Below are 83583 nucleotides of genomic sequence, written 5' to 3' on the forward strand. Positions count from 1 at the left end.
GATCGACGGCGAGGGGGGTGAGGATCGGGAAGACCTTCTCGCCGAACATGATGCTCAAACGGTGCTGGGCCTCGTCGTCGAGTTCGTCCCAGCGCATGAGGTGGATGTGCTCATAGGCCAGAGCGGGGCGGATCTGCTCGGCGAATACGCGCGCGTGGCGTTCCTGCAGCTTCCGGGCGGCATCGCCGATCTGCTCCAGGACTTCGATGGGGCTCAGTCCGGCGGGGGAGGGCACCGCGAGTCCCGTGGCGATGCGGCGCTTCAAGCCGGCAACGCGCACCATGAAGAATTCATCCAGGTTCGAGGCGAAGATGGAAAGGAAATTGACCCGCTCCAGGAGGAAGAGGTCCGGATCCTCCGCGAGCTCAAGAACGCGGGAGTTGAAGGCGAGCCAGCTTAGCTCGCGGTCCAGGAAGCGGTCCGGGCTGATGTCGCCTTCCGGCTCGAGGGAGGGCGCAAATTCAGGAATGTCGATGCGGTCCTGGGTTGCCCGCGCAGCCGGGACTTCGGAAGACCCGAAGCGGGGAGGCAAGGTTGCGCCCTTGACCTCGGTTTTGGTGGTTCCGACCGGGTCCGGGTTCATCGGGCTCTCCTTCGTTCAGCGCGGGGTTTGATTCAACCCTACAAGGATTCCACGTACCGGAATCCTAGATGTCCTAGCCTTTCAGATACGCCTTCGTTCCGGGTTACTTCCCGGTTAACGGCGCATACATGACATCGACGTCCCAACGAACGAAGCCCAGTTTCTGGTAAAGGGCGACGGCCGCCGCATTGTCGGCGTCCACGTACAACATGACCGAGTGCAGTTCGTGGCTCTGGAGATACCTGATGCCAGCGACAGTGAGCGCTTTGCCAAGCCCCAGGCCTTGGGCCGCGGGTGTCACACCCACGACGTAGACCTCCCCGATGGCCGGATGGGGTCCTTGCCGGGGGTGCACCTTCGTCCAATGGAATCCGAGCAGTTCCCCGGCCGGGTTCACGGCGAGCAGGAAACCTGCGGGATCGAACCAATCCTCGGCCATTCGGGCGTCCAGGTCGGCCCTGGTCAGGGAGCCCTGCTCGGGATGGTGGGCAAATGCCGCCCTGTTGGCGGCCAGCCAGGCGGACTCATCCTGACCCGGCACGAAGGCGCGCAGCGAGACTCCCTCAGGCAGGCCGGCGTCGGGCAGTTCCGCGGTTGAGGACATAAGGCGCATCTTCCACAGTTCGCGCGCCGGACCGTAGCCGTAGCGGGCCGCAAGCTCCGCGGCGGCCTCGTGATTCCCGTGGGACCACGCGTTCAGCCCCTCGAGCCCGCGGCTGTCCCGGAGCGAGTCCAGCAACCGGCCCGCGGCACCCTGGTTGCGGTAGCTCGGGTGCACTGCCATTTCCAGGACTCCGGTCCCGTCGTCCGCTTCAACCACGACGGCGATTCCCGCCAGGTCCTGGCCGCTTGCGGGATCGGACTGCTCGTCCGGGGCGTACAGGGCCAGGGCGAGCACAGAGTGGTCGCCGGCATCGGCCCCGCGCAGCATGACCAGGGTCTGTTCTGACAGCGGGGGATTGCCGTCCGACTCCTCGGCGGCTGCGGCGAGCGCCTTGATGTCTTTCAACAACTCGTTGTCCGAGGCGCCTTTGACGACAAGGACGGGCCAGTTCTCCGGGTGCGCAGGGCTCATGCTGCAAGGCTATACGTCTCCGGCCGGTTTGGCGGGATGGATTTTGCAGGCACTGTGTTGGCCGTGTAAGGTCTATATCTCGTCCGGCTTCGCGAAGCAGGATACGAGGGGGATCCACCAGTGGGGTGGCCTCGATACGTTCGACCCGTATGTCCTCCACTCAAGCAAAAGAAGGCCCGGACTCAGTGAGTCCGGGCCTTCTTTGTGTTTCGAAGCTTGGGGTTCGGAAGCCTAGGCCTCCGTGAGCTCATCTTCCGGCAAGCGGACCAACGTCAGCCTGTAGCCAACGTTGCGGACCGTGCTGATGAGGTTCTCGTGGTCCACGCCGAGCTTGGCCCGCAGGCGCCGGACGTGGACGTCCACGGTGCGGGTGCCTCCGTAGTAGTCGTAGCCCCATACTTCGGTGAGAAGCTGCTGACGCGTGAATACCCTGCCCGGGTGCTGGGCGAGATACTTCAGGAGTTCGAACTCCTTGAAGGTCAGGTTGAGCGGCTGCCCGTTCACGCGGGCCGTGTAGCTTGCCTCGTCGATCACGACGCCGGCCGCCCGGATTTCGGTGTTGGTTTCCTCTTCGCCGGGGATTGCGCGGGCCACGGCCAGGCGGATCCGGGCTTCGACTTCGGCCGGGCCGGCCGAGTCGAGGACGATGTCATCAACGGACCATGCGGAAGAGACGGCAGCCATGCCGCCTTCCGTGAGGATCAGGATAAGGGGGGCGCTCAAGCCCGTGGCTTTGAGCAACTGGGTCAGGGAGCGGGCCCCCACGAGGTCCTTGCGGGCATCAAGGAAGACGACGTCGGTGGGGTCGGTTTCGAGCAAGGCCGTTGGCTCTGCCGGAAGGATGTGGACCCGGTGGTTCAAGAGCTCCAAGGCGGGCAGGATGTCTACCGACGACCCGGTGCTGTTCGTCAGGAGCAGGATGTGCGACATAGTTCCTCCAATGGGCGGTCCGCGCATCATCGGGCGTCTGAACCGGGTTTCCACCGGCCGGTAGCTGCTTATGGGGCGTGGTTCCGTTGTAACGGAAGCGTTGCAACAAGAAGCGCTGTTGACAACCGAGTATACCCAAAGGCCCCTGCAACGTCAGGGATTCGTGTCACCTTCAGCCCATGTTTGCGACATATTTGTGCCGTATAAGGCAGGATTGGCAGGAGGTTGCTCGCGGCTTGGAACGAAATGGGCCCATCGAGGATCCCATGAAGGCGCGGCGAGGTGAGGGACACAGTGAGGTCAGGGGCGCAGTGAAGTCTTGGAGCATCGGAGTGGTCGGCCTCGTGGCGCTCGCGGTTTTCGTCGCCAGCTCTTACGGCCCCACGGAAGGGTTGGTCGCCGTCGGAATCCTGGCGTCGGCCGCGGTTGGCATCGGCTGGCCCCACTTTCTAGCCGTCCCGGCGAAGAAAACGCTCGCCACGGTGATCGGCCTGAGCGGCGCGGGTTCAGCCTTGGCTGCCGGCTTCGTGCCAGCCCCCGGATTTCTCGATGCAACTCCGGCCTTCATCGCCGCAGGCGTGATTGCGGTGTTCGTCGTGCAGTTGATCCGCGGAACCGGTCAGGCCCAACGGCTCGAGTCCACTCTGGGCAGCTGCGCCGGTGTGCTGCTGAGCTGCCTTGGCGCTGGCTGGATTGCGGGGGCGAGGTTCAATGGGATCAAGGAAATGGTGTTGGTCGCTGCCCTCAGCGCCGCGGTCGCCCTCCTCGCCGGCTTGTTGCGATGGCCGGACCGGGTCGTGGCGCCCTTGGGCATCGTGGCCGCAGGGTTGGTGGCTCCGCTGGCAGGCCTGGTGTTCTCCAACATCGCGATCGTGGCTGCCATCGTGGTGGGCGTCGTCATCGGCTCAGTCCTGGTCAGTTTCCGTCGGATGGTGACGCTTCGGCTCGGCCGCCTGAACTTCCCGGCTGTCCTTGGAATGGGCGTCGCCCCCGTTTGGGCGGTTGGCGCCTTGTGCTACTTCATCGACAAACTACTCATCTACTAACAGTTAGGATGGCATCATGTCCGTACTTGCATTTGAAATCTTCTTCCTTGTCCTCCTCGGCCTGGCCAGCCTCTCGATGGCGTGGTTCGCTGGTTTTGTCGTTTACCGTCTCTTCAAAGGCCAGAAGTAGAGCTCCCATCGCTTTTGATCAACCCGTACCTTCCGGTCCACTGAGGTAATTGCTGTGCCCATTGAAATTCCTTCCGACCTGACAGCCGAACTGGTACCCCTTTCCTGGCTCATTGGTGAGTGGGAAGGCCGGGGACGGCTTGGAAGCGGTGAAGAAGACTCGGATCACTTCATCCAGCACGTCTCCTTCACGCACCACGGCCTGCCCTACCTGGAGTATCGGGCGGAAAGCTGGCTCAGCGACGAGGACGGCACCAAATTGCGGCCCCTCACCGTGGAGACAGGCTTTTGGGCGCTGGAGCGGAAAATGCTCGACGCCGACGGCGGGCCCGGCTTGATTCCCGCGGAAATCGTCCCGGTATTGAAAACTGCCGATGACGTCGAAGCCCACCGGAACGCCGACGGCGGGTTCGACATCACTGTGACGATTGTCCATCCCGGTGGCATCAGCGAGCTGTACTACGGTCAAATCAAGGGGCCGCAGATCCAGATGAGCACCGATATGGTGATGCGCGGCGGCCACTCCAAGGAATACACTGCGGCCACACGCATCTTCGGCCTCGTGGATGGCAATCTGTTGTGGCGCTGGGATGTGTCCACTCCGGGCAAGTCGCTCGAGGCCCACGCCTCGGCTTTCCTGAACAAGCTCTCCTAGGGTGCTTGTTACATAGCTTCAAGGTCTCACCGAAGAGGTCTCACTGAACGTCCCGTTTCGCAGTTCGAACCAAAGGGGAGCAGCAAGTGAACGAAGCAACTAAACCTGCCAGCTATGACGATCTCAAGGCGGTCTTTTTCAACGGGACGCTCAAGCCATCGCCGCAAGTGAGCAATACCGACGGACTGATTGCCATCAGCCGGCGCATCATGGAAAAGCAGGGCGTCAGTACCCAGGTGATCCGGACCGTGGATCACGACATTGCCGCCGGAGTGTATCCGGACATGCGCGAGCACGGCTGGGCCACGGATGAATGGCCGGAGTTGTATCCGGCGGTGCTGGAGGCCGACATCGTGGTGGTGGCCGGTCCTATCTGGCTTGGCGATAACTCCTCCCAGACCAAGAAGCTCATCGAGCGGCTCTACGCCCATTCGGGCCAACTCAACAGCAAAGGCCAGTGGGCCTACTATCCAAAAGTCGGCGGCTGCCTGATCACCGGCAACGAGGACGGCATCAAGCACTGCGCCATGAACGTCCTGTACAGCCTCCAGCACGTCGGCTTCACCATTCCGCCCCAGGCCGATGCCGGCTGGATCGGCGCCGTCGGCCCCGGGCCCAGCTACCTCGACGAAGGGTCCGGTGGTCCTGAGAGCGACTTCACCAACCGGAACACCACCTTCATGACCTGGAACCTGCTCCACTACGCCCGGATGCTCAAGGACGTAGGCGGCATTCCTGCCTACGGGAACCTCCCGGACGAATGGAAAGCCGGTACGCGCTTCGATTTTGAAAACCCGGAATACCGCTGAGCCCCAAGGACTTCTACTACATATGACTTACACGAGCCCCCTATTGTCGCGCCCCGGAGCTGTAGAAGGCGGCGGCGAGGACTCCGGCGTCGCGGCCCACTACGGCGAGCCCCTGCGGGAGCAGCGCGCACTCGCCGCAGGCACCGCCGTCGTCGATCTTTCCTACCGGGGCGTTGTCACGGTCACCGGACCGGATCGCCTGAGCTGGCTCAACACGCTTTCCTCGCAGCAACTGACCAACCTCCAGCCGCGCGTCTCAAGCGAACTGTTGCTCCTCACCATTCAGGGACGCATTGAGTTCGACGCCCGCGTGGTGGACGACGGCGAGACCACCTGGCTGTTGGTCGAAGCCACCGAGGCTGCCCCGCTGGCCGAGTGGCTCAACAAAATGCGGTTCATGTTGCGCGTCGAGGTGGCTGACGTGTCGGCCGAGTGGGCCGTCGTCGGCGCAACCAAGGCCGTTGACGCGTGGTCGGACAGGCTTGTCTGGGAGGACCCGTGGCCGCACATCGGCGTCGGCGGCTATTCGTACAGCGTGGTGGAGGAAAACTCCCACCCCGGCCTTGAGAGGCCCTGGTTCGAGTACCTCATTCCGGCAGACGAGCTTGAAGCGGCCGTTGAGGGCATGGCCCTCGCTGGCTCGTTGGCCGCGGAAGCCCTCCGCATTGCCGCCTGGCGTCCCCGGCTCGGCGCGGAGACGGATGAGAAGACCATCCCGCACGAGCTCGATCTCCTCCGGACCTCGGTCCACTTGTCCAAGGGCTGCTACAAGGGCCAGGAAACCATTGCCCGTGTCCACAACCTCGGACACCCGCCCCGGCGGCTCGTTTTCCTGCAATTGGACGGCTCGCAGCACACCCTTCCAGCGCCGGGCAGCGTTGTATTTGCCGGAGAGCGCAAGGTGGGTACGCTGACATCTGTGGCCCAGCACTTCGAAATGGGGGCAGTAGGACTGGCCCTGATCAAGCGGTCTGTGGACCCGCACGAGGTGCTGACCGTGCTGGACGGTGAGGAGCCTTATCCGGCCGCCCAGGAAGTAATCGTTGCGCCCGATGCCGGACAGGTGGTGGGGCGTCAGACCGGATTCCTGAAGGGACCCCATCGATGAGCGAAACGACGGGCGCTGAAGCCCAAGCGACGGGTGCCGATGACGAGGCCATTGCTTTGGCGCACACCTTGTTCGATGCCGCCAGGGAAGGCAACTCGGAGCTCCTGCGGAGCTACCTCAACGCCGGTGCTCCGACTGGAATGCGCACTGCCGCAGGCGACTCTCTCCTGATGCTGGCCGCCTACCACGGCCACGCGGAAACCGTTCAGCTTCTGCTGTACCACGGTGCCGATGCGAACGGGGCAAACGACCGTGGCCAGACTCCGCTGGCCGGCGCGGTTTTCAAGGGCTACACGGAGGTGGCCCGGGTTCTGATTGACGCCGGCGCAGATCCCGACGCCGGTGCGCCCACAGCGCGCGAGGCCGCCCGGATGTTTGCCCGCGCGGAGATTCTCGAACTGCTCGGATAGGCCAAGGGGGCCGTCGGGCTGAGCCCGTGCCTGGCGGCGCGGCCGCGGCGGCTGCCTTGCGGCCAAGTATTCCATGTGGAATAGTTGTTGTGGAATAGTTCGTACGGAGGATGGGGAAATGGCACGAGCCGCACTGACTCCACTTGGTGTCGCCGCATTGGCCCTCCTCGTGGAGGCGCCGATGCATCCATACGAGATGTACCAGCTCCTGATGGCCCGTCACGAGGACCGCTTGGTCAAGGTCCGGCCGGGCACGCTCTACCACGCCGTCGGCCGCCTGGAAGAGGCGGGTTTCGTCGAGTCCATGGGCATTGACCGCGCCGGCAACCGGCCCGAACGGACCACCTACCGAATCACGGGAACCGGCAGGGAGGCGCTGACCGGGCGCCTCCAGAACATGCTGGCGGAACCCGTGAACGAATACCCGAGCTTCCCCCACGCGATCGCCGAGGCACACAACCTGCCGTCCGGCGTCGTCCTCGAACTCCTGGACCGCCGCGTGGCGAACCTGGAAGACCAACTCGACTTCCTGGTCCGCGGTGAAGAAGCTGTCGCCGCAAAAGGCGTCGAGACCAAGTTCCGGATCGACGTCAAGTACCAACAAACCATGCTGCGGACGGAAATCGACTGGATACGCAGCTTCCAAAACGATCTCCGCAGCGGGCAGTTGCCGTGGTAACCGCCCAGCCAACGCACCAACGTGCAAGATATTCAGCACAGTCAAAGGAAACCCATGGAAAACGTAGCTAAACCGTGGCCCGCACTGTGGTCCCTCGTGGTCGGGTTCTTCATGATCCTGATCGACACCACCATTGTCTCCGTGGCGAACCCACGGATCATGGAGGGCCTGCATACCGACATTAACGCCGTCATCTGGGTGACGAGCGCCTACCTCCTCGCCTACGCCGTGCCGTTGCTGATCACCGGACGGCTCGGTGACCGCTTCGGGCCCAAGAACCTCTACCTGATCGGCCTCGTGGTCTTCACGCTCGCTTCGCTGTGGTGCGGCCTCTCGGGCGACATCGGCATGCTGATCGCGGCCCGGGTGGTCCAGGGCATCGGCGCAGCCATGATGACGCCCCAGACCATGGCCGTCATCACCAGGATCTTCCCGCCGGACCGCCGCGGCGCGGCCATGGGCCTCTGGGGAGCGACGGCTGGCATGGCCATCCTCGTCGGTCCGATCCTCGGTGGCGTGTTGGTTGACGGCCTCGGCTGGCAGTGGATCTTCTTCGTCAACGTTCCCATCGGCGTCGTTGCCTTCGTCCTCGTGACCCGGCTGGTACCGAAGCTGACCACGCACAGCCACAAGTTCGACGTCGTGGGTGTTTTGCTGTCCGCGGCCGGCATGTTCCTGCTGGTGTTCGGCATCCAGGAAGGCCAAAGCTACAAGTGGGGCACTGTCACCGGGCCCATTACGGTCTGGGGACTGATCATCACGGGGCTCGTTGTCCTTGCCGGGTTCGTCTTCTGGCAGTGGCTGCTGGAGCGCCGCGGCGGCGAGCCCTTGCTGCCGCTGGGCCTGTTCAAGGACCGCAACTTCTCCTTGGGTAACACCACCATCATGGCGGTGGGCTTCACCATCACAGCGTTCCCGCTTCCCACCATTTTCTACTACCAGGTAGTCCGTGGGTTGACCCCCACTCAGTCCGCGTTGCTCATGATCCCCATGGCCGTGATCTCCGGCGCCCTGGCACCTTTCGTCGGCAAGTTGATCGACCGGATCAATCCGCGCTGGTTCGCGGCCTTCGGGCTCCTCTGCCTGTCCGGTGCCCTGTTCTGGACCGGGACGCTGCTGAAGCCGGACACTCCCATCTGGATGTTCCTGCTGCCCAGCGCCCTCCAGGGCGTGGCCAATGGTTTCATTTGGGGCCCGGTCTCCAACGCCACAACCCGCAACCTGCCGCCGCGCTCGGCCGGCGCCGGTTCCGGCGTCTTCAATACGACGCGCCAGATCGGTGCGGTCCTGGGATCGGCCGCGATTGCTGCCCTCATCCAGTCCCGGCTCGCGGCCGAGCTGCCCGCGGCCCCGCCAGGCGCTGCCCCGGCAGGCGAAGGGGGATTCACCGGCAAGTTGCCGGAATTCCTGCATGACGGCTTCTCGACGGCGATGAGCCAGTCGGTCCTGCTGCCGGCCTTCGCGATCCTGCTGGGCGCAGTAGCGGCGTTGTTGTTCGGCAAGCCCAAAGCCGTCCAGGGCTGGGGTTCCCCGGCGGCGGCCCCGTCCGAGGCCAAGCCTCAAACTGTTTCGCAAGACGGCTAGCCCGCGCGAACTGGCTGACGATGCCCTCAAAATGGGGGCATCGTCTGCCAACTCGCGGTTAGCGGAGCAGGACGGAGGTCTGGATGCCCCCGTCGACGAATCCCAGCTTTCGGGCCAAGGCCATGGAGCCCCGGTTGTCCAGCGCTGTTCGCCATTGCAGCGTCAGGCCGGAGGCGAGTGCCTCGTGGGCGGCGATCGAGGCAGCCAGGGTTCCAAGTCCTTGCCGGCGCAAATCCGGCGGCACCAGGACGCCCATGTCCGCGAGGATCCCCTGCCACTCCGCATAGGCGCCGCAGGCCACCGGTTTGCGGTCCGGTTCGTTGCCGTCCATCACGGTGAAATGGTGGTCCATCCTTGAGAGATGGACTTCATTGACGTCGTCCGGAGGGCACCTGCCCTCCAGCTCGATCGCCTCCGGGTGGCCGTGCGAGACGGTGACTTCGCCGCCCGGCTGGAAGAGGGGAAGGTCGTCGGCGAACAGCAGCGCCGACGTCCCGAGCCCGTGGCCGCCGTGTTCGCGGCTGATCCGCAACAGTGCGGAATGCTCGCTCAGTTGATCGTCCGAGAGCTCGACGGCGGCACCCACCGCCCATGCCGGAGCAACCAATGCGGAGCGGCCAAAGAGCCTCACGAAGGTGATGGATTCGGCGTCTTCGTCTTCCCTGACCAGCCGCTCCCCGGTGCGGGCAGCAGGTGAGCCGGAGACGAAACTGAAGGCCTCGTCGTCGAACCCTAAGTGCCGGGCCCAGGCCAGCAGCACAATTTCCGCCGATCCCGCATCAAGTTCCATGACATCGAGTCTATGCAGTCCCGGAAAAGGAAAGGAGCAGGCAGGGCACCCGGTGGTACCTGCCTGCTCCTTGAAGAATCTGCTCTTGTGAAGAACCGGCTCAGCCGAACAGCACCGCAGCTTCGTCATAGCGGTTCTGCGGGACGGTCTTGAGCTTGCCCAAAGCGGCTTCGAAGCCCACGTGCTCGATGTCCGTGCCCTTGAGGGCCACCATGGTTCCCCAGCGGCCTTCCACGACGGAATCGATGGCCGCCATGCCCAGGCGGGTGGCCAGGACGCGGTCAAAAGCCGACGGGACGCCGCCGCGCTGGATGTGGCCGAGGATCGTGGCACGGGTTTCGATGCCGGTGCGGGCTTCGATCTCCGGCGCGAGCTGGTCGGCGATGCCACCCAGGCGGGGCCGGCCGAAGGTATCCAGGCCGCGTTCGGAGTGCGGGGCTTCCATGTGGTCCGGAACAAAACCCTCAGCGACAACAATCAGCGGCGCACGGCCACGGTCGTGGGCCTCCTGGACCCACTCGGTGATCTGCTCGATGCTGACCTTCTGCTCGGGGATCAGGATGGCGTGCGCGCCGGCGGCCATGCCCGCGTGCAGGGCGATCCAGCCCACGTGGCGGCCCATGACCTCGGCGATCATGCAGCGGTGGTGGGATTCTCCCGTGGTGCGCAGCCGGTCGATGGCCTCGGTGGCGATCTGGACGGCGGTGTCGAAGCCGAAGGTGTAGTCGGTGGCGTCGAGGTCGTTGTCCACGGTCTTGGGGACGCCCACGATCCTCAAGCCGGCGTCGGTGAGGCGCTTCGCGGCGGCCAAGGTGCCTTCGCCACCGATGGCGATGATGGCGTCGATGCCGAGGCGGTCCATGTGGGCCTTGATGACATCCGGCCCGCCGCCGTTTTCGAACGGGTTGGTGCGGGAGGTGCCAAGGATGGTTCCACCCTGTTTGGCGATACCGCGGACCATAGTCCGGGGAATGTCGATGACGTCGCCCTCCACGACGCCCCGCCAACCGTCCCGGAAACCGACGAATTCCTGGCCGTGGATGGCGATTCCCTTGAGGACGGCGCCGCGGATGACGGCATTAAGTCCGGGGCAGTCGCCACCGCTGGTAAGGATTCCAATTTTCATGAGGGCTCAAATCCTGGCTAGGAGGTATACGTGCAGAGCGCCACGCTGAGCTCACAATGATTGTAGGGGGCAATGTGGGGTAGGACACAAACCGTGACCGCCGCGGATGAGACTTTTGAAACAACCAGGAAACAGCCCGGGCGAACCCGGGCTGTGCTAGTTCCTGCCTTGCGAGCGCTGGGTGAGGAAGGATTCCAGCGCAATGGTGCCGCTTTGGTTGGGAAGCAGCAACCATGCCACCACGTAGATCACCACGGCGGGCCCGGGTAGCAGGCAGAAGATCAGGTAGCCAATGCGGACGTAGGCTACGTCCACATTCAGCTTGGCGGCGATGCCACCGCAAACCCCTCCGATCAAACGCTGCGGACCGCGCTTCAGGCCGATGCCCCGTACGATGCTGAAGAACTTGTTCATGGCTAGAGCCTTCCCTGTTGTGGCTGCTTTGTCACGTGCTGCTTGCTAGCGGTGCTCGGAATTGACGGCACCGGAGTCCGGGCTGGACCCGCGGTCTTTTCGTGAGCGGGCGGAGACCAGGCCTCCGATCACGAGTGCCGCGCCGGCTCCGATCATGAGCCCGATCAGCACATAGGTGCCGTTGAGGACCACGAGGCCGAGTTTGGAAATGATGATCAAAGCTGCGAGTGCCAGGACAATCAGCCCCCAGACCACGGTGCCTACCCTTGCCCGGGCGGTTTGAACCGGGGTTTCAGGTGCTGTTTCAAATGCCTGCGTGGGTTCGTGCGTGCTCATGTCAGTTTCCTTCCTGGACGGTGACGTTGCTCAAAGTGCCGTTGAGCCTGACGACAAGCTTGGCGCCGGGTTTGTCCGTGTTGAAGCTGTCCCGGGTACCGCCATTGCCTTGGGTGACGGCGCTACCGTCTTGCTTGAGGTTCGCGAAGGTCATGTCCGCCTGGACCTCCACCGGCACGGTCGCCGGGATGACGAGTTTGATATTGCTGGCGGTGACGTCCATCGGAACAACGACGTCGGAGCTCAGCGGCGCGCTCAGGTTCAGCTTGGTCAGGTCGACGGTCCCGTTGGCCCCGGTGATGTCGAAGCCTTTGCGGGCATCGTCGATGCTCACGGGATTCCATTGGGCATTCTGGAGACGGAAGTGGTCCGCGTTGGGCGCGATATTGAAGATGCCGCCGATCACCAGCGTGGCTATGGCCAGGAAGCCGAGTAGTCCCGACGTGCGGCCACGAAGCCCCGCAACAAGGATCCCGAGGCCGAGGACTCCGGCGCCCGTGGCCCAGACCACCGCGTTGGCGGCTTCGCCCAGGTGGATGACGTTGCCGGCGTCGAGCAGCTTGAGTGTTCCGCCGGCCAGCAGGGCAGCCCCCGCTGAGACCGCTACGATGGCCGCGCCCGGCCCCTGCCGCCTTGGACGCTCGGGGCGTTCAGGGCGGTTGGGAACGCCGGCCGGTGGGTAGGGCCCTGCGGGATTGACGGGACCCGAGGGGGTTCCCGGCCCCCCGGTTCCGTAATTACCGGTTCCGCCGGTTCCGTATGTCCCGGCGCTGTAAGTCCCGGCGCTGTAAGGACCCGCGCTGTAAGGGGCGGCCGGGTAGCCTGCCGAGGCGTGTGTGTCCGCGCCGCCAAAGGAACCTGGAGCGGCCGCGTAGTTGTGTGTGCCCATTGTCTGCCTTCCGTTGCGGGCTTTGCTGCGCTGGATCAGGAAATAGACCAGGTAGATGATGCCGCCTACCCAGAACAGCGTCCACAGGAGTCCGGGAACCCCATTCCAGCCCCATCCCCAGAAACCGCGGCCGAGGCTTGGCAATCCGATGATGGTTGTGATGAGGGCTCCGGTCATGCCTGCGGACCAGCGGCCCGCCCCGGCCTCCTGTGCATGGATGCGGCCATCGGGTTCGGGCAGGAGCGCCCAGGCGATGCCATAGAGCAGGATGCCTATGCCGGCGAAGAGGGTGAGGATGATAAAGATGCCGCGGACGATCAAAGGATCGATGCCGAAGCGGTGGGCGATGCCGCTGGCCACGCCGCCCATCCACCGGTCCCGGCCACGGCTGATGCCTTGGCTTCGGATCCAGTTGAAGAAGTTCTGCGGGGGAGCTGGCACGGCGTAATTCGGTGCCGCGCCGCTGGTGTTGCCGGCGTTCGGCTGGGCCGGTTCTTCGGGCACGCCCGTCGCGGCCGGCTGGCTGGATTCTGCAGGTTGTCCGGGCTCCGCAGCTTGTCCGGGGTCCTCTGGATTCATGCTGTTCGCGTTCATACTTCGATCTTGCCGTCCGGCGACGTCTCCCTCTATTGGGGGATACCCTGAACGTTCCCTGAGTGGCCCCCTGAGATGCCCTGCTTCGAGCGCCGAAGACCCTGATACGTGTTTGGATGGATTCATGACAACCGCCACGCAACGCCCGCCGCTGGTCCGGAGCAGCGACCGGATCATTGCCGGCGTGTGCAGCGGCCTGGCGGACCATCTTGGCTGGCCCGTGAAGTACATCCGGCTCGCCATGGTCCTTGCCTCGTTCGCCGGCGGCGCGGGCCTGGCTTTCTACGCCTGGCTCTGGGTCATGGTGCCCACCGCTGACGAAAGCGCCCGCCGAAACAGCCGCCGGCCGGCGTCGCCCATTGCTCCCGCGGTGAGCCTGCCTCCTTCGGTGAGCATTCCTCCCGACGTTGCAGCGCCCGACGGCGCGCAGCCGGTGCCGCTGTCCACCCCGGCTCCCGTCGTCGCCTCCTGGTTCAGGATTCGGCGGATCCAGTATGGGAAAGAGATCCTCCTCGGGGCCGGCCTGCTCCTGGTGGCCGCCATCCTGATCGCCCGGCAGTTCGGCGTCGAGGTCCCCCTCGGCACGCTGATCCCGGCGGCGGCCATACTCGGTGGGGCGGCGATCGCGTGGATGCAGTTGGACGAGACGCGCCGGGCCGGGCTGGTGGACAAGACGAAGGCGGACCAAGCCGGTGGCTGGGTCCGCCTTGCTGCAGGCCTGGCCCTGGTGGTTGCCGGGGTGTTGGTCATGGTGTCCGGTCCGGCTCGTGGGAGCAGACCTGGCTCGCGCTGCTGGCTTCCATCGCGGTGCTGGGCGGCGTGGCCTTGGTGCTGCTGCCGTGGGGCTTGAAGTTCTGGAAGGACCTTGAAACTGAGCGGGCAGCGCGGGTTCGCGAGACCGAGCGGGCCGAGATTGCCGCCCACTTGCACGACTCGGTACTGCAGACGCTCGCCTTGATCCAACGCCGTGCCGGTTCGGAACAGGACGTGGTCCGCCTCGCCCGTGCCCAGGAGCGTGAACTGCGCACCTGGCTGTACCGGGACGCCGCCAAGGATTCGGGGCTCCTCGCGGAGCGGATTGCCGCAGCCGCAGCCGAAGTGGAGGACGCCCACGGACATCCGGTCGACGTCGTCAGCGTCGGAGACACCGCCATGACGGACAGGCACGAAGCCCTCGTCCTGGCGGCCCGGGAGGCCATGCACAATGCTGCCCGGCATGGCGGCGGAGCCGTGTCCGTCTATCTCGAGACTTCCGACACCGGCAGCGAGGTTTTCGTCAGGGACCGCGGACCCGGCTTTGACCCGGATGCCGTCCCGGAAGACCGGCTCGGTGTCAAGGAGTCAATCGTCGGACGGATGAAACGCCACGGCGGCACTGCGGTCATCAGCAGTAGTTCCGAGGGCACCGAAGTACGCCTGAAACTGCCCGTCGAGAACGCCGACAAAGCAGAGAACCGAAACGGAGAAGCCAAAGTATGAACGCCCTATCAGAGCAAGTAACGCGGAAGGTTCGCGTGGTGATCGTGGACGATCACGCCATTTTCCGGTCCGGGCTGAAGGCCGACCTCGATTCGCGGATCGACGTCGTGGGCGAGGCCGGAACAGTGGAACAAGCCATCGCCGTGATTGCCGAGGTTCAGCCGGAGGTGGTGCTTCTTGACGTCCACTTGCCCGGCGGCCTTGGCGGTGGCGGCCGGGAGGTCATCAGTGCATCCTCGGCGTTGCGCGGGAGCACGAGCTTCCTGGCCTTGAGCGTCTCGGATGCCGCCGAGGACGTCGTGGCCGTCATTCGGGCCGGGGCACGCGGCTACGTCACCAAGACCATTTCCGGCCCGGAGATCTCCGACGCCGTGGTCCGCGTGGCCGACGGTGACGCGGTCTTCTCGCCGAGGCTGGCGGGTTTTGTCCTGGACGCGTTTGGAACTTCCCCGGCCGAGATCGCCGACGACGAGCTGGACCGTCTTTCCGCGAGGGAACTGGAAGTCATGCGTCTCATCGCCCGGGGTTACAGCTACAAGGAGGTGGCCAAGGAGCTGTTCATTTCCATCAAGACCGTGGAAACCCATGTCTCTGCGGTACTCCGCAAACTCCAGCTCTCCAGCCGCCACGAACTGACCAAGTGGGCCGCCGAACGCCGCCTCCTCTGACGCCCGCTCACCTATGGGGGCTTAAACCCAAACGCCCGCTCACCTGTGGCGGGTTAAACCCAAACGCCCGCTCACCTCTATCCCAAGGTGAGCGGGCGTTTGCGCGGGCGGAAGGCTACTTGGCCTGGCCGAGGAATTCCTGGAGGCGTCGAACGCCTTCGGCGAGGTCGTCGTCGCCCAACGCGTACGAGAGGCGCACGAAACCGGAGGGGCCGAAAGCCTCGCCCGGAACAATTGCGACCTCAACCTCGTCGAGGATCAGCGAGGCAAGCTCCGCGGACGTTGACGGACGGACGGGACCGTTCGACGTCGGGAATTCCTTGCCCAGCAGCCCGCGGACGTCGGCGTACACGTAGAAGGCGCCGGTCGGCGTCGGGCATTCCACACCGTCGATCGCGTTCAGTCCGGCAACGATCGCCTTGCGGCGGCGGTCGAAGGCGACCTTCATTTCGTCGACGGCGGTCAGCGGACCGGACACCGCAGCGAGGGCTGCGATCTGCATGATGTTGGAAACGTTCGACGTCGCGTGCGACTGGAGGTTGGTGGCGGCCTTGATGACGTCGGCCGGGCCGATCATCCATCCGACGCGCCATCCGGTCATGGCATAGGTCTTGGCGACACCGTTGAGGATGACCACCTTGTCGCCGAGTTCGGGGGCGGCGGTGGCGATCGAGGTGAAGGGGACGCCGTCGTAAGTCAGGTGTTCGTAGATCTCGTCGGTGACAACCCAGAGGCCCTTGGCCGCGGCCCATTTTCCGATTTCGGCCACTTGTTCGGCGCTGTAGACGGCGCCGGTCGGGTTGGACGGGGAAACGAAAAGCAGGATCTTCGTCCTGCCGGTGACCGCGGCTTCGAGTTGCTCCACGGTGACCAGGTAACCCTGCTCGGGTCCGGCGAAGACCTCGACGGGAACGCCTCCGGCCAAGCGGATTGCCTCCGGGTAGGTGGTCCAGAAAGGCGTGGGGATGATGACTTCGTCGCCCGGATCAACCAGGGTGGCGAAGGTGTTGTAGACAGCCTGCTTACCGCCATTGGTAACCATCACCTGGGAAGCATCGACTTTGTAGCCCGAGTCGCGGAAGGTCTTGTCCGCGATGGCCTGCTTCAGCTCCGGCAAGCCGGCAGCGGGGGAGTAGCGGTGGTACTTCGGCTGCGAGGCGGCCTCGACGGCGGCCTTGACGATGTAGTCGGGGGTCGGGAAGTCGGGCTCCCCGGCGCCAAAGCCGATCACGGGGCGACCCGCTGCCTTGAGCGCCTTGGCCTTGGCGTCAACGGCAAGGGTGGCGGACTCGGCGATGGCGGAAATTCGCTGTGAAATGCGGGCGGCAGGTATTCCGGCAGACATTAAAGCACCGTTCTTCGCGGGCAGCTCATGAGCTGGATGGTGGGATTCGACGGAATCTACTTTATGCTGTTCTGCGGAGCTATCGGGCTAACGTCTCGAAAGTGACAGTGCATGCTGATCAAACGAGCGCTGATCACACGAGGCTGATCGCGTCAGCGGGAAGGCCTGAACGCTCCGGAAATGGCCCGGTTCGACTATCGCGACGTTGTTGCGTAGACTGGTTCACCGGTGTTGAAAAACATCACAATGGTTCGCGCCCCAGATTGGCCCGGAATCCCGTGTTCTTGGAGATTCCTTGGCAATGATGGAGTGCGGCCAAATATGGATTCGTTCCATAGGGTAGTGGCGCAATTGGTAGCGCAGCGGTCTCCAAAACCGCAGGTTGCAGGTTCGAGTCCTGTCTGCCCTGCGCAAGCTGTTCCGGGTTTCGCTCGGAACAAGCGCAGCAACCATGACTCTGATCAGAGTCGGGTCAACGACGTTTGCATAGATGAGTGAGGATCAGGTGACCGAAACAGCTGCGAGCAGCTCGAAGGGCCGCCCTGCCAAGAAGTCCGATTCCGGACTCTTCGCTCGAATTGCTCTTTTTGTCCGCCAGGTAATTGGCGAGCTCAAAAAGGTAGTTGCCCCCACCCGCAAGGAACTGGTCAATTACACAGTCGTGGTGCTGGTGTTCGTGGCCATCATGATGTTGGTCGTCACCATCCTGGACCTGGCTTTCGGTACGGGAATCAAATGGGTTTTCGGCGCTACCGGCACCACGAACCACTAAGCGGATCGCTCCGCAAACCGCGTGAAATCCCCGGAAAATCAAGGGATTTCACAGGGTTTGCGGAATTGAGCCATTTAAATAGGCATGTTAGGCAATGAGGAAGCAGGAGACCAAGTGTCTGAGCAGGAGCTCGAGGTAACTGAGACTGAGCTGGATGGGCCCGCTGAAAGCACGGCCCACGCCACGGCTGACGCCGTGGAAGGATCCGAGGTCGATTCTGCTGCGCCCGAAACTGCCGACGTCGACGACGCCGACCAGGATGAGTCCGATGACGCCGAGTCCGATGACGCCGATGCGTCCGACGACGAGTCCGGCGCCGACGCCCTGGCCGCCGCTGCAGCCGTAGCGCCCGCCGACCCCGCCGAGGAGTTCAAGGCCAAGCTTCGCCGCCAGGAGGGTGACTGGTACGTCATCCACTCCTACGCAGGCTACGAAAACCGCGTCAAGGCCAACCTTGAGACCCGCATCCAGACCTTGGACATGGAAGATTACATCTTCGAGATCCAGGTGCCCATGGAGGAAGTCGTTGAGATCAAGAACGCCCAGCGCAAGATCATCAACCGCGTTCGCATTCCGGGCTACGTCCTCGTCCGTATGGACCTGACCGACGCATCCTGGGGCGCCGTCCGCCATACCCCGGGTGTCACGGGCTTCGTGGGCAACGCACACAACCCGGTCCCGCTTCGCCTCGATGAGGTCTTCTCCATGCTGGCCCCGGTCTTCGAAGAGCAGCAGGCCGAAAAGGGCAAGCCGGTCAACAAGCAGCACCAGACGCCCGTCGACATCGACTTCGAGGTCGGAGAGTCCGTCATCGTCAAGGAAGGTCCGTTCGAGACCCTTCCCGCCACGATCTCCGAGATCAAGATGGATTCCCAGACGCTTGTGGTGCTGGTGTCGATCTTCGAGCGCGAAACCCCGGTTACGCTCGCATTCAACCAGGTCACCAAGATCTAGTTGATCCAAGAATTTCGCCCCGCGGTTGCCCGCTTAGCAGCCACGGAGCGGTCGGTCGCCTTGCCATGGCGGCCACAAACCTGAGGCACGCTCCTGTGTCCTAGGAAGTTATTGAGAGAAGGACCTACATTGGCTCCCAAGAAGAAGGTCACCGGCCTCATCAAGCTGCAGATCCAGGCAGGTGCCGCCAACCCGGCCCCGCCGATCGGTCCTGCGCTTGGCCAGCACGGTGTCAACATCATGGAATTCTGCAAGGCGTACAACGCTGCAACAGAAGCCCAGCGCGGAAACGTTATCCCGGTTGAAATCACGGTCTACGAAGACCGCTCGTTCACCTTCATCACCAAGACCCCGCCGGCTGCAGAGCTCATCAAGAAGGCTGCAGGCGTTGCAAAGGGTTCGGCCACGCCGCACACCGTCAAGGTTGCCAAGCTGACCCAGGCACAGGTTAACGAGATCGCCACCACCAAGATGGAAGACCTCAACGCCACCAGCCTTGAGGGCGCTGCCAAGATCATCGCCGGCACCGCACGCTCCATGGGCATCACCGTCGAGGGTTAATTCCCCTCACCGCTTCATGGCGTCTGTTTTGGGAAACTGACGACGCCGGGTAGCACCGCCGGGAAACCGGCACCATTGAAATATTGAGAATGTTGGAGATCCACGCCGGATGTCCAACTGTGGCAGGGCCCAGCGCGGTCCGCAGACCACAACTGCACAAGGAGAATAAGCAGCATGGCAAAGCGCAGCAAAGCATATGAGGCAGCCGCAGCCAAGATCGAGGCAGACAAGTTCTACGCCCCGTTCGAGGCCATCAAGCTCGCCAAGGACACCAACCCGTCCAAGTTCGACGCCACCGTTGAGGTCGCTTTCCGTTTGGGCGTTGACCCGCGTAAGGCCGACCAGATGGTCCGCGGTACCGTCAACCTGCCGCACGGCACGGGTAAGACTGCCCGCGTCTTGGTGTTCGCAACGGGCGACAAGGCTGAAGCAGCAATCGCTGCAGGCGCCGACTTCGTTGGTTCCGATGACCTGATCGAAAAGATCGCAGCCGGCTGGACCGACTTCGACGCCGCAGTGGCAACCCCTGACCTCATGGGCAAGGTTGGCCGTCTCGGTAAGGTCCTCGGCCCGCGTAACCTCATGCCGAACCCGAAGACCGGTACCGTGACCGCTGACGTCACCAAGGCTGTCAACGACATCAAGGGCGGCAAGATCGACTTCCGCGTCGACAAGCACTCGAACCTGCACTTCATCATCGGCAAGGTTTCCTTCGACGAACTGAAGCTGGCCGAGAACTACGCAGCCGCTCTGGAAGAGGTGCTTCGCCTGAAGCCGTCCGCTTCCAAGGGCCGCTACATCCAGAAGGCTACGGTCGCCACCACGTTCGGTCCGGGCATCTCCGTTGACCCGAACGTCACCAAGGTTCTCACCGAGGCGTAAGCCGCCGGGAGCATCGACTCTGAAAGGACCGTCCGGCATTAGCCGGGCGGTCCTTTCGTTGTAGGCGAACCGTCACCTATCGCGGCCGGCGACCGCTGATTAGGCTGAGGGCATGACAGGCCAGGTTCCGGATTTCAGCATCCACGAGCTCCATCTGCCGGAGTCCCTGGATGGTCCGGACGGCAAGGTTTTCCGGGAGCTCTCATCCGTGATGGACGCCATGGTGCTGGAAACCTGGGGAAACCTGGAACGGGCGTCCTCGGCCCAGGCCCGGCTCGCCGGATGGCGCGATACCCCATACGCGGTATCGAGGCACTTCTTCGCCCGGGTGGACGGAAGGATCATTGGCCACGCGTCCTGCGAAGTTCCGCTCAAGGACAACATCCAAACCGCGTGGCTCGAGGTAGATGTGCTGGAGGCGTACCGCCGGTACGGAATCGGAACCGCGTTGCTTCGCACCGTAGAAGGCATCGCGAAGGCCCAGGGGAGGCACGTCCTGCAGGCGCACACCGAACACCCCATCGGCCTCGCAGGAGCAGAGGGAGTACCCGGGGGAGTATCCGACGTTGCTCCGGGAGCAGCCTTCTGCCTCAAGAACGGTTACACCTTGGAACAGGCCAGCAGATTCAGCACGTTGGACATGGACCACAACGCGGAATGGGCAAGGCTGGAGTTTGCGGCGCACTCCAAAGCAGACGCCGATTACGGGGTCCTTGCCTGGACGAACCGTTGCCCCGCCGAATACGTGGACCGCATGGCCGGGCTGATGGGCCGGATGAGCACGGATACTCCGGCGGGAGGCCTTGAGATCGAGGCAGAGGACTGGGACGCTGCCCGCGTCAGGCAACTCGAAGACACCATGCTTGCCGAGGGTCAGACTGCCCTCGTGGCCGCCGCACAAGACCGGAGGATGGGGGAGCTCGTTGCGTACACCGTGATCTACCTTGATCCCGCGAAGCCCGGTGTGGCCGAGCAGGACGATACTTTGGTGGCACCGCCGCATCGGGGCCATGGGCTGGGAATGCTCGTCAAACTGGCCAATCTGCGCAGGCTGCCGACGGAATATCCGTCCGTGGGGCGCGTCATGACTTTTAATGCCGAGGAAAACGAACATATGCTGTCCATCAACGTACAGCTCGGCTTCAAACCGGCCGGATACGACGGCGAATGGCAAAAGAGGATCAAATGACGAGCACGGTGGAGATCGGCCAACTCTGGATCCCGGATTCCCTTGACGCCGATGACGCAAAGGATTTCCTGGCCGCCGTCGAAGTCAGCCGCAGGGTCCGCATGCAGATCTGGGGCACGGACGATCTTGCCTACACGCCGTTGGAAAAACTGCTCGAACTCGGCGACCCTTACGAACGCCAGGTCATTCTCGTGGCCCGCGTCGACGGCCGCATTGTCGGTACGGTAGACATCGCGCTTCCCCTTGCCGACAACATGGACCTGGCCGAGTTCACCCTCGACATCCTTCCTGAATTCCAGCGCAGGGGCGTCGGGCGGCAGCTCCTGGAAGCTGCCGAGCACTTCGCCAGAAGCGAGGGCCGGACCATGATCATGGTGGACACGAACCATCCTGCCGAGTCCCTCCGGGGTGGTGCCGAAGGTCAACTCGTGCCTGGCAGCGGCCTGGGCTTCGTTCCCTTGGCCAGCCGCGAGGTCGATTTTGCCCGGCGTACCGGTTACACCCTGCAGCACATCGAACAGTTCAGTTCCTGCGCGCTCCCGCTGGATTCAAAGCTCGTAGCCGAGCTTGAGGCCGAGGCCGAAGACGCGAACGCCGGCCGTTACCAGGTCCACCACTGGACCGATCGGTGCCCCCAACAGTGGCTCGAAGCTGTGGCCGCCCTGGAGAACGCAGCCGGCGAGGTGGTGTCGGAAGGCAACGAGGCCCCGGAAGCCGAACAGCAGCAATTAGTGTTCGACGCCGGTGTGTTGCGGCAGGCGGAGGACGCCGCCGTCGCGCAGGGACGCCGAACGGTGGTCACCGCCGTCGAACACGTCGCCAGCGGGCGGATCGTCGGACTCACCACGATCGGGGTCCTGGCGCAACGCCAGGATGTCGTCTTCCAAGACGACACGATCGTCCTGCAGGAGCACCGCGGGAACAAGCTCGGGCTCCTCATCAAGGTCGCCAACATGCAGCGCCTGAGCGAACAGTTTCCCGACGCCCGCGTGATCTACACCTGGAATGCGCCGGAAAACCGGTACTTGCTGACGGTGAACAAGCAACTGGGATTCACCACGGCCGGGGTCACGGGGTTGTGGCAGAAGGAACTGCCGAACATGGGGCCGAGGGTCACCTCCTCCGAGTAGGCGGCGCGATTTGGCGATGCACTTGCCCGTCCCGTAAGCTTGAACTACCAAAGACCGTCGGTTGATGGGAATCCACTCCTCCGGGCACAGCTCAACTCTGTAGCTGCGTGCGGAAGAACCAAGTGGTTTCCTAGACGAAGGACCCTGACAAAGGGCGGCCGGCGCAGGTGAACGAAGCAAATCTCCATGATCATTGGATCGTGTTGAGCCAAGCCCCGTGCATCTGCGCGGGGCGTTTTTTAGTTGCAGCTCTTTTGAGCGGGGACCCGGAAAACCGGCTTTATTCCCCGGAAGGAGGGTTATGGCAACGCCTAGCAAGATCTCTGCAGTAGCTGAGATCACCAACGATTTCAAGGAATCGAACGCCGCTGTCCTGACCGAATACCGCGGGCTCTCTGTTGCACAGCTCAAGCAGCTGCGTGTTTCTCTCGGCCTGGACACCAAGTTCTCGGTCGTCAAGAACACCCTGACCGCCATTGCAGCCAAGGAAGCTGGTGTCGAAGCATTCGACGGTCAGCTCGCCGGCCCCACTGCAATCGCATTCATCAAGGGTGACGCGGTTGCTGCCGCCAAGAGCCTGACGGACTTTGCCAAGGCCAACAAGCAGCTTGTCATCAAGACCGGCTACTTCGAAGGCAAGGCACTGAACGCAGCAGAGGTTGCCGCACTGGCAGCCCTCGAGTCCCGTGAGCTGCAGCTCGCCAAGGTTGCAGGCATCCTCAAGGCACCTGCTGCCGCGGCTGCTCGCATCATTGACGCCCTGCGCCTCAAGCTTGAAGAAGAGGGCGGCGCTGTAGCACCGGCCGCTGACGAAGCACCGGCTGCCGACGAGGCTCCCGCCGAGGCTGCTGCAGAAGAGGCTGCCGCTCCGGCTGAAGCCGCTGAAGCAGCAACCGAAGAGAACTAAGTTCTCCCCACTCAAACTGCGGTGCAGTAACGGACAACGTCCGTGGCAGCACCACCTATAGGAAGGACGCCAAACATGGCGAAGCTCAGCAACGAAGAGCTCATTGAAGCTTTCAAGGAACTGACCATCATCGAGCTCTCCGAGTTCGTCAAGCTCTTCGAAGAGACCTTCGAAGTTACCGCTGCTGCTGTTGCAGTCGCCGGCCCTGCCGGTGGCGCTGCTGCTGAAGAGGCCGAAGAGAAGACTGAATTCGATGTCGTCCTCGAAGCTGCCGGTGACAAGAAGATCGCAGTGATCAAGGAAGTTCGCGCCATCACCTCCCTCGGCCTCAAGGAAGCCAAGGACCTGGTTGACGGTGCACCGAAGGCTGTTCTCGAAGGCGCCACCAAGGAAGCCGCTGAGAAGGCCAAGGAGCAGCTCGAAGCTGCCGGCGCCACGGTTACTGTCAAGTAACTCGCGTTCGCGCTTTCAGGAAGCCCCGTCCGGATTCGTCCGGGCGGGGCTTCCTGCATTTAACAGCAACGCGGGGTCACTTACGGCCCATTAGGTGCTGCCGGATGGGCCGTAAGTGACCCCGCGTTGCTCAGATGGGGTCGCTGATGTCGGCTACGATCGCGCCCAAGGCCTCAGTGAGGGAATCCGCTTTCACGAAAGCGCTGAATCCGTGTTCGCCTGCTCCCATGGAGATCCTGCGTCCGGCGATGCTGGCATCCGCATAGACCGGCCAGGGCGTCGAACTTCCCAGCGGCGTGATGGTGCCGCGCTCATAGCCGGTTGCCTCGAAAGCGATGTCGGCCGAGGGCATCGACAGCTTGTTGACGCCCAGGAGGGCGCGCAACTTGGGCCAGGAGATCTGCCGGTCACCCGGAACCAGCGCGAACAGGAACGAGCCGTCCCGGTGTTTGACCACAAGGGACTTCACGATGTCCGCCGGTGTGACCCCCATGATGCGGGCAGCTTCCTCAAGGCTGCTAGCCGCCGCCCGCTCTACGAGCTGGACGTCGAGTCCGCGTGCGGCCGCGTCAGCCAGGAATCGCTCAGTGCCCCGCATACATGCTCCATTTCCGTTCACGGCCACTCCGCCGCCGAACTCGCCGAATATCTAGTCGCGGTAGAGAAGCAGTGCTTCACCTTGGCCGCCGCCACCACAGAGCGCAACCGCCGCCTTACCCTTACCGCGGCGCTTCAGCTCGTGGGCCGCGTGGAGGGCCAGCCGCGCTCCTGAGGCACCGATCGGGTGTCCAATCGCGATTGCTCCGCCGTGCACATTGCACTTCTCCAAGGGATAGTCCAGGTCCTTCAAGGACTGTACCGCCACCGAACCGAAGGCTTCATTGATCTCGATGAAGTCCAGGTCGGCCGTTGTCCACCCAGCACGGTCCAGCGCGTGCCGTATCGCGTTGGAAGGCTGCGAATGCAGGCTGTTGTCGGGTCCCGCCACCTGGCCGGGCTTGCCGACGACGGCAAGGTAGTCAAGGCCGTTCTCCTCGGCGAAGCGGCGGCTCGTGAGCACGAGTGCGGAGGCGCCGTCGGACAGGGGAGAGGAGTTGCCTGCGGTGATGGTTCCGTCGGTGGCAAAGGCGCCCTTCAAGGGGGCCAGGGTCTCGAGCGTGGTCTGCGGGCGGACGCCTTCGTCCCTTGTCAGCACCAAGGGTTCTCCCTTGCGCTGCTTGACGCTGATGGGGGTGATCTCGCCGTCGAACACTCCTTGCTCGGCGGCCGCGGCCGCACGCTGGTGCGAAGCGGCGGCCACTTCATCCTGGGACCGGCGGTCGATGCCCAGCGAGAGGTTCTTGATCTCGGTGGACAGGCCCATTGACTGGCCATCAAAGGCGTCGGTGAGCCCGTCGTGGGCAGCGACGTCGAGGGCCTGGATGGCGCCGTAGCTCCAGCCTTGCCGGGAACCGGGCAGCAAGTGCGGAGCGCGGCTCATCGATTCCTGGCCGCCGGCAACCACGACGGCGGCATCGCCACTGCGGATCATTCGCGCTGCGTCGATCACGGCGGTCAGTCCGGAGAGGCAGACCTTGTTGATGGTGACGGCGGGGATGTTCCAGCCGATGCCGGCGGCGATGGCGCTTTGCCGGGCCGGATTCTGGCCGGCGCCTGCCTGCAGGACCTGCCCCATGATCACTGCGTCCACTTTGTCCGCGGTGAGCCCGCTCGCCGCAATGGCGCCTGAAATGGCGTGAGCGCCGAGCTCGACGGCGGTGAGCCCGGCCAGTTGCCCGTTCAACCGTCCCTGTGGGGTACGGCTGGCGGAAAGGATGACAACGTCGTTGTTGTTGTCCGTTGTGTCTGAGGGGGTGCCCATTTTCTCTCTTCCGATCAAGGGTGGTGAGCCTAGGTTACCGTGGCGTAGATCACCTCTCCATTCAACAATGGAGCCTGGATCAACATTCCGCCCGCGCCAGCAAGAGGCCGTTGCCGCATAGGTGCCTGCGGCAACGGTGCTTGCATTCAGGCGGGATGTGGGGTAGACAGGTGGGTTGATTTGCCGTATTGTGGATATTTGCGTCTTCCCTGTTAACCTTCAGCCTTCATATAGCGGTGGGCTTTACCTCTCAGCTGCGCCATCGACGTGCCGTTAAGAACGAGCATGGTCTTGGTCAGCCGGGGTCCCGGGTCATATAGCGGAACCGGAAAGGTACACTGCGGATTCAATCTGCAGGGTGCAAGCGGGGGAGATCTGAAAACGCCTGAAGGTCTGTGGAAGGATCCCTCTTGGTCGCCTCGAGCACCTCTAATAACGAAACCGCTAATACGGCAAGCACCGATGGTGCAACTCGCCGGCTCTCATTCGCAAAGATTCACGAACCGCTGGACGTTCCGAATCTGCTCGCACTGCAGACAGACAGCTTTGACTGGCTGGTCGGAAACGAACGCTGGCAGTCGCGGGTAGCGAAGGCTGTCGAGGAAGGCGACCTGAGCGTCGCCACCACCTCCGGACTTGCCGACATCTTCGAAGAGATCTCCCCCATCGAGGACTTCCAGGGCACCATGTCCCTGAGCTTCTCCGAGCCGGAGTTCGCTGATCCGAAGTACACCATGGCCGAATGCAAAGACCGTGACGCCACTTACTCGGCACCGCTGTATGTCAAGGCCGAGTTCATGAACAACAACACGGGTGAAATCAAGCAGCAGACCGTGTTCATGGGCGATTTCCCTCTCATGACCGAGAAGGGAACGTTCGTCGTCAACGGCACCGAGCGTGTCGTCGTCTCCCAGCTGGTCCGTTCGCCGGGCGCCTACTTTGAGCGCACCGCCGACAAGACCAGTGACAAGGACATCTTCACTGCAAAGATCATCCCGTCCCGCGGTGCATGGTTCGAACTCGAAATCGACAAGCGCGACCAGGTCGGCGTACGCCTCGACCGCAAGCGCAAGCAGTCGGTCACCGTTCTGCTGAAGGCCCTCGGCTGGACCGAAGGCCAGATCCTCGAAGAGTTCGGCCAGTACGACTCCATGCGCGCAACGCTAGAGAAGGACGCCACCGAAACCCGCGAAGACGCCCTGCTGGACATCTACCGCAAGCTGCGTCCGGGCGAGCCGCCCACCGTCGAGGCTGCCCAGTCCCTGCTGGACAACCTGTACTTCAACGCCAAGCGCTACGATCTGGCCAAGGTTGGCCGTTACAAGATCAACCGCAAGCTCGGCATCGACCGCTCCCTTGGCGACAAGGAAGCTTCGGTCCTGCACGTTGAAGACATCGTGGCCATGATCAAGTTCCTCGTCGCGCTCCACGCCGGCGAGAAGACCCTCATGGGCAAGCGCGATGGCGAAGACCACGAGCTCCGCGTCGAGATCGATGACATCGACCACTTCGGCAACCGTCGCATCCGCGCCGTCGGCGAACTGATCGAAAACCAGGTCCGCACCGGCCTCTCCCGCATGGAACGCGTCGTCCGCGAACGCATGACCACGCAGGACGTCGAAGCGATCACGCCGCAGACCCTGATCAACATCCGCCCCGTTGTGGCAGCCATCAAGGAGTTCTTCGGAACGTCCCAGCTGTCGCAGTTCATGGACCAGAACAACCCGTTGTCGGGTCTGACCCACAAGCGCCGCCTGTCGGCCCTTGGTCCGGGTGGTCTGTCCCGTGACCGCGCAGGCATGGAAGTCCGAGACGTTCACCCGTCCCACTACGGACGTATGTGCCCCATTGAAACTCCTGAAGGCCCGAACATCGGCCTGATCGGTTCGCTGGCTTCCTACGGCCGCATCAACCCGTTCGGTTTCATCGAGACTCCGTACCGCCTGGTGTCCGAGGGCGTCGTTTCCGATGAGGTCCAGTACCTCACCGCCGACGACGAAGCCGAAGTCCTGATTGCACAGGCCAACGCACCGCTGGATGCCGACAAGAAGTTCGCGGAAGAGACCGTGCTTGTCCGTGCCCGTGGTGGTGGAGGCGAGCCCGTTCTGGTTCCGGCCGGCGAAGTTCAGTTCATGGACGTTTCCCCGCGCCAGATGGTGTCCGTAGCTACCGCCCTGATTCCGTTCCTCGAGCATGACGATGCAAACCGCGCACTCATGGGTGCCAACATGCAGCGCCAGGCTGTGCCGCTGGTCCGTTCCGAGGCCCCGTTCGTGGGTACCGGCATGGAGCGCGCTGCCGCCGTCGACGCCGGTGACGTCGTCATCGCGAAGAAGGCCGGTGTCGTCAACGAAGTTTCCGCTGACCTCGTCACCATGCTTAACGACGACGGCACGGAAACCAGCTACCGCATCAACAAGTTCGCCCGTTCCAACCAGGGCAACTGCTACAACCACCGTGTCCTGGTCAACGAAGGCCAGCGCCTCGAAGTCGGCGGCATCATCGCTGACGGCCCGGCAACGGACCAGGGTGAGCTCGCCCTCGGCAAGAACCTTCTCGTGGCATTCATGTCCTGGGAAGGCCACAACTTCGAGGACGCCATCATCCTGTCGCAGCGCATCGTCGCTGAGGACGTCCTTTCCTCCATCCACATCGAGGAGCACGAGATCGATGCCCGCGACACCAAGCTTGGTGCCGAGGAAATCACCCGTGACATCCCCAACGTGTCCGAGGAAGTCCTCGCAGGACTGGACGAGCGCGGCATCATCCACATTGGTGCCGAGGTTGAAGCCGGCGACATCCTGGTCGGAAAGGTCACCCCGAAGGGTGAAACCGAACTGACTCCGGAAGAGCGCCTCCTCCGCGCGATCTTCGGCGAGAAGTCCCGCGAAGTGCGTGACACCTCCCTGAAGGTTCCCCACGGTGAGTCCGGCACGGTTATCGGCGTGCGCGTCTTCGACCGCGACAACGACGACGAGCTGCCCCCGGGCGTCAACCAGCTGGTCCGCGTCTACGTTGCCGCCAAGCGCAAGATCACCGACGGCGACAAGCTCGCCGGCCGCCACGGTAACAAGGGCGTCATCTCCAAGATCCTGCCGATCGAAGACATGCCGTTCCTTGCCGACGGTACCCCTGTGGACATCGTCCTGAACCCCCTGGGTGTTCCGGGTCGTATGAACGTCGGCCAGGTGCTCGAAACGCACCTTGGATGGGTTGCCAAGACCGGTTGGAAGATCGAAGGCGAGCCGGAGTGGGTCAAGAACCTCCCGAACCTGCCTCGTGAAACCGGCCAGACGACCGTTGCCACCCCGGTGTTCGACGGTGCACGCGAAGAGGAAATCACAGGTCTGCTGGATTCCACCAACGTGACCCGCGACGGCGACCGCCTGATCGACTCCTCCGGCAAGACCCGTCTGTTCGACGGCCGCTCCGGCGAGCCGTTCCCGGACCCGATCTCCGTGGGCTACATGTACATCCTGAAGCTCCACCACCTGGTGGACGACAAGATCCACGCACGCTCCACCGGCCCGTACTCCATGATCACGCAGCAGCCGCTGGGTGGTAAGGCTCAGTTCGGTGGCCAGCGCTTCGGTGAAATGGAAGTGTGGGCGCTCGAAGCATACGGCGCTGCCTACACCCTCCAGGAACTGCTGACGATCAAGTCGGACGATATCCACGGCCGCGTGAAGGTCTACGAAGCCATCGTCAAGGGCGAGAACATCCCCGAGCCTGGCGTTCCGGAATCCTTCAAGGTCTTGATCAAGGAAATGCAGTCGCTGTGCCTGAACGTGGAAGTCCTTTCCACGGATGGTACGACGATCGAAATGCGTGACTCTGATGACGCAGTCTTTACGGCTGCGGAAGAACTGGGCATCGATCTGTCTCGCGCAGAGCCCAGCTCCGTAGAAGAGGTCTAAACAGCCGCTCTGGCTGGCGGTGCAGACCGCCAGCCAAGGCTGCTGCCTCTTTCCGTAAACCCAAGACTTCAGAATTTAGAGAACAAGAGAGAACAGGGACCATATGTCCAGCGAATCCTCCTTCGGCCTCATGCAGATCGGCCTCGCCACCGCGGAAGACATCCGCGGCTGGTCTTACGGTGAGGTCAAGAAGCCGGAAACTATCAACTACCGCACGCTCAAGCCCGAGAAGGACGGCCTCTTCTGCGAGAAGATCTTCGGCCCGTCCCGGGACTGGGAATGCTACTGCGGCAAGTACAAGCGCGTGCGCTTCAAGGGCATCATCTGCGAGCGTTGTGGCGTTGAAGTCACCCGCGCCAAGGTGCGCCGCGAGCGCATGGGCCACATCGAGCTGGCCGCTCCCGTCACGCACATCTGGTACTTCAAGGGTGTTCCCTCCCGTTTGGGCTACCTCCTTGACCTGGCACCGAAGGACCTTGAAAAGGTCATCTACTTCGCTGCCTACATGATTACGAGCGTCGACACCGAGAGCCGTCACGCGGAACTGCCGAACCTTCAGGTGGAGCACGACCTCGAGAAGAAGCAGCTCGTCGACAACCGCGACAGTGACATCGCCACGATTGCCCGCGACCTTGAGGACGAGCTTGCCCGCCTCGAAGGTGAAGGCGCCAAGGCTGCGGACAAGAAGAAGGCCCGCGACTCCGCGGACCGCCAGATGGCCAACGTCCGCAAGCGCGCGGATGCTGAGATCGAGCGCCTCGAGCAGGTCTGGGACCGCTTCAAGAACCTGAAGGTCGCCGACCTCGAAGGTGACGAAGGCCTGTACCGCGAACTGCGCGACCGCTACGGCATGTACTTCGAAGGCTCCATGGGTGCCGAAGCCATCAAGAAGCGTCTTGAGAACTTCGACATGCAGGCAGAGTCGGAGTCCCTCCGCGACACCATCCAGAACGGCAAGGGCCAGCGCAAGACGCGTGCCCTCAAGCGCCTGAAGGTTGTCAACGCTTTCCTGACCACCAACAACAGCCCGCTTGGCATGGTGCTGGACGCCGTCCCGGTGATCCCGCCGGAACTGCGCCCGATGGTCCAGCTGGACGGTGGCCGCTTCGCGACCTCCGACCTCAACGACCTGTACCGCCGTGTGATCAACCGCAACAACCGACTCAAGCGACTGCTTGACCTCGGCGCTCCGGAGATCATCGTCAACAACGAGAAGCGCATGCTTCAGGAAGCTGTTGACAGCCTCTTCGACAACGGCCGTCGCGGCCGTCCCGTCACGGGTCCGGGCAACCGTCCGCTGAAGTCCCTGAGCGACATGCTCAAGGGCAAGCAGGGCCGTTTCCGCCAGAACCTCCTCGGCAAGCGCGTCGACTACTCCGGCCGTTCGGTCATCGTCGTCGGTCCGCAGCTGAAGCTGCACCAGTGTGGTCTGCCCAAGCAGATGGCCCTGGAGCTCTTCAAGCCGTTCGTGATGAAGCGCCTGGTTGACCTCAACCACGCGCAGAACATCAAGTCGGCAAAGCGCATGGTCGAGCGTTACCGCCCGCAGGTCTGGGACGTGCTGGAAGAGATCATCACCGAACACCCGGTGCTGCTCAACCGTGCACCTACCCTGCACCGCCTCGGCATCCAGGCATTCGAGCCGCAGCTTGTTGAAGGCAAGGCCATCCAGCTTCACCCGCTGGTGTGTGGCGCCTTCAACGCCGACTTCGACGGTGACCAGATGGCAGTCCACCTGCCGCTGAGCCCCGAAGCGCAGGCTGAAGCCCGGATCCTGATGCTGTCCTCCAACAACATCTTGAAGCCGTCAGATGGCCGTCCGGTGACCCTGCCTTCGCAGGACATGATCATCGGTCTGTACCACCTGACCACCAAGCGCGTTGGTTCCGCAGGCGAAGGCCGTATCTTCTCCTCGGTTTCGGAAGCCATCATGGCCTACGATGCCCGCGAGCTGCACCTGAACTCCCAGGTCAAGATCCGCCTTGAGGGCTTTGTGCCTTACGCCGGCTGGGAAGCTCCGGAAGGTTGGGAGCCGGGTCAGACCGCACTGGTCCAGACCTCCCTCGGCCAGGTTCTCTTCAACGAGACCCTGCCGGAGGACTACCCGTGGGTTGAGGCTGTTGCCGACAAGGGCGAGCTTTCCCGTATCGTCAACGACCTCGCAGAGCGCTACCCGAAGGTTGTCACGGCTGCAACGCTGGACAACCTGAAGGACGCCGGTTTCTACTGGGCAACCCGCTCGGGCGTCACCGTGGCAATCTCCGACATCGAGGTGCCCACCTCCAAGCCGGCCATCCTTGCCGGTTACGAGACCATGGCTGCCAAGATCCAGGGCCAGTACGACAAGGGCCTGATCGACGACGACGAGCGTCGCCAGGAACTGATCGAGATCTGGAACAAGGCCACCAACGAAATCGCCCAGGCGATGCGTGACAGCCTGTCCCCGATGAACACCATCAACCGCATGGTGTCCTCCGGTGCACGTGGTAACTGGATGCAGGTCCGCCAGATCGCGGGTATCCGTGGTCTTGTGGCCAACCCGAAGGGTGAGATCATCCCGCGTCCGATCAAGTCCTCGTACCGCGAGGGCCTGTCGGTGCTGGAATACTTCATCGCCACGCACGGTGCCCGTAAGGGTCTGGCCGACACCGCGCTGCGTACCGCCAACTCGGGTTACCTGACCCGTCGTCTGGTGGACGTTTCGCAGGACGTCATCGTCCGTGAAGAGGACTGTGGCACCGAGCGTGGTCTCATGACCGCAATCGCCGTGCCGGACTCCAACGGTGAGCTGGTCCTTGACGAGAACGTCGAGAACAGCGCCTACGCACGTACCCTCGCCGTCGACGTCGTCGACTCCAAGGGTGCTGTGCTGGCAGCTGCCGGCACCGACTGCGGCGACGTCGTCATTGCCGAGCTGCTCGCAGCCGGCATCACCGAGGTCAAGGTCCGTTCCGTGCTCACGTGTGAGTCCAAGGTCGGTACCTGTGCGCTCTGCTACGGCCGTTCGCTGGCCACTGGCAAGACCGTTGACATCGGAGAGGCCGTCGGCATCATCGCCGCACAGTCCATCGGTGAACCCGGTACCCAGCTGACCATGCGTACGTTCCACACCGGTGGTGCTGTTTCCGCCAGCGGTGGCGACGACATCACCCAGGGTCTGCCCCGTATCCAGGAGCTCTTCGAAGCCCGTACTCCGAAGGGTGTTGCACCGATTGCTGAAGCAGCCGGCCGCATCGCCATCGAGGAGTCCGAGCGCCAGATGCGCCTCATCATCACCCCGGACGATGGTTCCGAGGAGATCGCCTACCCGGTGCTGCGCCGTTCCCGCCTCCTCATCGAGGATGGCGAGCACGTCAGCGTCGGCCAGAAGCTGATCAACGGTCCTGTGGACCCGAAGCAGGTTCTGCGCATCATGGGTCCGCGTGCCGCCCAGAAGTTCCTGGTGGACGAGGTCCAGGGCGTTTACCGCAGCCAGGGCATCGGCATCCACGACAAGCACGTGGAAGTCATCGTCCGTCAGATGCTGCGCCGCGTGACCGTCATCGAATCCGGCGACTCCGATCTGCTTCCGGGCGAGCTCGCTGAGCGCAGCCGCTTCGAAGACGAGAACCGTCGCGTGGTGTCCGAAGGCCGTACCCCGGCTTCCGGCCGTCCGGAACTGATGGGTATCACCAAGGCATCTCTGGCAACTGAGTCCTGGCTGTCGGCCGCTTCCTTCCAGGAGACCACCCGCGTTCTGACGCAGGCGGCCATGGAAGGCAAGAGCGACCCGCTGCTCGGCCTCAAGGAGAACGTCATCATCGGTAAGCTCATCCCGGCCGGTACGGGCTTGCCCCGTTACACCGAGGTCACCGTGGAGCCGACTGAAGAAGCAAAGGCGAGCCTGTTCACGGGCCCCAGCGCCTTCACCGACTTCTCGTATGACGCCCTGGGCGGCGACGGAGCTCCCGAGTTCCACGCCATCCCGCTGGATGACTACGATCTCGGCAACGACTTCCGCTGAGAAGTCTGAAACGCAAGGACCCCGTACTCACTGAGTGCGGGGTCCTTCCCGTTAAGCGCCCGACGACGGCGGCCGGCATCCGCCGTCGTGGTTCACCCCTCTACACCCGATTAAGGCCTCAGATCAAGCCATGCTAGAATTTTGGTAATTGTTCTGTGTGGCAGTGGATGAAGGCCGCCGCAGCATCATTTCGGTTTTGTTCTCATGATGTTGGGTGGAGCCTGTTTCCGGGTTGCGGGCTACGTGCGCAACGAATGCCGCACTTTTGCACGCCCACCGGTCTTCGGGCCAGGGTCGCATGGACAACGCCAAAGCTCTCACGCAAACACAGGCCAACGCCTGGGCGCGGAGCAGAGATCAACCAACGGAGAACACGAAAGTGCCTACGATTAACCAGCTGGTCCGCAAGGGCCGCACGCCGAAGGTCTCCAAGACCAAGGCTCCCGCGCTTAAGGGCAGCCCGATGCGCCGCGGTGTTTGCACCCGCGTTTACACGACCACCCCGAAGAAGCCGAACTCGGCTCTCCGTAAGGTTGCTCGTGTCCGCCTCAACGGTGGCGTTGAAGTTACCGCCTACATCCCCGGTGTTGGCCACAACCTCCAGGAGCACTCCATCGTGCTGGTCCGTGGTGGTCGTGTGAAGGACCTTCCGGGTGTCCGTTACAAGATCGTCCGTGGTGCCCTCGATACCCAGGGTGTCAAGAACCGCAAGCAGGCCCGCAGCCGCTACGGCGCAAAGATGGAGAAGAAGTAATATGCCTCGCAAGGGTCCGGCCCCGAAGCGGCCGCTAGTTTCCGATCCCGTTTACGGTTCCCCGTTGGTCACCCAGCTGATCAACAAGGTTCTGATCGACGGCAAGAAGTCCACCGCAGAGCGCATCGTTTACGGCGCACTCGAAGGTGCACGCGCCAAGTCCGGTGGCGACCCCGTCGCTGCCCTCAAGAAGGCCATGGACAACGTCAAGCCTTCCCTCGAGGTCCGCTCCCGCCGTGTCGGTGGCGCAACCTACCAGGTTCCCGTTGAGGTCAAGCCGGGCCGCTCCACCGCCCTCGCTCTCCGCTGGCTGGTTGGCTACTCCAAGGCCCGCCGCGAGAAGACGATGACCGAGCGCCTCCAGAACGAAATCCTGGATGCGTCCAACGGTCTCGGTGCCGCTGTGAAGCGTCGCGAAGACACCCACAAGATGGCCGAGTCGAACAAGGCCTTCGCACACTACCGCTGGTAAAACTTCCCGTACGCCGCCGGCTCCCTGAGCTGGCGGCGAACGTGTAGTCCATCCGAAAGGGAGACACCGTGGCACAGGACGTGCTTACCGACCTTAGCAAGGTCCGCAACATCGGCATCATGGCCCACATCGATGCCGGCAAGACCACCACCACCGAGCGCATCCTGTTCTACACGGGTGTGAACCACAAGATCGGCGAAACGCACGACGGTGCTTCGACGACTGACTGGATGGAACAGGAAAAGGAACGCGGCATCACCATCACGTCTGCCGCCGTGACCTGCTTCTGGGACAAGAACCAGATCAACATCATTGACACCCCGGGCCACGTGGACTTCACGGTTGAGGTCGAGCGCTCGCTGCGCGTCCTCGACGGCGCCGTTGCTGTCTTCGATGGCAAGGAAGGCGTTGAGCCGCAGTCCGAGACCGTTTGGCGCCAGGCCGACAAGTACAACGTGCCGCGTATCTGCTTCGTCAACAAGATGGACAAGCTCGGCGCTGACTTCTACTTCACCGTAGACACCATCATCAGCCGCCTCGGCGCCAAGCCGCTGGTTCTCCAGCTGCCCATCGGTGCAGAGAACGACTTCATCGGCGTCGTGGATCTCCTTGAGATGCGCGCACTGGTGTGGCCGGGCGATGCCAAGGGTGACGTCACCATGGGTGCCAAGTACGAGGTCCAGGAGATCCCCGCCGATCTCCAGGCCAAGGCTGAGGAATACCGTGCACAGCTCGTTGAGACTGTTGCCGAGGCTTCCGAGGAACTCATGGAGAAGTACCTCGACGGTGAAGAACTCACTGTCGAGGAGCTCAAGGCCGGCATCCGCAAGATGACCATCAACTCCGAGCTCTACCCGGTTCTCTGTGGTTCTGCCTTCAAGAACCGCGGCGTACAGCCGATGCTGGATGCTGTTGTTGACTTCCTGCCGAACCCGCTCGACGTCCCGCCCATGGTCGGTCACGACCCGCGCGACGAAGAGAAGGAGCTCACCCGCAAGCCTTCCGCCGAGGAGCCGTTCTCGGCCCTCGCGTTCAAGATTGCGGCGCACCCGTTCTTCGGTCAGCTCACCTTCATCCGCGTGTACTCCGGTCACGTGGAAGCAGGCGCCCAGGTGGTCAACTCCACCAAGGGCAAGAAGGAGCGCATCGGCAAGCTGTTCCAGATGCACGCCAACAAGGAAATGCCTGTTGAAGGCGCTACCGCGGGCCACATCTACGCAGCAATCGGTCTGAAGGACACCACCACGGGCGACACCCTGTGCGACGCCAACAACCAGATCGTCCTCGAGTCCATGAGCTTCCCGGAGCCCGTGATCTCGGTTGCCATCGAGCCGAACACCAAGGGTGACCAGGAGAAGCTCTCCACGGCCATCCAGAAGCTCTCCGCTGAGGACCCGACCTTCCAGGTCTCCCTCAACGAAGACACCGGTCAGACCATCATCGCCGGCATGGGCGAGCTCCACCTGGACATCCTGGTGGACCGCATGCGCCGCGAATTCAAGGTCGAGGCAAACGTCGGCAAGCCGCAGGTTGCTTACCGCGAAACCATCAAGCGCGCTGTAGAGCGTCACGACTACACGCACAAGAAGCAGACCGGTGGTTCGGGTCAGTTCGCAAAGATCCAGATCGCTATCGAGCCGATGGACACCGCCGACGGCGAGCTCTACGCGTTCGAGAACAAGGTCACCGGTGGCCGCGTGCCCCGCGAGTACATCCCGTCCGTTGACGCGGGCATCCAGGATGCGCTCAACGACGGCGTTCTGGCAGGCTACCCGGTTGTCGGCATCAAGGCCACGCTGATTGACGGCGCGTACCACGATGTTGACTCCTCGGAAATGGCGTTCAAGATCGCCGGCCGTATGGCTTTCAAGGAAGCCGCACGCAAGGCGAACCCGGTTCTGCTCGAACCGCTGATGGATGTTGAGGTCCGCACCCCTGAGGAATACATGGGTGAAGTAATCGGTGACCTGAACTCCCGCCGTGGCCAGATGCAGTCCATGGAAGACGCCGCTGGCGTCAAGGTGATCCGTGCGCACGTTCCGCTGTCCGGCATGTTCGGCTACATCGGTGACCTGCGTTCGAAGACCCAGGGCCGTGCTGTGTACTCCATGACGTTCAACAGCTACGCCGAGGTCCCGAAGGCAGTTGCCGACGAGATCATCCAGAAGAACCGCGGCGAGTAATCACCGACGGATAAACCAGGATGTTGGCCCGTTCCGGGAAAGCATTCAGCGCAGGCGCCGGGCTGTAGCCCAGGCCGCAGTCCGGTCCTTGCGCGAACAGACTCCAGGTACCAACATTGGTCCCTGAATCTGCAATTTCACCAAATCCAAAGCCCCCAAGTAGACTTGCTGGAGTTTCTGCCGCGAAAAGCGCGGCCGAGGAGCAACTCACTTGAAATCGTTCTAGGAGGAACCTGTGGCAAAGGCAAAGTTCGAGCGGACTAAGCCGCACGTCAACATCGGCACCATTGGTCACGTTGACCACGGTAAGACGACGCTGACTGCCGCCATTTCCAAGGTGCTGTACGACAAGTACCCCACTCTCAACGAGCAGCGCGACTTCGCGTCGATTGACTCTGCTCCGGAAGAGCGCCAGCGTGGTATTACCATCAACATCTCCCACGTTGAGTACCAGACCGAGAAGCGCCACTACGCACACGTAGACGCTCCGGGTCACGCTGACTACATCAAGAACATGATCACCGGTGCTGCCCAGATGGACGGTGCGATCCTCGTGGTTGCCGCCACTGACGGCCCGATGGCTCAGACCCGCGAGCACGTTCTGCTCGCCCGCCAGGTTGGTGTTCCCTACCTGCTGGTCGCGCTGAACAAGTCCGACATGGTCGACGACGAAGAGCTTCTCGACCTCGTTGAAATGGAAGTTCGCGAGCTGCTCAGCGCTCAGGGCTTCGATGGCGACGACGCTCCCGTTGTCCGCGTTTCCGGCCTCAAGGCACTCGAAGGCGACCCGGTTTGGGTCAAGTCCGTCGAGGACCTCATGGAAGCTGTCGACAACTCGGTTCCGGACCCCGTTCGTGACCGCGACAAGCCGTTCCTGATGCCGATCGAAGACGTCTTCACGATCACCGGTCGTGGCACCGTTGTTACGGGTCGCGCCGAGCGCGGTACCCTCGCGATCAACTCCGAAGTTGAAATCGTTGGTATCCGTCCGGTCCAGAAGACCACCGTTACCGGTATCGAGATGTTCCACAAGCAGCTCGACGAAGCATGGGCCGGCGAGAACTGTGGCCTCCTGCTCCGCGGTCTGAAGCGCGACGACGTCGAGCGTGGCCAGGTTGTCGTCAAGCCGGGTTCCATCACCCCGCACACCGACTTCGAGGCCAACGTCTACATCCTGTCCAAGGACGAAGGCGGACGTCACAACCCGTTCTACTCGAACTACCGCCCGCAGTTCTACTTCCGTACCACGGACGTAACCGGCGTTATCACCCTGCCGGAAGGCACGGAAATGGTTATGCCTGGCGACAACACTGAGATGACCGTTGAGCTCATCCAGCCGATCGCTATGGAAGAGGGCCTCGGCTTCGCAATCCGTGAAGGTGGCCGCACCGTTGGTTCGGGACGTGTTACCAAGATCATCAAGTAGTTTCTACTTGTAGATCGGTGGAGGATCGGACGCCTGGCGTCCGGTAGCAAAGCAAAGAAGAACCCCGTCACTATTGTGGCGGGGTTCTTCTTTGCTATGGTTTATCTATCGAATGGATTAATGACGAAGTGTGGATCCGTGACTTCGCGGATCCGCAGGCCGTGCGGCTTCGTCGCCCTTGGACAGGAGAGCAGGAATGTCTGGCTTCTTTGGCACCATCCTCGTAATGGTTTTTGTCCTGGTCACTGCTTTGGTGTCGTATTCCTCAGGGAAATCGAAAGGGCGTTGGCTTGCCGAACGTGCTGCCTCACGGCTTGCAGACGATTCCGTCAGGCAGTATCGCTCAGGCTATCTGGCCGGCCACCTTGCAGGGTGGCGCGACGCCGAGGCCCACCGCGGCGCTGCTCCCGCGGAGTACCGGGAGTCCGGCCCGTCGCGCCCGGAGGGTTGGCAAACGCGCGCGACGGCTCCCGTCCAGGACGTCCCGGCCCTAGCAACTCCAGGCCAGGCCGCCCCAGCCAAGACCGTTCCGGCCCTGCCCGTTCCACTTGAACCTTGGCCATTCCCCATCCAGTCGCCAGAGGCCCGGATCCCGCCGGAGGCGCTGCGGGAAGAGGAAGCGGCCCGGAAACGGAAGCGGGACCGGCAGAACATCAACATCACCCTCTACGTGGCAAGCCTGCTGCTGGTCGCCGCTTCGGCGCTGTTCATCGGCTCCAGCCTTCCGTCCGTTCTCCGCTTCGTCGGAGTCTGGGCCATCACGGCTGCCTTCTATGCTGCGGGTTTCGTCCTCCATGCGAGGGCTCCCAGGCTTCGGCCCGCCGCGATCGCCTTCGCGGGAACAGGCCTTGCGTTGATCCCCGTGACGGGCCTGGCGATGTACAACTTCGCGTTGCACAATGGCCCGGCGGCCTGGCTGGTTACGTCCATCGTCGGGACGGTGGCCTATGTTGTCGCCGCGGTGCGACTCGACAACAGGGTTCTCGCTTTCCTGTCGTTGAGCTTCGTGGTCTCCGCGGCGTGGTCGGGCGTGTCCATGCTGGGCGGTGCCCTCGTCTGGTATTTCGCATGCCTGATCGGATTCGCCGTAGTCCTGACCCTGATAGCCATGCGCAGACCGCGCTGGCTTCCGCCGGTCTATGTCCGGCCCTTGATGTCCCTCCACCCCTATGTGGTGCCGCTCGTTACGCTTGCCGCGAGCTTCGTTCCCCAACATTTGGGGAAGGGCGAGTACGCCATCGTCATGATGGCGTGTGGACTGTATTTTGCCGTGATGGCGGCCCTTCCGCAGGGCATCTTCCGGCTCCCACAGTTCTATGCCGCGCGGCTCTCATTCACGGTGGCGTTCCTTGTACTCCTGTCCGACGCGGGGCTTGGACTCCCGGAAGTGCTGCTGGCCGGCGTCGTTCTCCTTGCGGCGCAGTCGCTATGGTCGGCATTCGACAGCAGCCGGCTGGTCCGTTGGTTCCCTGGGCCGGGCACATCCCAGGCGATCCGGCGCTGCCGCATTGATGCCGTGGCGTGTTTTGGCCTTCAATCGGCGGCTGCCTTCATGGCGGGCCTTGCCATCCTGGTCCGGCATTCCGGGACGCCCGTGGGGATCCCGTTGTTCGCGACCCTCCTGTGCGGTCTGGTCCTGGCGTGGAAGCTGGGCGGCGAGGCCGAGTGGCTCCCTGTTTCCGCTCTTGTGATTGCTGCCCCGTTTGCCGATGAGCTGGGCGGTTGGCCGACAGCGGCATTGTTGGCTATCGCCGGCGCGTTCTGGCTGCTGCGCGCAAGCAGGCCTAGGGAGGGCAAACGCAAGGTCTTTGTCCTCGCGGGGCGCATTGCGCTCACTCTCAGTGTCCCGGCAGCGACGGCGGCGGTAGTGCCGGAGACTCCCGAGCGCCTTGCCGCCGTCGTCCTGGCGTTCCTCGCCGCAGTGACGTTCCAGTTGCTATTGGAGGCCGCGCTGGTCCGCTCGGGTGTCAGCACCTTCGCGCCGACCGCCTGCCTCGCAGCCTTTGCCGGTACCGGCATGGCAGCGCTGCCTTTGCTTTTTTTGCTGGACCAAGCATCGGGCCAGCCCCTCACTGTATCGGCCGTGGTGATTCATGTCCTTGCAGTCGCTTTGCTCGGCTTGACGCTGTTCCCGAAAGCTGTCAGCGACGCCGTGAGGACCGGAAGGGTGGTCGAGTTCCTCGCCCCGGCGGCATTTGCCTGGTCGGGGGCGTTGTCCTTCGGGGCAGTGTCTGTGTCGTTGGGAAACACGGTGTTGCTCGTCGGTGCGCTGTACTTCGCCGTTCAGGCGCTCCGCCTTCCCCGCACCCTGCATCGCCGCAGCTATTGGTGGGCAGCCCGTGCGCTCGTCACCCTGCTCGCCGGCACAGGCTATCTGCAGCTGCTCCGGGACGGAGGCGGTTTGGTGGTGGCGGGGGAGAGGCTTCAACTTGCCACCGTGGTGTTCGTCGCCTTGACAGTCCAACTGATTCCGCCCCTCGTGGAGGCGGTCCGCGGTATTGACCGGGGCCTTGCGACAGTCGACGCCGCCGTGCTGCTCCCCTTCATGGCCGGTGCAGTCGCCGTCGTCAGCGTCTCCGGGAGTTACTCCGACGGCTCCGTGGCCGGAAGCTGGCAGGCGGTGGCGATCTCGATCACCATGGCGGCGTCGGCTGTGGCGGCGGGGTTCCTGCTTCGCACCGAGTCCGCCTCCGCGGTCTTCGCGCCGGCGACGTTGGCGCTCTTGCTATTGCTTCGCGGTGGGCACATTCACGAGGTCGAGGCTTTGCTTGCCATCTTCGCCGTATTCGGCGCCGTCATGGTCGCTGCGGTGCCCGCGCGCATGGCGAAGGGCGTCTACTTCATCGCCGCCAGGATTCTCACGGCCGCCGTTGCCGCGGTATTTGCCCACGATGTATCAGCCTCCGCCACCGCGGTGTCGCTGACTTTCGCGGGAGTCCTGGTGCTGCAGCACATCATCCGCGGGCTCATGCGGAACCGATTGCAGCAGATTCCCTTCCAACAGGCGGCAGTGTGGGTGACGCTCAGCGCGCAAGCAGTGCTTCCGGCGACGTACCTTTCGTCTGTGTCTCAGCCGGAAGCCCACGACGGCGGCCGCTGGGTGCTGCTGCTTGAGCTGGCCGTGCTGTTGGTTTCCGCCGTGGTCGCTCATCGGATCTTCACCGCCCGAGGCGCTGTGTATTTCACCATTCCGGCGTCGATCGCAGTGGTGGTGGCGGCCGGACCCGAGGTGTCCTTCCCTCCCGGAACCTGGCTGGCCGAACCCTTGCTGGGCCACACGGCGGTGCCCCTGGTGCTGCTCGCTATGTCACTCGTGGTGACTTGCGTGAGGCTACTCGTCCAACCAGGAAGCGGCGTCCCTGAACGTTGGTTCTGGCTGGCGGCGTCGCTGGCCTTCGGCGGTGCCGGAGGGGTGGCGTCCGTTGATGTATCGGACACCGCCATGGGAATGGCTGGACTGGTGCTGGCGGTGGTCTGCTTCGTGGCCTCCCACGTCGAGGGAATGCCGGGCTTCTACCCGCTTGCCTCCGCCGCGAGCCTCGTTGGTGCTACGGTCTTGGCTGCTTCGGTCCTGGATGACGCTCGGCCCCTGTGGCTGTCTGGGGCTCAATGGGAGGATTTCCTGCCGTGGCTCCTGGGCTGCGCAGGATCGGCCGCTGTGCTTTACGCTGTCCGTTGGTCCCGGATCCCGGGCGTGGGATCGCACCCAGTGCGCAAGTTGTCGCTCGCTGTAACAGCAGGAGGGGGATTTGCCCTGGCCGCAGCTGCAGGCCTACTGCACGATGACACCGCTGTGGCAGGAACGTGCTTGCTCGGCGCTGCCGTGGCCGTGGCTTTCCTCGAGGTACCACGCGCCATCAGATTCGCTGTCGCGGAGCTCGGTGCGGTGCTGGTGCTCTCAGCCGCACAGCGGGCGGTCCTCTTCGTCCATGGAGCCAGGCCCGAGTTCTTCTGGGTGGTGCAGTGGTTCGCGGTCCTGGGTGCGGTTTTGGCAGGGGTGCGCTATTACGTTGGGGACACGCTGGAGGGGCGTATCAGAGGGGGGATCGCTTCAGGCTTGTTGTCCTTCGGAGGCCTCCTCTCGATAGTGCCAGGAAGCCTCTTCCCGGGCACTGTGCCACAGCAGCTATGGGTCCTCGTCGGATTTGCGGTGCTAGTGCTTGCCGGACTTGTCCTCGCCGAGCGCACGTTCGTGTGGTGGGGTGCCGTGGGTGTTGCGCTCAGCGTGATGTGGGCCCTTCGTTCCTATGCCTTCGCGATGCTCGCCGTGATCGCCTTGGCATTGATTGTCCTTGCGGTCTGGCGCCTCAACAGGACTGCGCCCTGATACCGTTGCCTCAAGGGAGGAATGCGAAATGGGAACGCTGATTTTTCTGGTCTTGGTGGTTGTTGTGGTAGCCGGGGTGTTGTGGGGAAGGAAATACTTCCGCCGCGAGATCGAGCGCGCCAAGCGCATCAATCGGGCGAACAGGAAAGACTGATTTAGCACAATCGGTCCACAAAGTGACTTCGAATCAGCCCCGTCGCGCCTTGCTCAAGGACTGGTACCAGTAGTACGAGTCCTTGGGGGTTCTCTCGAGGGTATCGAAATCAACGTGCACCAGGCCGAACCGCTGCGAATAGCCTGCGGCCCATTCGAAGTTGTCCAGTAGCGTCCAGACGTAGTAGCCGAGAAGGTCGACGTCGTGGGCGATCCCGCCGGGGGCAGTGGCCCTCAAGGCCTGGCCAAGGTGCGAGGCAAGATAGCTGATGCGGTCGGCGTCGTGCACCGGACCCTGGGTGTGGTCCGGTTCCGGAAAGCTCGCGCCGCTCTCCGTGATGAACAGCGGAGGCAGCGCTGCTCCGTAGCGGTCCTTCAGTTCCCGCAGCAGGATTCCGAGGTGTTCGGGAGCCACGGGCCAACCGAATCCTGTCGTCTCGTATTCGGGAAACGCCGCCAGATGGAACGGCAGCTTGGCCATCATGTCCGGGGTGTTCCAGTGGGCGGTTCCGTCGCCGCGGCCCGAGGCCACCTTGACGGGGTAGTAGTAGTTCAGGCCGTAGAAATCCAACGGTTGGTGGATGGTTTTGAGGTCCTCGTCGCGGACCTTGCCCAAGGCCCGGAACCAAGGCCTTACCTGGAGCGGCGGCTTTGGGTACTTCCCCAGGAGGATGGGATCGGCGTACACCCGGTTGAAGATGAGGTCGAAGGCCTTGGCCATGAGACCGTCTGCAAGCCGCTTGCTTGCGGGCCGGACCGGAGAGTGGACATTGGCTACGCCGACAGTTCCCGCCACGCCGGCGGCGCGCAGGGCCTGGACGGCGAGGCCGTGCCCCAACAACTGGTGGTGGGCAGCCGGCAGGGCATCGAAGAGCAGACGCCTGCCGGGAGCGTGGACACCGAGCGCATAACCTTGCAACGCGACCGAAACCGGTTCGTTGAGGGTGACCCATTGCGCCACGCGGTCACCGAAGCGGTGTGCGGCCGCGGCGGAGTATTCGGCGAACCGTTCCGCAGTCGCCCGATTCAGCCAGCCGCCGTCGTGCTCCAACGGCAGGGGAGTATCCCAATGGAACAAGGTCACCATGGGGGAGATCCCGGCCTTCAGGAGCTTGTCGATCAGGCGGTCGTAGAAATCCAAGCCCTGTTGATTGATGGGCCCCTTGCCGCCGGGTTGGATTCGCGGCCAGGAGAGGGAGAACCGGTAGGAATCCACGCCCAGGTCCTGCATGAGGGCAATGTCCTCGTCCGTGCGGTTGTAGTGGTCGCAGGCGACTGCCGGGGAGTGCCCGTCGACGATCGCGCCCGGTTTCTCGGCAAACGCGTCCCAGCTCGACGGTCCTCGTCCGTCCGCCGTGAGCGAGCCCTCGATCTGGAAGGCCGCCGCAGCGACACCCAAAGTGAAGTCCGGCCGGATGCGGCCTGCAAGATCCCCCACAGTGGCAGCATCTTGGACGGTCATGCCCCCATCATCCCGAGCGCAGGTGCCGATGGCAATGGTCAGGGAGGCCCGATTGGCTTATGCCGGGGAATTCCGGCATACTAGGTGAGTTGTTCAAGCGCTTCTTCGCGTCCCGATCCGGATAATGCCGGGTGTCAGGGTCCAAGCTGAAGCCCAAACATAACCCAGATCCCCAAAGGAATACGGACGCGTTTGCGTGGAAATCGCGACACGCCCGACCGCGGGGGTCGGTTACACCGGCAAGTTGAGGAACCCGGATCCCTCCGGATTCAGCTTGTGCGGCGGGTGGTAGTACTACTTCAAATGCTTCGGCAGCCACATACAACACGTAAGTGAACAGGGCAGCCTTTATTCGAGGGCAGCACAGACTGAAAGAGAGTCAGGCGACATGGCGGGACAAAAAATCCGCATCCGGCTGAAGTCATATGACCACGACGTCATTGATGTTTCAGCGCGGAAGATCGTTGAGACGGTCACGCGCGCAGGCGCAACGGTAGTGGGCCCCGTGCCGCTGCCGACGGAGAAGAACGTGTACTGCGTTATCCGCTCTCCCCACAAGTACAAGGACAGCCGTGAGCACTTTGAAATGCGTACTCACAAGCGTCTGATCGACATCATCGACCCCACGCCGAAGGCTGTTGACTCGCTTATGCGTCTCGACCTGCCGGCCGACGTGAACATCGAAATCAAGCTGTAGGGAGGTGCTGAGAAAACTATGACCGCAACCCGTAACGTAAAGGGCCTGCTGGGCACGAAGCTCGGCATGACCCAGGTCTGGGACGAGAACAACAAGCTCATCCCGGTAACTGTCGTCCAGGCTGACTCCAACGTCATCACCCAGCTGCGCAACGCAGAGACTGATGGCTATGTCGCCGTTCAGATCGGCTACGGCCAGATCGATCCCCGCAAGGTCACCAAGCCGCTGGCTGGTCACTTTGAAAAGGCTGGCGTAACTCCTCGCCGCCACGTCGTCGAACTGCGCACTGCAGACGCCGCGTCTTACGAACTGGGCCAGGAGCTTTCTGTTGAGCTCTTCGAAGCCGGTCAGAAGATCGACGTCGTCGGCACCAGCAAGGGTAAGGGCTTCGCCGGTGTTATGAAGCGTCACGGCTTCCACGGTGTTGGAGCCTCCCACGGTGCGCACAAGAACCACCGCAAGCCCGGTTCAATCGGTGGCGCATCCACCCCGAGCCGCGTCTTCAAGGGTCTGAAAATGGCCGGTCGCATGGGCGCAGAACGTCACACCACGCTGAACCTCACGGTTCACGCTGTTGACGCCGAGAAGTCGCTGCTCCTTATCAAGGGTGCCGTCCCCGGTGCCCGCGGCCAGGTCGTCCTCGTACGCACCGCCGTGAAGGGAGCCTAGTTAAATGACTAGCACTGTCAAGGTAGACCTGCCTGCAGAGATCTTCGACGTCCAGACCAACGTGCCGCTGCTGCACCAGGTCGTCGTCGCACAGCTCGCTGCTGCTCGCCAGGGTACCCACAAGACCAAGACCCGCGCCGAAGTTTCCGGTGCAGGCCGCAAGCCGTTCAAGCAGAAGGGCACCGGCCGCGCCCGTCAGGGTTCCATCCGTGCTCCTCACATGACCGGTGGTGGCATCGTCCACGGCCCGACGCCGCGTGACTACAGCCAGCGGACACCCAAGAAGATGAAGGCTGCCGCACTGCGTGGCGCCCTGTCCGACCGCGCCCGTAACGGCCGCATCCACGTCGTTTCTGAACTGGTTGCCGGCACCAAGCCGTCCTCCAAGGCAGCACTGGCCGCGTTGCGTGCAGTCTCCGAGCGTCGGAACCTGCTCGTTGTTATCGAGCGCGCCAACGATGTTGCCGCACTTTCCGTGCGCAACCTCGCAGATGTTCACGTTCTGTACGCAGACCAGCTGAACACCTACGACGTGCTGGTTTCCGACGACGTTGTCTTCACCAAGGCTGCGTTCGAGGCTTTCATCGCTGACAAGGCAAAGAACGAGGAGGATGCCAAGTGAGTGCAGCCACCATCAAAGACCCGCGCGACGTCGTCATTGCACCCGTCGTTTCGGAAAAGAGCTACGGCCTGATCGACGAGGGCAAGTACACCTTCCTGGTGGACCCCCGCTCGAACAAGACCGAGATCAAGCTGGCCGTGGAGAAGATTTTCTCCGTCAAGGTCGAATCGATCAACACCATCAACCGTGCCGGTAAGCGCAAGCGGACCAAATTCGGCTGGGGACAGCGCAAGAGCACCAAGCGTGCAATTGTCACCCTCAAAGAAGGCACAATCGACATCTTCGGCGGTCCGCTCGCGTAGCGGAGACCACTTTAACGAGGAAATGAATTATGGGAATCCGTAAATACAAGCCGACTACCCCGGGCCGTCGCGGCTCGAGCGTAGCCGACTTCTCCGAAATCACGCGATCGACTCCGGAAAAGTCGTTGCTGCGTCCGCTGCACAAGACTGGCGGCCGTAACAACACCGGTAAGATCACTACCCGTCACAAGGGTGGTGGCCACAAGCGCCAGTACCGTCTGATCGACTTCCGTCGCCACGACAAGGACGGCGTCAACGCCCGCGTTGCCGAAATCGAGTACGATCCGAACCGCACGGCTCGCATCGCCCTCCTGCACTACGTTGATGGCACCAAGCGTTACATCATCGCCCCGAACAAGCTGTCCCAGGGTGACTTCGTCGAGGCTGGCCCCGACGCTGACATCAAGCCGGGCAACAACTTGCCGCTGCGCAACATCCCGGTTGGTACCACCATCCACGCAGTTGAACTGCGTCCGGGTGGCGGCGCCAAGATGGCCCGTTCCGCAGGTGCTTCGGTTCAGCTCGTCGCCAAGGAAGGCCGTTTCGCCCAGCTGCGTCTGCCCTCCGGTGAAATCCGCAACGTTGACGTGCGCTGCCGCGCAACCGTCGGCGAGGTCGGCAACGCCGAGCAGTCGAACATCAACTGGGGTAAGGCCGGCCGTATGCGCTGGAAGGGCGTTCGCCCGACCGTCCGTGGTGTCGCCATGAACCCGGTCGATCACCCGCACGGTGGTGGTGAAGGTAAGACTTCCGGTGGACGTCACCCGGTCAACCCGAACGGTAAGCGTGAAGGCCGCACCCGCCGCCCCAACAAAGAGAGCGACAAGCTTATTGTTCGTCGCCGCCGTACTGGCAAGAACAAGCGATAGGAGCCTGGACACATGCCACGCAGCCTGAAAAAAGGTCCTTTCGTAGACCAGCACCTCTTTGTGAAGGTCGCCAGGGAAAACGAAAAGGGCACCAAGAACGTCATCAAGACCTGGTCCCGCCGTTCGATGATCGTCCCGGACATGCTGGGTCACACGATTGCCGTTCACGACGGACGCAAGCACATTCCGGTGTTTGTCACTGAGTCGATGGTCGGGCACAAGCTCGGCGAATTCGCTCCCACGCGGACATTCCGCGGCCATGTCAAGGACGACCGTAAGGGCAAGCGCCGCTAAGGCGCTCGCTCTACGGCTAAGACGAGAGAAGGAAAGCAATGGAAGCCAAGGCTATTGCGCGTCACATCCGCGTAACGCCTATGAAGGCCCGGCGCGTCGTCAACCTTGTTCGTGGTAAGCAAGCGAATGAGGCTCTGGCAATTCTGAAGTTCGCCGAACAGGCAGCTTCGGAGCCGGTATTCAAGGTAGTTCAGTCGGCAATGGCAAACGCACGGGTCCTCGCGGACCGCGACGGCGTTGCCTTTGACGAAGGAGACCTCTACATCAGCGAAGCGTTTGTTGATGAAGGCCCGACCATGAAGCGGTTCCAGCCGCGTGCTCAGGGTCGCGCATTTCAGATCAAGAAGCGCACGAGCCACATCACCGTGGTAGTCGCTACCCCGGAGAAAGAGGAGGCTCGCTAAGTGGGACAGAAAGTAAACCCGCACGGGTTCCGACTCGGCATCACCACCGATCACGTATCGCACTGGTTTGCTGACAGCACCAAGGCTGGCCAGCGGTACAAGGACTTCGTTCGCGAAGACATCCGCATCCGCCAGCTCATGTCCACGGGCATGGAGCGCGCTGGCATCGCCAAGGTCGAAATCGAGCGCACCCGTGACCGTGTCCGCGTGGACATCCACACGGCCCGCCCGGGTATCGTCATCGGCCGCCGCGGCGCAGAAGCAGACCGCATTCGCGGCGAGCTCGAGAAGCTCACCGGCAAGCAGGTCCAGCTGAACATCCTCGAGGTCAAGAACCCCGAGATGGAAGCCCAGCTTGTTGCCCAGGGCGTTGCTGAGCAGCTGACTTCCCGCGTGGCTTTCCGCCGTGCGATGAAGAAGGCCATGCAGTCCGCACAGCGTGCGGGTGCCAAGGGTATCCGTATTGCTTGCTCCGGTCGACTGGGTGGCGCAGAAATGTCCCGCTCGGAGTTCTACCGCGAAGGCCGTGTGCCCCTGCACACCCTGCGTGCGAACATCGACTACGGCTTCTACGAAGCCAAGACCACCTTCGGCCGCATCGGCGTGAAGGTCTGGATCTACAAGGGCGACGTCACTGCCAAGGAACTGGCTCAGCAGGCAGCTGCTGCTCCGTCCCGCGGCCGTGGTCCGAGCGACCGCCCGGGCCGCCCGGGTGGCGCCGACCGTGGTGACCGCCGTCGTCGTACCGACCGTCCGGCAGCTGACGCAGCACCTGTTGCTGCAGAGGCTCCGGCAGCTGAAGCTGCTGCTCCCGCAGCAGAAGGAGGACAGGCTTAAATGCTTATCCCACGTCGAGTCAAGCACCGTAAGCAGCACCACCCGGGTCGTTCCGGCGCTGCAACGGGCGGCACCAAGGTCACCTTCGGTGAGTACGGCATCCAGGCGCTGAGCCCGGCCTACGTCACGAACCGTCAGATCGAGTCTGCCCGTATCGCGATGACCCGCCACATCAAGCGTGGCGGTAAGGTCTGGATCAACATTTATCCGGACCGTCCGCTGACGAAGAAGCCGGCCGAAACCCGCATGGGTTCCGGTAAGGGTTCTCCGGAATGGTGGGTCGCAAACGTCAAGCCGGGCCGCGTTCTCTTCGAGCTCGCCGGTGTCAATGAAGAGGTAGCTCGCGAGGCACTGCGCCTGGCAATCCACAAGCTGCCGTTGAAGGCACGCATTGTGCGTCGCGAAGGTGGTGAATAGAAATGGCAGTAGGGTCGAAGGATCTCGCACCCGCACAGCTGGACGGTTTCGACAACGAGCGTCTCGTTGAAGAACTCCGCAAGTCCAAGGAAGAGCTGTTCAACCTGCGTTTCCAGTCCGCCACCGGACAGCTGGAGAACCACGGTCGTCTGCGCGCGGTAAAGAAGGACATCGCACGCATCTACACCGTTCTCCGTGAGCGCGAGCTGGGCATTCGTGCCGAGGTTGCCGCACCGGTTGTGGAAGCCAAGGAAGAAAAGAAGTCCAAGAAGGCAGAAGCCAAGGCTGAGAAGGCCGAAGCCGAGGCTGGAGAGGACGCCAAGTGAGCGAACAGAAGGAAACTGTGACGGAAGCAGCAGCCAGCGCTGAACAGCGCGGTTACCGTAAGACGCGTCGCGGCTACGTTGTCTCTGACAAGATGGAAAAGACCATCGTTGTTCAGGTTGAAGACCGCGTGAAGCACGCTCTGTACGGCAAGGTCATTCGCCGCACCTCGAAGATCAAGGCTCACGACGAGCAGAACACCGCCGGCATCGGCGACCTCGTTCTGATCTCTGAGACCCGCCCGCTGTCCGCTACAAAGCGGTGGCGCCTGGTCGAGATCCTCGAAAAGGCTAAGTAATCCCGCGCCGGGCTTTGTCCGGCAGCGATATGGATTGGTGGAAGGCCCGTATTCCGGAAGGAATGCGGGCCTTTCCGCGTTTCGGTCCTTAGTATAAAACGTGCTAGGATATTGAGTTTGTATGGCGCCAGTTGTGCGTCAACAACCACCTCGTAAACAATCGTGCCGCGGCATACTGCCCCGCGCAGTTATTTCCGCAAGGGAAGCTGATGCTGGCGGCACGGGAGTTTAGGCCTGCACTGGCAAAATCCAGGCAGGTCAAGAGACACCCCGATCAACCGTTCCGCAAGGCTCATTCCGTATGCTTCATTTCGGTCTGAGAACCGGCGCGACGCAAGGAGTAAAAATTGATTCAGCAGGAGTCGCGACTGAAGGTCGCCGACAACACGGGTGCTAAGGAAATCCTTACCATTCGCGTTCTCGGTGGATCCGGCCGTCGCTACGCAGGCATTGGCGACGTCATTGTCGCAACCGTCAAGGACGCTATCCCGGGCGGCAACGTAAAGAAGGGTGACGTCGTCAAGGCTGTCATCGTTCGTACCAAGAAGGAACGCCGCCGTGCGGATGGTTCCTACATCAAGTTTGACGAGAACGCAGCTGTGATTCTGAAGAACGACGGCGACCCCCGCGGTACCCGTATCTTCGGCCCGGTTGGTCGTGAACTGCGTGACAAGAAGTTCATGAAGATCGTTTCGCTGGCTCCGGAGGTGCTGTAACCCATGGGTGCAAAGATCAAGAAGGGTGACCTGGTTCAGGTCATCACCGGCGCCAAGCAGGAACGTGGCGGCGACCGTGGCAAGCAGGGCAAGGTTCTTCGCGTGTTCACCGAGACCAACCGCGTCCTGGTAGAAGGCATCAACCGAGTCACCAAGCACACCAAGGTCGGTCAGTCGCAGCGCGGCACCAAGACCGGTGGCATCGAGGTCGTTGAGGCCCCGATCCACGTCTCCAACGTTGCTCTTGTTGACCCCTCGACCAAGAAGCCGACCCGCGTTGGTTTCCGTCTCGAGGCCGTTGAGAAGGACGGCGTCTCCAAGTCCGTCCGTGTCCGCGTGTCCAAGGCATCCGGGAAGGACATCTAATGACTGAGACTCTCGAGACTCCAGCGAAGATCGTTCCGCGTCTGAAGACGAAGTACGCCGATTCCATCAAGCAGACCCTGGTTGAGGAATTCAAGTACGAGAACGTGAACCAGGTTCCCCGCCTGGTGAAGGTTGTTGTGAACATGGGTGTTGGAGATGCCGCCAAGGACTCCAAGTTGATCGACGGCGCTGTCCGCGACCTCACCCTGATCACCGGCCAGAAGCCGCAGGTTACCAAGGCCCGCAAGTCGATCGCACAGTTCAAGCTGCGCGAAGGCATGCCCATCGGTGCACACGCAACTCTGCGTGGGGACCGTATGTGGGAATTCGTGGACCGCCTCGTGACCCTCGCCCTGCCCCGTATCCGCGACTTCCGCGGCCTCAACGGCAAGCAGTTCGACGGCAACGGCAACTACACCTTCGGTCTGACCGAGCAGGTTATGTTCCACGAAATCGACCAGGACTCCATCGACCGCGTTCGCGGTATGGACATCACGGTTGTCACCACTGCAAAGACCGATGACGAAGGCCGTGCGCTGCTCAAGGCACTTGGCTTCCCGTTCAAATCCGAAGACTAATAACTACGTAGTAGGTCCGGCCGCGGCTGCTTTGCAGCCAACGCGGAAACCATTACGAGGAAGGGCAAGAGCCCACAATGACTATGACAGATCCTGTCGCAGACATGCTTACGCGTCTGCGCAACGCCAACTCGGCATACCACGACACCGTGAGCATGCCGTACAGCAAGCTCAAGGCACGCGTTGCCGACATCCTGAAGGCAGAAGGCTACATCGCTGCTTGGAAGGAAGAGGAAGCCGAAGTCGGCAAGAAGCTGACCATCGACCTCAAGTTCGGTCCGAACCGCGAGCGTTCGATTGCTGGTGTCCGCCGCATTTCCAAGCCTGGTCTCCGCGTTTACGCGAAGTCCACCAACCTGCCTCACGTGCTGGGTGGCCTGGGTATCGCAATCCTGTCCACCTCTTCCGGCCTCCTGACTGACAAGCAGGCCGGCAAGAAGGGCGTGGGCGGCGAAGTCCTCGCGTACGTCTGGTAACGGGAAAGGAAGAGAATAATGTCACGTATTGGACGTCTCCCCATCACCGTTCCTGCCGGCGTTGAAGTTAAGGTTGATGGCTCTGTCATCAACGTCAAGGGCACCAAAGGCGAGCTGAGCCACACTGTAGCCAGCCCGATCGAGGTCACCCTGGACGAAAGCACCTTGACTGTCACCCGCCCGAACGACGAGCGCGCTTCGCGTTCCCTGCACGGCCTGACCCGCACCCTGATCGCGAACATGATCGAGGGCGTCACCAAGGGCTACGAAAAGAAGCTTGAAATCGTTGGTACCGGTTACCGCGTTCAGGCCAAGGGTTCTGACCTTGAGTTCGCTCTCGGCTTCAGCCACCCGGTCAATGTCTCCGCTCCGGAAGGCATCACCTTCACGGTGGAGGGGCCGACCAAGCTCTCCGTCGCTGGTATCTCCAAGCAGCAGGTCGGCGAGGTTGCTGCCAACATTCGCAAGCTGCGCAAGCCCGACCCCTACAAGGGCAAGGGTGTCCGTTACGCCGGCGAAGTTATCCGCCGCAAGGTCGGAAAGGCTGGTAAGTAAACCATGGCCATCGCAATTAACAAGAAGCGTACGAACAAGAGCAAGTCTGCTGCACGCAGCCGTCGCCAGCTTCGTATCCGCAAGCGCATCACCGGCACGGCTGTTCGTCCTCGTCTGGTCGTCAACCGCTCCGCACGCCACATCTTCGTCCAGGTTGTCGATGACAGCAAGGGTGTAACCGTGGCTTACGCTTCCACTTTGGAAGCTGACCTTCGTGCATTCGACGGCGACAAGACTGCCAAGGCCAAGCGCGTCGGCGAGCTCGTTGCCGGGCGTGCCAAGGCTGCAGGCATCGAAGCTGTTGTCTTCGACCGCGGTGGTAACAAGTACCACGGCCGGATCGCCGCCGTCGCTGACGGCGCACGTGAAGGTGGGCTGGCACTGTGACCGTTGAGAATAACGAAAAGGACATTCAGGTGACTGAAGCTGCAGCTGCTGAGGCAACTGAGACTGCTGCTGCCACCGACGACCGCCGCGGCGGCCGTCGTGGCGAGCGTGGTGACCGTGGCCAGGGCCGCGGCGACCGTGGTGGCCGTGGTGGCCGCGACGGCGGTCGCGAGGCCGAGAAGAGCCAGTTCGTAGAGCGCGTTGTAACCATCAACCGTGTTGCCAAGGTCGTCAAGGGTGGTCGTCGCTTCAGCTTCACCGCCCTGGTCGTCGTCGGTGACGGCAACGGCCTGGTTGGCGTCGGCTACGGCAAGGCGAAGGAAGTTCCGGCAGCTATCGCGAAGGGCGTTGAAGAGGCTAAGAAGTCCTTCTTCCGCGTTCCCCGCGTTGGCAACACCATCCCGCACCGCGTGCAGGGTGAGGCCGCAGCAGGCGTTGTCATGCTGCGTCCGGCTTCCCCGGGTACCGGTGTTATCGCCGGTGGTCCGGTCCGCGCGGTACTGGAATGCGTCGGTATCCACGACGTTCTCTCCAAGTCGCTCGGTTCCTCGAACGCCATCAACATCGTTCACGCGACTGTTGACGCCCTGAAGCGACTGGAAGAGCCCGCTTCCGTGGCAGCCCGCCGTGGCCTGCCGCTGGACGAGGTTGCTCCTGCTGCTCTGGTGCGCGCACTCCAGAACCAGAAGGCAGGTGTCTAGTCATGGCTAAGAACCTGACTCCCTCCGACGCTCAGTTGGAGATCACCCAGATCAAGGGCGTCATCGGCGCCAAGCAGAACCAGCGTGAGACCCTGCGGTCCCTCGGCCTCAAGCGCATCGGACACACTGTTGTCCGTACCGCTGATGCCGTAACCGTTGGAATGCTCAACACGGTTCCGCACCTCGTGAATGTAGAGGAGGCGAAGTAATGGCCGAGAACAAAACTGCCGCAGAGGCTGCCGACAAGCAGAACACTCTGAAGGTCCACCACCTGCGTCCCGCCCCCGGTGCCAAGACTGCCAAGACCCGTGTTGGTCGTGGTGAAGGCTCCAAGGGTAAGACCGCAGGTCGCGGTACCAAGGGTACGAAGGCCCGCTACCAGGTCAAGGCTGGCTTTGCCGGCGGCCAGCTGCCGCTGCACATGCGCCTGCCGAAGCTTCGCGGCTTCAAGAACCCGTTCCGGGTTGAGTTCCAGGTTGTAAACCTGGACAAGCTCAACGAGCTGTTCCCGGAAGGTGGCGCTGTCACCGTCGAGTCCCTGGTTGAGAAGGGTGCCGTTCGCAAGAACCAGCCCGTCAAGGTGCTGGGCACCGGCGACATCACCGTCAAGGTTGACGTCACCGCCCACGCTTTCTCCTCCAGCGCAGCTGAGAAGATCGCAGCAGCAGGCGGAACCACCACTGCCCTCTAAGGGCTCTGGGCTATCGCTCGCTGTAAAAAGACTCCCGGTGCGGAGGGCTTCGGCCCCCTGCTCCGGGAGTTTTTTGATATGGCGCGCACCCCTCGATTGTTCGCATGGCGCATCAAACCGTTAGACTCGGGTGTTGGGTTTCAATGACCCCTTTCGACACCCTTGGACTTTTAACTCAGGAGGACGCTTGCTAAGCGCATTCGGCCGGGCATTTCGGACGCCTGATCTGCGACGCAAGTTGTTGTTCACGCTGGGAATCATCACAATCTTCCGCTTGGGAGCTTTTATCCCCTCGCCTGGTGTGAGCTACCAAAATGTTCAGCAATGTTTGTCAAGCAATCAGGACCAGGGCGGCCTCTACCAGCTCGTCAACCTGTTCAGCGGTGGTGCACTGCTGCAGGTTTCGATCTTTGCCCTGGGGATCATGCCGTACATCACGGCGAGCATCATCGTGCAGCTGCTCCGCGTGGTCATTCCGCGGTTCCAGCAGCTGTATGACGAAGGTGCCTCGGGCCAGTCGAAGCTGACGCAGTACACGCGTTATCTGACCATTGCGCTGGGCCTGCTGAACGCCACCACGCTGGTGTCCCTGGCACGCTCCGGACAGCTGCTGCCGAACTGCCAGCTGCCGATCATCCCGGACACGAGCATCATCGCCACGATCCTCGTGGTCATCACCTTGACGGCCGGTACAGGCCTCATCATGTGGATGGGCGAACTGGTTACCGAGAAGGGCGTGGGCAACGGCATGTCCCTGCTCATCTTCACCTCCATCGCTGCCGGCTTCCCGACCTCGCTCGGTGCCATCTGGAACTCCAAGGGACCGGGCACCTTCTTCACGGTGTTGGCGATCGGCCTCGTAACCGTCGCGCTCGTGGTCTTCGTGGAGCAGTCCCAGCGGCGCATTCCGGTCCAGTACGCCAAGCGTATGATCGGCCGGCGCACCGTGGGCGGCACCAGCACCTACATCCCCATCAAGGTGAACATGGCCGGCGTCGTGCCTGTCATCTTTGCCTCCTCGATGCTCTACCTGCCGGGGCTGATTGCACAGTTCAACCAGCCGAAGGCCGGAGAGTCCATCGCCCCGTGGGTTGAGTGGATCAACAACAACCTCACCAAGGGCGACCACCCGATCTACATGGCGCTGTATTTCGTCATGATTGTGTTCTTCACCTACTTCTACGTCGCGATCACCTTCAACCCTGAAGAGGTCTCGGACAACATGAAGAAGTACGGCGGGTTCATTCCGGGCATCCGGGCGGGTAAACCGACCGCGGACTACCTGCAGTACGTGCTTTCCAGGATCACCCTCCCCGGCGCCTTCTACTTGGGCTTCGTGGCGTTGATTCCGCTGGTCGCACTCGTCCTGATCAGCGCCAACCAGAACTTCCCGTTCGGTGGCACGTCGATTCTGATCATGGTGGGTGTGGGCCTGGAAACCGTCAAGCAGATTGATGCGCAGCTACAACAACGTCACTACGAAGGGCTTTTGCGATGACGAGAATGCTGATCATTGGACCCCCGGGTTCGGGCAAGGGAACCCAGGCTGAGCGGATTTCCGAGCGCTTGGGCGTAGTCGCCATCTCCACCGGCGACATCTTCCGTGCGAACGTCAAGGGCGAAACCCCGCTGGGTATCGAGGCAAAGAAGTACATGGACGCCGGCGATTTCGTTCCGGACAGCGTCACCAACAAGATGGTCCGCGACCGCCTGAGTGAGAGCGACGTCGAGAACGGCTTCCTGCTCGACGGCTACCCGCGCACCACCGCCCAGGTGGAATACCTGGACCGGATCCTCGCCGACACGGAAGAGAAGCTCGACGTCGTGCTTCAGCTGACGGCCGACGACGAGGAACTTGTTACTCGTTTGCTGGGCCGTGCCAAGGAGACCGGGCGCTCGGATGACAACGAAGGCGTCATCCGCCACCGCCTGGACCTCTACCACGAGCAGACCGAGGCCGTCGTGGCCAAGTATGCCGAACGGGGCATCCTGACCCAGGTCGATGGCATTGGCGGCATCGACGAGGTCACGGATCGCGTGCTGCTGGCCATCGAGGCAGCCAAGGCGGTCTAGCCGCCGCACGACTGTTGAAGAGGGTGTGTCCCGCGCCGGAGCTGACTGCTCCCGTGCGGGACACGCCCTTTTTGCTTCCCCGTTTGAGCGCCTGAAATCAGAACCAATTCACGGGCGTTTGTGGCTCCGGTTTCGGGCTGGGCCGCTGATGCGGGAAAATAGGAAGCCAGAGGGGGTCTGGATCTGCAGCCCACCACAAGCAGCACACGACAAGAGGAGACCATGGCGTTCGGCCAGCCCCGCATCGAATACAAGACCAATGAGCAAATGCGCAAAATGCACGAGGCCGGATTGGTCCTCAGCAGAGCGCTCGACGCAGCCGTTGAAGCTGCGAAACCGGGCGTGACCACGCGCGAGATCGACGCCGTTTTCGCCGCGGTCCTCATCGACGCTGGAGCGAAGTCGAACTTCCTCGGATACCACGGCTTCCCCGCCACCATCTGCACATCCGTCAACGAGGAAGTGGTTCACGGCATCCCAGGCGACCGGGTCCTGCAGGATGGGGACATCATTTCGATTGATGGCGGGGCGATCGTTGACGGTTGGCACTCCGACTCCGCACGCACTGTGATAGTCGGCGCGGCGGATCCTGAAGATCAGCGGCTCTCGGATGTCACCCAAGCCGCCATGTGGCGCGGAATCGCTGCTTTGGCCAAAGGCAAGTTCGTCGGCGATATCGGCAACGCCGTGGACGACTACGTCTCCTCCGTCCCGGGAAAGCCGCTGGGCATCCTGGAAGACTACGTAGGCCACGGCATCGGCTCCGAGATGCACATGGCCCCTGACGTGTTGAACTACCGCACCACCCACCGAGGCCCGAAAATCAGGCCGGGACTGTGCCTTGCGATTGAGCCCATGCTCGTCCGCGGCAGCATCGAAACAGCAACCCTCGACGACGACTGGACTGTGGTGACCACTGACGGCAAGCGCTCGTGCCAGTGGGAGCACTCGGTCGCCGTCCACGAAAAGGGCATCTGGGTGCTTTCCGCGCCCGACGGCGGCGCGGAGCAGCTGGCGCCGCTCGGCGTCGTGCCCGTTCCGATTCCCTGATCAGACGCGGCTGCCCAACTAGCTCGCATTAGATGTCGTTCTGACGCGTCAAAACGACATTAATTGCAAGCTAGTTGGGCAGCGGGCAGCACTCGGCGCGTTGAGCCTCAGCTCTTGAGCTTGGGCTTCACGTCCTTGGTGTAGATGCCATCCAGGGTTGTCTTGAGGTCCGTCATGGTGGCCTTCACGTCGCCCTGCTGGGTGAGGATCTTCGCAGCGGCCTTGGCCATTTCCTGATCGGCGCCGGGCAGGAATACGCGGGCGTTGTCCTGCACCTTGGTCACGGCGAGCTGGTCCATGGCCGTCTTGATTTGCGGAGTCTTGGCGAGGACCGCAGTCATATCCGCGGAAACGCGCGTGGGCATGTAGCCGGTGGCAGCGGAGAATGCCGCCGTGTTCTCCGGTTCGGTCATGAATTTCAGGAAAGTGGCAGCCGCGAGCTGGACTTCCTTGCTGACGCCGCTGGGAATCCCGAGCCCCGCGCCGCCGGTGGGGCAGACGTTGGTCTCGGCCTTGGGGCCGCCCGGCAGGAAGCCGACGCCGACGTTGAACTTAGCGGACTTCAGCACGCCCAGCAGGTCTCCGGTAGAGGAGATCGTGGTGGACGTGATGCCTGCGGAAAAGTCGTCTGCGGCGTTCTTGGAGGAGACGCCGGCCCACTTGTCCTTGTAGATGGAGTCCTGGGCCCACTGCAGGGCCGTGACGGACTCGGTGGAGTCGCAGTTGAAGGTCCAGCCGTTGGACCAGCTGCCGCCCCAGCCCCACAGGTTGTTCTGCAGGGTCCAGCCGGCGTATCCGGCAAGGGCCGGGTAGATGTAGGCGTACTTCGCGCCCGAGCTTGCCTGGAGCTTGGGGGCCCACTCGGCGAACTCCTGCCAGGTCTTGGGAGCCCGGTCCGGAAGGCCGGCGGCCTTGAAGTGGTCCTTGTTGTAGTAGAAGAGCGGGGTGGAGCGGCCGTAGGGGAGCGCCCACTGCTTGTTGGCGTACTGGTAGTCCGCGACGAGGGACTTCTGGAAGTCGTCAATCTTGACGTCCAGCTGCTTGATGAGTCCGTCCAACGGGATGATATTGCCGTTGGTGTAGTAGCGGAACCACCAGACGTCGGAGAGCACCACGAGGCCGGGGAGGGCCGACTTCGCTGCCTGCGAGGTCTGGAACTTCTGCGCGATTTCCTCGTAGTTGGCGCCCGCCGTCACGAGGTTCACCTTGATGTCCGGGAACTTCGCCTGGAACTTGTCGATGATGGATTGCTCGACGGCCTGGGACTGCCCGGGGTGGCTGGTCCAAAAGTCGAAGGAGCCGGCCGGCTTGACCCCCGTGAAGTCGATGTCCGAGGGGCTGCTGCTCGTTGCGCTGCCGCCCGTCGACGGACCGCCGCATGCTGCAAGGGCGGCGGCGCCGACTCCGAGTCCGGCGAGCCCCAGGAAGTTTCTACGATCAAGATTCATTGCCATGGTTGGTCCTCTCAAGGATGCAAAGGTGGTGATGGGGTTGTGTGGACGTGCTGTGCTGTTAGCCGGTGACGCTGCCCTGGGTGAGCCCGGCAACGATGTAGCGTTGCAACGCTGCGAAGACCAGGAGGATGGGAATGATCACCAGGACAGCTCCTGCCATCAAGATCCCCCAGCCTGCGCCGTTTCCCTCGGAGTTTTGAAGGAGAGTCAGGCCGACCGGGAGGGTCATGGTTTCCGGGCGGTCCGTGATGATCAGGGGCCAGATGTAGTCGTTCCATTCGCTGACGACGGTGACGAGGGCAACGGTGGCGATCGAGGGGAGCGAAACGGGGACAACCACTTGCCAGAGCCTGCGCCAATGGCCCGCACCGTCGATTTCCGCCGCTTCGAGGATGGACCCCGGAAGGGTCTTGAAATGCTGGCGAAGGAGGAAGGTTCCGAAGGCCGTGCCGAGTCCCGGGAGAATGATTCCCCACAGGGTGTTCTTCCCGCCGATCCCTGCGATCAGGATGTAGTTGGGGAGGATCGACACCTGCGGCGGCACCATCAGGGCCACGAGGATCACGACGAAGATGACGTTCTTGAACGGGAAACGGACAAAAACCAGGGCGTAGGCCGTCAGGATCGCCAGGATCACCTTGACCGTGGAGCCGACCGTGGTGACGATCAGGCTGTTCAGGAAGAACTGTGCGAACGGCACAGTGGTCATGGCCGTGTGGTAGTTCTCCAGGTTCAGGCCCTGCGGGAGGATCTTGAGATCCGTGGTGACGATCTCGCCGGGCTGCTTGAAGGAACTCAGCAGCATCCACAACAGCGGCAGGACTACCACGAGGGTGGCCACGATCAGCGGGATGTAGCCGCCTGCCAGCGTCTGGATGAGGTTCGCGCGGGAGAACGGCTTGTCGCGCTGCGCCGGCAGGTCCGGACCGCCGTCGGGAGCTTTAAGGGTCCCGACGCCGCTCGCGGGGTTGGGGCTGACGGGGGAGAGCGTGCTCATGAGTAGTGCACCTTCCGTTCGACGAACCGCAACTGGAGCACGGTGATGATGAGCAGGATGGCGAACAGCACCACTGAAATGGCGGCGGAGTAGCCGGCTCGGTTGTAGGCGCCAAAGGCCTGCAGATAGGCCTCGTAGATCAGGGTGCTGGTGCCGTTGCCCAGCGGCGTCATGATGCGGATCAGGTCGAAGGCCTGAAGTGAGCTGATCATCGTGGTGATGAGCAGGAAGAACGTGGTGGGCGAGAGCAGGGGAACGGAAATGCTCATGAAGCGGCGGAACCCGTTGGCTCCGTCCAGGGAAGCGGCCTCCATGACGTCCTTCGGGAGCGATTGGAGCCCGGCGAGGTACACGACCGCGCAGTAGCCCAGGTTCTTCCAGACGTAGACGATGATGACCATCGCGAGGGAGAGTTGCGGATCGTTGATCCACTGGGGACTTTGCTGGCCGATGCCGCGGAGCAGCCAGGACAGCACGCCGTATCCGGGATCGAAGATGAACAGCCATACGAGGCCGACGCCCACTCCACTGAGGACGTAGGGGGCGAAGACGGCAGAGCGCGCAAATGTGGTGCCGCGGACCTTCGCGTTCAAGGCCAGGGCCACCAAGAGGCCCAGCACCATGGAGCCACCGACGGTGACCACGGTGAAGATGAGCGTGGTGCCGAGTACTTGCGGGGCGTCGGAGCTGGTGAAGAAGGTGACGTAGTTGTCGAGGCCAACGACGGTGGCCGAGGTGGAGCCCAGGGTCCAGTCAAGGGTCGAGTAATACATGTTGTTGATGAGGGGCAGATACGTGAACACCGCGATCAGCGCCAAGTTCGGCAATGCCAGTGCCAGGAATACGAAGAAGTCGCGTCGGGTTCGGCCGGACCAGCGTCCCCGGCGCTGAGGGGCCGGGACAGCCTGCGCGGTGGCCGCGGGGCTGCCAGTCAGTTGTGTTGTCATGGGGGTCTCTAACGGTTCGCAGATATCGGGGCGCGCCGGACTCGGACTGGTGGGTCAAGGGGGCGGCTAGTTTTTACCTCACCACACGCAAACACCTGTCAAGTCACAAAAGGGGGCGTTCGCGGGATTGTTGGACAAGCCTTCTGCGCTCGTTCACTCGATGTTTCGTGGCGGATGGGGCCGTGTTTACATTCGAGGCACGACTACCGTTTGTTCCCAGGCCGCCGAAGGTCCTGCGCGCTGCGCGGGTTCAGCGCAGGGGAAAGCTCGGCGGAAGGAGCTCGTGGATGGGGCGGCGGGCGTAATCCGAGTCGCTCAGCGAGGCAATGTACTGGTTCAGGAATGCCTGGGCACGTTCCCGGTAGTCGCTGGTGTCCACGGTGACGATTTCGCCCCGGTCCACAATGGTGCGGCCGGCCACCACTACCCGCGTGATGTCCCGTCCGTCCGAGTTCATGATGAGTGTGCGGATGGGGTCGGCGTACGGACCAATATGGCTGCTGCTCAGGTCCAGGACGAAGTAGTCGGCCTGCGCTCCAGGTGCCAGCCGGCCCAGATCGGAACGGCCGAGGGACTCGGCGGGGTCCAGGGTGGCCGAGCGGAACAGGTCTGCGGCCTGGGCGCTTGAGCGGTCCCCGGTGAGGGTCTTGGTCATCCCCATCGCCAGGTCCATGGCCCGGATCATGTTGGGCGGGGCTGAGTCGGTGCCCAGTACGATCCGCACCCCGCGGTCGCGGTAGGAGTCATAGTTGTCGAGCATCCCGCCGTAATGTGCCATGGGGATGGGGCAGAGCAGGACCGACGTTCCGGACCCGGCGAGCAGCGCCAGATCGTCCCCGGTGCCTGCGGAGGCAGGCATGTGCGGGTGCCCGGGGATGGCCCAGGCGTGGGGGATGTAGGTGCGTTCCGCGAGGAAACCGAGATCGGCCAGGTAAGGGAGTGGACGCCGTCCCGTGCGGGCGATCATCGTCTCGACCTCGAAGAGCCCCTGGGCGGCGTGCAGGCGCACGGGGACCTTGAGCTCATCGGCGGCTTGCCGGGTGAGGCGGAGGGTCTGTTCGGTCTGCGTTTCGATCCGGGCCGGTAGCAATGCCGCCCGGATCAAACCATGGGCCCGCCCTTCGTAGTCCTGGGCGAAGCGAACGGCTTGGTCGAGGCCGTCGAGGCCGCGCCGTTCGTCCTCATGGAGCATCACCCGCTTGCCGTCCGTATAGGGGACTGCCGTACGGTAGCTCGGCCCCAGGTAGGCCCGGACGCCGAGGTCCTCCACAGCGGCGGCCGTGTCGGCAAGGTCCTCATAGTCCTCGCACCATTCGTGGTAGCTCTCGGACGCAATGGGCATGAGCGTGGTGATGCCGTTGCGGACCAATTGGGACAGGGCGAACTCGCGTCGGAACCGTGCCTGCTCGCGGGTGAACACGGCTCCGTGGTCCCCCAGGTAGGACTCGGACCAGACGAGGCCGAGCCGCCGGCCGGGATCCGGCCAGGAATCGAAAAGGGCGTGGTCGATATCTGCGAGGGCGTTCAAGTCAATGAATCCGGGGGACACGATCGCCTCCCCGGCGTCGATGTCAATGTCCACTTTCCCGAGGTAGTCCCGGCCCACGAAAACAATGGTTCCGTCCTCGTGGACCAGCTCCGCGTCGGGCAGGATGCAGTGGTCGCCGTCGGCATAGCCAATGATGAAGGCGGCCTTGATGCGCGTGATCACGGCTCTCCTTGATGGTGTTGTCGAGGTTCGGAGATCCTAGGACCCGGTGGAGCCGACGGGCTTGCCTTCCAAATCCGAAGCCTGGTTGTCCAGGATCGCTCCGGCCACCAGCATGGCGTCCTGTGTGGAGCGGTCGCGGATGGCGTCAAAAAGCTCGTCATGGCTATCGTGCTCGGCGTGGGCAGCACGGTTCAGGCCCTCGGGCGATGTCCACGAACCGTCGATGCTCTCCGCGAGGGAACCATAGATGCCAGCCAGGAGCTGGTTGTGCGCGGCGCCCACCACGGCCCGGTGGAAGTCGATGTCTGCCAGCCGGAATCCGTCCTCGTCGTGGGCTTCCGCGGCGGCGCGGCGTCGATCGAGCGCGTCCTGGAGCTTGTCCAAGTCCTCTTGGTCACGACGCTGTGCGGCGAGGGCGGCGGCAGGAATGTCAAGGCTGCGGCGGACTTCGATGGCTTCGAGCCGGTCCGCTCCCTGGAGGCCTTTGCGGAGGGCGACTTCTTGCTCGTCCACGGCGGCGACAAAGGTTCCGTCACCTTGCCGTGTCACGAGGAGTCCCGCGTGTACCAACGCGCGGAGGGCTTCCCGGAGGGGTGCCCGGCTGAGGCCCAAGGCCTTTCCGAGCTCCGGCTCTGGCGGAATACGGTCTCCGAGGCCCCATTCGCCCTCCCGGATCCGCAGGCGGATGTCATCGATCGCATCGTCGACGACGCTGCGCCGGCCACTCACCGTCATGGTGCCCTCCTTGCTAGGCAATTCGCCGATCCACTTCCGTCAACGAAGCGTCTCATATGGGGCTCGAAAAATCCACCCTTTCGTAAGACGTCTTACGAGTGTATCTTGGCAAACATGACCCAGATCACACACGTGCTACCTGATTCACGGGCCCTCGGCGCCGGCGAGCTGCCGGAGACGCGGCTGGGAGTCCAGTTCACCCGCTACCCGGGCCACGAAGACCGGCCACTGGTGGAATCGCTTCGGGCCGCCTTGGACGACGGCTTCACCCTGGTGGTGCTCAACAGCATCTCTGCGGAACTTTCGAGCGAAGCGCCCGGCCTACCGAACAAGGCCGGCGAACTGCACGAGGTTGCAGAGGAAGCCCGGCATGCCGGCGTCGAACTCCAGCTGGGCTTGGGCTGCGCAGGGCCGTTCGATGATCCCGCCACGGTTCGGGCCGGACTGAACAGGACCCTGGTTCGCGGCCTGGAACTAGGCGTCACTGAGTTCTTTGTTTACACCCGGTCAGTTCGCGAAGGTGCCTCGGAACAAGGCAGGTTCCTCGACCACCCTGCCCAGCTCCGGCTCATCCGGGCGAACCTCGAGACGCTTGCGTCCACAGCACGTGACGCCAGGGTCCACATCAACGTCAAGACCCATGAAGACCTGGCTTCACCTGAAGTGCATGCGCTGGTCCAGTCCTTGGACCCCGCAGTCTTCGGAATCGGATTCGATGTGGCCAACCTGGTGGTTCGTGGAGAGGATCCTGTCGATGCGGCCCGGGCGCTCGGGCCCCAGGTCCGGATGACGCATTTGGAGGACGCGGTCCTGTTCCCGCTGCCGCACGGGTACCGACGTCGCCTGCGGGCGGTGGGCGAAGGAGTTTTCGACTGGGAAGCGATACTCGGCCACCTTCTCCGCGCCGGGGTGCGCGACTTCACCCTGGAACAGCACCGGGGAAAGTTCGACGCTCCGGTTTTCGACCGTTCGTGGTTCACCCACGAACCACACCTCGACGCCGCGGGGCTGGGCCAGTTGGCCCGGCTCGGTGTTGCAACGCACGACGGCGTGGCGCGCGGGCGTATCCCGGCGCTCGCCGACTGGGACGACGAGCCCGCCCCCGCCGAGCGCCGTCGTCAACTGCTCCACAGTGCCGCCACTGTGCGGACGATCCTCACATCAATGGGTGCCGGCGTGAAGAAGCCGGCCACGATCCTTTCCGGAGAGGAAGGACTCTCATGACAGCCATTGCCGCCCCACAGATCGTTGTCCCGGTCAGAAGGAGACCCTTCAGGAGCTTCCTTCGTCGGGACAGGGCATTGACCATGACCTTGTCGTTCCTGGCCGCCCTCATTGTGGCCACCTTGATTGGCCCCTTGGTCTGGCGCGTGCAACCCGATGCCATCAACCTCGGCGCCGTCCTGCAGTCTCCAAGCCTGGGACACCCTATGGGCACGGACGACACCGGGCGGGACGTGTTGGCCCGGGTCCTGGCGGGTGGGCGGACGTCGATCCTGGCCGGTCTGACCATTGCACTGATCGGCGCGGTCGCCGGGTGTATCGCTGCCCTTTTGGCGGGATCGATGCGCGGCTGGGTAGACACGCTCTTTACCTGGCTGACCAACTCCATCCTCTGCTTCCCTGCCATCCTTCTGGCGATGGCGATCGCGATGGCACTGCAGCCGGGAGTCACGGCGGTGGTCATCGGGCTTTCGCTGCACTCGTTCCCCTGGTACATGCGGACGCTTCGCGGGGAGGTGATGCGCTTGTACGGCCAGGACTTCGTTCGCTCCACGGTCGCACTCGGAGCACACCCCGCCCGCGTGCTGTTCCGCCACGTTTTCCCGCACCTGGTCCCGATCATGATCCTGCAGATGGCCGCCGTCTTCGGTGCGTCGGTGCTCTCCCTGGCTGCCCTCGGTTACCTGGGCCTCGGCGCTCAACCTCCGACGGCCGAATGGGGAGAAATGATCACCGATGGCCAGCAATTCTTCCTGACGGGTCAATGGTGGATCGCGGGTTTCCCCGGCCTGGGCCTGCTCCTTGCCGTCAGCCTGACCACCATGATCGCGGACAGGGCCCGGGAAGTCCTGGATCCACGCGGCGAATTCATCCAGGCGAAATGAGGCTTTTTCGATGATTAGCACCATTTTCAAACGGCTCGGCATAGCACTGGCCACGGTCTTCGGGGCTTCGATCTTCGCCTTCATCCTCCTCCGCAAGGTTCCCGGTGACCCGGCCCGGGCCATTGCCGGCGATGCGGCCACCGACGACGCCATCGCGGCGCTGCGGAAGTCCATGGGACTGGATGACAACCTCTTCGTCCAGTACGGGAACTACATGGGCTCGCTCCTCCGCGGTGACTTCGGCTTTTCGTACAGCACCGGCAACAGCGTCGGTAGCCTCCTTGCCCAACGGCTGCCGGCGACGATCGAACTGGGGCTGCTGTCAGTAGTCATTGCCATTGTGGCGGCGGTCCTCGCCGCGAGCATCGCTGTCTACTCACGACGCCGCTGGCCGGACCGGTTTCTTCGCATCGCTTCCTCCCTGGCCATGGGATCGCCACCCTTCTGGATCGCCCTGCTTGCCTTGCTGGTTCTCTCGATCCAGCTCGGGATATTCCCGGGTCCTGAAGGCCGGCTGTCACCCGGGATGCTCCGTCCGCCGAACGTCACCGGCATGTTTACGGTGGACGCCCTGCTTGCGGGACAGTGGGGGACTTTCGCCAATGCGAGCTGGCACCTGATCCTGCCCGCAACGATTATCGCCTTGGGTCCGTTCGCCTTCCTCAGCCGGCTGTACCGGAACCAGCTCCGCGGCACGCTGCGGGAAACCTTCGTCACAGTCGCCCAGAGCCATGGCCTCCGCAGGTTCCCGGTCTACTCGCGCCACGTGGCCCCGCACGGGCTGTTGGCACTGTTACCGGCTGCTTCGCTGTTGTTCGCCGATCTCCTGGCTGGAAGCCTGCTGGTCGAGAAAGTTTTCGGATGGCCGGGAATCGGGTCCATGACCGCCGACGCCATCATCCAGAAGGACTTTGCCGTGGTCCAGGCAGTACTCCTTTTGGCCGCCATCCTCTACGTGGTAGTCAGCCTCGTCTCGGACCTCGTCATGACCGCGGCAGATCCCCGCACCCGAGTAGGAGCCCGCTAATGTCGCACACCAACGCACTTCCCTTTCCTTCCCGAAGCATTGCCAGCGACGGGATCCCGGGCCAGGCGCCCGTCCTGAGCGTCAAAGGACTAACAACCAATTTCGACACTTCCTCGGGAACCGTCCACGCGGTGCGGGACGTGTCCTTCGACCTCTACAAACGGCAGCGATTGGCGATCGTCGGCGAATCGGGTTCCGGGAAATCCGCCCTCGCCATGTCCCTCGTAGGGCTCGTTCCGCCACCGGGCCGCATTGTGGGCGGCAGCGTCAAGCTCCACGGGACAGAGCTCGTGGGCCTTGACGACGCCGGGATATCCAAGATCCGGGGGCGGGACATCGGCCTGGTATTCCAGGACCCGATGGCTGCCCTGGATCCCCTCAAGACCATCGGAACCCAGTTCGTGGAAACCATCCGGGTGCACCAGGACGTCTCAGTCAAGGTGGCCCGGCGGATGGCCTGCGAACTCCTCGCCGAGGTGGGCGTCAACGATCCGGAACGGAGGATCGCCGACTACCCCCACCAGTACTCCGGGGGGATGAGGCAGCGCGTGCTCATCGCCATGGCCATCGCCAACGATCCGGCCGTGGTCATCGCCGACGAACCGACGACGGCCTTGGACGTCACCACGCAGGCGCAAGTCCTCGACCTCCTGGCCAAGATCTGCGACGAACGCGGCAACGCGTTGGTGATGATCACCCACAACCTGGGGATCGTGGAAGAACTCTGCGACAGCGTCAACGTCATGTACGCGGGACGGTTCGTCGAATCGAGCAGCACCCGGTCACTTTTCGGCACGCCGGCCCACCCGTACTCGAAAGCGTTGCTGGACTGCGTCATCGACCCCGCCACGGCCAAGCGTGGCGCGTTGCCGGCCATCCCCGGCTCGCCCCCGGACCTTTCGGTCGATGAGCCCGGATGCCCGTTTGTGTCCCGATGCCCGATCGGCCGGGACGAACTACGGTGCGCAACGGAACGGCCCGAGGCGCGCACCTTGGCGGGCGGCGCCGTCGTCCGCTGCCACTTCGCGAGCGATACCCCAGGAGACGCAGCATGAGCAACGCAGCCACAGCCCCGCTCTTGCGGGTGGCGAACCTCAACAAGTCCTACGGCAGGGGTGTCGGTTCCAGGAACAGGACCCAGATCCTGCGGGATGTCTCCTTCGAACTACGACGCGGAGAAACACTGGGGCTCGTGGGGGAATCGGGCAGCGGCAAGTCCACCACGGCTGCGTGCGTCATGGGCCTGACCGCGGTGGACAGTGGACTGATCGAGTTCGACGGCGTGGACCTCACCTCCTTGTCGAAGCCGGAGATGCGGCGGATGCGCAAACGCATCCAGATGGTGTTCCAGGATCCCAACGGATCACTCGACCCGCGCTTCACGGTTGCCGACCTCGTGGAAGAGCCGCTGGTCATCCACGGGGTCTCGGACTCGGCGGAGCGCTCGCGCCGGGTCGAGGAAGTGCTTGACCGCGTCGGGATCACCCTTAAGCAGGCACAGCGCTATCCGTTCGCGTTTTCCGGCGGTCAACGCCAGCGGATTGCGATTGCACGGGCACTGGTCCTCAATCCGGACCTCGTAGTCCTGGACGAGCCGGTGAGCGCGCTGGACGTCTCGATCCAGGCCCAGGTCCTCAATCTCCTGAGCGATCTCCAGGACGAGCTGGGGTTGACCTACTTGTTCATCGTCCATGACTTGGCGGTGGCGCGGCTCATGAGCCATCACATCGCCGTCATGAACTCGGGACAGATCGTGGAAGCCGGAACCTCGGAGGACGTTTTCGACAACACCACCCACCTCTATACCCGTGCGCTGCTGGACGCGGTCCCGGGCGCTCGCCGTCGGGCCAAGGCCCTTGCGGCGGCCGGTACGGCCGTAGCCGTGGAAGGAAAGTGAAATGAGGACCTTGCCCTCCCTGCGTACCCTGACGAAGAGGACGACGGCGTTCCTCGCCGCCGCGGGCCTGCTCGCCCTGGCGGGCTGTGCCAGCCCGGCTGCTTCGTCGGCCCCGAGCAGCCGGCCCTTCACCGTGAATTGGGCCACGACGCTGACCAACATTGATCCTGCATTCGTGTGCGCCGGCAATGAGAACAGCTTCGCCAGCAACTTTTACGCCCGGCTCGTCAAGCTCGACGAGGATCAACAGCCCGACGGAACGCTCGTGGCCAACACGGACCCTGCCCGCGTCAAAGGGGACTTGGCCACGTCCTGGACGGTTTCCCCCGACGGGAAGGCCTACACCTTCTCCTTGCATCCGGGAGCCAAGTTCGCCAACGGCAACCCTTTGGATGCCGAGGCCGTCCGGTACTCGATCATGCGGAACCTCACCATCGGTGGCTGCGGATCCCTCGGCCTGCAAATCGGCCTGACGGACCCGCCCCTGATCAGCAGCGTCGTCGTAGTGGACGCCCAGACTGTCCGGCTCGAACTGTCACGTGCCTACCCCGCAATCCTCGTGACGTTGGCGCAGAGCCGCGGATCGATCTATGACCCGAAAGTCATCAAGGACCACGGCGAGGACAAGAAGGGCGTGCCCAATCAGTGGTTGGCCGCGCATACCGCCAGCAGCAGCGGCCCCTATGTCCTGGACGAGTACGTGGCCAACAACTACGCGGTGCTCAAGCGCAATCCCAACTATTACGGCCAAGCCGCCAAGGAACCCGTGGTCCGCGTCAACTTCATCACCTCGATCCCCACCCTGATGCTGCAGGCACGCCGGGGCGAGGCGGATGTGACCCTGGGGCTGCCACCATACGTGGTTCACGAACTAAGCCAGAACGACTGCTGCACGGTCACCGCGGCCCCCGCTTTTGCCCCGGTCACGGTGTCCTTCGACAATTCCTCCGGCGTGACCTCGAATCCGAAATTGCGCGAAGCGCTGACGTACGCGGTGCCCTATGAGCAGATCAAGGCCAGTGTGGCTTACGGATACGCGGACAGCTACTATGGCCCCTTCGTTCCAGGAACACCAGGATTCGACCCGCAACGCTCGGCCGCCCGCCCCCTCGACAAGGACCGGGCACGGGCCTTGGTCAAGGAGTCCGGGCTGGTGAACCCCCAGATCGACCTCATGATCAACCCGACATCGCCTGGGGTCTCCACGCTTGCGACGATCCTGAAAGCCTCGTGGGAGGACATAGGCGTCACGGTCAACATCGATTCGCAGACGCCCACGGCCTTCGCCACGAAGTTCAACACGGGCAAATACCAGTCTGCGCTGCTGTTCGAGAGCGCTGGCGCGGTGGCTGCCTACGAACTCCGCAAGAAGATGACTTGTGGCAGCAGCTTCAACAACCAGCACATCTGCATCCCAGGGACGCCGGACCTCATGAAGAAGCTGGACAACGCCCCGGATCTGCAGGCGCAGCAGCCGTACATCAACGCGCTGGTGGACGCGTGGCGGGCCAGCTCGCCCACCATCATCCTCTACCGTGCGCAATTCACGGCAGTCCTGGCCCACTCGGTGAAGGCCTTCGACTACGCCTCGTCAACCACTTTCTACAACTGGGGACGCTAGGGGCGGCCTCCCTGGATACCGCCGGGCTCCGGAGAGCACCGCGGCGGACAAGACAACACGAAGAACTAGCTAAGGACGCGAAATGCGAATTGGTGTCGATGGAAGCAAAATCCCCCACGAAGCGGACGACTCGGCGATCCGTATCCTCGAGCGGGCGCACGGCATGGGGATGGAAGGGGTGTATTTCCGCAGCGTCATGGACGTCTCCCCAACCCTGGACCGCGGCTTGCTCTCAGAGGTCCGGGACTGCGCGGATTCACTCAACCTCTACCTCCAAATGGGCCTCGCCAAGGTCAACCCGTACGCGACGGCTGAAGCTCCGAACGTCCGCAGGCTCGGCGATGGCGACTACACGCGCGGCATGATCAAGATGATCGAGGCCGCGCACGAGGCCGCAGGCGTGACGGACTTGTGGGTGGCGTGTGCCAACTACCAGCGCGGCATGCCGGGCTACTACGTTTTCGACCGCTTCCGGACCGACGCACCGTGGGCCGACCAGCTTGTGGCGATCGAGAAGTTCCTGCGGCTCCTTGCCCCGGTGGCCCGGGACCACGGCGTGCACATGAACATCGAGACACACGAAGAGATCACGAGCTATGAAATCGTCCGCCTGGTGGAAGCCGTGGGGCCGGAGGTCCTCGGGGTCACCTTCGACACCGCCAACGTGGTGGTGCGAGGGGAAGACCCTGTGGCTGCTGCGCGTCGCGTTGCACCGTACACCCGGGCCACGCACTTGCGGGATTTTGTCCTCGGTGAACAGGACGGCGTCTTTGGCAGGGTCTTCGCGCCGATCGGCCAGGGCTCGATCGATTGGGACGCGGTGCTCGGCATCCTGCACGCCGAGAACCCGGACCTGCCGCTCTCGATCGAGAACGCAGGTCCCACCCTGCACTTGCCGATCGGCCTCGACGATCCTGAATGGATTGCCATGCACCCTGACCTTGATCAGGACGAGGTGGCCAGCATCCGGGGCATGGCTGCCGAGTACGCGGAACGGACGGAAAGGGGCGAGGCGCCGCGGATCAGCGACTTGCGCGCGGCAACTTACGACGGTGCGCACTTCATCGACGTCTCGGCGAAATCCCTGAGGGACGCGCTGTCCCGGATCGGTGCGGCGGTGTAGGCACGACTGCGCTGTCCCCACCCAACTGCCTCGCAGTTGTTGTCGTTTAGACGCTTCAGAATGACATTAACTGCCAGTCAGTTGGGTGGGGAGGAGCAGAATAGGCCCATGACTTCCAAGATCACTGATGTGCCGGGAATCCGGGTGGGACATGTCCAGCGGATCGGCGACGGCTGGCTCAGCGGGGTGACCGTTGTCCTTCCGCCGCCCGGGACTGTGGGTTCCGTGGATGTGCGCGGCGGCGGGCCGGGCACGCACGAGACGGACGCCCTCGATCCCACCACCCTGGTGCCCACGGTCGACGCGGTCGTGCTCACCGGCGGGAGCGCCTTCGGTTTGGTCACGGCCCACGGTGCCCAGCGATGGTGCGAAGAACAAAGACGCGGCTTCGCAGTGCCGGGGGGAGTGGTACCGATCGTTCCGGCCGCCGCGATCTTCGACCTGGGTCGCGGCGGTGACTTCGCCGCCCGCCCCGACGAAGCCATGGGATACGAAGCGGCAGGCGCGGCTGCGGCTTCAAGCGAGCACGCCGACGTCGGGCGCGGAAACGTCGGTGCCGGCACCGGTGCCGTGATCGGCCGCGGCGCGTTCAAAGGGGGAGTGGGCACCTCGTCCATCACCCTGGACAGCGGCGTGGTGGTGGGTGCGCTCGCAGTGGTCAACGCGCTCGGGATGCCTTTCGGCATATCGTCCCCGCAGGCGGAAGCCGGCACCTCCGAACCGAGGCCCCCGGCACTGAACACCACGCTCGTCGTCGTCGCCACCAACGCCGTCCTCGACCCGGCAGAATGCAAGCGCACCGCAAGTGCCGCACACGCCGGCCTCGCCCGGGCGTTGAGTCCTTCCCATACCCTCGCCGACGGCGACACCGTGTTCGCGCTGGCGACCGGCGCCGTCGTGCTTGACCGCAGTTCGGAACAAGCGCGGCAAGTTTCGCTCATCACCCTGCAAAGCGCGGCGGCCGACGCCGTCCGCCTGGCTGTCCTCAACGGTGTCGCGGCCGCGGAATCCATCACGACGGCGGCAGGCACCTACCCTGCCTACGGCGCGGTTTAGCGGGATCCAAGGGGGTCCCGCGGCCAGGGGAAGCGTGACACCGTGCCGGTGTCTGCGCTAGCATGGGCGGATTTAACTTTCGCGCCGTCTTGGCGTAGAGTTGTCTGTTGGTTGTCTGCACAGCCACGCCCATTTAACAGGTCGCGAGTCCTGCTTCGTGGAGTGGCAGGGGCCGGACGGTCAAACAAACAAAAAACGTCCGCAGATTTTCCGGTGCCTAACCGGAGGGCTGCGGCAAACAACAGTTAGCGGAGGATATGGCCAAGAAGGACGGGGTCATTGAGATCGAGGGCGTTGTGACTGAGGCGCTGCCCAATGCGATGTTTCGCGTTGAGCTCACCAACAAGCACATCGTTCTTGCACATATCTCGGGGAAGATGCGACAGCACTACATCAGGATTCTCCCTGAGGACCGCGTAGTGGTGGAGCTAAGCCCTTACGACCTCACACGTGGTCGCATCGTCTACCGCTACAAGTAATTGCTGGGCGGCAGCCTTGGGAAACCCGGGTAGTTGCCGCTCCAGCCGACCAACTGCAACACGCAAAGGAACGCCATGAAGGTCAAGCCGAGCGTTAAGCAGATCTGCGACAAGTGCAAAGTGATCCGCCGTAATGGCCGGGTCATGGTGATCTGCGAGAACCCGCGCCACAAGCAGCGCCAGGGCTAATTCCCCGCAAGGGAACTAGCGCCCGCGAGGGCAAACCTGGGTTGCTAACCCACGCAAGTAAATAAAGGCAGCACAAGCTGAATTGGGACGTATGGAGCCCGGACAGCTAACCCCCGGTCGGAGGCTGGGGCCGCACTGAAAGTGCGGGTGTACTGCCTACGACCTCCGGTTTATTCAAGGAGTACTGCCACTATGGCTCGTCTCGCTGGCGTAGACATTCCCCGCGAAAAGCGGTTGGAAATTGCGCTTACTTACATCTACGGCGTGGGCAAGACCCGTGCACACGAAACCCTGGCTGCCACCGGCATCAGCGCTGACGTTCGCGTCAAGGACCTGACTGACGCCGAACTGGTTCAGCTGCGTGACTACATTGAAGGCAACTACAAGGTTGAGGGTGACCTTCGCCGCGAAGTAGCAGCAGATATCCGCCGCAAGGTTGAAATCGGCAGCTATGAAGGCCTGCGTCACCGCAAGGGCCTGCCCGTACGCGGTCAGCGTACGAAGACCAACGCTCGTACCCGCAAGGGCCCGAAGCGTACCGTCGCCGGCAAGAAGAAAGCCGGCCGCTAGAAATAGCGCCGACTTTCCCCCGATAACTTTCTGTAGGAGAAATAATGCCCCCGAAGACTCGTGGCGCGGTTCGCAAGCCGCGTAAGAAGGACAAGAAGAATATCGCGCTTGGCCAGGCGCACATCAAGAGCACCTTTAACAACACCATCGTGTCCATCACGGACCCGAACGGTGCTGTAATCTCCTGGGCTTCCGCCGGTGAGGTTGGATTCAAGGGCTCCCGCAAGTCCACCCCGTTCGCCGCCCAGATGGCTGCCGAGGCTGCTGCAAAGCGCGCCCAGGAGCACGGTCTGCGCAAGGTTGACGTGTTCGTCAAGGGACCGGGATCCGGACGCGAGACCGCAATCCGTTCGCTGCAGGCCGCTGGCCTCGAGGTTGGCTCCATCCAGGACGTCACCCCCAGCGCCCACAACGGTTGCCGCCCGCCGAAGCGCCGCCGCGTCTAATTGGATTCTTGGCCTTGCCGGCCGGGTCCGCCACGGAACAGCCTGACTGTTCCGTGGCGCCCGGCCGGCAAAGCCGGAACCAAGCCGATTTCCACCACCTGTGTTGCGTCATATAGCGGATGCTCGCCGAAAGGAAACCTAAGTGCTTATTGCACAGCGCCCCACTCTGTCTGAAGAAGTAGTCTCCGAGAACCGCTCGCGTTTCATCATTGAACCGCTGGAACCGGGCTTCGGTTACACCCTCGGAAACTCCCTCCGCCGTACCCTGCTCTCCTCCATCCCCGGTGCTGCTGTAACCAGCATCCGGATCGATGGCGTGCTGCACGAGTTCACCACGGTTCCGGGTGTCAAGGAAGATGTCACTGAGATCATCCTGAACATCAAGAACCTCTCCGTGTCCTCCGAGCACGATGAGCCGGTTGTTGCATACCTGCGCAAGCAGGGCCCCGGAGTCGTCACGGCCGCGGACATCGCTCCGCCGGCCGGCGTCGAATTCCACAACCCGGATCTGCACATTGCCACGCTGAACTCGAAGGGCAAGTTCGAACTCGAACTGACCATCGAACGCGGCCGCGGCTACGTTTCGGCAGCTCAGAACAAGTCCGGCGACTCCGAGATCGGCCGTATTCCGGTCGACTCGATCTACTCGCCGGTCTTGAAGGTTACCTTCCGCGTGGAAGCTACCCGTGTTGAGCAGCGCACTGACTTCGACAAGCTGATTGTCGACGTCGAGACCAAGCAGGCTATCGCCCCGCGCGACGCCGTTGCTTCGGCAGGCACCACCCTGGTGGAACTGTTCGGTCTTGCACGTGAGCTGAACACCGCAGCTGAAGGTATCGAGATTGGCCCGTCGCCGACGGACGCTGCCCTGGCAGCCGACATGGCACTGCCGATCGAGGATCTGGACCTCACCGTCCGTTCCTACAACTGCCTCAAGCGTGAGGGCATCCACACCGTGGGTGAACTCGTTGCCCGCTCCGAGGCTGACCTGATGGACATTCGTAACTTCGGTGCGAAGTCCATCGATGAGGTCAAGGCAAAGCTGGTTGAACTGGGTCTGTCCCTCAAGGATTCCCCTCCCGGTTTCGATCTTGCAGCCCGCGCCGCAGCCATCGAAGAGGACGACGCCGCGTTCAGCGACGACGAGCTCTAACAAGCAGATCTTGGCCACCGAGTCCACGTTCGGACCCGGACGGCCTTCATTACAGGAGAAATTACTATGCCTACCCCCACTAAGGGTCCGCGCCTCGGAGGCGGTCCGGCTCACGAGCGCCTGATGCTCGCGAACCTGGCAGCATCGCTGTTCGAGCACAAGCGCATCACCACTACGGTCACCAAGGCCAAGCGCCTGAAGCCGTACGCAGAGCGCCTCGTGACCTTCGCCAAGCGCGGCGACCTGTCCTCCCGCCGTCGCGTACTCGGCCTGATCAGCGACAAGGGCATCGTCCACGAGCTGTTCACCGACATCGCCGGCGCCGTTGCCAACCGCGATGGTGGCTACACCCGTATCACCAAGATCGGCAACCGCAAGGGCGACAACGCTCCCATGGCTGTCATCGAGCTGGTTCTTGAGCCGGTTTCCCCGAAGCAGGCTGTAGTTGCCGAGGCAACTGCTGCTGCCAAGAAGGACGCTGAGAAGGCTGCTCCGGCCGCCGAAGAAGCCGCTCCGGTTGCTGAGGAAGAGGTCGTTGAGACCGAAGCCGCAGAGACCGAAGCCGAGGCTCCTGAAGCTGAAGCTGCTGAAACCGAAGAGGCTCCGGCCGCTGAGGAAAAGAAGTAATTCACTGAATTCTTCACAGTAGACTTAAGTCTATGAACGAACGAAAACCCGCTGCCCCCGTTTTGGGGGGCGGCGGGTTTTTGCGTGTCCGGATGGATCTTTCGTACGACGGCGGCCCTTTCAACGGGTGGGCGCTCCAGCCCGGTCTCCGGACCGTGCAGGGATCGCTGGAGGAGGGGTTGGCGCTGATCGTCCGGCGCCCTGTCCGGGTCACCGTGGCGGGGCGGACCGACGCCGGTGTCCACGCCCGGGGACAAGTGGCGCACATTGACCTGTCCGAGGCCGAGTGGGACGGGCTGCCGAGGGGACACGAGATCGACCCCGCTGCCGCGTTGTTGCGGAGGCTTCGCGGCGCCTTGAGCCGGGTCCTTCAGGATGAAACCGGCGCCATTGAAGTGCACGACGTCGGATTGGCGCCGGACGGTTTTGACGCCCGCTTCTCAGCGTTGTGGCGTCGCTACAGCTACCGGATCGCCGATGGGCCGGAACGCTGGGATCCTGTCTTGCGCAGGCTCACCCTCTGGCACAAGGCGGAGTTGGACGAGGCCGCGATGAACGCGGGGGCCGCGACGCTGCTCGGGCTCCAGGATTTCCGCGCCTACTGCAAGCCCCGTGAGGGAGCCACCACTATCCGCGAACTGCAGCGGCTAGAGTTCGTCCGCGGCAACGACGGCGTACTGCTCGCCAATGTCCAGGCCGACGCGTTTTGCCACAACATGGTGCGTGCGCTGGTGGGATCCGCATTGCGTGTGGGGGAGGGCCTGGAAAGTCCGGAGTGGCTGCACGAGCGTTTGCTTGCGGGGGTCAGGGACGCCAAGTCCGTGCTTGCCGCGCCGCACCCCTTGGTGCTTGAGGAAGTGGCCTATCCCTCTGACGACGAACTGTTTGCACGGGCCGAGCTGACGCGGGCACGGCGGGAGTAGGTTTGGGGGCGTCCACCCCGGACGGCCGGCCGTTGACCGGGGCTTGGACGTTGGACGGCCCCCTCCCGGTTCTGGGTACCGTGGAGGGGGCCTGCGATGACCGCCCACGGTTCTGGGTTCGCGGGTGGTCGGTCAATAGCGCCCCAGATGCGCTGGTCGTGGGAGTAGTTGTTCCTAGGGCAGTCCCAGAGCGGTCTTCACTCCTGTGGCCAGTGTGCCGAAGTAACCGTTCAGGGCAGTCCCGAACAGTCCGACTCCGGCTACGATGACCATCGCAATGAAGCCCACCAAAACTGAATACTCTGTGGCCGTTGCTCCCTGTTCTCCAGCCGAGATCCTGATTAGCTGCTTGAACCTTCTTTTCATATCGATCACCGTCTGTTCTTTAGTGTGACGTTAGGAGAACGCAGCGATGATGTTCATGACGGCTGGCCCCAGCAGGATGATGAAGAGCGTAGGAAAGATGCAGAAGATCAGAGGAAAGAGGATCTTCACCGGGATCTTCATGGCGTACTCCTCGGCCCGCTGACGGCGCTTGGTTCGCATTTCCTGGGCCTGGGCCTTGAGGACTTTGGCGATGGCAATACCGTAGGCGTCGGCTTGGACAACCGCCCTAATGAAACTGCGGACGTCGGGAACATCTACGCGCTGGGACATGTCGAGATATGCGTCCCTGCGGCTTCGTCCCACCTGAATGTCCTGTAGGGTCCTGATGAACTCATCTGCCAACGGTCCCTTGCCGCTTTCCGCCGCACGGGCCATGGCGGCTTCAAAACCTAGACCTGCCTGGACGGAGATTAGCATCTGGTCGAGTGAGTTTGGCAACTCCAATCGAATTGCCTCGCGCCGTTTCTGCGCATTCGAACGAATGAGAAGGTCCGGGACGAAATAGGCCAACGCGATTACTGCGATACCAAGGAGAAACCTCCCGGCCGAGGGGTCGCCGAGGAACAACAGCACCCCGAGGACGCCACCACTGAGTGCCAACAGCGGTTTGATCATCAAGATCCGGCCCAATGGCCAGTCCTTGGGACGACCAGCCCCCGCCAGTTGCTTGTCGAGCCAGGCGATATAGCCTCCTGGTACAAGTTGCCGTGAAATGGCCGTCAAGCGATCGCTAAGGTTGGTGGATTGTGGCGCAGTGGGCGTGCGGACACCGAGATTCGTCCGAATGTTGCGTGTCCCTACCCGGTCCCCGGTGAAGGCGAGCCAGACCATCCAAGACACAGGGGCCACAATGGCCAACATGGCTGAATATGGGAAGATTTGCACGATGGTTCCCTCCTAGTATTTCGGCTTGATGAGCCGGCTCAACCACCATGCGCCCACGCTGAGCATGACCGCGGCAGCGGCAAGCATGAGATAACCAGGCACAGTAGATGTGAAGGTGTGGGCGTAGCTCGGGTTGATGAACAGGAGCGCGATGAACATGACAACGGGTAGCGCGAGGAGGACCAGCGCGGACATTCGCCCTTCGGCACTCAGCGCCCTGACCTGCCGGCGGATTTGGTTCCGGTCTCGGATGGTTTCGCCAACGTGGTCCAAGACCTCGGCCAAGTCCCCGCCGACTTCTCGGTGGATTTCGATCGCTTGGGCTATCCAACCGAAGTCCTCGCTTTTCGTCCTTATGGCGACATCGCTGAGGGACTCTCCGAGATCGCGTCCGATCCGAGTTTCGTTGACGATCCTGCTCATCTCCTCGGCCATAGGTGCTTCGCTCTCTTGGGCGGTGGCATCGACTGCCCTTAAGAGACTGTGCCCCGCCCGCATTCCACCGCTCAACATCTGGAGCGCATCGGGCACCTGTTCGTCGAATTTCGCCGAACGCCGGGCCGTCAGCACACCCAGAAACGCCACTAGGGCAAGCACAGCGATGAGGCACATCAGGATTGTGAAGACGAGACCACCCAGCAGGAAGCCGACGGTGCTGGCGAGAACCACTACGATTCCAGCAATCAGCACGTAGTCGGCTGGTTGTTTCTTCAATCCTGCGGCATCCAGTCTCGCCTGAGAAAGGTATCCACCAGAGCGCGAATGAATGCGTGTTTGGATGGCACCCCTGGCGCCGTCGGTAAGCCGCGTCAGAGCAGACGTGTGGATCGGCAAATCGGGACGGCGCCTTTCGGCATCAAGGGTCCTCCGTGACTTGAGAACCACCAACACGAGCAGAAGCAAAGCAAGATAGACCAAGCCCAACCCGGCCGCCAGCATCATGGATTGGACTCCCGACTCGCTCATCGCAAGCCTCCCACCATCGGGGCTCCAAACACCGCAGGAGAGATCGGAATCCCCAGTTCCGCAAAACGATCGGTGAAGCGAGGCCGGACTCCCGTCGGCATCGGCTTACCAAGGAAGCGACCATTTGCATCGACACCGGCTGAGTAATCAAAGACGAAGGCGTCCTGGAGGGTTACGATGTCGCCTTCCATGCCTTGGACTTCCGTGATGTGCGTGACTCGGCGTGTTCCATCTCGCAAGCGGCTAATGTGCACTATTAGGTTCACGGCGGAAGCCACTTGTTCCCGGATGGCCCTGAGGGGAAGATCCATGCCAGCCATCAGAACCAGAGTCTCGAGGCGCGCGACCGCATCCCGCGGGGAGTTGGCGTGGACCGTGGAAATGGAACCGTCGTGGCCCGTGTTCATGGCCTGAAGCATGTCGAGGGACTCTCCTCCGCGGACCTCGCCCACTACAATGCGGTCCGGACGCATGCGGAGTGAATTGCGCACGAGATCCCGAATCGTGACCTCACCGCGTCCCTCAATGTTGGCCGGTCTGCTCTCGAGGCGTACCACGTGCTCCTGTTGGAGTTGCAATTCGACGGCGTCCTCAATGGTGACGATCCGGTCTTCTACGGGAATGAACGACGAGAGGACGTTCAACAGGGTTGTCTTCCCAGTGCCGGTACCGCCGGACACGATGATATTCATTCGAGCCAGGACACAAGCCCTCAGGAGCTCCGCCATTTCCGGAGACAAGCTGCCAAACTCGATGAGTTTGTTCACCGTGAGTGCTTCACGGCCAAACTTTCGTATCGTCAGTGAAGGCCCATTCACCGCGAGGGGGGGAATAATGGCATTCACGCGGGAGCCGTCGGGGAGCCGTGCGTCGACCAACGGAGACGACTCGTCAATTCGCCGCCCGACCCTGGACACAATGCGTTCAATAATCCGCCGCAAAGCCTCGTCGGAGGAGAACTTGGCCTCGGTCTTGTAAAGCCGGCCATACCGTTCGACGTAGATGCTGTCGTAGCGGTTGACCATGACTTCCGTAATTTCCGGATCGTCCAGGAATCGCTGGATAGCGCCGTGGCCGAGGACGTCGTCGATGATCTCAGCCGTGAGGCGCTGCCGTTCGGCTGACGTCAGGGGCACCTGCTCTTCGTCGACTACAACCTTCAGCTCATCGCGAACGTACTGGTGGAGTTCTGTCTCGTCCAGGGAAGAGTCGGAGAGCCTGGACCCGAGTCGCTCAAACAGGGCCTTGCTTGCCCGCTCCTTAAGGTCGCCGAGTGCTTCGCTCGCCAGGATCGTGGATGGCATGTTTTCATCCGCGTGCGCCATGGTGTTCGAGGACTCGGCTGCTTTCGCTTCTTGGATACGGCCGAGTGTTGCTGCTGTTGGCGTGGCCATTCCCGGGGGGACTGTCGCGGCGTCTTGTGCTGCGTCTGAATCAGGGCTGAACCGACGACTTTCGAGTCTGCGTGAGAGGTTCACCGGACTACCGCCCTTCTGTGCATCTGCTTGTGTTCTCGCTCGTCCCAATTGGGCTTAAACCGGCTAACCAGCTGGCGTAGGCCCTTGATGGCGGCATCTCTTGTTCCGTCCTGCAGCAGCGGGACGCCTTTGTTCGTGGAGAAAGGAAGGGTCCGTGACCGGGGAATGGCAATATCCACCGGAACCCCTATGGTTGCTTCCACGTCCTTGAGGACTAGCCCGCTTTTGGGGTCGGCCATGTTCAGGACGACATGCCGGTACTGGGGCAGCAGTTGCAGTTCATCGAGAATGCTAAGGCCAGTCCGCAAACCCCGGATACTCGGAATGTCCATTCCGCACACCCACACGGCGTCCGTGGCACTTTCAAGCGCGGCGAGCACATGCTCACCAAGCCCAGGGGCTGTGTCTATGACGACGTATTGGAATTCATGGCGGAGCTGTTCAATCAACCTGGAGACGTGCTGAGCCGTGATGCGATCCATTTCGACGGGATTGCGCGGGGCGCACAGCGCGTAGATGCTCGCCGGATGGACGCTCAAGTATGTCTTGAGCACCATGGAATCCTGACTGGCTGGACCGAGCACGGCGTCCGTGATGGTGTGCTCGGGATTCAACAGCAATCCGCTCGCCACATCGCCGAACTGTAGGTCCAGGTCTACGATCACCACGCCCATCGGCGCCAAGGTCCCCAGGCCCACTGCCAGATTAGTGGCCACCGTTGTCTTGCCCACGCCGCCCTTCGGCGACATGACGGCGATGATTCGCCCACCTGAAACCTGGGAGGGGGTCTCTATGGCGTTGGGGGCAAGACCTCTTCTCCGACCGGCGGCTGCGAGGCTTGCCCGCTCCACCATCACACGGATGGTGTCCGAGTCCGCTGCGGGGGAGAGGAGGTCGCGCACCCCGGAGCGCATTGCTGCGAGGACCAATGACTCGTTCTGTTCCGCGGCCAGCACCACACTGATTTCCGGAAACTGGAGATCCAGCAAGGACGCATGTTTGAGAGAGTCATTGATTTCCAGGCCGGGGCCCAAGATCAGCACTTCAGGCGGTTCTCCAAGGAGCTGGTCCAGGATCTCCCGTGGCCCTGCAGGCAAGTAGTCGGCCTGGAACCACTGGAGGCTTCCGCTCATTCCAGCAGTTGCCGAGCGGACGCGCCGTTCGAAGTCAGGTTCCGGGGTGATGAGAACGAAGCGGCTCATTTGAATACACTTCCCCGGTCGATGACACCTGTTGCGCTTGCAGTGGCACCTGATGGCTCCTTGCTCAGATAGATGGTCCCGAACTCAACGGCGTACACGATTTTCTGGACGTCGACGGCGGAGCGGGCCACCGTGACGAGGTAGCCACTCCCTGCGCCCGCGGTCTTGTTGGCGTTCAGGGAACCGCTGCTTGCCTGAGAGGTGGAACTTGAGTTGTCTGCAATCGTTCCGCTGGCGTCCTGCACTGCGGTGACCAGGACTTTGTGGAACGTAAAGTTTGTCTGGTCAGGGGAGCTGGATTTGTCATCGGCTTTGAAGGAAAGCATCACGCCGACGGTGTCTCCGGCCTTCACTGTTCCGCCGACAGCGCGTTCGATCGGCAGCTTGAGGGTGACCTCCTGAAGTCCGTTAGGAACTTCAACGCGGCCCGGACCGGCCAAGCTGGTTGGATCGACCATCCGGGTCGCAAGCAATTGCTCACCGGGCATGAACTCGATCGAAGAAACCTTGGAACCGAGGTCCCCGAGATTCGTGACGCTGTCGGCCGCAATGGCTGACTTTGGCACGGACTTTTTGACGACGGAATCCCCGAAACCGGCCGTCGGAGTGCCAGCGGGAATTTCCTTTTGGATGACGTAGACGTCTTCCGTTTCTGTATTTGCCAGAGCGCGCTTGTCGGCGCCCTGGACGTAGAACACGAGCATCACTGTTCCAATGATGGCCACGACAAGCGCAGCGATGCCTCCCAGTAGGCGTGTTTTCACTTTTCTTCCTTCCCAGATGCGCTCGTCAAAGGGCGCGATTTATTGGATGAGTTGCGGCGGAAGATTGGCCCCGCCTTGCGTGTATCCCCCTCCTTGGTACACAGAGGGGTCCGCAATCCAGCTGACAAAGTACCCGCGGACACCGTTGTTGCTTCCTCCAAGACCGGTTTGATCTCCGCCGGTCATACCGGGGAAGTTGTATCCGGTGAGATAGAAGGCTGCGTAACCTTTGATGTAATACTTGCCTCCAGCGCCGCCTGCCGAAGCTTCTGTGAAAACGGGGAAGGCAACCACCGTATTCAGATAACCGCTGATGAGTGTCTTGCACTCTTTTGGCATGCTCAGACCGGTCTTGCTCTGCGCGTAAGGATCGACAACTCCCGGCGTTGTAGGATCATCGGAATAGACCTTTGCGGCGCACGAGCCCGTCTCGGGAATCAGCCATTCGAAACCAGCCGGGATGACTTGGCCGGACGGACTGTCACTCACACAGGTAGTGCTGCCGTGGGTGAGAATCGTTTGCGTAGCGCCATTGATGTCGAATTGGCATGGAGCGAAGGCCAGCGGCAGGATCGCGGGGCCGGATCCAGGGCCGCCCCATGTCGCAGTGGCTTGGGCACCGACCGTCACTGGGCCGGTGTTGAGAGCGTTGGCGAACATCTTGCTTAGGTAGCCGGCTCCGGTTGTGCCGTCCTTGGTGGATGTTGTGACTGTTACCTTGCCCGGCACGCTTAAATCCACCGACTTCACAGTGCTCGCGCCATCGTTGGCGTTGGAGTTTGCCAGGGGGCCGGCCAACGAAATGTTGCAGGAACCTTTGGCGCAGCTGTTCGCGACTGCGAGGGCTCCGGAATCCGCCCCGTTTTGCAGCTGGGCGCGTTCTGCGTAGATTTGGCCGACGTCAACCGCGACCGCACCTACTCCGATGAGCACCAGCATCATGAGTGCAACAAGCACCCCCGCCGCGCCGCGCTCTCCGTCGGCGAATTCTTGACGCCGATTCAGCCGTTGCATTGCATTGCCCCTTTGCCGGTGACAGTGACGTTGGAGCCAAAGAATCCCGTGAGGGACTTGCCACTGTAAGTGGTGGTCACTGTGACGGTGGGAGGGGGACTGCCGGCCGCACAGGCTCCCGAGTAGCTGAAGCTCAGCTTGGAGGTGTCCAGCGAGGGTGCTCCGGCCTTGCCGGCCGCGGTTGCCTTGCTAGAGTCGTTGGTGATTGCCATGGTCCGCGCAGCTTCACGCGAGGCTTGGGTGACGGAAACCTGGATGTTATAGGCATTCGAAAATTCGACAATTGCAATGATCAGGGAAATGAGGATGGGCGCGACAAGTGCGAATTCGACGGCCACCGCGCCCCGCTCATTGTTCCTGGAAGTTTTGATCCTGTGTTTCATTGGATCCCCCTGGGTACGTGCTGCTGAAGTCCGCAGCAAAAACGGTGCGTTGTGGGGGGG

Annotated in this window: 86 protein-coding genes, 1 tRNA gene and 2 pseudogenes; 64 read left to right on the forward strand and 25 right to left on the reverse strand. The window is 62.7% G+C overall.

The genetic code is table 11. From position 1 onward, the window contains the following. The 3 genes and pseudogenes from AC3WJM_RS01910 to AC3WJM_RS01920 form a co-directional block, all read right to left on the reverse strand. A pseudogene (locus AC3WJM_RS01910) lies at window positions 1-583 on the reverse strand (RNA degradosome polyphosphate kinase); the annotation flags it as partial. A gap of 103 nt (window positions 584-686) precedes the next feature. Continuing rightward, complete coding sequence (gene mshD, locus AC3WJM_RS01915) at window positions 687-1658, reverse strand: mycothiol synthase (protein WP_492259893.1); 972 nt, start codon at window positions 1656-1658, stop codon at window positions 687-689. 231 nt (window positions 1659-1889) lie between these two features. Beyond that, the gene (locus AC3WJM_RS01920) at window positions 1890-2588 is read right to left on the reverse strand and encodes a winged helix-turn-helix transcriptional regulator (protein ID WP_059387339.1); all 699 of its coding nucleotides are present in this window, start codon (window positions 2586-2588) and stop codon (window positions 1890-1892) included. A 311-nt stretch (window positions 2589-2899) separates the two neighbouring features. Here AC3WJM_RS01920 and AC3WJM_RS01925 point away from each other — a divergent pair, with 311 nt between their 5' ends. The 7 genes from AC3WJM_RS01925 to AC3WJM_RS01955 all read left to right on the forward strand — a co-directional run bounded on the left by AC3WJM_RS01925 (window position 2900) and on the right by AC3WJM_RS01955 (window position 9008). Next, window positions 2900-3634: a hypothetical protein gene (locus tag AC3WJM_RS01925; RefSeq protein WP_059387342.1), complete on the forward strand. Its 735-nt coding sequence runs from the start codon at window positions 2900-2902 to the stop codon at window positions 3632-3634. Between the two features lie 184 nt (window positions 3635-3818). Then, window positions 3819-4418, forward strand: coding sequence for a nitrobindin family protein (locus AC3WJM_RS01930; RefSeq protein ID WP_492271092.1), 600 nt, complete (start codon window positions 3819-3821; stop codon window positions 4416-4418). An 86-nt stretch (window positions 4419-4504) separates the two neighbouring features. Further along, window positions 4505-5227 (forward strand): flavodoxin family protein, encoded by a 723-nt coding sequence (locus AC3WJM_RS01935; RefSeq protein WP_059387341.1) that lies wholly within the window; start codon window positions 4505-4507, stop codon window positions 5225-5227. Window positions 5228-5249: 22 nt separating this feature from the next. Further along, on the forward strand, window positions 5250-6335 hold the full coding sequence (ygfZ, locus tag AC3WJM_RS01940; protein WP_492271093.1) for a CAF17-like 4Fe-4S cluster assembly/insertion protein YgfZ: 1086 nt from the start codon (window positions 5250-5252) through the stop codon (window positions 6333-6335). Then, complete coding sequence (locus AC3WJM_RS01945) at window positions 6332-6745, forward strand: ankyrin repeat domain-containing protein (protein WP_492271094.1); 414 nt, start codon at window positions 6332-6334, stop codon at window positions 6743-6745. Before ygfZ ends, AC3WJM_RS01945 begins: the two co-directional genes overlap by 4 nt. Window positions 6746-6863: 118 nt before the next feature. Then, window positions 6864-7424, forward strand: a complete 561-nt coding sequence (locus AC3WJM_RS01950; RefSeq protein WP_492271095.1) for a PadR family transcriptional regulator — start codon at window positions 6864-6866, stop codon at window positions 7422-7424. A 54-nt stretch (window positions 7425-7478) separates the two neighbouring features. Beyond that, complete coding sequence (locus tag AC3WJM_RS01955) at window positions 7479-9008, forward strand: DHA2 family efflux MFS transporter permease subunit (protein WP_492271096.1); 1530 nt, start codon at window positions 7479-7481, stop codon at window positions 9006-9008. Window positions 9009-9066: 58 nt separating this feature from the next. Here AC3WJM_RS01955 and AC3WJM_RS01960 read toward each other — a convergent pair whose 3' ends face one another. From AC3WJM_RS01960 to AC3WJM_RS01980, 5 genes are all read right to left on the reverse strand, one after another. Further along, window positions 9067-9798 carry a GNAT family N-acetyltransferase gene (locus AC3WJM_RS01960; RefSeq protein ID WP_492271097.1) on the reverse strand — a complete coding sequence of 244 codons (732 nt, stop codon included), beginning with the start codon at window positions 9796-9798 and terminating at the stop codon, window positions 9067-9069. Window positions 9799-9898: 100 nt separating this feature from the next. Continuing rightward, on the reverse strand, window positions 9899-10924 hold the full coding sequence (locus AC3WJM_RS01965; RefSeq protein ID WP_078108065.1) for an ATP-dependent 6-phosphofructokinase: 1026 nt from the start codon (window positions 10922-10924) through the stop codon (window positions 9899-9901). Between the two features lie 156 nt (window positions 10925-11080). Further along, window positions 11081-11338 carry a PspC domain-containing protein gene (locus AC3WJM_RS01970; RefSeq protein ID WP_059387344.1) on the reverse strand — a complete coding sequence of 86 codons (258 nt, stop codon included), beginning with the start codon at window positions 11336-11338 and terminating at the stop codon, window positions 11081-11083. A 45-nt stretch (window positions 11339-11383) separates the two neighbouring features. Beyond that, window positions 11384-11674 (reverse strand): hypothetical protein, encoded by a 291-nt coding sequence (locus AC3WJM_RS01975; protein ID WP_306958986.1) that lies wholly within the window; start codon window positions 11672-11674, stop codon window positions 11384-11386. Between the two features lies 1 nt (window position 11675). Beyond that, on the reverse strand, window positions 11676-13157 hold the full coding sequence (locus AC3WJM_RS01980) for a PspC domain-containing protein (RefSeq protein ID WP_492271098.1): 1482 nt from the start codon (window positions 13155-13157) through the stop codon (window positions 11676-11678). A 124-nt stretch (window positions 13158-13281) separates the two neighbouring features. Between AC3WJM_RS01980 and AC3WJM_RS01985 the strand changes: the two are divergent. Further along, window positions 13282-14636: pseudogene (locus AC3WJM_RS01985) on the forward strand (ATP-binding protein). Continuing rightward, window positions 14633-15304 (forward strand): LuxR C-terminal-related transcriptional regulator, encoded by a 672-nt coding sequence (locus AC3WJM_RS01990; RefSeq protein ID WP_059387347.1) that lies wholly within the window; start codon window positions 14633-14635, stop codon window positions 15302-15304. The pseudogene AC3WJM_RS01985 and the gene AC3WJM_RS01990 overlap by 4 nt, the downstream one beginning before the upstream one ends. Window positions 15305-15419: 115 nt before the next feature. Here the strand turns inward: AC3WJM_RS01990 and AC3WJM_RS01995 are convergent, their stop codons facing one another. After that, window positions 15420-16649 carry a pyridoxal phosphate-dependent aminotransferase gene (locus AC3WJM_RS01995; RefSeq protein ID WP_306958983.1) on the reverse strand — a complete coding sequence of 410 codons (1230 nt, stop codon included), beginning with the start codon at window positions 16647-16649 and terminating at the stop codon, window positions 15420-15422. Window positions 16650-16985: 336 nt separating this feature from the next. On the opposite strand from AC3WJM_RS01995, the gene AC3WJM_RS02000 reads away from it, so the two are divergent. From AC3WJM_RS02000 to rplL, 9 genes are all read left to right on the forward strand, one after another. After that, window positions 16986-17058 (forward strand) — tRNA-Trp (locus AC3WJM_RS02000). A gap of 81 nt (window positions 17059-17139) precedes the next feature. Further along, a complete protein-coding gene (gene secE / locus AC3WJM_RS02005; protein WP_059387348.1) occupies window positions 17140-17421 on the forward strand; it encodes a preprotein translocase subunit SecE in 282 nt (93 codons plus the stop codon). A 114-nt stretch (window positions 17422-17535) separates the two neighbouring features. Continuing rightward, a complete protein-coding gene (gene nusG / locus AC3WJM_RS02010) occupies window positions 17536-18375 on the forward strand; it encodes a transcription termination/antitermination protein NusG (protein ID WP_492259889.1) in 840 nt (279 codons plus the stop codon). Between the two features lie 129 nt (window positions 18376-18504). Next, window positions 18505-18936, forward strand: a complete 432-nt coding sequence (gene rplK / locus AC3WJM_RS02015; protein WP_018773647.1) for a 50S ribosomal protein L11 — start codon at window positions 18505-18507, stop codon at window positions 18934-18936. Window positions 18937-19110: 174 nt separating this feature from the next. Beyond that, the gene (gene rplA, locus AC3WJM_RS02020; RefSeq protein WP_028265118.1) at window positions 19111-19818 is read left to right on the forward strand and encodes a 50S ribosomal protein L1; all 708 of its coding nucleotides are present in this window, start codon (window positions 19111-19113) and stop codon (window positions 19816-19818) included. Window positions 19819-19930: 112 nt separating this feature from the next. Then, window positions 19931-21007, forward strand: a complete 1077-nt coding sequence (locus AC3WJM_RS02025) for a GNAT family N-acetyltransferase (RefSeq protein ID WP_492271099.1) — start codon at window positions 19931-19933, stop codon at window positions 21005-21007. Continuing rightward, window positions 20986-22137 (forward strand): GNAT family N-acetyltransferase, encoded by a 1152-nt coding sequence (locus AC3WJM_RS02030; protein WP_370872614.1) that lies wholly within the window; start codon window positions 20986-20988, stop codon window positions 22135-22137. Before AC3WJM_RS02025 ends, AC3WJM_RS02030 begins: the two co-directional genes overlap by 22 nt. Window positions 22138-22438: 301 nt before the next feature. Then, complete coding sequence (gene rplJ, locus AC3WJM_RS02035; RefSeq protein ID WP_059387352.1) at window positions 22439-23044, forward strand: 50S ribosomal protein L10; 606 nt, start codon at window positions 22439-22441, stop codon at window positions 23042-23044. Between the two features lie 75 nt (window positions 23045-23119). Then, window positions 23120-23497 (forward strand): 50S ribosomal protein L7/L12, encoded by a 378-nt coding sequence (rplL, locus tag AC3WJM_RS02040; protein ID WP_059387353.1) that lies wholly within the window; start codon window positions 23120-23122, stop codon window positions 23495-23497. A gap of 130 nt (window positions 23498-23627) precedes the next feature. On the opposite strand, the gene AC3WJM_RS02045 is transcribed toward rplL, so the two are convergent. Beyond that, window positions 23628-24095 (reverse strand): aminoacyl-tRNA deacylase, encoded by a 468-nt coding sequence (locus AC3WJM_RS02045; RefSeq protein WP_284991827.1) that lies wholly within the window; start codon window positions 24093-24095, stop codon window positions 23628-23630. Window positions 24096-24146: 51 nt separating this feature from the next. Continuing rightward, a complete protein-coding gene (locus tag AC3WJM_RS02050) occupies window positions 24147-25358 on the reverse strand; it encodes an acetyl-CoA C-acetyltransferase (RefSeq protein ID WP_306958978.1) in 1212 nt (403 codons plus the stop codon). Window positions 25359-25768: 410 nt separating this feature from the next. Here AC3WJM_RS02050 and rpoB point away from each other — a divergent pair, with 410 nt between their 5' ends. The 8 genes from rpoB (at window position 25769) to AC3WJM_RS02090 (ending at window position 42594) form a co-directional block, all read left to right on the forward strand. Further along, entirely contained in the window at window positions 25769-29275 is a 3507-nt protein-coding gene (gene rpoB, locus AC3WJM_RS02055; RefSeq protein WP_059387358.1) for a DNA-directed RNA polymerase subunit beta, read from the forward strand. A 103-nt stretch (window positions 29276-29378) separates the two neighbouring features. After that, window positions 29379-33278, forward strand: coding sequence for a DNA-directed RNA polymerase subunit beta' (locus tag AC3WJM_RS02060; protein WP_284755100.1), 3900 nt, complete (start codon window positions 29379-29381; stop codon window positions 33276-33278). Window positions 33279-33657: 379 nt separating this feature from the next. Continuing rightward, complete coding sequence (rpsL, locus tag AC3WJM_RS02065; RefSeq protein WP_009358312.1) at window positions 33658-34032, forward strand: 30S ribosomal protein S12; 375 nt, start codon at window positions 33658-33660, stop codon at window positions 34030-34032. Between the two features lies 1 nt (window position 34033). Then, window positions 34034-34504 (forward strand): 30S ribosomal protein S7, encoded by a 471-nt coding sequence (gene rpsG, locus AC3WJM_RS02070; RefSeq protein ID WP_059387355.1) that lies wholly within the window; start codon window positions 34034-34036, stop codon window positions 34502-34504. Window positions 34505-34572: 68 nt separating this feature from the next. Further along, window positions 34573-36687: an elongation factor G gene (fusA, locus tag AC3WJM_RS02075; RefSeq protein ID WP_059387356.1), complete on the forward strand. Its 2115-nt coding sequence runs from the start codon at window positions 34573-34575 to the stop codon at window positions 36685-36687. 235 nt (window positions 36688-36922) lie between these two features. Continuing rightward, window positions 36923-38113, forward strand: a complete 1191-nt coding sequence (gene tuf, locus AC3WJM_RS02080; protein ID WP_059387357.1) for an elongation factor Tu — start codon at window positions 36923-36925, stop codon at window positions 38111-38113. A gap of 196 nt (window positions 38114-38309) precedes the next feature. Beyond that, window positions 38310-42440, forward strand: coding sequence for a hypothetical protein (locus tag AC3WJM_RS02085; protein ID WP_492271100.1), 4131 nt, complete (start codon window positions 38310-38312; stop codon window positions 42438-42440). 28 nt (window positions 42441-42468) lie between these two features. Next, entirely contained in the window at window positions 42469-42594 is a 126-nt protein-coding gene (locus AC3WJM_RS02090) for a hypothetical protein (protein WP_284991831.1), read from the forward strand. A gap of 33 nt (window positions 42595-42627) precedes the next feature. Here the strand turns inward: AC3WJM_RS02090 and AC3WJM_RS02095 are convergent, their stop codons facing one another. Further along, window positions 42628-44055 carry a GH1 family beta-glucosidase gene (locus AC3WJM_RS02095; protein ID WP_306958976.1) on the reverse strand — a complete coding sequence of 476 codons (1428 nt, stop codon included), beginning with the start codon at window positions 44053-44055 and terminating at the stop codon, window positions 42628-42630. Between the two features lie 388 nt (window positions 44056-44443). Between AC3WJM_RS02095 and rpsJ the strand changes: the two genes are divergently transcribed. From rpsJ to map, 23 genes are all read left to right on the forward strand, one after another. Then, window positions 44444-44752 carry a 30S ribosomal protein S10 gene (rpsJ, locus tag AC3WJM_RS02100; protein WP_492271101.1) on the forward strand — a complete coding sequence of 103 codons (309 nt, stop codon included), beginning with the start codon at window positions 44444-44446 and terminating at the stop codon, window positions 44750-44752. An 18-nt stretch (window positions 44753-44770) separates the two neighbouring features. Then, window positions 44771-45421 (forward strand): 50S ribosomal protein L3, encoded by a 651-nt coding sequence (rplC, locus tag AC3WJM_RS02105; protein ID WP_059387360.1) that lies wholly within the window; start codon window positions 44771-44773, stop codon window positions 45419-45421. A 4-nt stretch (window positions 45422-45425) separates the two neighbouring features. Then, window positions 45426-46043, forward strand: coding sequence for a 50S ribosomal protein L4 (gene rplD, locus AC3WJM_RS02110; RefSeq protein ID WP_059387361.1), 618 nt, complete (start codon window positions 45426-45428; stop codon window positions 46041-46043). Continuing rightward, complete coding sequence (gene rplW / locus AC3WJM_RS02115; protein WP_059387362.1) at window positions 46040-46345, forward strand: 50S ribosomal protein L23; 306 nt, start codon at window positions 46040-46042, stop codon at window positions 46343-46345. Before rplD ends, rplW begins: the two co-directional genes overlap by 4 nt. A 29-nt stretch (window positions 46346-46374) precedes the next feature. After that, window positions 46375-47214 (forward strand): 50S ribosomal protein L2, encoded by an 840-nt coding sequence (gene rplB, locus AC3WJM_RS02120; RefSeq protein WP_028265104.1) that lies wholly within the window; start codon window positions 46375-46377, stop codon window positions 47212-47214. Window positions 47215-47226: 12 nt separating this feature from the next. Beyond that, complete coding sequence (gene rpsS, locus AC3WJM_RS02125; protein WP_018773666.1) at window positions 47227-47508, forward strand: 30S ribosomal protein S19; 282 nt, start codon at window positions 47227-47229, stop codon at window positions 47506-47508. Between the two features lie 38 nt (window positions 47509-47546). Then, window positions 47547-47912: a 50S ribosomal protein L22 gene (gene rplV, locus AC3WJM_RS02130; RefSeq protein WP_028265103.1), complete on the forward strand. Its 366-nt coding sequence runs from the start codon at window positions 47547-47549 to the stop codon at window positions 47910-47912. Beyond that, a complete protein-coding gene (gene rpsC, locus AC3WJM_RS02135) occupies window positions 47913-48749 on the forward strand; it encodes a 30S ribosomal protein S3 (RefSeq protein WP_028265102.1) in 837 nt (278 codons plus the stop codon). It abuts the gene before it with no gap. After that, window positions 48750-49166: a 50S ribosomal protein L16 gene (gene rplP, locus AC3WJM_RS02140; RefSeq protein ID WP_028265101.1), complete on the forward strand. Its 417-nt coding sequence runs from the start codon at window positions 48750-48752 to the stop codon at window positions 49164-49166. A gap of 2 nt (window positions 49167-49168) precedes the next feature. Next, window positions 49169-49492, forward strand: coding sequence for a 50S ribosomal protein L29 (gene rpmC, locus AC3WJM_RS02145; protein ID WP_059387364.1), 324 nt, complete (start codon window positions 49169-49171; stop codon window positions 49490-49492). Then, the gene (gene rpsQ / locus AC3WJM_RS02150) at window positions 49489-49788 is read left to right on the forward strand and encodes a 30S ribosomal protein S17 (RefSeq protein ID WP_059387365.1); all 300 of its coding nucleotides are present in this window, start codon (window positions 49489-49491) and stop codon (window positions 49786-49788) included. Before rpmC ends, rpsQ begins: the two co-directional genes overlap by 4 nt. A gap of 347 nt (window positions 49789-50135) precedes the next feature. Beyond that, complete coding sequence (gene rplN / locus AC3WJM_RS02155; protein WP_003803789.1) at window positions 50136-50504, forward strand: 50S ribosomal protein L14; 369 nt, start codon at window positions 50136-50138, stop codon at window positions 50502-50504. Window positions 50505-50507: 3 nt separating this feature from the next. After that, the gene (gene rplX, locus AC3WJM_RS02160) at window positions 50508-50870 is read left to right on the forward strand and encodes a 50S ribosomal protein L24 (protein WP_492271102.1); all 363 of its coding nucleotides are present in this window, start codon (window positions 50508-50510) and stop codon (window positions 50868-50870) included. After that, window positions 50870-51448 carry a 50S ribosomal protein L5 gene (rplE, locus tag AC3WJM_RS02165; protein ID WP_059387367.1) on the forward strand — a complete coding sequence of 193 codons (579 nt, stop codon included), beginning with the start codon at window positions 50870-50872 and terminating at the stop codon, window positions 51446-51448. Before rplX ends, rplE begins: the two co-directional genes overlap by 1 nt. Window positions 51449-51525: 77 nt before the next feature. Beyond that, window positions 51526-51924: a 30S ribosomal protein S8 gene (rpsH, locus tag AC3WJM_RS02170; RefSeq protein WP_028265096.1), complete on the forward strand. Its 399-nt coding sequence runs from the start codon at window positions 51526-51528 to the stop codon at window positions 51922-51924. An 18-nt stretch (window positions 51925-51942) separates the two neighbouring features. After that, a complete protein-coding gene (gene rplF, locus AC3WJM_RS02175; RefSeq protein ID WP_059387368.1) occupies window positions 51943-52479 on the forward strand; it encodes a 50S ribosomal protein L6 in 537 nt (178 codons plus the stop codon). A 3-nt stretch (window positions 52480-52482) separates the two neighbouring features. Then, window positions 52483-52866 carry a 50S ribosomal protein L18 gene (rplR, locus tag AC3WJM_RS02180; RefSeq protein WP_059387369.1) on the forward strand — a complete coding sequence of 128 codons (384 nt, stop codon included), beginning with the start codon at window positions 52483-52485 and terminating at the stop codon, window positions 52864-52866. Between the two features lie 29 nt (window positions 52867-52895). Further along, window positions 52896-53567: a 30S ribosomal protein S5 gene (rpsE, locus tag AC3WJM_RS02185; RefSeq protein ID WP_171983517.1), complete on the forward strand. Its 672-nt coding sequence runs from the start codon at window positions 52896-52898 to the stop codon at window positions 53565-53567. Between the two features lie 2 nt (window positions 53568-53569). Next, a complete protein-coding gene (gene rpmD, locus AC3WJM_RS02190) occupies window positions 53570-53776 on the forward strand; it encodes a 50S ribosomal protein L30 (RefSeq protein ID WP_059387371.1) in 207 nt (68 codons plus the stop codon). After that, window positions 53776-54258 (forward strand): 50S ribosomal protein L15, encoded by a 483-nt coding sequence (rplO, locus tag AC3WJM_RS02195; protein WP_059387372.1) that lies wholly within the window; start codon window positions 53776-53778, stop codon window positions 54256-54258. Before rpmD ends, rplO begins: the two co-directional genes overlap by 1 nt. 187 nt (window positions 54259-54445) lie before the next feature. Continuing rightward, the gene (secY, locus tag AC3WJM_RS02200; RefSeq protein WP_059387373.1) at window positions 54446-55756 is read left to right on the forward strand and encodes a preprotein translocase subunit SecY; all 1311 of its coding nucleotides are present in this window, start codon (window positions 54446-54448) and stop codon (window positions 55754-55756) included. 5 nt (window positions 55757-55761) lie between these two features. Beyond that, window positions 55762-56331 (forward strand): adenylate kinase, encoded by a 570-nt coding sequence (locus AC3WJM_RS02205; RefSeq protein ID WP_306959321.1) that lies wholly within the window; start codon window positions 55762-55764, stop codon window positions 56329-56331. 222 nt (window positions 56332-56553) lie between these two features. Then, the gene (map, locus tag AC3WJM_RS02210) at window positions 56554-57381 is read left to right on the forward strand and encodes a type I methionyl aminopeptidase (protein ID WP_307052493.1); all 828 of its coding nucleotides are present in this window, start codon (window positions 56554-56556) and stop codon (window positions 57379-57381) included. Between the two features lie 107 nt (window positions 57382-57488). Here map and AC3WJM_RS02215 read toward each other — a convergent pair whose 3' ends face one another. From AC3WJM_RS02215 to AC3WJM_RS02235, 5 genes are all read right to left on the reverse strand, one after another. Then, entirely contained in the window at window positions 57489-58835 is a 1347-nt protein-coding gene (locus tag AC3WJM_RS02215; RefSeq protein WP_059387375.1) for an ABC transporter substrate-binding protein, read from the reverse strand. A gap of 58 nt (window positions 58836-58893) precedes the next feature. Next, complete coding sequence (locus AC3WJM_RS02220; protein WP_307052495.1) at window positions 58894-59832, reverse strand: carbohydrate ABC transporter permease; 939 nt, start codon at window positions 59830-59832, stop codon at window positions 58894-58896. Beyond that, window positions 59829-60779, reverse strand: coding sequence for a carbohydrate ABC transporter permease (locus AC3WJM_RS02225; RefSeq protein WP_306958971.1), 951 nt, complete (start codon window positions 60777-60779; stop codon window positions 59829-59831). Before AC3WJM_RS02225 ends, AC3WJM_RS02220 begins: the two co-directional genes overlap by 4 nt. Before the next feature lie 250 nt (window positions 60780-61029). Then, window positions 61030-62490 carry a chlorohydrolase family protein gene (locus AC3WJM_RS02230; RefSeq protein ID WP_492271103.1) on the reverse strand — a complete coding sequence of 487 codons (1461 nt, stop codon included), beginning with the start codon at window positions 62488-62490 and terminating at the stop codon, window positions 61030-61032. Between the two features lie 36 nt (window positions 62491-62526). Beyond that, window positions 62527-63225, reverse strand: coding sequence for a FadR/GntR family transcriptional regulator (locus AC3WJM_RS02235; RefSeq protein WP_492271104.1), 699 nt, complete (start codon window positions 63223-63225; stop codon window positions 62527-62529). A gap of 114 nt (window positions 63226-63339) precedes the next feature. On the opposite strand from AC3WJM_RS02235, the gene AC3WJM_RS02240 reads away from it, so the two are divergent. The 15 genes from AC3WJM_RS02240 (at window position 63340) to AC3WJM_RS02310 (ending at window position 76444) form a co-directional block, all read left to right on the forward strand. Continuing rightward, window positions 63340-64449 (forward strand): sugar phosphate isomerase/epimerase family protein, encoded by a 1110-nt coding sequence (locus AC3WJM_RS02240; RefSeq protein WP_492271161.1) that lies wholly within the window; start codon window positions 63340-63342, stop codon window positions 64447-64449. An 83-nt stretch (window positions 64450-64532) separates the two neighbouring features. After that, window positions 64533-65333: an ABC transporter permease gene (locus AC3WJM_RS02245; protein ID WP_307052498.1), complete on the forward strand. Its 801-nt coding sequence runs from the start codon at window positions 64533-64535 to the stop codon at window positions 65331-65333. 10 nt (window positions 65334-65343) lie between these two features. Further along, entirely contained in the window at window positions 65344-66360 is a 1017-nt protein-coding gene (locus AC3WJM_RS02250; protein ID WP_307052499.1) for an ABC transporter permease, read from the forward strand. Continuing rightward, entirely contained in the window at window positions 66360-67415 is a 1056-nt protein-coding gene (locus AC3WJM_RS02255) for an ABC transporter ATP-binding protein (protein ID WP_492259880.1), read from the forward strand. Before AC3WJM_RS02250 ends, AC3WJM_RS02255 begins: the two co-directional genes overlap by 1 nt. Then, window positions 67412-68257: an ATP-binding cassette domain-containing protein gene (locus AC3WJM_RS02260; RefSeq protein ID WP_492271105.1), complete on the forward strand. Its 846-nt coding sequence runs from the start codon at window positions 67412-67414 to the stop codon at window positions 68255-68257. The genes AC3WJM_RS02255 and AC3WJM_RS02260 overlap by 4 nt, the downstream gene beginning before the upstream one ends. 1 nt (window position 68258) lies before the next feature. Next, window positions 68259-69878, forward strand: coding sequence for an ABC transporter substrate-binding protein (locus tag AC3WJM_RS02265; protein ID WP_492259879.1), 1620 nt, complete (start codon window positions 68259-68261; stop codon window positions 69876-69878). Between the two features lie 82 nt (window positions 69879-69960). Beyond that, window positions 69961-71001, forward strand: a complete 1041-nt coding sequence (locus AC3WJM_RS02270; RefSeq protein WP_492271106.1) for a sugar phosphate isomerase/epimerase family protein — start codon at window positions 69961-69963, stop codon at window positions 70999-71001. 108 nt (window positions 71002-71109) lie between these two features. Continuing rightward, the gene (locus tag AC3WJM_RS02275; RefSeq protein WP_307052502.1) at window positions 71110-72057 is read left to right on the forward strand and encodes a P1 family peptidase; all 948 of its coding nucleotides are present in this window, start codon (window positions 71110-71112) and stop codon (window positions 72055-72057) included. Window positions 72058-72314: 257 nt separating this feature from the next. Then, the gene (gene infA, locus AC3WJM_RS02280; protein ID WP_009358723.1) at window positions 72315-72536 is read left to right on the forward strand and encodes a translation initiation factor IF-1; all 222 of its coding nucleotides are present in this window, start codon (window positions 72315-72317) and stop codon (window positions 72534-72536) included. A 75-nt stretch (window positions 72537-72611) separates the two neighbouring features. Then, a complete protein-coding gene (rpmJ, locus tag AC3WJM_RS02285) occupies window positions 72612-72725 on the forward strand; it encodes a 50S ribosomal protein L36 (protein WP_011775570.1) in 114 nt (37 codons plus the stop codon). 192 nt (window positions 72726-72917) lie between these two features. Further along, window positions 72918-73295 (forward strand): 30S ribosomal protein S13, encoded by a 378-nt coding sequence (gene rpsM / locus AC3WJM_RS02290; protein WP_011775569.1) that lies wholly within the window; start codon window positions 72918-72920, stop codon window positions 73293-73295. Between the two features lie 44 nt (window positions 73296-73339). Further along, window positions 73340-73741, forward strand: coding sequence for a 30S ribosomal protein S11 (gene rpsK / locus AC3WJM_RS02295; protein WP_028265083.1), 402 nt, complete (start codon window positions 73340-73342; stop codon window positions 73739-73741). Window positions 73742-73883: 142 nt separating this feature from the next. Beyond that, window positions 73884-74894 carry a DNA-directed RNA polymerase subunit alpha gene (locus AC3WJM_RS02300; RefSeq protein WP_011692778.1) on the forward strand — a complete coding sequence of 337 codons (1011 nt, stop codon included), beginning with the start codon at window positions 73884-73886 and terminating at the stop codon, window positions 74892-74894. A gap of 66 nt (window positions 74895-74960) precedes the next feature. Beyond that, window positions 74961-75521, forward strand: coding sequence for a 50S ribosomal protein L17 (gene rplQ, locus AC3WJM_RS02305; protein WP_306958962.1), 561 nt, complete (start codon window positions 74961-74963; stop codon window positions 75519-75521). A gap of 32 nt (window positions 75522-75553) precedes the next feature. Then, complete coding sequence (locus tag AC3WJM_RS02310; RefSeq protein WP_332602038.1) at window positions 75554-76444, forward strand: tRNA pseudouridine synthase A; 891 nt, start codon at window positions 75554-75556, stop codon at window positions 76442-76444. Window positions 76445-76618: 174 nt separating this feature from the next. Here the strand turns inward: AC3WJM_RS02310 and AC3WJM_RS02315 are convergent, their stop codons facing one another. From AC3WJM_RS02315 to AC3WJM_RS02350, 8 genes are all read right to left on the reverse strand, one after another. Continuing rightward, window positions 76619-76810, reverse strand: coding sequence for a Flp family type IVb pilin (locus AC3WJM_RS02315; protein WP_492271162.1), 192 nt, complete (start codon window positions 76808-76810; stop codon window positions 76619-76621). 30 nt (window positions 76811-76840) lie between these two features. Next, window positions 76841-77716: a type II secretion system F family protein gene (locus AC3WJM_RS02320; RefSeq protein WP_492271107.1), complete on the reverse strand. Its 876-nt coding sequence runs from the start codon at window positions 77714-77716 to the stop codon at window positions 76841-76843. A 12-nt stretch (window positions 77717-77728) separates the two neighbouring features. After that, a complete protein-coding gene (locus tag AC3WJM_RS02325) occupies window positions 77729-78682 on the reverse strand; it encodes a type II secretion system F family protein (RefSeq protein WP_307052506.1) in 954 nt (317 codons plus the stop codon). Continuing rightward, complete coding sequence (locus AC3WJM_RS02330; protein WP_307052569.1) at window positions 78679-80007, reverse strand: TadA family conjugal transfer-associated ATPase; 1329 nt, start codon at window positions 80005-80007, stop codon at window positions 78679-78681. Before AC3WJM_RS02330 ends, AC3WJM_RS02325 begins: the two co-directional genes overlap by 4 nt. 149 nt (window positions 80008-80156) lie before the next feature. Next, window positions 80157-81362 (reverse strand): CpaE/TadZ family protein, encoded by a 1206-nt coding sequence (locus AC3WJM_RS02335; RefSeq protein WP_307052507.1) that lies wholly within the window; start codon window positions 81360-81362, stop codon window positions 80157-80159. Continuing rightward, window positions 81359-82126, reverse strand: a complete 768-nt coding sequence (cpaB, locus tag AC3WJM_RS02340) for a Flp pilus assembly protein CpaB (protein WP_307052508.1) — start codon at window positions 82124-82126, stop codon at window positions 81359-81361. The genes AC3WJM_RS02335 and cpaB overlap by 4 nt, the downstream gene beginning before the upstream one ends. Before the next feature lie 39 nt (window positions 82127-82165). Beyond that, on the reverse strand, window positions 82166-83140 hold the full coding sequence (locus AC3WJM_RS02345; protein WP_307052509.1) for a TadE/TadG family type IV pilus assembly protein: 975 nt from the start codon (window positions 83138-83140) through the stop codon (window positions 82166-82168). Then, the gene (locus tag AC3WJM_RS02350; RefSeq protein ID WP_307052510.1) at window positions 83128-83523 is read right to left on the reverse strand and encodes a TadE/TadG family type IV pilus assembly protein; all 396 of its coding nucleotides are present in this window, start codon (window positions 83521-83523) and stop codon (window positions 83128-83130) included. The genes AC3WJM_RS02345 and AC3WJM_RS02350 overlap by 13 nt, the downstream gene beginning before the upstream one ends. Between the last annotated feature and the right edge of the window lie 60 nt (window positions 83524-83583).

It is taken from the genome of Arthrobacter sp. FW306-1B-G06A, from assembly GCF_058781765.1.

What these genes read in the sequence shown, in the direction of transcription:
- mshD (WP_492259893.1), bottom strand. Translation starts at nt 1,658, where the DNA reads ATGAGCCCTGCGCACCCGGAGAACTGGCCCGTCCTTGTCGTCAAAGGC.
- AC3WJM_RS01920 (WP_059387339.1), bottom strand. Translation starts at nt 2,588, where the DNA reads ATGTCGCACATCCTGCTCCTGACGAACAGCACCGGGTCGTCGGTAGAC.
- ygfZ (WP_492271093.1), top strand. Translation starts at nt 5,250, where the DNA reads ATGACTTACACGAGCCCCCTATTGTCGCGCCCCGGAGCTGTAGAAGGC.
- AC3WJM_RS01945 (WP_492271094.1), top strand. Translation starts at nt 6,332, where the DNA reads ATGAGCGAAACGACGGGCGCTGAAGCCCAAGCGACGGGTGCCGATGAC.
- AC3WJM_RS01950 (WP_492271095.1), top strand. Translation starts at nt 6,864, where the DNA reads ATGGCACGAGCCGCACTGACTCCACTTGGTGTCGCCGCATTGGCCCTC.
- AC3WJM_RS01955 (WP_492271096.1), top strand. Translation starts at nt 7,479, where the DNA reads ATGGAAAACGTAGCTAAACCGTGGCCCGCACTGTGGTCCCTCGTGGTC.
- AC3WJM_RS01960 (WP_492271097.1), bottom strand. Translation starts at nt 9,798, where the DNA reads ATGGAACTTGATGCGGGATCGGCGGAAATTGTGCTGCTGGCCTGGGCC.
- AC3WJM_RS01965 (WP_078108065.1), bottom strand. Translation starts at nt 10,924, where the DNA reads ATGAAAATTGGAATCCTTACCAGCGGTGGCGACTGCCCCGGACTTAAT.
- AC3WJM_RS01970 (WP_059387344.1), bottom strand. Translation starts at nt 11,338, where the DNA reads ATGAACAAGTTCTTCAGCATCGTACGGGGCATCGGCCTGAAGCGCGGT.
- AC3WJM_RS01975 (WP_306958986.1), bottom strand. Translation starts at nt 11,674, where the DNA reads ATGAGCACGCACGAACCCACGCAGGCATTTGAAACAGCACCTGAAACC.
- AC3WJM_RS01980 (WP_492271098.1), bottom strand. Translation starts at nt 13,157, where the DNA reads ATGAACGCGAACAGCATGAATCCAGAGGACCCCGGACAAGCTGCGGAG.
- AC3WJM_RS01990 (WP_059387347.1), top strand. Translation starts at nt 14,633, where the DNA reads ATGAACGCCCTATCAGAGCAAGTAACGCGGAAGGTTCGCGTGGTGATC.
- AC3WJM_RS01995 (WP_306958983.1), bottom strand. Translation starts at nt 16,649, where the DNA reads ATGTCTGCCGGAATACCTGCCGCCCGCATTTCACAGCGAATTTCCGCC.
- secE (WP_059387348.1), top strand. Translation starts at nt 17,140, where the DNA reads ATGAGTGAGGATCAGGTGACCGAAACAGCTGCGAGCAGCTCGAAGGGC.
- rplA (WP_028265118.1), top strand. Translation starts at nt 19,111, where the DNA reads ATGGCAAAGCGCAGCAAAGCATATGAGGCAGCCGCAGCCAAGATCGAG.
- AC3WJM_RS02025 (WP_492271099.1), top strand. Translation starts at nt 19,931, where the DNA reads ATGACAGGCCAGGTTCCGGATTTCAGCATCCACGAGCTCCATCTGCCG.
- AC3WJM_RS02030 (WP_370872614.1), top strand. Translation starts at nt 20,986, where the DNA reads ATGGCAAAAGAGGATCAAATGACGAGCACGGTGGAGATCGGCCAACTC.
- rplJ (WP_059387352.1), top strand. Translation starts at nt 22,439, where the DNA reads ATGGCAACGCCTAGCAAGATCTCTGCAGTAGCTGAGATCACCAACGAT.
- rplL (WP_059387353.1), top strand. Translation starts at nt 23,120, where the DNA reads ATGGCGAAGCTCAGCAACGAAGAGCTCATTGAAGCTTTCAAGGAACTG.
- AC3WJM_RS02045 (WP_284991827.1), bottom strand. Translation starts at nt 24,095, where the DNA reads ATGCGGGGCACTGAGCGATTCCTGGCTGACGCGGCCGCACGCGGACTC.
- AC3WJM_RS02050 (WP_306958978.1), bottom strand. Translation starts at nt 25,358, where the DNA reads ATGGGCACCCCCTCAGACACAACGGACAACAACAACGACGTTGTCATC.
- AC3WJM_RS02060 (WP_284755100.1), top strand. Translation starts at nt 29,379, where the DNA reads ATGTCCAGCGAATCCTCCTTCGGCCTCATGCAGATCGGCCTCGCCACC.
- rpsG (WP_059387355.1), top strand. Translation starts at nt 34,034, where the DNA reads ATGCCTCGCAAGGGTCCGGCCCCGAAGCGGCCGCTAGTTTCCGATCCC.
- AC3WJM_RS02085 (WP_492271100.1), top strand. Translation starts at nt 38,310, where the DNA reads ATGTCTGGCTTCTTTGGCACCATCCTCGTAATGGTTTTTGTCCTGGTC.
- AC3WJM_RS02090 (WP_284991831.1), top strand. Translation starts at nt 42,469, where the DNA reads ATGGGAACGCTGATTTTTCTGGTCTTGGTGGTTGTTGTGGTAGCCGGG.
- AC3WJM_RS02095 (WP_306958976.1), bottom strand. Translation starts at nt 44,055, where the DNA reads ATGACCGTCCAAGATGCTGCCACTGTGGGGGATCTTGCAGGCCGCATC.
- rpsJ (WP_492271101.1), top strand. Translation starts at nt 44,444, where the DNA reads ATGGCGGGACAAAAAATCCGCATCCGGCTGAAGTCATATGACCACGAC.
- rplC (WP_059387360.1), top strand. Translation starts at nt 44,771, where the DNA reads ATGACCGCAACCCGTAACGTAAAGGGCCTGCTGGGCACGAAGCTCGGC.
- rplD (WP_059387361.1), top strand. Translation starts at nt 45,426, where the DNA reads ATGACTAGCACTGTCAAGGTAGACCTGCCTGCAGAGATCTTCGACGTC.
- rplB (WP_028265104.1), top strand. Translation starts at nt 46,375, where the DNA reads ATGGGAATCCGTAAATACAAGCCGACTACCCCGGGCCGTCGCGGCTCG.
- rpsS (WP_018773666.1), top strand. Translation starts at nt 47,227, where the DNA reads ATGCCACGCAGCCTGAAAAAAGGTCCTTTCGTAGACCAGCACCTCTTT.
- rplV (WP_028265103.1), top strand. Translation starts at nt 47,547, where the DNA reads ATGGAAGCCAAGGCTATTGCGCGTCACATCCGCGTAACGCCTATGAAG.
- rplP (WP_028265101.1), top strand. Translation starts at nt 48,750, where the DNA reads ATGCTTATCCCACGTCGAGTCAAGCACCGTAAGCAGCACCACCCGGGT.
- rpmC (WP_059387364.1), top strand. Translation starts at nt 49,169, where the DNA reads ATGGCAGTAGGGTCGAAGGATCTCGCACCCGCACAGCTGGACGGTTTC.
- rplX (WP_492271102.1), top strand. Translation starts at nt 50,508, where the DNA reads ATGGGTGCAAAGATCAAGAAGGGTGACCTGGTTCAGGTCATCACCGGC.
- rplE (WP_059387367.1), top strand. Translation starts at nt 50,870, where the DNA reads ATGACTGAGACTCTCGAGACTCCAGCGAAGATCGTTCCGCGTCTGAAG.
- rpsH (WP_028265096.1), top strand. Translation starts at nt 51,526, where the DNA reads ATGACTATGACAGATCCTGTCGCAGACATGCTTACGCGTCTGCGCAAC.
- rplF (WP_059387368.1), top strand. Translation starts at nt 51,943, where the DNA reads ATGTCACGTATTGGACGTCTCCCCATCACCGTTCCTGCCGGCGTTGAA.
- rplR (WP_059387369.1), top strand. Translation starts at nt 52,483, where the DNA reads ATGGCCATCGCAATTAACAAGAAGCGTACGAACAAGAGCAAGTCTGCT.
- rpmD (WP_059387371.1), top strand. Translation starts at nt 53,570, where the DNA reads ATGGCTAAGAACCTGACTCCCTCCGACGCTCAGTTGGAGATCACCCAG.
- rplO (WP_059387372.1), top strand. Translation starts at nt 53,776, where the DNA reads ATGGCCGAGAACAAAACTGCCGCAGAGGCTGCCGACAAGCAGAACACT.
- AC3WJM_RS02205 (WP_306959321.1), top strand. Translation starts at nt 55,762, where the DNA reads ATGCTGATCATTGGACCCCCGGGTTCGGGCAAGGGAACCCAGGCTGAG.
- map (WP_307052493.1), top strand. Translation starts at nt 56,554, where the DNA reads ATGGCGTTCGGCCAGCCCCGCATCGAATACAAGACCAATGAGCAAATG.
- AC3WJM_RS02215 (WP_059387375.1), bottom strand. Translation starts at nt 58,835, where the DNA reads ATGGCAATGAATCTTGATCGTAGAAACTTCCTGGGGCTCGCCGGACTC.
- AC3WJM_RS02220 (WP_307052495.1), bottom strand. Translation starts at nt 59,832, where the DNA reads ATGAGCACGCTCTCCCCCGTCAGCCCCAACCCCGCGAGCGGCGTCGGG.
- AC3WJM_RS02225 (WP_306958971.1), bottom strand. Translation starts at nt 60,779, where the DNA reads ATGACAACACAACTGACTGGCAGCCCCGCGGCCACCGCGCAGGCTGTC.
- AC3WJM_RS02235 (WP_492271104.1), bottom strand. Translation starts at nt 63,225, where the DNA reads ATGACGGTGAGTGGCCGGCGCAGCGTCGTCGACGATGCGATCGATGAC.
- AC3WJM_RS02240 (WP_492271161.1), top strand. Translation starts at nt 63,340, where the DNA reads ATGACCCAGATCACACACGTGCTACCTGATTCACGGGCCCTCGGCGCC.
- AC3WJM_RS02245 (WP_307052498.1), top strand. Translation starts at nt 64,533, where the DNA reads ATGACCTTGTCGTTCCTGGCCGCCCTCATTGTGGCCACCTTGATTGGC.
- AC3WJM_RS02250 (WP_307052499.1), top strand. Translation starts at nt 65,344, where the DNA reads ATGATTAGCACCATTTTCAAACGGCTCGGCATAGCACTGGCCACGGTC.
- AC3WJM_RS02255 (WP_492259880.1), top strand. Translation starts at nt 66,360, where the DNA reads ATGTCGCACACCAACGCACTTCCCTTTCCTTCCCGAAGCATTGCCAGC.
- AC3WJM_RS02260 (WP_492271105.1), top strand. Translation starts at nt 67,412, where the DNA reads ATGAGCAACGCAGCCACAGCCCCGCTCTTGCGGGTGGCGAACCTCAAC.
- AC3WJM_RS02265 (WP_492259879.1), top strand. Translation starts at nt 68,259, where the DNA reads ATGAGGACCTTGCCCTCCCTGCGTACCCTGACGAAGAGGACGACGGCG.
- AC3WJM_RS02270 (WP_492271106.1), top strand. Translation starts at nt 69,961, where the DNA reads ATGCGAATTGGTGTCGATGGAAGCAAAATCCCCCACGAAGCGGACGAC.
- AC3WJM_RS02275 (WP_307052502.1), top strand. Translation starts at nt 71,110, where the DNA reads ATGACTTCCAAGATCACTGATGTGCCGGGAATCCGGGTGGGACATGTC.
- infA (WP_009358723.1), top strand. Translation starts at nt 72,315, where the DNA reads ATGGCCAAGAAGGACGGGGTCATTGAGATCGAGGGCGTTGTGACTGAG.
- rpmJ (WP_011775570.1), top strand. Translation starts at nt 72,612, where the DNA reads ATGAAGGTCAAGCCGAGCGTTAAGCAGATCTGCGACAAGTGCAAAGTG.
- rpsM (WP_011775569.1), top strand. Translation starts at nt 72,918, where the DNA reads ATGGCTCGTCTCGCTGGCGTAGACATTCCCCGCGAAAAGCGGTTGGAA.
- rpsK (WP_028265083.1), top strand. Translation starts at nt 73,340, where the DNA reads ATGCCCCCGAAGACTCGTGGCGCGGTTCGCAAGCCGCGTAAGAAGGAC.
- rplQ (WP_306958962.1), top strand. Translation starts at nt 74,961, where the DNA reads ATGCCTACCCCCACTAAGGGTCCGCGCCTCGGAGGCGGTCCGGCTCAC.
- AC3WJM_RS02310 (WP_332602038.1), top strand. Translation starts at nt 75,554, where the DNA reads ATGAACGAACGAAAACCCGCTGCCCCCGTTTTGGGGGGCGGCGGGTTT.
- AC3WJM_RS02315 (WP_492271162.1), bottom strand. Translation starts at nt 76,810, where the DNA reads ATGAAAAGAAGGTTCAAGCAGCTAATCAGGATCTCGGCTGGAGAACAG.
- AC3WJM_RS02325 (WP_307052506.1), bottom strand. Translation starts at nt 78,682, where the DNA reads ATGAGCGAGTCGGGAGTCCAATCCATGATGCTGGCGGCCGGGTTGGGC.
- AC3WJM_RS02330 (WP_307052569.1), bottom strand. Translation starts at nt 80,007, where the DNA reads ATGGCGCACGCGGATGAAAACATGCCATCCACGATCCTGGCGAGCGAA.
- AC3WJM_RS02335 (WP_307052507.1), bottom strand. Translation starts at nt 81,362, where the DNA reads ATGAGCCGCTTCGTTCTCATCACCCCGGAACCTGACTTCGAACGGCGC.
- AC3WJM_RS02345 (WP_307052509.1), bottom strand. Translation starts at nt 83,140, where the DNA reads ATGCAACGGCTGAATCGGCGTCAAGAATTCGCCGACGGAGAGCGCGGC.
- AC3WJM_RS02350 (WP_307052510.1), bottom strand. Translation starts at nt 83,523, where the DNA reads ATGAAACACAGGATCAAAACTTCCAGGAACAATGAGCGGGGCGCGGTG.